This is a genomic window from Klebsiella sp. LY (assembly GCF_004010915.1).
GTDB classification, from domain to species: Bacteria; Pseudomonadota; Gammaproteobacteria; order Enterobacterales; family Enterobacteriaceae; genus Klebsiella; species Klebsiella quasipneumoniae.
This window is the reverse complement of record NZ_CP022444.1, coordinates 3,925,616-4,040,958: the sequence shown is the minus strand read 5'-3', so window position 1 is coordinate 4,040,958 and position 115,343 is coordinate 3,925,616. Positions and strand designations below refer to the sequence as shown.

Here is a 115,343-nt window from a genome sequence, read left to right as displayed (position 1 = left end):
GAATGCCATGCCGCGCTCAATGAGATGTTTTTCGGCGACTGGGAGATGCGTCATCATCGCGACCTTCAACGAGAAGATGCGCAAAACTATGCCGCGTGGTGTGCTGACTGGCAGCACGCGGCCCCTACTAACGGCGAAAGCTTTCAGCGTTTTGCCCGCCGCGTCAGCGAGTTTATCCCCACACTGACCGACTGCCGCCATCTTGACCATCTGCTGATCGTCGGCCATCAGGGCGTTCTGAGCCTGCTGACCGCCCTGCTGTTGCAGATGCCCGCCGCGGCGATGTGGCACTTTCCGATAGCCCATGGCGCCTGGAGCCTGCTCGAAATCCGCCACGATTTCACCACCCTGCGGGTATTAAATAGCCAGGCCGTCTGGCAGTCGGAAGAAGAATTCCCGCCGAACCATTGACAGGCCAGAGCAGGCTGCTATTCTCCGCTGCCAGGCAGCATCCGCCAAAGCCGCTTTGCAGAAAATTGTTTTACAAAAATGGCGATGCAATCCTCGGCGAGGGATGGGATGATACCCCGCCGCGAACGCCTGCCGACAGACATTTCACCCGACTTTTTCATCAGTTCAGGTATACTGTCAGGCTCTTTATGATTATCAATCTTCACGCACCCAGGGGGAACACTTGCAGGGTAAAGCACTCCAGGATTTTGTTATCGACAAAATTGATGACCTGAAAGGTCAGGACATCGTTGCCATTGATGTACATGGCAAATCCAGCATCACCGATTGCATGATTATCTGCACCGGCACCTCCACGCGTCATGTGATGTCCATCGCCGACCACGTGGTTCAGGAATCCCGCGCCGCCGGCATGCTGCCGCTGGGCGTTGAAGGGGAAGCCGCCGCCGACTGGATCGTCGTCGACCTCGGCGACGTGATGGTTCACGTCATGCAGGAAGAGAGCCGTCGTTTGTACGAGCTGGAAAAACTCTGGAGTTAATGCGTGAAGTTGCAGCTGGTGGCCGTTGGCACCAAAATGCCGGACTGGGTACAGACCGGCTTTAGCGAGTATCTGCGCCGTTTTCCCAAAGATATGCCGTTCGAACTGGTGGAGATCCCAGCCGGTAAGCGCGGCAAGAACGCTGATATCAAGCGCATCCTCGAAAAAGAGGGCGAGATGATGTTAGCCGCTGCCGGTAAAAACCGCATCGTGACCCTGGATATTCCGGGTAAACCATGGGATACGCCGCAGCTGGCGCGCGAACTGGAACGCTGGAAACAGGACGGGCGCGACGTCAGTTTGCTGGTCGGCGGCCCGGAAGGCCTCTCTCCAGCCTGTAAAGCAGCGGCGGAACAGAGTTGGTCGCTCTCCACCCTCACCTTACCTCACCCGCTGGTGCGCGTACTGGTGGCCGAGAGCCTGTATCGGGCGTGGAGCATTACCACCAACCATCCGTACCACCGTGAGTAATGATGATCAGGGTAGACTGAGCAGCGAATGAAATTACAGAATTCTTTCCGCGACTATACGGCTGAATCCTCGCTGTTCGTGCGCCGGGCGCTGGTCGCTTTTTTGGGGATTTTGCTGCTTACCGGCGTTCTGATCGCCAACCTGTACAATGTGCAAATCGTTCGCTTCGACGACTATCAGACGCGTTCGAACGAAAACCGCATCAAGCTGGTGCCGATCCCGCCGAGCCGCGGCATTATTTACGATCGTAACGGCACTCCGCTGGCGCTTAACCGCACCATTTATCAGCTGGAGATGATGCCGGAGAAAGTCGATAACGTGCAGCAAACGCTGGATGCGCTACGCGACGTCGTCGATTTAACCGACGATGATATCGCCGGCTTCAAAAAGGAGCGCGCCCGCTCCCATCGCTTTACCTCGATTCCGGTAAAGGTCAACCTCAGCGAAGTGCAGGTGGCCCGCTTTGCCGTCAACCAGTACCGCTTTCCCGGCGTGGAAGTCAAAGGCTACAAGCGCCGTTACTATCCCTATAACTCGGCGCTGACGCACGTCATCGGCTACGTTTCGAAAATTAACGATAAAGACGTCGACCGCCTCGATAAAGAGGGCAAACTGGCCAACTACGCCTCGACCCACGACATCGGTAAGCTGGGTATTGAGCGTTATTACGAGGACGTCCTGCACGGTCAGACCGGCTACGAGGAGGTTGAAGTGAACAACCGCGGCCGCGTGATTCGTCAGCTCAAAGAGGTGCCGCCGCAGGCCGGACGCGACATCTACCTCACCCTCGACCTCAAGCTGCAGCAGTATATCGAAACGCTGCTGGCTGGTAGCCGCGCCGCAGTGGTGGTCACCGACCCGCGTACCGGCGCCATTCTGGCGCTGGTTTCGACGCCGAGCTACGACCCGAACCTGTTCGTCGACGGCATCTCCAGTAAAGATTACTCCGGCCTGCTCAACGATCCGAACACGCCGCTGGTCAACCGTGCGACGCAAGGGGTCTATCCGCCGGCATCGACGGTCAAACCGTACGTCGCCGTCTCGGCGCTGAGCGCGGGGGTGATCACCCGCAATACCAGCCTGTTTGACCCGGGCTGGTGGCAGTTGCCCGGCTCGGAAAAACGCTATCGTGACTGGAAAAAATGGGGCCACGGCCACCTGAACGTCACCAAAGCGCTTGAGGAGTCCGCGGATACCTATTTCTATCAGGTCGCCTATGACATGGGCATCGATCGCCTCGCGGAGTGGATGAGCAAGTTTGGCTACGGCCACTATACCGGTATCGACCTTGCCGAAGAGCGCTCGGGCAACATGCCGACCCGCGAATGGAAGCTCAAACGCTTTAAGAAACCCTGGTACCAGGGGGACACCATTCCGGTGGGCATCGGCCAGGGTTACTGGACTGCCACGCCGATCCAGATGAACAAAGCGCTGATGATCCTGATTAACGACGGGGTGGTGAAAGTGCCGCACCTGCTGCAAAGCACCGTGGAAGACGGCAAGCCCGTTCCGTGGGTCCAGCCTCATGAGCCGCCGGTAGGCGACATTCATTCCGGCTACTGGGAAATCGCCAAAGACGGCATGTTCGGCGTGGCCAACCGCGGCAACGGCACCGCGCACAAGTATTTCGCCAGCGCGCCGTATAAAATCGCGGCCAAGTCCGGTACCGCCCAGGTGTTTGGCCTGAAGGCCAACGAAACCTATAACGCGCACCGAATCTCTGAGCGTCTGCGTGACCATAAACTGATGACGGCGTTTGCGCCTTATAACAACCCGCAGGTTGCCGTGGCGATGATCCTGGAAAACGGTGGTGCCGGCCCGGCGGTCGGTACGATTATGCGCCAAATCCTCGATCACATCATGCTGGGCGATAACAACACCACGCTACCAAGCGAAAACCCGGCGGTGACCGCAGGGGAGGATCAATAATGACGGATAATCCGAACAAAAAATCGCTGTGGGATAAGATCCATCTTGACCCCACCATGGTGCTGATCCTGCTGGCGCTGCTGACCTACAGCGCGCTGGTTATCTGGAGCGCCAGCGGTCAGGACGTCGGCATGATGGAGCGTAAAATCGGCCAGATCGCCATGGGCGTGGTGATCATGATCGTCATGGCGCAGATCCCGCCGCGGGTCTATGAAGGCTGGGCGCCCTACCTCTATATTTTTTGTATTATTCTGCTGGTGGCCGTCGACGCCTTCGGCGCCATCTCCAAAGGGGCGCAGCGCTGGCTGGATCTCGGTATCGTCCGCTTTCAGCCGTCGGAGATTGCAAAAATTGCCGTGCCGCTGATGGTGGCGCGCTTTATTAACCGCGACGTCTGCCCCCCTTCGCTGAAGAACACCGGTATTGCCCTGGTGCTGATCTTTCTGCCGACGCTGCTGGTAGCGGCGCAGCCTGACCTCGGGACCTCGATCCTGATTGCCCTCTCCGGTCTGTTTGTGCTGTTCCTCTCCGGCCTCAGCTGGCGACTGATCGGCATTGCGGTGGTGCTGGTCGCCGCCTTTATCCCGATTTTGTGGTTCTTCCTGATGCACGACTATCAGCGCCAGCGCGTGATGATGCTGCTCGATCCGGAAACCGACCCGCTGGGCGCGGGGTATCATATTATTCAGTCTAAAATTGCCATTGGCTCTGGCGGTCTGCGCGGCAAAGGCTGGCTGCACGGCACCCAGTCGCAGCTGGAGTTCCTGCCGGAACGCCATACCGACTTTATCTTCGCCGTTCTCGCCGAAGAGCTGGGCCTGATTGGCGTGCTGATCCTGCTGGCGCTCTATATTCTGCTGATCATGCGCGGACTGTGGATCGCCGCCCAGGCGCAGACCACCTTTGGCCGGGTCATGGCCGGTGGTTTAATGTTGATTTTATTCGTTTATGTCTTCGTAAATATTGGTATGGTGAGTGGTATTTTACCGGTGGTGGGCGTACCGTTGCCGCTGGTGAGCTACGGGGGCTCCGCCCTGATCGTATTGATGGCCGGGTTTGGTATCGTGATGTCGATCCATACCCACAGAAAAATGTTGTCGAAAAGCGTTTAAAGGGGTTCGCAATGCGTAAGCAATGGCTGGGGATCTGCATAGCAGCGGGGCTGCTGGCGGCATGTTCGAGTGATGACGTGCAACAAAAGACGGTCAGTACTCCACAGCCGGCCGTCTGTAATGGCCCGACGGTTGAGATCAGCGGCGCCGATCCGCAGTATGAAACGCCGAACGCGACGGCGAATCAGGATTATGAGCGCGACGGTAAGCGCTACAAAATCGTCCAGGATCCGGCAAACTTTACTCAGGCCGGTTTCGCGGCGATCTATGACGCGGAACCCAACAGCAACCTGACCGCCAGCGGTGAAACCTTCGACCCGACGCAGTTGACCGCGGCGCACCCGACGCTGCCGATCCCGAGCTATGCGCGGATCACCAACCTCGCCAACGGGCGCATGATCGTCGTGCGGATTAACGATCGCGGTCCCTACGGCAACGATCGGGTTATCTCGCTCTCGCGCGCGTCCGCCGACCGCCTGAACACCTCGAACAACACCAAAGTGCGTATCGACCCCATCATCGTCGCGCCTGACGGTTCGCTTTCCGGCCCGGGAATGGCTTGTACCACCGTCGCCAAACAGACTTACGCTCTGCCCGCCCGTCCGAATCTGGACGGCGGTGACGCTGCTGGCATGAACCAGCCTGCGCCCACTGACGTTCGCCCGATCAGCAACAGCACGCTGAAGCCGGAAGATAGCGTTGGCGCTCCGGTGAACAGCGGCGGTTTCCTCGGCGCCCCGACGCCGCTGAACAGCGGCGTGCTGGAGAGCAGCGAACCCGCGGCCGCCACCGCGACCGCACCTGCCGCCGGCGCCACGCCAGCAGCGCCGGTGACCGCCCCCGGCTCCATCCAGGGTAGCGTCGCGCCCGCAGCGGCCGCAGCCGCCGGCGCCGTTGCCGCTTCCTCTTCCGCCACCTCCAGCGCCAGCGGTAACTTTGTCGTCCAGGTGGGCGCAGTGAGCGACCAGGCGCGGGCGCAGCAGTATCAGCAGCGTCTGAGCCAGCAGTTCTCTGTGCCAGGCCGGGTCATGCAAAACGGCGCGGTGTGGCGTATTCAGCTGGGACCATTTGCCGACAAGGCGCAGGCCAGCGCCGTTCAGCAGCGCCTGCAAAGCGAAGCGCAGCTGCAGTCCTTTATTACTCGCGCCAACTAAAGGCCGCGGGCAGCCCGTTCACCTTGCGCATGTAAAAGTCATTAACAAACTCATGCGCAATGTCGGATGCTGGCCCGCAGAGCATTTGCTATAGTAAGGCACTTTTTTTAACTCCATCACGGATGCCGTTGTTCTGACCATGAAGACCTCTTTCACCGCTCGTTTACTCATCACGGCGCTCTCCGTTGCAGCGCTCTCCTCCGCTGCCCGCGCCGATGACCTGAATATCAAAACGATGATCCCAGGCGCCCCGCAGATTGACGCCGAATCCTGGATCCTTATCGATTACAATTCTGGCAAGGTGCTGGCTGAAAACAACGCCGACTCCCGCCGCGACCCGGCCAGTCTGACCAAAATGATGACCAGCTATGTTATTGGTCAGGCGATGAAAGCGGGCAAATTCAGAGAGTCCGATCTGGTCACCGTCGGCAACGACGCCTGGGCCACCGGCAACCCGGTATTCAAAGGCTCTTCCCTGATGTTCCTCAAGCCGGGGATGCAGGTGCCGGTTTCCCAGCTGATCCGCGGTATCAACCTGCAGTCCGGTAACGATGCCTGCGTGGCGATGGCCGACTATGTCGCCGGCAGCCAGGATGCCTTCGTCAGCCTGATGAACAACTACGTCAACGCCCTCGGCCTGAAAAACACCCATTTCCAGACCGTTCACGGCCTCGACGCTGACGGCCAGTACAGCTCGGCGCGCGACATGGCGCTGATTGGCCAGGCGCTGATCCGCGATGTGCCGAACGAATACTCGATCTATCGTGAGAAAGAGTTCACTTTCAACGGCATCCGCCAGCTGAACCGTAATGGCCTGCTGTGGGATAACAGCCTGAACGTCGACGGCATCAAAACCGGCCACACCGACAAAGCAGGCTACAACCTCGTCGCTTCCGCCACCGAAGGCCAGATGCGTCTGATCTCGGCGGTAATGGGCGGCCGGACGTTCAAAGGGCGTGAGTCGGAAAGCAAAAAACTACTGACCTGGGGCTTCCGCTTCTTCGAAACCGTCAACCCGATTAAAGCCGGCAAAGAGTTTGCATCCGAACCAGCCTGGTTCGGCGACAGCGATCGCGCTTCGCTGGGGGTGGATAAAGACGTCTACCTGACCATCCCGCGCGGCCGGATGAAAGATCTGAAAGCCAGCTACGTGCTGAATAACACTGAGCTGCATGCCCCGCTGCAGAAAAACCAGGTCGTCGGCACCATTAACTTCCAGCTGGATGGTAAAACCATTGACCAGCGCCCGCTGGTGGTGCTGCAGGAAATTCCGGAAGGTAATTTCTTCGGTAAAATTATTGATTACATTAAATTAATGTTCCACCACTGGTTTGGTTAAAAATCGAACGCTTGAAAGTGTGATTTCCATCCCCATATACTATTCATCCAAGTAACCTGATAACTCCCGCCCTTGGTGGGAGTTATTATTTTGTCGTAACACCGGAGCTGACATGAAAACCAAACTTAACGAACTGCTTGAATTCCCTACGCCATTTACTTACAAAGTAATGGGGCAGGCGTTGCCTGAGCTGGTTGATCAGGTGGTGGAAGTGGTACAGCGCCATGCGCCTGGTGATTACTCGCCGTCAGTAAAACCGAGCAGCAAAGGTAACTACCACTCGGTCTCCATCACCATCAACGCCACCCACATTGAACAAGTGGAAACGCTGTACGAAGAGTTAGGCAATATCGATATCGTTCGGATGGTGCTGTAACCCTTTCCCTGACCCGGCCGCCGTGCCGGGTCTTCTCATTCCCTTTCACACGGCTGTGATATACTCCCCGACCTGAATTCTCTCTTCCCGGCGGAGATGTTGTTTTGCAGCACAATAAAATTCTAATCCGGCAGCTTGGCCTGCAACCTTACGAACCCGTCTCGCAGGCGATGCATGAATTTACCGACGCCCGTGATGAAGATACCCTCGATGAGATCTGGCTGGTAGAACATCACCCGGTCTTCACCCAGGGTCAGGCCGGCAAAGCGGAACACCTGCTGGTGCCCGGTGATATTCCGGTGATCCAAAGCGATCGCGGCGGCCAGGTAACCTATCACGGCCCGGGACAGCAGGTAATGTACGTCCTGTTGAACCTCAAGCGCCGCAAGCTGGGGGTGCGTGAACTGGTGACGCTGCTGGAGCAAACGGTCGTCAATACCCTTACCGAATATGGGATTGAGTCGCACCCCCGCGCCGATGCCCCTGGCGTCTACGTCGGCGATCGCAAAATCTGCTCTCTGGGATTGCGGATCCGTAAAGGCTGCTCTTTCCACGGCCTGGCGCTCAATATCGCGATGGATCTGACGCCGTTTCTGCGTATCAACCCCTGCGGCTATGCCGGTATGGAGATGACGCAAATGCGTCAGTGGCTACCGGAAGCCACCCCGGAGACTGTCGCTCCGCGGCTGGTCGCCAATCTGCTGGCGCTGTTGAACCATCCCCCGCACGAATACCTGCCTCAGGGTTAAGCGGCAGATCAGCGCCCCGCTTACGGCGGGGGGCTGAACAAGTAACACATTATTTTTGCAATCAATTGTCACGCACGGCAACGCCGCGGGCCGCTATACTTGGCCTATCATTCCCAACCGGACTCATCGCGTGCCAGAGAATACGCCGCCGTCAGAATCTCCTGACAGACAGGACGAACGTTACGACCGTCAGATGTTTCGCATCCTGCGTAATATTGACCTCAATCTGTTGACCATCTTCGAAGCCGTGTATGTACACAAAGGTATCGTCAATGCCGCGAAGATACTCAATATCACGCCGTCGGCCATTAGCCAGTCAATTAACAAACTGCGGGCGCTGTTCCCCGATCCGCTGTTTATCCGCAAAGGCCAGGGCGTGACGCCCACTGCCTATGCCACCCACCTTCACCAGTACATCAGCCGCGGTATGGAGGCTTTCCTTAGCGCGCTGGATATCACCGGCAGCCCGGACCAGCAGCGGGTGATCACTATCGCCACTACGCCAGCCATGGGGGCGCTGCTGATGCCTTGCCTGGCCAGCGCGCTGAAGCCGGCCTTTCCGCAGATCCTGCTGCACAACATCGCCCTTACCGACGCCGCGCGGCAGCTCGACCAGCGCCAGGTGGATCTGTTAATCGACACCCATCTGCACAGCGGTCAGGCGCTAAGCCATCACGTGCTGTATCAGGATCGGGTGCAGATGTACTGCCGCGCTGGGCATCCTGCGCTGGACGGTCCACAAGATGAATCCGCCCTCGCGCAATACGAGTTTGCGCTGCTGCTGCCTGAAGGCCAGCGCTACCCTACGCTGCATCGTCGACTGCAGGAGGAGATGGGCGAGCGCCGCTGCGGTTTCAGCACCTTCAACCTGCTGACCCAGGCGGCAATGATCGCCGAGAGCGATATGCTGGGGCTAACCACCGAGCGCCTGTTCGCCATGGTATCCCGTCTCTGGCCTCTGCAAACCCTGGATGTTCCCTCCCTGCGGGAAGAACAGATTGATGTTGCGCTGCACTTCAATAAGCAGAGCGGGAAAGAGCCATTGCTGAAAGAGATCATTGAGACCGTGATCCAGGCGTTTAAGGCGTAGCGCACGGAAGGGAAAAGGATAAAACAACAACTATTTTACAATTTGCCGGGCAGGCAGGCTGCTTTCTGCCCCTTTTCAATGGTATACTGCCTGCTCTTGATTCAAAAATAGTTGATAATTGCAACATTTCATTGAATTAATTCGCTTTCCTTCGTGACTCGCAACTGGAACACGCACGCTATGAGTAAACCCATTGTGATGGAACGCGGTGTTAAGTACCGCGACGCCGATAAAATGGCCCTTATCCCGGTGAAGAACGTGGCAACTGAGCGTGAAGCTCTGCTCAGAAAACCGGAATGGATGAAAATCAAACTTCCGGCAGACTCGTCCCGTATCCAGGGAATCAAAGCAGCGATGCGTAAGAACGGCCTGCACTCCGTATGCGAAGAGGCCTCCTGCCCGAACCTTGCAGAATGCTTCAACCACGGTACCGCGACCTTTATGATCCTCGGCGCGATCTGTACCCGCCGTTGCCCATTCTGCGACGTCGCGCATGGCCGCCCGGTCGCGCCAGATGCGAACGAGCCACAGAAGCTGGCGCAAACTATCGCCGATATGGGGCTGCGCTACGTGGTGGTCACCTCGGTGGACCGTGACGACCTGCGCGATGGCGGCGCACAGCATTTTGCCGACTGCATCAGCGCCATTCGCGAGAAAAACCCGACGATTAAAATCGAAACGCTGGTCCCGGATTTCCGCGGCCGCATGGATCGCGCCCTGGAGATTCTGACGGTGACCCCGCCGGACGTCTTCAACCACAACCTCGAAAACGTACCGCGCCTCTATCGTCAGGTGCGTCCGGGCGCGGATTATAACTGGTCGCTGAAGCTGCTGGAGCGTTTTAAAGAAGCGCACCCGGAGATCCCGACAAAATCCGGTCTGATGGTGGGTCTGGGCGAAACCAACGACGAGATCATCGAAGTTATGCGCGACCTGCGCCGTCATGGCGTCACCATGCTGACGTTAGGCCAGTATCTGCAGCCGAGCCGTCACCACCTGCCAGTGCAGCGTTACGTTAGTCCGGAAGAGTTTGAAGAGATGAAAGCAGAAGCCATGGCGATGGGCTTCACCCACGCCGCCTGCGGCCCCTTCGTTCGCTCTTCCTATCATGCCGACCTGCAGGCTAAAGGGATGGAAGTTAAATAACCTGCCGCTTCTCCCGCTGCGTCACTTCCCGGCGCAGCGGCGCTCTCCGCTTCGCCTTCCCGTAACAATTAGTTGCATCTTTCCTGCGCGGCGTCGATAAAAACGACAAAGGCCGCAACGTAAACGTCGCGGCCTCTTCGCCGAACCTTCCTCATCCCGCCAGGGGACGCAGCCGGAGAATTACTCTTTATGAGAGAGCTTCTGCGCCGGTACTTCGTCTTCAGCGGTGGTTTTCTTCGCGCTATCATCATCTTCGTTCATGGCCTTTTTAAAGCCCTTGATAGCCGAACCCAGGTCGCCGCCCAGCGTACGTAATTTCTTGGTACCAAACACTAAGATAATCAGTGCTGCGACTACCAGCAGTTTGGTAATACTAATCTCACCCATAGCTAACCTTCTTCTCTATACAAGCTGCGAATACGCCATCATACACGTATTTATCCGTCATATTGTAATCCACCTGTGCGCGGGCCGCGTGATTCAGCCCGAGGCCTCCCCTCCGGGAGTGAGCGCTGGGGTGTCCGTCCTGACGTGCACAGCGAATTATTGGGATAAACAATACGGGTATTTGGCGCGCGGACACAATAGCAATCTGTAACAAGGTGAATCAAGCCTTGTTTAAAAAAACGTCACAATAATTGCGGTGGCGCAAACCGTCGGTTCTGCAGCACCGGCAAACGCTCGCGAACCCGCGTAAGGTAGTCTGCGGAAATATCGGCATAGATCAGCTGCGGCTCGCTCCCCGCGCCCGCCACGGTGGTTCCCAGCGGATCGACGATGCGGCTCTGCCCGATATTACGCGTCCCGCATTCGCCTGCCGCCACGACGTAGCAGGTCGTGTCCAGCGCGCGCGCCGCCAGCAGCGTCGCCCAGTGATGCTCTTTTTGCGGCCCTTTCACCCATGCGGTGGGCAGCACCAGCAGCTGCGCACCGTTCAGCGCCAGCGAAAGCGCCAGTTCCGGAAAACGCAGATCGTAACAGGTCATCAGGCCAACGCGAAATCCCGCCACCTCAATCACCGGGGGAATTTGCCTGCCGGGATCCACCCGCCGGGACTCCTGCATTGCGAAGGCGTCGTATAAATGAAGTTTGTGATAATGGGCAATAACCTTCCCTTCACGCAATACCACCAGCGTGTTGGTTGCTCTTCCCTCCCCCGACGGCACATGCAGCGTCAGGATCGTCGTCAGGCCGTTACGCGCGCTCTCGGCCTGCAGCAGCTGCAAAAACGCCCCATCCAGCGTTTGGGCCGATTTCACCGACAGATCCGGGTCGTTGTCATCACGTGCCAGCAACGCCTCCGGCAGCACCAGCAGCGCCGCCCCTTCACGCGCCGCCTGCTGCATCATCGCCACACAAGTTTGCGCATTCGTCCGCCAAACTGGCGTGACGATAAACTGCCCTGCCGCTACCCGCATGTTTTTCTCCCGTCAGGTTATGAATAGCCAATTGCGCCCGTTGCGCGCTACACTTGACACTCTCTTACATCAAATAGCAGGAAACGACCGTGTTTCAACTTCTTTGCGCCGTTTTTATTGGCGGCGGCACCGGCAGCGTTTTGCGCTGGTGGCTCGGCATGAAGCTCAATCCTGTGCACCATGCTATCCCGATTGGGACGCTGACTGCCAACCTGTTAGGCGCCTTTGTGATCGGCGCCGGGCTGGCGTGGTTTAATAGACTGACCGGCATTGACCCGATGTGGAAACTGCTGATCACCACGGGTTTCTGCGGCGGGTTGACCACCTTCTCCACCTTCTCTGCGGAAGTGGTGTTTCTTCTGCAGCAGGGGCGAGTGAGCTGGGCGCTCCTCAACGTCGCGGTGAACTTGCTGGGCTCGTTTGCCATGACGGCTGTCGCCTTCTGGCTCTTCTCGCAGGCCGCCAGCCGCTAAAGGCGTAATCAACAGGCAAAAAAAAACCCGCTGTTTAGCGGGTTTTTATATTCTACTGACGCGTTGCTTACAGAGCGATTACGTTTGCAGCAGAAGGGCCTTTGGCACCGTTAGTGATTTCGAACTCTACGCGCTGACCTTCAGCCAGAGTTTTGAAACCGTTGGACTGGATTGCAGAGAAGTGTACGAATACATCTTTGCTGCCATCTTCCGGAGTAATGAAACCGAATCCTTTGGACTCATTAAACCACTTAACGTTACCTTTAATCTTAGACATCAAAATTACCTTTATATGAAAAATCGACACTAATGCTGTGTCGGGTATCAGTACACCAATTGTGGTACCTTTTGTCCAGTGCAACTTTGCTAAAAAGTGATAAAAGTCGCTATCTTTTTTAGTGGGTAACGCTTTAGTCCTTGTTTTTCCACAAGACGCGTCACTTATCTCATTTATTGCTAAGACTTAGCGAATTAAAACTGTATGCGAGCCCAGGCGAAGTAAACGTTACCGTTATTGTAGGTGCCGGGAATGTAGGTCATCTGGAACGTTGCCGGACCGTAACCTATTGAAGCTAATGGCAAGATCACCGGAATCGGAATGTAGTTCCAGTTATCGCGCGCCGTCACCCCAAGGGTATAGCCGAGACCGAGGCGGAAGTTCTGATCCGTCAGCGGGCGCCAGGTTTTCTCCCAGCCGTAGCCGCCAATGGGCTCCCACTTATTGAAAGAGTCTTTAAACGCCATCAGGTACAGGCCGTGCCAGTTCCCTTTCTCATCCCAGCGGGAGACGCCGAAACCGGCCCCCCACGGACGTTCGTTATACTTATCCGTCTTTTCCTTATCGTAGGCAAAGCGCGCGTGCCAGGTGATGGCTGGAACGTACAGATCATAGTGCTCTGGCTCGTTCCAGGTCTGCGCAACGTTATTACTTAAGGTATGGTAACCTTCGCTAAGGGTCGATGAAAACGACGCGCTGGCGTTTCCGGACACCAATAACCATCCTAAAAAACCAAGAGAAAACAATGAAAAACGACGTAACATCAACACTTTTCTATTACCACTTTCATTTAAAAGCCACCTAAAATAGCAAAGATAGTCTCAATACAGGTTGAACGAAATAAGGCAAACTCCTGATTTTCTCCCGCTGACCATCAGAACCACTTAACTATCCATCTGGTGATTATATCCAGGCGTAACGGGGACGCGTAGTTCTTGTCGCTTTATTGATTTGCATCAGCGAGTTTCGTCCGTTTTTTCGGCACATTCGCACATTAAAATTTGGTGTGACGCTTTTTCACTACATATTCTTTGGGCTTAGGGGTAATAAATGCTGACGTTTATTGAGATCCTGATCGGGATCGTGGTCATTGTGGGCGTCGCCCGCTATATCATCAAAGGCTACTCAGCCACCGGGGTGCTGTTCGTCGGGGGCTTAATCTTATTGATCGTCAGCGCCCTGCTGGGACATAAAGTCTTACCAGGCAATACCGCGGGCACCGGTTACTCCGCCACTGACATTATTGAATACATTAAGATTCTCCTCATGAGCCGTGGCGGCGATCTGGGTATGATGATCATGATGCTGTGCGGCTTCGCCACCTATATGACTCATATTGGCGCCAATGATATGGTGGTGAAATTAGCCTCAAAGCCATTGCGCTATATCAATTCGCCCTATCTGCTGATGATTGCCGCCTACTTTGTCGCCTGCCTGATGTCACTGGCCGTCTCCTCCGCGACCGGCCTCGGCGTGCTGCTGATGGCGACCCTGTTCCCGGTGATGGTAAACGTCGGTATCAGCCGCGGGGCGGCGGCGGCCATCTGCGCCTCGCCGGCGGCGATTATCCTTTCGCCCACCTCGGGCGACGTCGTGCTGGCGGCCAAAGCGGCCGAAATGCCGCTGATCGACTTTGCCTTTAAGACCACGCTGCCGATCTCCATCGCCGCTATCATCTGCATGGCGATCGCCCACTTCTTCTGGCAGCGCTACCTGGATAAAAAAGAGAACATTTCCCACGAAATGCTCGACGTCAACGAGATCACCACCAACGCTCCGGCGCTGTACGCCATCCTGCCGTTTACGCCGATTATTGGCGTGCTGATCTTCGATGGCAAATGGGGACCGGAACTGCACATTATTACCATCCTCGTCGGCTGCATGCTGCTGGCGGCGATCCTCGAATTCCTGCGCGGGTTCAACACCAAAAACGTCTTCAGCGGACTGGAAGTCGCCTACCGCGGGATGGCTGACGCCTTCGCCGGCGTGGTGATGCTGCTGGTCGCCGCCGGCGTTTTTGCTCAGGGATTAAGCACCATCGGCTTCATCAATGGTCTGATCTCCATCGCCACCTCCTTCGGCTCGGCCAGTATTATTCTGATGCTGGTGCTGGTGATCCTGACCATGCTGGCGGCGATGACCACCGGCTCCGGCAATGCCCCGTTCTACGCCTTTGTCGAGATGATCCCCAAGCTGGCGCACTCCTCCGGTATCAATCCGGCCTATCTGTCGATCCCGATGCTGCAGGCTTCAAACCTTGGCCGCACAATATCGCCAGTCTCTGGCGTGGTGGTGGCCGTCGCCGGGATGGCGAAGATTTCCCCGTTCGAAGTGGTCAAACGCACCTCGGTGCCGGTGATGGTTGGCCTGCTGGTGGTGATCGTCGCGACCGAGCTCCTCGTCCCCGGCAGCGCGGTCCACTAATGGTCTAACCACGTGAAAAGGCGCCAGCAGGCGCCTTTTTTATGCTTTAATAACTCCCCGTTATCTTTTGCCATCCACAATCAGGAATAAACATGTTCAGGAAGGAATTCGCCGCGCTTGCCCTTGTGCTTACCGCCACTCAGGCCGGCGCTGAACCGCTCACCGCGACGCGATACGCTGATTTTGACCGCTATGTCCTGGCCCTCTCCTGGCAAACCGGATTCTGTCAGAGCATGTATGACCGTAACCGCAACGAACCGGAAGAGTGTCGCCTGCAGCAGGAAACCGCGAATAAAGCCGATTTTCTGACCGTGCATGGCCTGTGGCCCGGGCTGCCAAAGTCCATTGCCGCGCGCGGAGTGGATGAACGACGCTGGATGCGCTACGGCTGCGCCACGCGCCCGGTGCCCGACATGCCGGAGGTGAAAGCGAACCGCAAATGTCAGGCGGCGGAGACCGGGTTGTCGCTGGAGATGGCCAACAAACTGAATAGCGTGATGCCGGGCGCGGGCGGCACCTCCTGCCTCGAACGTTACGAATACGCCAAACATGGCGTCTGCTTCGGCTTCGATCCCGACAGCTATTTTGGCACCATGGTGCGCCTGAATGGAGAGATTAAGCGCAGCCCGGTGGGCGATTTCCTTGCCAAACACTATGGCCAAACCGTTAGCCGCGCCGACTTCGACGCCGCTGTGGCCCGCGCCTGGGGTCCGCAGAGCGTGAAGGCGTTTAAATTAACCTGTAACGGTAATCCGGCCTATTTGACCGAGATGCAAATCTCGCTCAACGCCGCGACCATCAATGCCCCGCTGGCCACCTCCGCCTTTCTGCCTCAGCCTCACCCAGGTAACTGCGGCGCGCAGTTTATCCTCGATAAGGTTGGCCACTAGCGCGACGCCGCGTGCTGACCAGAAAACGTCGTTCGCCGGGGGGGCGTTGCGCGCTGATTGTGCGTTTCATCACTTCAAACTGCCGGCAACTCTCAGTATGATGGGAGAACCTTAACCCTTGCCTTTTTCGGCGAGGGTTTTCTTTTACGGACAGGTTCCTGGATAACATGGAGTATGCAATGACCAGACCCGCAATCATCATTAACGAACTGGATGCCGAACGTATCGACAGGCTGCTGGAGCAGCCAGCTTTCGCCAGCTCGCCGGTTGCCGATGCCCTGAACGACGAGCTCGACCGCGCGCAAATGCTGGCGCCGGAAGCGATGCCGCACGATGTCGTCACCATGAACAGTACGGTTAAATTCCGCGATTTAACCAGCGGCGAAGAGCGCGTGCGGACGCTGGTGTTTCCGTCGCAGGTGACCGACAGCGCCAGCCAGCTCTCGGTCCTCGCGCCGGTGGGCGCCGCTCTGCTCGGCCTTAAGGTCGGCAGCACCATTCACTGGGAGCTGCCGGGCGGGGCGTCAACGCACCTGGAAGTGCTGGCGCTGCTGTACCAGCCGGAAGCCGCTGGCGAATTCCACCGCTAATCTCCGCTGCCTGAGGCGTATCGCGCTTTATTCAGAGGATGTCCACACATCCTCTTTCTGCTGTCTTCCCCCCGCTAACCTTTTTTTACGCTTTGCGCCTGCCTGACTGACAGTTTTGCGACCTGAATGACACAATATCCGCATATAATATGTTGATATAGACGCAAACGAACAAGGAGGATTGCATATGTATAAGACTATCATTATGCCGGTTGATGTCTTTGAGATGGCGCTGAGCGATAAAGCCGTCCGGCACGCGGAGTTTCTGGCCCAGCAGGACGGGGTGATCCATCTGCTCCACGTATTACCCGGTTCAGCGAGCTTCACCATGAGCCGGTTTACCGCCGACCTGCGGCGTTTTGAGGAGCATCTGCAGCATGAGGCGGAAACCCGCCTGCAGACCATGGTCAGCCATTTCAGCATTGCCCCCTCACGTATCAAGCTGCATGTGCGTTTCGGCAGCGTGCGCGACATGGTCAACGAACTGGCCAGTGAAATAAACGCCGACGTGGTGGTGATTGGCTCACGCAATCCCTCCATCAGTACCCACTTGCTGGGATCCAACGCCTCGAGCGTCATCCGTCATGCCCATATCCCGGTGATGGTCGTCAGGTAAGGGTGAGGAAAAAGAGCATAAAAAAGAGGCTACCCCAGGGTAGCCTCTTGGTTATGCAGGTCTATTGTCTGACTTGTTATGCGGTTTTCGTGCGGATCAGGTAGTCAAAGGCGCTCAGCGACGCTTTCGCCCCCTCCCCTGCCGCGATAATAATCTGCTTGTACGGCACAGTGGTGCAGTCACCGGCGGCGAATACGCCTTTGACGTTGGTTTCGCACTTCGCATCGATGATGATCTCACCCATACGGTTACGCTCAACCGCGCCTTCCAGCCAGGTGGTGTTAGGCAGCAGGCCGATCTGCACGAAAATCCCCGCCAGCGCGACATGATGCTCATCGCCGCTCACCCGGTCACGGTACTGCAGACCGGTGACCTTACTGCCGTCGCCTTTCACTTCCGTAGTCTGCGCATTGAGAATGATATCGACATTCTTCAGACTGCGGACTTTATCCTGCAGCACCTGGTCGGCCTTCATCTCCGGTGCGAATTCCAGCAGGGTCACGTGCTCCACGACGCCCGCCAGGTCGATAGCCGCTTCCACGCCGGAGTTACCGCCGCCAATTACCGCCACGCGTTTGCCCTTAAACAGCGGACCGTCGCAGTGTGGGCAGTAGGTTACGCCCTTGGTGCGATACTGATCTTCGCCTGGCACGTTCATATTGCGCCATTTCGCCCCGGTGGCAATGATGACGCTGCGCGCCTTCAGCACCGCGCCGGAGGCGGTTTCGATCTGGTGCAGGCCGCCCTCTGTCGCCGCCGGCGTCAGTTTGGTCGCGCTCTGGGAGTCGATCACATCGACGTTATAGTCGCTAACGTGCGCTTTCAGGGCCCCGGCCAGCTTCTGGCCTTCGGTTTTCGGCACCGAAATGTAGTTTTCGATATCCACGGTATCCAGCACCTGGCCGCCGAAGCGTTCGCCCATCAGGCCGGTACGAATCCCTTTACGCGCAGAGTAAACCGCGGCCGCCGCGCCGGACGGGCCGGAACCGACGATCAGCACATCGTAAGCGTCACGCTGATTCAGCTCTTCCGCTGCGCGTTTTTCCGCACCGGTATCCACTTTGGCGACGATTTCCGTCAGCGTCATCCGTCCCTGACCAAACTCCTGGCCGTTCATGAACACCGCCGGCACGCCCATCACGTTGCGCTCGGTGATCTCATTCTGGAACGTCCCGCCGTCAATCGCCGTATGTTTGATACGCGGGTTGAGCACCGCCATCAGGTTCAGCGCCTGGACCACGTCCGGGCAGTTATGGCAGGAGAGCGAGTAGTAGGTTTCAAACTCAAAGTCGCCATCGATATCGCGGATCTGCTCCAGCAGAGACTGGGCCTCTTTCGACGGATGACCGCCGGTCCACAGCAGCGCCAGCACCAGCGAGGTAAACTCGTGGCCCAGCGGGGAGCCCGCAAAGCGTGGGCCCTGGTCGGAACCTGGGTTAGTAATCAGGAACGATGGCTTGCGTACCGCCAGCGTGTTGTCTTCTTTAAAGGTGACTTTGTCTGACAGTTCAGCAATTTCAGCCAGCAGTTCCCTGATTTCTGCCGATTTAGCGCTGTCATCCAGCGTGGCAATCAGCTCAACAGGCTTAGTCAGCTTCTCAAGATAGGCCTTGAGCTGGGTTTTCATGTTGGTGTCGAGCATTGTTATCTCCTGGGCTTAAAACATCATCATGCAAGCGGCCTTGTCAGGCTGCCTGAATGCGCTTGCATCATGGTGTTGGAATAAAATGGGCGCCAAAGCGCCCTGATAATCTACGCAATTTCCTAAGCATTTCGCGCCAGAGCAAGGCGGCTAGCCTGAGAATCCCCGGGAGCTTACACCTGTAAGTGACCGGGGTGAGCAGGCAACGCCAACGCCGCTATAGCGTGAAAGGCGACGGAAATTTAGATTTTACCGACCAGGTCCAGAGATGGAGCCAGCGTCGCTTCGCCTTCTTTCCATTTCGCCGGGCACACTTCGCCTGGGTGGGAAGCAACATACTGCGCCGCTTTGATTTTACGCAGCAGGTCAGACGCATCACGGCCGATACCTTCAGCGGTAACTTCGATTGCCTGGATGATACCCTGCGGGTCAACCACGAAGGTGGCGCGGTCAGCCAGACCTTCATCTTCACGCATGTTGTCGAAGTTACGGGTCAGGGCGCCAGTCGGGTCGCCAATCATCGCGTATTTGATTTTCGCGATGGTTTCAGAGCTGCTGTGCCACGCTTTGTGGGTGAAGTGGGTATCGGTAGAAACAGAGTAAACGTCTACGCCCAGCTTCTGCAGTTCTTCGTAATGGTCAGCCACGTCGCCCAGTTCGGTCGGGCAGACGAAGGTGAAGTCAGCCGGATAGAAGAAGAAGACGCTCCAGCGGCCTTCGGTGTCTTTCTCGGTGACTTCGATGAATTCACCATTTTTGAATGCCTGGTTTTTGAACGGTTTGATTTTGGTGTTAATTAAGGACATCTATACTTCCTCCGTGTTTTCGTTGAGGTCTAAGTTAACGAATTTTTCCTGACCCGACCAATGCGTTTACATTATCGAATCAATAAGCGTTATCTAACAACCGGAACAAGACAACTTTGTGAACCTGGCGACGCGTTCAGCGCTGTTCGCTGTTTTTCGCATCATTTGCCGCGACAAAAGTAAAAAGGCCACCTTTTCAGGCGGCCCCGTTACCTGAAATACCCGAAGGTAGGTTCAGCGCCAGTCAGACTGGCTATGTGTTGCGCTCTACATTACCTTAATGTAACAGCATCCAGGATTACATCACCCACGCCAGGAAAGGGCAATCCGTCGTTCTGCTGATCCTGCCTATAACTGTAATAGGTTTGGCAATCTTTCTTCCTTTCCTGCTGATTTTACAAGGAATACTCATGTTAAAACGTCTGCTGTTGCTCAGCCTTTTGCCTTTTTGCAGCTATGCGGAAGAACTACCCGCCCCGATAAAAGCTATTGAAAAACAAGGCATTACTATCATCAAACCCTTTGACGCGCCGGGGGGAATGAAAGGCTGGCTGGGTAAATACCAGGATATGGGCGTCGCCATCTACCTCACGCCAGACGGCAAACATGCCATTTCCGGCTATATGTATGACGAGAACGGCAACAACCTCAGCGAGCAGTTGTTTCAAAAAGAACTCTACACGCCGGCGGGACAAGAGATGTGGAAGAAGATGGCCAGCGCCCACTGGCTGCAGGATGGCAACAAAGACGCCCCCATCGTGCTGTATGTCTTTGCCGATCCCTTCTGCCCTTACTGCAAACAGTTCTGGCAGCAGTCCCGTCCCTGGGTGGACGCCGGTAAAGTGCAGATCCGCACCCTGCTGGTGGGCGTGATCAAGCCGGAGAGCCCGGTCACTGCCGCAGCGATTCTCGCCAGTAAAGATCCGGCGAAAACCTGGCATGATTACGAGCAATCGAACGGCAAAATGGCCCTGACGATCCCAAAGGCTATCCCGCCCGAGAAAATGAAAATGCTCAACGTCAATCAGCAGCTGATGGACGATCTGGGGGCCAACGTCACGCCAGCCATTTATTATATGAATAAGGACAATATGCTGCAGCAGGTGGTCGGCCTGCCGGATAAAGAGAAGCTACAAATTATGATGGGTGAAAAGAAATAATCTTATTGTGGAGTGGCGCCAGACAACAACCACCGCTGGCGCCGCTATCGACAATAAGATATATTAAGCAAAGCTTAATATTACTGGCCAAAAATAAATTCACACCACGCATATTAAGCCATTCAACATTCTTATTATGAATATTTCAATTCGCACTGATAATACACAGGGCTGCATTAATGGCAAATCTTTACGACCTGAAAAAGTTCGATTTAAACCTATTGGTTATTTTTGAGTGTATATATCAACATTTAAGCATCAGCAAAGCGGCGGCGACGTTATTTATCACCCCGTCGGCGGTGAGTCAGTCATTGCAGCGTCTGCGCCAACAATTAAATGATCCGCTATTTGTTCGGGTCGGGAAAGGCATGACGCCCACCACCGCCTCCGTCAATCTTCATTATCATCTGCAACAAAACCTTGAACAACTGGAAAAAACAATCAATCTCAATAAACGCACCGAACTGCGAAAGCGTATTGTGATATATGGCCCGCCGCTGTTCTGTTCAGTAAACAGCCATTTTATGATTAACCAGCTCTGTCATCAGGCTAATTTACAGATTGAGCACCATAACCTGACCACCACGGAATCGGCGGAGGAGTTGCTGGCGTATCGCCAGGCGGATCTGGTATTCACCCGAATGCCCATCAACAACCGCGCTACTATTTGTCAGCCCTATAAGACGGTGCAGACGCTGGCGTTGTGCCGGAGGGACCATCCGCGGCGTGAGGAACTCACATCGGTTGAAGCGCTGGCGCAGGAGTTTTTTACCCACTACATCACCAACGATCCCGTGATTCAGCGCGTTCAGCAGAGCAGCATGCCGTGGCTGAACCCGAACAATATCGCCTTTCGCAGTGACTCGTTTATGACCATTCTTAATATGATCAGTAAAACCGACTTAATTGGCTTCGTTCCTTCCTATTTATTTGATTTTATTTCACCCACTATGCAGCTTCACGTCATTAATATAGACAATCTCTTCCCGGATATCACAATATACATTAACCACCATCATTCATCTTCGCAGAATCATTTCTTATCTGAATTAATCAGCATTCTAATGGATGATAGAGTAGCATCACAACCACAAATTAATAACAATGGATAACATATCCACTATTTACCCCACATTGTCCGAATAAAAAAACGACCATTAAACTCCCGGCCCTCATCGTTTATACTGACCAAATGGGAATATCTCGTATTAAAGGATTAATGGTCATGTCGTTTATTAAATATCCCTTACCGGAGTCGGTGCTGCAGGCGACGGAGCAGCGGATCCAATGGGTTCTGGATAATTTTTCACGCGTTTGCGTCTCTTTCTCTGGCGGAAAAGACTCCACCGTTATGCTGCATTTAACCGCGCAGGCAGCTCGGTTACAGGGTAAGAAAATCAGCGTACTGTTTATTGACTGGGAAGCACAGTTCTCTTGCACCATCGCCCACTGTGAAAAACTGCGCGCCCTGTATCAGGATGTCATCGACACCTTTTACTGGGTCGCCCTGCCGCTCACGACCCAAAATGCCCTGACGCAGTATAAGCCGCAATGGCAATGCTGGGAGCCCGGAACCCGCTGGGTCCGCCAGCCGCCGCCAGGGGCGATCGCCCACCCGGATTATTTCCCCTTCTACCAACCCGGAATGAGCTTTGAGGCTTTCGTCAGCCATTTTGCCGAGTGGTTTTCCCAGCGGCGGCCCGCCGCCGTGCTGGTGGGCATTCGGGCTGATGAGTCGCTGAATCGCTTTATGACCATCTCTTCCCAGCGCAAACAACGCTTCGCTGACGATAAACCGTGGACCACCTCGGCGCCGGGGGGACACGCCTGGTACATCTACCCGCTCTATGACTGGAAAACCGCCGATATCTGGACCTGGTTTGCCAGAAGCGGCCAGCCCTATAACCCGCTGTACGATCTGATGTATCAGGCCGGGGTGCCGCTGCGCTACATGCGCATCTGCGAACCCTTCGGTCCGGAGCAGCGCCAGGGGCTGTGGCTGTACCATGTGCTGGAGCCGGAACGCTGGGCCGCGATGTGTCAGCGGGTCAGCGGCGCGCACAGCGGCGGCGTCTATGCCGGGCATGACAATCAGTTCTACGGTCACCGAAAAATCGACAAACCCGACCATTTGACATGGAAAAGCTATGCTCTTTTCCTGCTCGACAGCATGCCGGAAACCACCGCCGAGCACTATCGCAATAAAATCGCCGTCTACCTGCGCTGGTATCAGAAAAAAGGGATGGAAGATATTCCCGACACCCAGCCCGGGGACATTGGCACAAAGGATATCCCCTCCTGGCGACGAGTCTGCAAAGTGCTGCTCAATAACGACTACTGGTGCCGTCAGCTCTCGTTCAGTCCGACCAAAAGCAGTCACTATCAGCGCTACCGAAAACGTATGGAAAAACATCGTCAACAATGGGGGATATTATGCAACAACAACTAACGCAGGCGCTGGACGCTTTCCTGCAAACGCTGGATGATGAAGCGCGCATCGAGGCTATCAACGCGTTTCGCCATGTGCTCCACCAGCGCAGCCCCTTCCGCTCCCAGCCGGTTGACTGCGTGCTGTGGGTCAAACAGGAGCAGGTCGCCCCCAATGACTACAATCCGAACAACGTGGCGCCGCCGGAAAAACGTCTGCTGCAGACCTCGCTGGAAGCCGATGGCTTTACCCAGCCGGTGGTGGTCATCCGCCAGGGTCCGCAGGCGTATACCATTGTCGATGGTTTTCACCGTCATGAACTGGCCTGCAGCAAAGCGTCATTGAAAAATGCCCTGCATGGCTATCTGCCGGTGACCTGTCTGCCGAATGAAACCGCCTCCCGCGATGGGCTGATGGCGGCAACCATACGCCACAACCGGGCGCGGGGACGTCACCAAATCCACGCCATGTCGGAGATTGTGCGCGAGCTGACCCGGCTCGGCTGGACACCGCAAAAGATCGGCAAAGAGTTGGGGATGGATGCCGATGAGGTACTGCGTCTGAAGCAAATCAGCGGCCTGACGGAAATGTTCGCCGGCCGCCAGTTCTCTCAGGCATGGACCATTAAATAACTATAGCTGGCACAAACGCGCCGCCGCGGCCAGCAGGGTCTCCGGTTGTTTAGCGAAGCACAAACGGATCAGCTTGTGCGGGAACGGGTCGGCGCAGAAGACGGAGAGCGGGATCGCCGCCACCCCAACCTCTGTCGTCAGCCAGCGGCAGAAGCTCACGTCGTCAAGATCGGAGAGGGCGCTGTAGTCCGCCAGCAGGAAGTAGGTGCCCTCACATGGCAGGAGTTTCAGCCGGCTGGGGCGCAGCGCCTCAATAAACAGATCGCGGCGTTCACGATAAAACGCCGGCAGCTCGAGATAGTGCTCTGGCGCCTCGCGCAGCATATCGGCGATCGCCAGCTGCGCCGGGGTATTCACCGAGAAGGTCAGATACTGATGAACCTTACGCAACTCCGCGCTGATGGCCGCCGGGGCCACGCAGTAGCCAACCTTCCAGCCGGTCATATGAAAGGTTTTGCCAAACGAAGAGACTGCCACCGCCCGCTCGCGCAGCTGCGGATGCGCCAGCACGCTGGCGTGGCCGTCTTCGGCAAAGTTGATATGCTCATAGACCTCGTCGCTGAGAACATAGATCTCACGTTCGGCTATCGCCTGCCACAGGGCGGCAAAATCCTCGCGTTGCCAGACCGTGGCCGAGGGGTTGTGCGGGGTATTGAGGATCACCAGCCGGGTTTTGTCGCTCAGCGTCGCGGCAAACTGCTGCCAGTCGACGCGAAAATGCGGCGGCTGGAGCGCAATACGGCGTAATTCGCCGCCGGCCAGCGCCACCGCGGGGGCATAGCTGTCGTAGCTGGGATCGAAACAGACCACCTCATCCCCACGGCGCACCAGGGCGGTGATCGCCGCGTACAGGGCCTCCGTCGCCCCGGCGGTGACCGTGATATCGCTGTTGACGTCGGGTCGATATCCATACAGCTCCGCCGTCTTGTCAGCGATCGCCTCGCGCAGCGCCGGCACGCCGGTCATCGGGGCATACTGGTTCGCCCCCTGCGCCACGTGGTACGCCAGACGCTCCTGAAGATAGCGCGGGCCGTCAAAATCGGGAAAGCCCTGAGACAGGTTGATGGCCTGATGCTGCTGGGCCAGGGCGCTCATCTGGGTAAAAATGGTGGTACCGAGCGCCGGGAGTTTACTCTCTGGAATCAACGGGTTATTGCTCATTCTTGTTTTACCGATTGTAATGCTGTTGTTGAAGCCACTATAACACGATGTTAATATTTGGCAATCAAGACGCTTAGACGTCTAAATGCTAATGTTATTCCACGCTACGCCCACTCTGGAGAAACCATGATCCGCGCCATCGTGACCGACATCGAAGGCACTACCAGCGATATCCGCTTCGTGCATAACGTGCTGTTCCCCTACGCCCGCGAACGACTGGCCGGCTTTGTGACCGCTCAACAGCACGCTGAGCCGGTGAGAACGATTCTCGACAACTTGCGCCGAGAGACAGACTCCCCCGCCGCCAGCACCGCCGACCTAATTGCTACCCTCTTCGCCTTTATGGACGAAGACCGTAAATCCACTGCGCTGAAGGCACTCCAGGGGATCATCTGGCGCGATGGCTACCTCAACGGCGACTTTACCGGCCATCTCTACCCGGACGTGCTGCCGGCGCTGGAGAAGTGGAAAGCACAGGGCATTGATTTGTATGTATATTCTTCTGGCTCCGTGGCAGCGCAGAAATTGTTATTTGGCTACAGCGATGAAGGTGATATTACTCATCTGTTTACGGGCTATTTCGATACCCTGGTAGGCGCTAAACGCGAAGCGCAGTCCTACCGCAACATTGCTGAACACCTGGGCCACGCCCCCGGGGCCATCCTGTTCCTGTCGGATATCCATCAGGAACTCGACGCCGCCGAAGCCGCGGGGTTGCGCACTGTCCAGTTGGTACGCGGCGATCGCGACCCGGCAAGCCACCACCCTCAGGTTCAGCGTTTTGACGACATTCATCCGGAGCAGATCCCAGCATGAGCGCATTAACCCTATTTTCTGTGACCGATCCGCAAACGCCGGTCTGGCACAGCACCGACGCCAAAGCGATTCAGGAGCAGCTTAACGCCAAAGGCGTCCGTTTCGAACGCTGGCAGGCCGACCGCGACCTCGGCGCAGACCCCAGCGCAGAAACGGTGATTGCCGCCTATCAGCATGCGATTGACAAACTGGTCGCCGAAAAGGGCTATCAGAGCTGGGACGTCATCAGCCTGCGCGCCGATAACCCGCAGAAAGAGGCGCTGCGGGAAAAATTCCTGAATGAGCACACCCATGGCGAAGACGAGGTCAGGTTTTTTGTCGAGGGCGCCGGTCTGTTCTGCCTGCACATTGGCGACGAGGTGTTCCAGGTGCTGTGCGAAAAGAACGATCTGATTTCGGTTCCTGCCCACACTCCGCACTGGTTTGATATGGGATCAGAACCGAACTTCACCGCCATTCGCATTTTTGATAACCCGGAAGGCTGGATCGCCCAGTTTACCGGCGACGATATCGCCAGCGCCTACCCACGGCTGGCGTAACGTCGTCCTGTCATCCATTACCGCCTGGTCAGGAGCCTTAAACTGCCTGGACCGCGCTTTCCCGGAGGCGGCGCATACTGCGCCTTCTCCGGGCTACCCGCCCCGCCGCCGGCGATCCTCCCACGCTTAAACCGCAATAAACTTCGGCGGGTCAAAGGCGGTGATCGGCGGCAGTTCCTCTCGCCACGGGGCGATTTCCACCCAACAACTCTGGGCGCTACAGCCCTGCCCCAGGCGCGAACTGCCGCGATCCGCGGTTAACACGTTGGGATTACCGTGCTTATCGAGGGTTCCTTTTTCATTCGGATCCAGAGGGTCATACCAGGCGCCGGTGGACATCTGTACCACCCCCGGCAAAATCTGTTCACTCAAATGCACGCCCGCCAGAATCGCCCCGCGGTCGTTATACACCTTCACCACGCTGCCTTCGTGGATGTCTCTTGCCTGCGCGTCCCGCGGATGCATCCACAGCGGCTCGCGTCCCTGAATTTTCGTCGCCCGACTGACGCTGCCGTGATCATACTGGCTGTGCAGGCGGGCGCGTGGCTGACTGGAGAGCAGATGAAGCGGCCAGCGCGCCGCCTCCAGTCGTTGCCGGGCAGCCTCTTCCTCATCCCACCAGGGATGGCCAGGGCATTCGCGATAGCCAAACCCGGCGACGGTAGAGGAAAAGAGTTCAATCTTGCCGGAGGGCGTGGAAAGCGGATAGCGCTGCGGATCGGCGCGAAAATCGGCGAGAAAGACCTGCGGCCGCTCCGGCGCACTGTACTCCAGCACCCCTTGCTGCCAGAAATCCTCGAACGAGGGCAGCGCAATGCCCTCCTCCTGCGCCCGCGGCCTTGACTCCTCATAGAGATGGCGCAGCCACTGCCCGGCGTCCCGCCCCTCGCTGAACAGTTCTCCGAAGCCCAGCCGCCCGGCAAGATCGCGGAAAATAGCGTAATCATCACGCGCCTCGCCCACCGGCGGGATCTGCGCGCTCATGGCAATCATAAATCCGTCATGACCGCCGCTGCCGATATCCTCTCGCTCCAGCGAGGTGGTAGCCGGCAGGACGATGTCAGAGAATTTGGCCTGCGCGGTCCAGTACTGCTCATGCACCACCACCGTCTCCGGACGGCGCCAGGCCTCGCACAGTCGGTTAATATCCTGGTGATGGTGAAACGCATTGCCTCCCGCCCAGTAGACCAGACGGATGTCGGGATAATGCAGCAGCTGACCGTCGAACTCATAGGATTCTCCCGGGTGCAGCATCATATCGGACAGCCGCGCCACCGGGATAACGCTGTCCACCGCATTTTCGCCGGCGGGCAAGCGCGGGCCGGAAAACGCTTTTCGCACCGCCCCCGCCAGGTTGGTACAGGCATAGCCAAACCCGAGGCCGCCGCCCGGCGTGCCGATCTGTCCCAGCAGCGCGGTCAGGGCCACCGTCGCCCAGTAGGCCTGCTCCCCCTGACGGGCGCGCTGGATGGACCAGGAGATATTCACCATCGTCCGGTGGCGGGCCATCTCCCGCGCCAGCTCGGCGATGCGCTGGGCGTCAAGGCCGGTAATTGCCGCCGCCCACGCCGGTGTTTTCGCTATGCCGTCATGCTCGCCCAACAGATACGCGCGGTAAGGGGCAAACCCGACGGTATGGCTGGCGATAAACGCCTGGTCGTAGAGGGACTCAGCGATCAGCACATAGCTCAGCGCCAGCAGCAGTGCGGTATCGGTGCCCGGCCGAATGGCCAGCCACTCGGCGTCGGGCACCGCGCTGAGGTCATTGCGCACCGGACTGATATTAATAAACCGCGTGCCGTTGGCCTGCATCTTATCCAGCCAGTACGGCAACATATGGTCATTGGCGCCGCCGCCGTTGACCTGGGCATTGCGCAGCGGCAGGCCGCCAATCGCGACAAACAGCTGACACTCCCGCGCCAGCTCGGAAAAATGGGTATGCTGACGATGCAGCGGGCTCAGCGGCCCAAGGATATGCGGCAGAATACGCTCGCCCGCGGCGCTGCTATAGGTATTGGTGCTGGCGGTATACCCGCCAAAGCCCTTAAGAAAGCGGTGCAGCTGGCTCTGCGCATGGTGAAAGCGCCCGGCGCTGGCCCAGCCGTAGGAGCCGCCGTAAATCGCCTCATTGCCGCAGCGCGCCTTGACCGAGCGCAGCTCGCGAGCCACCAGGTCCAGGGCCACCTCCCAGCTGACTTCAACAAAGGGCTCCTTGCCTCGCCCTTCTCGTGACGCCGGCCCGTGCTGCAGATAGCCGGCGCGTACCGCCGGGCGACGAATGCGCGTTTGGCTGGTCACCGCGTCGGGGAGCGACTGACCGATGCGTGAAGGGCTTTTATCCCAGGGCACCGGCTTAACCGCCACGATCTCGCCCTCGCGGCTCTCCACCTGCCAGGTTCCCCAGTGCATCACCGTATAATTATGCTGTTTCTTCATAGCGCCCGCGTTCTTCTCAGCCTCAGGTTCGTTAAAATAAAGCGGGGAAATGCGGTAATATTGCTTACCCGGCCAGACATTGCGCTGCTAAAAAAAGCTTTAGCCCGCGCAATCTTCTCTTTTTCTCTGTAGATGCCGTATTTCCCATACACTCATAATAAACAGAAAATTGTCTTTATCTGCTAAATAAACACGGAATAAGCCAAAAATAAAACCACAAAATAAAAAGGCCTATCCGCCATCATGAAATATTTTCAGGTTCTTCATGACAAAATAAACTTTTTCTCTGGCGTTTCCGCGATATAACATTGCCGGCATAACTTAGACTTATTTTGTATTTGAGGTGGCGAGGTGCTTCTTGTCATGCTACCGGTCCGCAACCACCTTCATCACAGGATCATAATAACAATGTCGCAGAAGAGAAAATTATTGCCTGCCGCGCTGGGACTGCTTTCCCTTGCCTCGCTGAGCGTCACTGCCGCGGACGCCCTCTCCTTACAGGGAAAAACCATTGGCGTTGCCGTAGTAGGCACCCAGCATTTCTGGGATCGCGAAGCTTTTAAAGGCGCGACAGAGGAAGTGGAGAAACTGGGAGGCAAAGTCATTGGCGTCGATGGCGGCCGGGATAATCAGGTTCATGCCAATAATCACGATATTTTACTGTCACGCAAGGTGGATGCGGTAATTAGTATTCTCGGCGACAGCGCCGTCGAACCCAAATTTAAAGCATTACGTGATGCTGGTATCCCGGTATTCACCGTGGATCATGTTTCACAATATTCGGTCAATAATACCACCTCCGATAACTACACTCTGGGCTCCACCATCGGTCGCTACATGGCGGACGAATTAGGCGGTAAAGGTAATGTGGCCGTATTTAACGCGTTCTCCAGCGCGCTGCGTATTTGCGGAATTCGTTACGATCAGTGGAAATATGTCCTTAAGGATTACCCGGGTATTCATATTATCCAGCCCGAGCTCGCGGAACAGTTCGCCAACTCGCCGGAAGACGCGCGGAAGAAAACCCTCGAATTACTCAGCCAGTATCCGAAAGGCAAACTGGACGCCATCCATGTCGCCTGCTGGGACCAACCGGCCATCGGTATCGTCCAGGCGCTGGAAGAGACTGGTCGTGATAAGGACGTGAAAGTGACGGCCATCGACGCCGGTCCGGAAACGCTGGAGATCATGGCGGAGCCCGGCAGCCCCTTCGTGGCCAACGTCGCGCAGCAGCCGCATCTGATCGGCCAGACCTCCGCCGACAACGTGGCCCGCTACTTTGCCGGTCAGAAACTGCCGGTGCAAACCTTTATCCCGGTGATACCGGTGAAAGGTCCGCAGGAAGCGAAAGCGGTGTATAAACAGTTGGGATACGGCGAACTGCAGTGATAAATCAACACCCTGGCGGGGAGCGCCCCGCCGCGGGTCTGGTCATGGACCAGATCGGCAAACGTTTTGCCAGCGTAATGGCGCTTAATGCGGTTACCCTGCGCCTCAATCCGGGGGAGATTCATGGCCTGATTGGCGAGAACGGCGCCGGTAAATCGACGCTGATCAAGATCCTCGCCGGCGTTTATCAGGCCGACAGCGGCAGCGCGACCCTCGACGGTCGCCCGCTGCCCCTCGGCAACCCGGCAGCCATCGAAGCCGCCGGCATCCGCGTTATCCACCAGGAGCTCAACCTGATCCCGCACTTTACCGTCGCGGAATCGGTGTTTCTGGGCCAGGAGTATCGCACCCGCTGGGGGGCGCTGGATCGCCGACGGATGAAGGCCGCCACGGCGCAATTTTTCCAGCAAAACTGGCAGTTGGCGATCGACCCCGAACGTCTGGTGCGAGACCTGAGCCTGGCCGAGCGCAAGCTGGTGCAGATTGCCCGCGCGCTGATCGACGGCGCGGCGCGGCTTGTGGTGTTCGACGAGCCCACCGCCCCCCTCGAGGCCCAGGAGGCCAGTCTGGTCACCTCCGCCATCCTGCGCCTGCGCGACCAGGGCATTGCCATTCTGTATATTTCCCACTATCTCAATGAGATAGCCAGCCTCTGCGACCGTGGCACTGTGCTGCGCAACGGGGAAGTGGTCGGTTATCCCGACCGCGACCTGCTGCAGAATACCGAGGCGCTGATCGCCATGATGGTCGGCCGGGAAATCGACCAGCTGTATACTCCGCGCCAGCGCCCGGCGGCAGACAACGGGGAGGCTCCGCTGCTCTCGGTGCGCCAGCTGAGCGACGGACGGCAGCTGCAGGATCTCTCTTTTGATATTCACCCGGGGGAGATCGTCGGCGTCGCCGGCCTGCTCGGCGCCGGGCGCGATGTGCTGGTGGACTTACTCTACGGCTTGCGTCCGGCGGAGCGCGGCACTATCCATCTCGACGGCCTGCCGCGACGAATCCGTACGCCAAAGCAGGCGATCCGCGCCGGAATGGCGCTGGTCCCGCGCGACCGCCGCCATCAGGGGCTGATCCTGTCCTTCACCACCGCCGACAATATTAATCTCGCCTCGCTGCCGGAGACCGCCACCTTTGGCTGGGAGCGGCGGGGGATCGCCGAGAGGAAAGCGCGCGACTGGATAGAACAGCTGGCGATCCGCCCGGGTCGCCCGGCGCTGCCGGTACGCTACATGAGCGGCGGCAACCAGCAAAAAGCGATCCTCGCCCGCTGGCTCGGCACCGATGCCCGGCTGTTTATTCTCGATGAACCCACCCTCGGGGTTGATATCGGCGCCCGCCGCGATATTTATCAACGTACGCGCCAGCTGGCCGATAAAGGGCGGGCGGTGCTGGTCTCCTCCAGCGACGCCACCGAACTGCTCGGACTATGCGACCGGATCCTCGTCCTCTGGCGCGGTGCGCTGGCGGCGAATCTGCCCACCCGCGGGCTGACCCTCGACGCCCTGCTGGTGGCGATCAACGGCGGACAGGAGCCTTCACCATGAGTACCGCTATCCAGCGTCGCGGCCGTCCGGGCCTGGCGACGCTTGTTGAAAAATTCCCCCTGATCCTGTTTCTGGCGCTGCTGGTGTGGCTGAGCGTGCAGTCGCCCTACTTCCTCAGCTGGCAAAATATCAGCCTGATGCTGGTCCAGAGCGTTCCGCTGGCGATCCTCTGTTTCGGCCTGGTCTGCGTCATCGCCGTTGGCGGAGATGACGTGGTTTCCGGCGGCATCGACCTCTCCCTGCCGGCGACGGCGGTGCTCGGCGTCGCGCTGCTGAGCCTCGGGCTGGCCGAATGGCAGACGCCGTATCTCCTGCTGCTGGCGCTGCTGGCGGCGGTTTGCCTGCTCTGCGGGGCGATCAACGGCTTCCTGGTGCTGGCGGCCGGCCTGCCGCCGCTGCTGGCTACCCTCTCGACCTCCGTGGCGTTTACCGGCCTGACGGACCTGCTGACCGGCCAGCGGCGCATCGCGGTCAGCGATCCGCTGATGGTCGCCTTTCGCGATAACAGCCTCCTCGGCCTGCCCTGGCCGCTGGTCTATCTGCTGGGGGTATTTATCCTGTTCCAGTTCCTGCTCCATCACTCCCGCTTCGGTCAGCATGTGCAGGCGGTGGGCGGCAATCGCGATATGGCGCAAATGAGCGGCCTGAACGTGCGCCGCTTAACCCTGCAGGTCTGGCTGTTAGCCGGCATCGCCGCCGGGCTGGCTATTCTGCCGCTGCTCAGCCAGGGCTCCGGCAGCTCCAGCGGAACGGCCACGCCGCTGCTGCTGGAAACCGTGCTCGCGACCTTTATCGGCGCCGCCTTCTCCCGCCGTCGGGTAGTCACCATCTGGGGCGCGCTGCTGGGGGCGATTCTGGTTAACGCCCTCTCTAACGGGCTCGGCCTGCTGGGGGTCAATATCTTCTGGATGGGCGCCATTAAAGGCGGCCTGATCCTGGTGGTACTGGCGGCCTCGGCGGTCAGACACAAAGGAGGCGAGGCATGAGCCAAATCACCCTGAAAACTCCAGCTCCTGCAGAACAGACGGCCAGCAGCCCGCTGGCCTGGCTGTCGCGGGCCGGATTCGGCATCATCACCCTGCTGGCCATCGCCCTGTTCGGCTGGGCGAATCCAGTATTTTTAACCGTGGATAACTGGGCCAACCTGCTGCAGGGCAGCGCGATCCTGCTGATTGTGGCGATGGCGATGACCCTGATTGTCAGCGCCGGGGCGATTGACCTGTCGGTGGGCGTCGCGCTCGATTTCGGCGCCGCCTTCGCCCTCGTCGCCCTGAAAACCTGGCATCTGCCGTGGCAGGCGGCGGTGGGCTGCGCCCTGCTCGGCGGGGTGCTGATTGGCCTGCTCAATGCCTTTCTGATCCTCATCTGCCGGATCCGCCCCTTCCTCGCCACCCTCGGCACGTGGTTTATCGCCAGCAGCGCCGAACGTATCTATACCGATGGCGGCGGCGCGATAGCCTATCGGCGAATGGCTCCCGAGTATCACGACCTGGCGGTGGGTAACCTTGGCGGGATCCCCACGCCGGTAGCGATCGTGCTGGCGCTGTGGCTGGCGGCCTGGCTGGTGACCGAGCGCACCCTGTGGGGCAAATATATCCGCGCCATCGGTCAGAACAGCGAAGCGGCGCGCATCGCCGGGATCCGCGATCGCCTGACCATGCTCGGCGTGCTGGTGGCCGCCTCAGCCCTCTGCGCCGTCGGCGGGGTGATCCTCTCCGCCAACCTGCGGCAATTTACCCCGCTGGCCGGGCAGTCTTACCTGATGGACGCCATTGCGGCGGTGTTTATCGGTACCGCCTTTAACCGTCTGGGCCGGGTTAGCATCGCCGGCACCCTCGGCGGCGTGCTGTTCCTCGCCATTATTGATAATGGTCTGAACCTGATGGGCCTCAATTATCTGGTGAAGGACGCGCTGGTCGGCGTGATTCTGGTGGTGGCCCTCGCCCTATCCTTCTGGCAGGCGCGTCTGCGCCAAACGCATCGCTAAACGGGAGAACGATGGCAACCTTTGACGCCGTATTTGTCGGCCTGACTATTCTGGATATCGCCGGGCGCCCGGTGGTGGCGATCCCGCCGCGCGGTGGCGTCGCTTTTATTGAGCAAATTCGCCTCAACCCCGCCGGCACCGCCGCGGGGGCTAATATTAACGCCGCGAAGCTCGGGATCCGCACCGCGGCGGTGGCCTGCCTGGGCGAAGATGAAAAGGCCGACTTTATCCTCGCCAGCTATGCCCGGCTGGGCATTGACTGCTCGCTTATCCAGCGCACCGCGCTGAAGGAGACCTCGGCGACGATCCTGCCGATTCGCCCCAACGGCGAACGTCCGGCCCTGCACTGCCGGGGCGCGTCTGACGCCCTGTTCGTCAGTGAAGCGGAATTTGACGCCGTCCTTGACTGTCGCTTCCTGCATCACGGCGGGAGCGGACTGCTGGCGGCAATGGACCAGGGACAGAGCGCACGGCTGCTGCAGGCGGCCAAAGCGCGTGGAATCACCACCAGCTTTGACCTTATCGCGCCGAATGAACACACCCTGGAACTGCTGCGGCCCCTGCTGCCGTCGGTGGATTATTTTATGCCTTCGCTGGAGGAAGCCGCCTTTCTCTCCGGGGAGACGCAGCCGGAGGCCATCGCCCGCTTCTTCTTTGCGCTGGGCGTGGGCACCTGCATTCTGAAAGACGGCGAGAACGGCTCCTGGCTTATCGGCCGCGATGGCGCGCTGGAGCATATTGCGCCGTGGCCCGTCGAGGCGGTGGATACCACCGGCTGCGGCGACAGCTACTGCGGCGGGTTTATTGCCGCGATGGCGCGCGGGCTCAGCGTGAAAGCGGCATGCGACGTCGCCTCGGCGGTGGCCGCGCTGGTGGCGACCGGGATGGGCTCGGATGCCGGGGTGGTAGACTGGGAACAGACCCAGGCTTTTATGGCGGCCCATCGCCCCTGACGTTGGACCCACGCCGCTGCAGGACGCGGCGGCGCAAGCGGCTTAACGCCACTGGTACAGCAGCGGCTCCCCGGCGACATAGCGCTGAAGATCGGCGGCAATCATCGCCGTGTGTTTGGCGATACTCTCCCGGGTGGCCCCGGCGATATGCGGCGTGATAATCACGTTATCGAACTCGGTGACAAAAGGGTGATCGCGCCACAGCGGTTCGCGATGATACACGTCCAGCGCCGCGCCGCCCAACGGGCCGTGACGCAGAGCCTCAATCAGCGCCGCTTCGTCGACCACCGCCGCGCGGGAGGTATTGATCAGCAGCGCGCCAGGCTTCATGCTGTTTAGCAGCGCCGCATTCACCAGCCCGTCGCTGTGCGGCCCGCTGCTCAGATGCAGGCTGACGATATCCGCCTCACGGAACAGCGCCTGCAGGGTGGTTTTCTGTAGCCCTGGCTCATTGATATCCTCTGCGGCGACGAACGGATCCACCACCCGCACCGCCATACCGAACGCCCGGGCGATACGCGCCACCCGGCGGCCAATGTTGCCATACCCCACCAGGCCCAGCGTTTTATTGCGCAGTTCACTGCCCTTAAACACTTCATAGGGGCTTTCCGGACTCACGTCCCAGACCACATCCCGGCGCAGCCCCTGCTGGGTGGCGGCGGCGGCATTGTCAGCCTGCGTGAATTCCCCCCGCTTCAGCGCCGCATGGGATTGCGGAATATGGCGCGCCAGGCTGAGCATCAGGCCAAGCGTCAGCTCCGCGGCGGCATCGGCATTGCGCCCCGGGGTGTAGAGTACCCGGATGCCGCGCGCCTGCGCGGCCTGGGTATCAATATTCACCGGATTCGCGCGGGTACAGGCGATAACCTGCAGGCGCGGACAGGCGGCCATCACCGCATCCGTCACCTCATCATAGCTGGTCACCAGCACCTCAGCGTCGTGGGCCAGCTCAATCAGCTGACCGGCGCTGAGTTTTGGTTTGCCCAGCGCCCACCCCTCCACCAGCAGCTCACCCAGCTGGTGGAAGGCGCTAAGGTCGCCAGCATGCTCGGCGGTAAAAACGATTTTCATGGTTGTACTTCCTGAGAAAGACGTTGAAGAGCGGCCTGCCTGGCCTGCCATACCGGCAGCATCTGCTCACGCAGCAGGCGATAAACGGGATACAGCGCCGCGTAGCGGGCATGCGCCTGAGGGCGCGGCTGATAGCGGGTCTGCGCCAGCGGAGGCGTCTCGGCCAGCGCCGCGACGCTGCGGGCCGCCAGAATCGCCGCACCGCGCGCGCTTAGTTCATTAAAGGCGCTGGAGACCACCGTGCGCCCGGTACAGTCGGCGATAATCTGCAGCCAGGTGGCCGAGGCTGCGCCGCCGCCGGTCAGATACAGCTCGCCGCCCTGGGGATAACCCTGCAGCGCATCGACAATGGCGAAGGCCAGGCCTTCAAACACCGCGCGCTGTAGTTCGGCGCGGGTGGTATGCGGGCTAATGCCGATAAAGCCGGCCCGCGCATCAGGGCTGTAAAACGGCGCGCGTTCGCCATTGAGATACGGCTGCCAGAAGACGCCGCCGCTGCCTGGCTCCACCTCCGCGATCGCCTGCTCCAGCCGACCCAGATCGGCGTCCAGCGAAATATGCTGCTGCAGCCAGTCAATGTTTGGCGTACCGGCCTGCATCGGAAACAGCGAGATCACCTGCCCGGCTTCGGTGTGAGTGACGAAGCGCGTCGCCTCGTTCACCGTCTGCGGACCGCGGCAAACGATTCCGGTACAGCAGGTGGTGCCGAGGATCGTGTAGATATCCCCTTCGTTGACCGCGCCGCAGCCCAGCGCGGCGCTACAGACATCCAGCGCCCCGGCGGCCACTGGCGTCGCGGCGGGCAGTCCGGTCAGCGCCGCCACCGCGTCGCTCAGCGTACCGGCCGGAGCGTCCGGGGCCAGCAGAGGGGGAAACAGCGGCAGCAGTTCGTCCAGCCCCATCTCGTTCATCACCACCGAGGACCAGCTGCCGCTCTGCTGATTGAGTAATGAGCTGCTGGCGTCCGTCAGCTCCAGCGCCGCCACGCCGGTCAGGCGAAAGCGGATCCAGTCCTTGGCGAAAAACAGATAGCGCGCGGCCGCCAGCCGCTCCGGCTGATACTGTTTCAGCCAGTACAGCTGCAGGCTGGTATTGCAGGGCTGCAGGTGGGTGCCGGTATCGGCGAAATAGCGGCGGTCAAAACCGGGCCGGCGCAGCAGTTCGCTCATCAGCTCGTGGCTGCGGGTATCGCTCCACAGGATCCCCGGCCCTACCGGTTCGCCCTGCGCATCGCTGAGCCAGACCCCCTCCCCTTGCCCGGCGAGGCCGATGGCCCGCAGCCGCCCCTCCTGCAGCGCCGGGTGGCGGGCAATCTGGCGCAGAATAGCCAGCACCGAATGCCACAGCTGGGTCATATCCTGTTCCGCGTAGCCATTGGCCGACAGGCGGGGGGAGGTGTTTTCCGCAGCGCTGGCGCGCGCGGTGAAATGCTGATCAAACAGCACCGCTTTCACCCGGGAGGTGCCGATATCGATACCAAGATAAAAATCCATACCTGCTCCGGCTCAGGGCTCGTAGCGGCGGCGCATCAGCTCGCACTCGAACAGGAACTCCAGCCCCTCCAGTTGCCGGCGGGCCTCCTGAATATCTTTCCCCCAGCAGGTCAGGCCATGTCCGCGCAGCAGAAAGCTGTAACGCAGCGGGCGGGTTTGCGCATAATCGGCAATCCGCGCCGCCAGGGCGTCAATATCCTGATCGTTATCGAAGATGGCAACCGGAACGGTATCGAGATGGCTGTGCTGCCCGCTGAGGGTTTTCTGCATTTCATACCCCTGCAGCGCCAGCGTGTCGCTTTTTTCGATGCGCGACAGCACGGTGGCATTGACGGTATGCACATGCAGCACCACGTTGGCCTCCGGGAACAGGCGGTAGACCAGGGTGTGCAGGCCGGTCTCCGCCGACGGTTTCCGTCCGGAAGGGGCCTGATTGGTGGCGATCTCCACCTGCAGAAAATCCTCGGTCGTCAGGCTGCCTTTATCGCGGCCCGACTCGCTTAGCCAGCACCAGGTATCATCCTGACGCACCGACATATTGCCGCCGGTCGCCGGCGCCCAGCCTTTCGCGCCGATCCAATGACAGGTGGTGACCAGTTGCGCGAGTCTTTCTTGCCACATAGCAGTTCCTTAGGTTAGCGATGATTTGTTTAGCCGTCTAAATGGCTATTTATCCGATACTAACACCGCTAACCGGAGGGAACAATATTTCAGGAAACACACATAAGACAAATGGTTATATCATAAATGCATATTAAATAACCTTTATTCACAGCAATTTAACCAACCGCAGTGAATCCGCTACGATCCCCTGCTGCCTGGCGCCACAACGCTGGCGGATTGTGCTGGCTGAAATTCTCCTTCTGCGCCAGGCATGCCGTCGCCGCCCTCCTCTGCCCCGGACTGGTGCAAAACATGGCAGGATGCACACTAAAATGGCATTACTCCTCCTGAACCCCTCAATAACCGTGCACATTGCACACTATGCGCTATTCCTCATGCCCGGTTTTTCCTGGCACATCTCTTGCTACTTCCGGCTATCACCGCCCATCTAACCCAGCCAGAGGTTCCAGGATGTCAAACAGCAATGATTTTCCCCTCGTCGAAGCGCCCACCGCCGGACGCAAAGGCGTATTTTCCATCGCCATGGTGTTATTCAGCTTTACCTTTTTCACCGGCACGATGTTTGCCGGCGGCAAACTCGGCGTCTCCTTTTCCATCGTCAATCTGCTGTGGATAGCCGTCATCGGCAACGCCTTGCTGGCTCTCTATGCCGCATCGCTGGGCTGGATTGCCGCGCGCAGCGGCCTGAATACGGTGCTGATGGGCCGGTTCTGCTTCGGGGAGATCGGCAGCAAGCTGGCCGATTTTATCCTTGGCTTTGCCGAGCTGGGCTGGTACGCCTGGGGGACCGCCACGGTCGCTATCTCGCTGGTGAAGATCCTCGCCCTGCCCGAGGCGCTGACCCAGCCGCTGATGGTGCTGTTTGGCATTCTGTTCTGCGTCACCGCGCTGGTGGGCTACAAGGGGCTGGACGCGCTGTCGCGCCTGTCGGTGCCGCTGATGTTCGTGCTGCTGGTGGTCTCCATGTATCTGGCGCTGCACCACGCCGGCGGCTGGCAGGCGATGACCCGCATTGCGCCGAGCGACACCATGACCTGGTCGGCGGCCATCACCATGGTCTTTGGCACTTTCGCCAGCGGCGCCACCCAGGCGACAAACTGGACCCGGCTGGCCAACTCCAGCCGGACCGCCATTCTCGCCAGCATGGGCAGCTTCCTCATCGGCAACGGGCTGATGATCGTCGCCGGCGCCTGGTGCGCCATCGTTTATCAACAGGCCGATATCGTCGAAGTGCTGATCCTGCAGGGGCTGTCAGTCGCCGCGGTGATCATGCTGTGTCTCAACCTGCTGACCATCCAGGGCCCCACCATCTATAACGTCTCCGCCGCCGCCTGCCATCTGCTGCGCAGCGAACGTCGCCGCACGCTGACCCTCGCCGCCGCCGGGGTGGGCATTGTGCTGGCCATTGGCGGAATGTACGAAATGCTGATCCCGTTCCTTGTGCTGCTGGGCAGCATTATCCCGCCCATTGGCGGGGTGATTCTCGCCGACTACTGGTTCGCCCGCGGCGGGCGCTATCCCTTGCTGCAGAACGCCCGCCTGCCGCGTTTTAACTGGCTGGGACTCGGCGCCTACGCCGCCGGCGCGGTGGTGGCTTATCTGTCACCGTGGATCGCGCCGCTGGTGGGGATCACCGTCTCCGCGCTGGTTTATATCGCCCTGACCATGGTCAGCAAACGTCAGCCTGCCGCCGTCGCGGAGCAAGAGCCATGAGCCTGACGGTCAGCGAACTGCTGGCCCTTGAGGGACTCTCCGCCCTGCGTTTGCGGGCGGGAAAGCAAGGGCTGCAGCGGGCGGTACGCTGGTACTACGTGGCGGAAAATGAGCATATCGCCGAGTGGATCATGGGCGGCGAGCTGGTCTTTATCACCGGCATCAACCATCCCCGGGATGAAGCCAACCTGATCCAGCTGCTGATGGAGGGCAAACAGCGCGGCATCGCCGGGATGGTGATCCTCACCGGCGAGGCCTATATCCACGCCATTCCCGCCACGCTGATCGCCCTCGCCGACGAGCTGGGCATTCCGCTGATCGAGCAGCCCTACCTGCTGAAGATGGTGATTGTCACCGAGCGGGTCGGCACCGCGCTGGTCCGCAGCGAAAACGCCCTTCAGTCGCAGCGCGACATCCTGATGCAGCTGGTCACCGGCGACTATCCGGACCTGCAGATGCTTCACCAGCGCGCCCTCCACCAGCAGCTCGATTTTACCCGCCCGCTGCGGCTGGCGGCGCTGCGCCTGGAGGGACTGTCCCGCCTGTTTCGCCAGTACCCGCCCGAACAGGCCGAAGCCTGGCTGCAGCAGGCCCACCGCAGCGTGCGCCAGCAACTGCAGCAGCAGCTCAACCAGCAGGGCAACCCCTTCCCGCTTCTGGAACGCAGCAACATGTTCCTTTTCCTGCTGCCGGATGAGGAGGGGGAAGACTTTCAGCAGAAAAAGTGGCTGCAGCAGTGGCTGCAGACGCTGGCGGAGGGGGAAGAGCGTTTGTCACTGCTCTGCGGCCTCTCGGCACCGGTCAGGCAGCTGCAGGGCTACCCGCGGGCGTTGTCGCAGGCGCGCCAGGCGCTGGATCTGTGCGAAACCCTGCGGCCGACCCAGCGCATCAGCGACTATCAGCAGTTGGGGTTTATCAAACTGCTGTCCGCGGTCAGCGACCCGGCGCTGCTCAACGATTTTATGCACGACACCCTCGGCTGCCTGATCGAGCCGGGCCGTAAAGCGCCGTGGCTGCTGCTGGAGACCCTCGAGACGCTGCTGCAGGAGAACGGCAACGTTGTGCGAGCCGCCGACCGGCTGGGTCTCCATCGCAACACCCTGCATCAGCGCATCCAGCGTATTGAAAAACTGACCGGCTACCCGGTCAGCCACCCTCAGTTTCATCTCAACGCCTCGGTCGCGCTGGTGATCTGGCGTTTATCGCAAAACCATTTACAGGACCAACCATGAAAATTGTTAACGCCCGCCTGCGCCGCCAGGAGGCGCTGTTTACCCTTGAGCTGCAGGACGGCATCATTCGCGGCATGACCGCCCAAACCGCGATGCGGACCGCCGACACCGGGGATATCGACGCCCAGGGTCGGCTGGCGATCCCGCCCTTCGTCGAGCCGCATATCCATCTTGACGCCACCCTAACCGCGGGCGAGCCGGAGTGGAACCGCAGCGGCACCCTGTTTGAAGGCATCACCCGCTGGAGCCAGCGCAAAGCGAGCATTACCCCGGAGGACACCCGCCAGCGGGCGCTGAAAACCATCGGCATGCTGCGCGATTTCGGCGTTCAGCACGTCCGGACCCATGTGGATGTCACCGACCCGTCGCTGGCGGCCCTGCAGGCGCTGCTGGCGGTGAAACAAGAGGCCGCCGATCTCATCGATCTACAGATTGTCGCCTTTCCGCAGGAGGGGATCGAATCGTATCCCAACGGCCGGGAGCTGATGACGCGCGCCATCGAGATGGGCGCCGACGTGGTGGGCGGCATTCCGCACTATGAGAATACCCGCGACAAAGGGGTCAGCTCGGTGATGTTTTTGATGGACCTCGCCCAGCGCTACGGCCGCCTGGTGGATGTCCACTGCGATGAAATCGACGATCCGCAGTCGCGTTTCCTCGAAGTGCTGGCGGAAGAGGCCCGGGTGCGCGGTATGGGGGCGCAGGTCACCGCCAGCCACACCTGCGCGATGGGCTCTTATGATAACACCTACTGTTCGAAGCTGTTTCGCCTGCTGAAAGCCTCGGGGATCAACTTTATCTCCTGCCCGACCGAAAGCATTCATCTGCAGGGCCGGTTTGACAGCTGGCCGAAACGGCGCGGCGTCACCCGGGTGGCGGAGCTGGATCGCGCCGGCATCAACGTCTGCTTTGCTCAGGACTCGATTCAGGATCCGTGGTATCCGCTGGGGAATGGCAATATCCTGCGCATTCTGGATGCCGGACTGCACATCTGCCATATGCTCGGCTATGACGATCTACAGCGCTGTCTCGACTTCGTCACCGACAACAGCGCCCGGGCGCTTTGTCTGGGCGATAACTACGGCCTCGCCGAAGGCCGCCCGGCTAACCTGTTGATCCTCGATGCGGAAAACGACTACGAGGCCGTCCGCCGCCAGGCGCGGGTGCTGACCTCCATTCGCCACGGCAAGGTGATTTTGCAGCGTGAGGTGGAGCACATCCGCTATCCGGCATAAGGCGCAAGGCGCTGCGCGTCGGCGCCTTTCTGTGATACCTTTTCAGGCAGTGTGCGTGACCGACGCCCGTCCGGGCGTTGGCTTCCTGGAAAACAGACGGCGCGAAACGACGATGAGCGATAAAAAATGGATTAAGGCCGAGGACGTGGCCAGACTGGCCGGGGTCTCGCGCTCGGCGGTCTCCCGCACCTTCACCCCCGGCGCCTCGGTGTCGGAGAAGACCCGGCAGAAGGTGCTGAACGCCGCGGAAGCTCTGGGCTATCAGGTGAATATCATCGCCCGGACGATGATCACCGGCAGCAGTAATTTTATCGGCATCGTCACCGCCGGTTTCGACAATCCGTTTCGCAGCAAACTGCTGGCGCCGCTGGTCCATCAGCTGGCGCTCAACGGCTTTATGCCGCTGCTGATGAACGCTGACGATCCGCAGCAGCTCGCCCCTTCGCTTAAGCAGCTGCTGAGCTACCACGTCGCCGGGGTGATCATCACCTCCGGCGCGCCGCCGCTATCGCTGGCGGAAGAGTATCTGGAGCGCAAGATCCCCGTCACCCTGATCAACCGTCATGCGGATCTCGCCGGCTGCGACCGGGTGTGCAGCGATAACGCCCAGGGGGCGAAGCTGGTGGCGGACTTGTTCAGTCGTCGAGGCTGGCGGCAGGTTGGCTTTATAGGCGAAAATCGCGAGAACTTCAGCACCCGCCAGCGTTATGACGCTTTCATCGCGCAGACGTCGGGCATGACGGTGACCAGCCGCTTCTGCGACGGCGGCGGCTATCAGGCTGGCTACCAGGCTGCCAGAGAAATCGTTGCTGAAAACCCCGGGGTGCAAGCGCTGTTTTGCGCTACCGATATGCTGGCGCTGGGCGCCCAGGACGGCCTGCGGGACGCCGCTGCCCCGCTGCCGGCCATCGTCGGCTTTGACGATATCCCGCAGGCGGACTGGCAACCCTACCAGCTTACCACCATTCAGCAGAATACCGCCCTGCTGGCCCACCACGCGGTGGATCTGTTAATGACGCGGATCGCCCGCTTCAGCCTGCCCTCGCGCCATCGCGAAGTGCCGGTGAAATTAATTATTCGTCAAAGTGCGAAATGAAAAAATCATTTTATGCTGGAGCGATCACAGAATCTTCTGCGAAACCCGGCCACACTCATTCGGCCCTTCGGGGCTGTTTTTTTCACGCAAAATGCACACGTGTGCAAAATAGGGAGTCAATATGCAATCTCAGGAATCAGAAGCGCTACAGGCCCGCTACCGCCTGGCCTGCGAGCTGGCGAAAGCAGGGGCTGAGCTGGCGTTTGAATACTATCAGCAACGCGAAGCGCTGACCGTCGACCATAAAGGCGACGACCTGCAGGACGTGGTCAGCGTGGCCGATAAGCGGGTGGAGGCCTTTGTGAAACAGCGTATTCAGAGCGCGTTTCCGGAGGATGGCTTTCTCGGCGAAGAGAGCGGCGCCCGCCTGCCCGACGCGCAAGTGCTGTGGGTGGTCGACCCCATCGATGGCACCAGCTGTTTCCTCAACGGCCTGCACACCTGGTGCCTGTCGCTGGCGATCGTCGCCGACGGCGAACCGGTCATCGGCGTGGTCTACGACCCCAACCATCGCGAGCTGTTTCACGCCCTGCGGGGTCATGGCGCCTGGCTCAATGACGCCCCGATCCGTCCGCACCCCGCGGCGACGGTCAGGGAGGGAGTGATGGGCGTCGGCACCTCGCATCGCGTCACCCCGGCGGACTTTCTGCCGTTTCTGCAGGCGCTGCTCAGCGACGGCGGCATGTTTATCCGCAACGGCTCCGGCGCGCTGATGAGCGCCTGGGCGGCGGCAGGCCGGTTGATTGGATACTACGAGCCGCACATGAACCCGTGGGACGCCCTGCCGGGGCTGGTGCTGATGCGCGAAGCGGGCGGCGCCAGCAACGATTTTCTGGCGCAGGAGGGGATCCAGCGCGGCAACCCGCTGCTGCTGGCCAGCTCAACGCTCTACCCGCAGCTGAAAAAGATGATCCCACAACCATTACATTAACCCTTACGGGTCAGGCTATTTCTGATTATGTACTCTACACAGTAACGATAACTTCATTCACGGACGAACCACATCAATCAGTCAGGCCTCCGACCTGCGGAGAACCACCTATGTCTGGAATTATCGCTTTTTTCCGGGCGTCGCCGCCGAAAGCGGGCGCCGCGTTTGATGAACAGCGTTTTCGCCGGGTGCGCTGGCAAACCTTTATCGCCATGACCCTGGCTTACGTCACCTTTTACGTCTGCCGGTTATCCTTCACCGTCGCCAAAAGCGCGCTGGTGGAGTTGGGGATCACCCCGACGGAGCTCGGCATGATCGGCTCCACTCTGTTCTTCAGCTACGCCATCGGCAAGCTGGTCAATGGCTTTATCGCCGATCACGCCAACGTGGTGCGCTATATGAGCCTCGGTTTATTGCTCAGCGCCGGGATGAACCTGATGATGGGGATGACCACCAACGCCCTGCTGCTGGCCATCTTCTGGGGGATCAACGGCTGGGCGCAGTCGATGGGCGTCGGCCCCTGCGCGGTCTCGCTGGCGCGCTGGTACGGCGTTAAAGAGCGCGGCACCTTCTATGGCATCTGGTCGACGGCGCATAATATCGGCGAGGCCGTCACCTATATGGTGATCGCCGCGGTGATCGCCGGGTTTGGCTGGCAGATGGGCTACCTGTCCACCGCCGCGCTCGGCGCCGCCGGCGTGGTGCTGTTGGTGCTGTTCATGCACGATTCGCCGCAGAGCAGCGGCTTCCCGTCCATCAACGTCATCCGCGATGAACCGCAGGAGGAGGTCGAAGCCCGCGGCTCGGTGTTTAAAAACCAGTTGCTGGCGCTGCGCAACCCGGCGCTGTGGACCCTCGCCCTCGCCTCCGCCTTTATGTACATCGACCGCTACGCCGTCAACTCCTGGGGGATCTTCTTCCTCGAGCAGGATAAAGCCTATTCCACGCTGGAGGCGTCCGGGATTATTGGCGTCAACGCCGTCGCCGGCATCGCCGGGACCATCATTGCCGGCATGCTCTCCGACCGCTTTTTCCCGCGCAACCGCAGCGTGATGGCCGGCTTTATCAGCCTGCTGAACACCGCCGGCTTCGCCCTGATGCTCTGGTCGCCGCACAATTATTACACTGATATTCTGGCGATGATTATCTTCGGGGCCACCATTGGCGCTCTGACCTGCTTCCTCGGCGGGCTGATCGCCGTCGATATCTCCTCGCGCAAAGCGGCGGGGGCCGCGCTCGGCACCATCGGCATCGCCAGCTACGCCGGCGCCGGCCTGGGCGAGTTTCTCACCGGGATCATTATTGATAAAACAGCTATCCTTGAGAACGGCAAAACGCTGTATGATTTCAGCACGTTGGCGCTGTTCTGGGTGGGTACCGGTCTGGGTTCCGCGCTACTCTGTTTTACCACTGCCGCCATCGTCGCCCGGCGCCATGCCGTCGAACGGCAGACCTCGTTCTCCTCATAACCGATTAACGAATTAAGGAAGAAGATATGATGCCTGCAAGACATCAGGGGCTGTTACGCCTGTTTATCGCCTGCGCGCTGCCGCTGCTGGCGCTGCACTCAGCCGCCGCCGCAGACTGGCAGCTGGAGAAAGTGGTGGAGCTTAGCCGCCACGGCATTCGTCCGCCGACGGCCGGCAACCGGGAAGCCATCGAGGCCGCCACCGGACGCCCATGGACCGAGTGGACCACCCATGACGGCGAGCTCACCGGTCATGGCTATGCCGCCGTGGTCAACAAAGGGCGTGAGGAAGGCCAGCACTATCGCCAGCTCGGCCTGCTGCAGGCGGGATGCCCGACGGCGGAGTCGATTTACGTGCGCGCCAGCCCGCTGCAGCGGACGCGGGCGACCGCCCAGGCGCTGGTGGATGGCGCCTTCCCCGGCTGTGGCGTCGCTATCCATTACGTCAACGGGGATGCCGATCCGCTGTTTCAGACCGACAAGTTCGCCGCCACGCAAACCGACCCCGCCCGCCAGCTGGCGGCGGTGAAAGAGAAGGCCGGGGATCTGGCGCAGCGTCGGCAGGCGCTGGCGCCGACTATCCAGCTATTGAAACAGGCGGTTTGCCAGGCCGATAAGCCCTGCCCGATCTTCGATACCCCATGGCAGGTCGAGCAGAGCAAAAGCGGGAAGACCACCATTAGCGGACTGAGCGTGATGGCCAATATGGTGGAAACGCTGCGTCTCGGCTGGAGTGAAAACCTGCCTCTCAGCCAGCTGGCGTGGGGCAAGATCGCCCAGGCCAGTCAGATCACGGCCCTGCTGCCGCTGTTAACGGAAAACTACGATCTGAGTAACGACGTGCTGTATACCGCGCAAAAACGCGGGTCGGTGCTGCTCAACGCCATGCTCGACGGCGTCAAACCAGAGGCGAGTCCGAACGTACGCTGGCTGCTGCTGGTGGCGCATGACACCAACATCGCCATGGTGCGCACGCTGATGAACTTTAGCTGGCAGCTGCCGGGCTACAGCCGGGGGAATATCCCGCCGGGCAGTAGCCTGGTGCTGGAGCGCTGGCGCGACGCGAAGAGCGGGGAACGCTATCTGCGGGTCTATTTCCAGGCGCAAGGCCTCGACGACCTGCGTCGTCTGCAGACGCCGGACGCGCAGCACCCGATGCTGCGTCAGGAGTGGCGTCAGCCGGGCTGCCGTCAGACCGACGTCGGTACGCTGTGCCCCTTCCAGGCGGCCATCACCGCGCTGGGTCAGCGTATCGATCGGCCCTCCGCCCCGACGGTAGCGATGGTCCTGCCGTAGCGGCGTTTGCCGGGCCCGGGAAAGCCGTTTTTTCCAGGCCCGGCACGGCGTCCGTTATCCGTTATCCGGCGCAAACGCCCCGGCGGAGACCTGCGCCGGGGTGACCACCCCGCTGTCCAGCACCCAGCCGCTTATCAGCCCAGCAGGCGTGACATCGAACGCCGGATTGTACACGGCGGCCCCGGTCGGCGCCCACTGTACCGCGCCAAAGCTGCCCGCCACTCCGGTCACTTCGGCCGCGGCGCGCTGCTCAATGGGAATGGCCGCCCCGTTCGGGCAATGGCGGTCAAGGGTCGTCTGCGGCGCAGCGACGTAAAACGGGATCTGGTGGTAATGGGCCAATACCGCCAGGGAATAGGTGCCGATTTTATTCGCCACGTCGCCGTTGGCAGCGATGCGGTCGGCGCCGACCCACACCGCATCCACCTTCCCTTGCGCCATCAGGCTGGCGGCCATTGAATCGGCGATCAGCTGATAGGGCACGCCCAGCTCGCCCAGCTCCCAGGCGGTTAAACGACCGCCCTGCAGCAGCGGCCGGGTTTCATCGACCCACACGCTGGCCACTTTTCCCTGCTGATGCGCCAGCGCAATGACCCCCAGGGCGGTACCTACCCCGGCGGTCGCCAGGCCACCAGTGTTGCAGTGGGTCAGCAGTCGACTGTCGGGCTTCACCAGCGCACTGCCCGCCTCAGCGATGCGGTCGCACAGCTGTTTATCTTCTTCGACCAGACGCAAGGCTTCCGCTTCCAGCGCCTGCGGGTAATCCGCCCGGGCCAGCGCCTGCTTCATGCGATCCAGATTATTCATCAGGTTGACCGCCGTCGGCCGCGCCGCGCGCAGCGTCTCCAGCGCCAGCTGGAGTTCATCCCGGCTCAGGCCGCGCTGGGCCAGCAGGGCCAGCAGCAGGCTGGCGGACAGGCCAATCAACGGCGCGCCGCGCACCCGCAGGGCGTGAATATGGTCCACCAGCAGCGCAACGTTATCCGCCGCCAGCCAGCGTTTTTCCTGCGGCAAGGCCTGCTGGTCGAGAATAAAAAGCTGATTTTCACTCACCCGCAGGCTGGTGGTCTGTAATGTCTGCATGTCGTTAAATCCCTGTTGCGTTGTTGTATCACATTGTGTCAGGATGGAATCCAGAAGTATAGACGTCTGAACGGCTTAATCAGAATTCGAGGATCGAGGCAATGTCGCAATACCATACCTTCACCGCCCATGACGCCGTGGCTTACGCGCAGCAGTTCGCCGGCATCGACAACCCATCTGAGCTGGTCAGCGCGCAGGAAGTGGGCGATGGCAACCTCAATCTGGTGTTTAAAGTGTTCGATCGCCAGGGCGTCAGCCGGGCGATCGTCAAACAGGCCCTGCCCTACGTGCGCTGCGTCGGCGAATCCTGGCCGCTGACCCTCGACCGCGCCCGTCTCGAAGCGCAGACCCTGGTCGCCCACTATCAGCACAGCCCGCAGCACACGGTAAAAATCCATCACTTTGATCCCGAGCTGGCCGTGATGGTGATGGAAGATCTTTCCGACCACCGCATCTGGCGCGGGGAGCTTATCGCTAACGTCTACTACCCTCAGGCGGCCCGTCAGCTTGGCGACTATCTGGCGCAGGTGCTGTTTCACACCAGCGATTTCTATCTTCATCCCCACGAGAAAAAAGCGCAGGTAGCGCAGTTTATTAACCCGGCGATGTGCGAGATCACCGAGGATCTGTTCTTTAACGACCCGTATCAGATCCACGAGCGCAATAACTACCCGGCGGAGCTGGAGGCCGATGTCGCCGCCCTGCGCGACGACGCCCAGCTTAAGCTGGCGGTGGCGGCGCTGAAGCACCGTTTCTTTGCTCATGCGGAAGCGCTGCTGCACGGCGATATCCACAGCGGGTCGATCTTCGTTGCCGAAGGCAGCCTGAAGGCCATCGACGCTGAGTTCGGCTACTTCGGCCCCATCGGCTTCGATATCGGCACCGCCATCGGCAACCTGCTGCTGAACTACTGCGGCCTGCCGGGCCAGCTCGGCATTCGCGATGCCGCCGCCGCGCGCGAGCAGCGGCTGAACGACATCCACCAACTGTGGACCACCTTTGCCGAGCGCTTCCAGGCGCTGGCGGCGGAGAAAACCCGCGACGCGGCGCTGGCTTACCCCGGCTATGCCTCCGCCTTTCTGAAAAAGGTGTGGGCGGACGCGGTCGGCTTCTGCGGCAGCGAACTGATCCGCCGCAGCGTCGGACTGTCGCACGTCGCGGATATCGACACTATCCAGGACGACGCCATGCGTCATGAGTGCCTGCGCCACGCCATTACCCTCGGCAGAGCGCTGATCGTGCTGGCCGAGCGTATCGACAGCGTCGACGAGCTGCTGGCGCGAGTGCGCCAGTACAGCTGAGTGCGGCCTGTTTTTCCTCACCCCAACCCTCTCCCACAGGGAGAGGGAGCAAGCCCTAAAAAAGTGCAATCTTCAGGGATTGCCCGGCGGCGCTACGCTTGCGCGGGCCTACAGATAACCGCATAACGATTTGATGTTGCAGTCTTTCGTAGGCCGGGTAAGGCGAAAGCCGCCACCCGGCAGAAATGCGGGCACAATTTTGCGTTGACCTTGCCCTCACCCCAGATACTCAATCACCGACAGCCCGCCGTTGTAATCGGTGCTGTAGATAATTCCCTGGGCATCGACAAACACATCGCAGGACTGAATTACCCGCGGGCGGCCGGGACGGGTATCCATCATTCTCTCAGGAGCAGCCGGCACCAGCGCCCCGGTCTCCACCGGGCGATAAGGATTAGAAATGTCGTACGCCCGCACGCCGGCATTCTGATACGTGGCGAAGATAAGCGTTGAGCTGACAAAGCTCCCCGGCCGGTTCTCATGCAGATTGTGCGGGCCAAAATGCGCCCCTTTCGCCACATAGTCGATTTCATCCGGCTGTGGGAAAGTCGAGATACTCACCGGGTTCGCCGGCTCGCGGATATCAAACAGCCAGATCAGCTTCTCGCCGTCCTCCTGGTTGTCGAGCACCGCTTCATCCAGTACCACCAGCAGATCGCGATCCGGCAGCGGCAGCGCGGTATGCGTTCCGCCGCCAAACGGCGGGCTCCAGTTGCGATGGCTAATCAGCGTCGGCTGAGTTCGGTCTTTGACGTCCAGCAGCGTCAGGCCGCCGTCGCGCCAGCTGCCGTAGGCGGTATCCCCGGCAATAATGGCGTGGTGCAGCGCGTAGCGTTTGCCCTGCGGCCAGTCCGGTGTTTCGCCGCCTGCCTGGTGCATCCCCGGCAGCCACCAGCGCCCGGCAACCTGCGGTTTACGCGGATCGGCCAGATCGATGGTCAGGAAGATGTAGTCGGTAAAACCGTCGATCAGCGCGGACACATACGCCCAGCGGCCGCCGACGTACCAGATGCGGTGAATACCGATGCCATTAAGCGACAGAAAGCCAATTTCACGCGGCTTATCCGGCGTGGAGATATCAAACACGCGCAGCCCGGCGCTCCAGCCTTTGTCCTGCACATCGCTGACTGTGTCACCCACCGATCGGGTGTAGTACACCTTCTCATCGGCAAAACGGGCGTCGGCAAACAGGTCCCGGGCGTTGATCACCAGCAGCAGATCGTCATGCGCCTGGAGGTGCACGTTCCAGGTGCCCGACGGCGCGGCAATATAGTTGACCGTAGTGGGCCGGGTCGGATCGCGAACATCGACCACGGAAAAACCCTGCGACACCATATGGCCGATATAGGCGAATCCGCGGTGCACCATCAGTTGCACGCCGTCCGGACGACCGCCCTGGTCGCTATGGCCAATCAGCCGCATATTGCGGCTGTATTCGGGGGAAGGTAATGCTGACATAGTGGATTCCTTACGCCCGGTGGCGCTACGCTTACCGGGCCTACGGGTGCAGTTGGTGTTCCCCCTCTCCCTGCGGGAGAGGGCCGGGGTGAGGGCACCAGACCGCCCCACCGCCACCTGGCTTCGTTTTATTTGTTTTTCGCTTCCAGCGTCGCGAACCACGGGGCGATAAAGTCTTCCGTCTGGCCCCAGCCCGGAATGATTTTCCCCAGCGAGGCCACGTTCACCGCCCCCGGCTGGGCCGCCAGTAGCGCCTGCGGGATTGCCGCCGCCTTGAAGTCGTAGGTGGCTGGCGTCGGCTCGCCGGCGATCTTATTAGCGATCAGCCGCACGTTGGTCGCGCCGATAAGCTTCGGATCCACCGCCACGCTCACCTTCCACGGGCTGCCGGCTTCGCGCATCAGCTGCAGATCCTGGTTGGAAATATCAATGCTGTAGAGTTTGATCTCGGTGCGGCCGTTCTCTTTCAGCGCTTTATAGGCCCCCTGGCTAAAGGCATCCCAGGTGCCCCAGATAGCGTCGATTTTCCCTTTCGGATACTTGGCGAGGATCGCCCCCACCTTGTTAGCGGTGTCGCCCTGCACATCGGATGAAACGGCGCCGATCGACTCCAGCTCTTTAATTCCCGGATTTTGCTTCAGCAGTGTCTGGTAAGCCGCCTGACGGCGCTCCATCGGCGGGAAGCCCGCCACCCACAGCTTGACGATGTTGGCCTTGCCGTTGAAGTCTTTCACCAGCTGGCCAAAGGAGAGCTCGGTCAGTGAGGCGTCATCCTGCTGGCTGACCGTCACTCCCGGGATCTCACCGCTCACCGCAGTATCGAACACCGCCACTTTAATCCCGGCGTCCACCGCCTTCTTCACCAGGGCCGTCGAATAGGGGTCACGCCCCTGGGAGAGAATAATGCCGTCATATTTCTGGCTGATCGCCTGGTTGACGAAGTCCTGGAACTTGGCGTCATCGCCGTTGCTCAGGAAGGTGCTGATTTTGAAACCGAGCTTTTTGCCTTCCTGCAGCGCCCCGGCGACAAACTGGGTGGTGTTATCGTCAGACCCCAGGTTGCGGATCACGGCAATGCGGATCGGGCCGTTGTGTTCGGCAATGGCCGCCGGCACCGGCGTCGGGGCGGTGGCCAGCGCCGCCGTCGACTGCAGCAGACCCAGCGTAATGAGAGAGAGTGCGATCTTTTTCATGCGGTTTACCCTGTAAAATGTTAAGTACGGCGCTGAAAATAGGTCAGTGCCAGCGCGCCAGCCAGTACCAGCCCTTTAATAATGTCCATCGCGTAATACGGCACCGAGAGCATCACCAGGCCGTTGGAGAGCACGCCGAGGATCACCGCCCCCACCAGCGTCCCCAGGGCGTTCGGTTTCCCGGAACCGGCCAGCGAAAAGCCGATCCAGGCCGCCGCCACCGCGTCCATCAGATAGCCGCCGCCGGCATTAACCTGCGAGGATCCGATGCGCGAGGCCAGCAGAATGCCGCCCAGCCCGGCCAGCAGCGAAGCAATCACATACGCCGCCACTTTATAACGCGTGATCCGCAGGCCGGAGAGCCGCGCCGCCTCCGGGTTGCCGCCGATGGCGTACATCCGCCGGCCGTGGGTGGTGAACGACAGCGCCAGCTGGGCGACCAGCGTTACCACCAGCATGATGATGACGATTGTCGGCACCTGGCCCAGCGCGCCAAACGCCGCCGGGATGGTGCCTTCCGCCATCTCGCCGCTCGGCAGCACCATGTTTTCGGTAATCGACCCGCCGTAGCTATAGGTCATCGCCACCCCCTGAATCACAAACAGGCTGGCCAGGGTGGCGAGCATGTCGGGGATGCGCAGCACCACGATCAGAAAGGCGTTAAACAGTCCTACCAGAGTGCAGAGCACGAGGGTGATCAGGATTGCTTCGGTGGTCCCCAGGCCATGCCAGACGAACAGGGAGATCACCAGGGCGTTGGCCAGCGATGCCGTCGATCCGACGGACAGATCGAAGCCGCCGATGGTGAGGGAAATCGACACCCCAATGGCAATCACCGTCACGATGGCAATCGAGCGCAGAATGTTGATGATGTTGAACGGGTCAAGGAAATTGTCCGAGGCGAGGCCAAAGACCGCCACCAGCAGCACCACGGTCAGCAACATGCCCCACTTATAGAGAAAATCAAAAAATCGCTGACGGCCCGATACCGTCGCGTTCACTGCCAGGGCCTTGCTCACGCTGCCGCTCCTCCGGTTGAATAATAAAGCAGTGTCTCTTCCCGGGCTTCCGCGCCGGGGATCTCCGCCACGATCCGTCCGTCCCACAGTACGCAGATGCGGTCGCATAAACCGACCAGCTCGGCGAATTCACCCGAGGCATAAATCACCCCTTTGCCTTCCCGTGCCAGACCATCGATCAGCATGAACAGATCGGTTTTCGCTTTCACATCGACACCTTTGGTCGGTTCGTCAAAAATCAAAACATTGGCATGACTGCGCAGCCATTTGCCAATGGCCACTTTCTGCTGATTGCCGCCGGACAGACGGCGCAGCGTCTGACCGGGACCGGTGGCGCGCACGCCAAGGCGGGCAATCACCTCCTCCGCCCAGCGCCAGGCCTGCCGATGGCCGAACAGGCTCCAGCGCGAAAAGTGGTTATCGGCGCTGACCGCCAGGTTCATCGCGATCGGCTCTTCGATGAAAATGCCCTCTTTGCGCCGCTCCTCCGGGACCAGCGCCAGGCCGCGCCCTACCGAATCGGCCGGATCGCGCGGCCGCCACGGCTGGCCGTTCAGCTCGCCGCGCTGTACCCGGCTTTTGCTGGCGCCGAACAGCGCTTTGCACAGCTCAGTTTTGCCCGCGCCGGCCAGCCCAGCGATACCAAGAATTTCCCCCTTGCGCAGGCGCAGCGAGATATCCTGCAGCAGCGCCTCATCGTGCAGCCCTTCTACCTGCAGCAGCACTTCTTCACCGTGCGGCGGTCGCGGCGGCGGGAAGATATCGCTCAGCTCGTGGCCCAGCATCTTTTCGACAATCTGTTCCCCGCTCAGCGGCGCCATCGGGCCGCTCTCAATCAACCGCCCGTCACGCAGCACCGTCAGGGTGTCGCAGATCGCCTTCAGCTCGTGAATACGGTGCGAAATAAACACCACCCCGATCCCCTGCTGCTGCAGACGGCGCACCACCGCAAACAGGCGTTCGCTTTCATGCTGATCCAGCGGCGCGGTGGGTTCATCCAGAATCAAAAAGCGGCAATGGTGCGACAGGGCGCGGGCCAGCAGGATCTGCTGTTTTTCAGCAAGGGTGCAGCTATCAATAGAGCGCCTGACGTCCAGCGCCACGTCCAGCTGCGCCAGCGCCTCGCGCGCCAGCTGCCGAACCCGCGCCCAGCGGAAGGTCGTCCCCGGCTCAGCCAGCCTGTCCAGCATGATGTTTTCGGCAATGCTCAGGCCAGGCACCAGCGCCACGTCCACCTCCTGCTGCACCAGGTGGATCCCCAGCTGTTTGGCATCCCGCGGCGAACGAATGGTGACCGGCTGGTTGTTGATCGTCACCTCGCCTTCATAGTGGGCGTGGGTGCCGCACAACACGGCCATCAGCGTCGACTTACCCGCGCCGTTGGCGCCGGTCAGGGCATGCACCGACCCGCCATAAAGGGTGAAGGCCACCTTGTTCAGCGCCTGAAAGCCGGAGAAGGCCAGGCTAATGTTATGCATCTCAAGGCGATTCGCGCCCATCACTGCTCCCGTGCGGCAATTAATCTTCTGATTTAACGAATTTTTCATAGCCGCCGCTGGCTGACAACTGCGTAAAAAGCATAAGATACAACGAAATAATATTAGCCATCTGGATGTCCAGACATAACATCAGGTTAGCCCAACACCAATAAGGACAGCACCCATGAGCAACAGCGATATCCGCGTCGTGCCCGGCCCGGCCAACTATTTCTCCCATTCTGGCAGCCTTGAGCGGCTAAGCGATTTTTTTAACGCCGACCAGCTGTCGCGGGCGGTGTGGGTCTATGGCGAGCGCGCCCTGGCCGGCGCCGAGCCTTTTCTGCCGGCGGCCTTCCACCTGCCGGAAGCGAAAAAGATCCGCTTTACCGGCCACTGCAGCGAACGCGACGTGGCGGGTCTGGTGCAGGCCTCAGGTGACGATCGGGCGGTAGTGATTGGCGTCGGCGGCGGCGCGCTGCTCGACAGCGCGAAAGTGCTGGCCCGCCGCCTGGGGGTTCCGCTGGTGGCCATCCCGACCATCGCCGCCACCTGCGCGGCGTGGACGCCGCTGTCGGTGTGGTACAGCGACGCCGGACAGGCGCTGAATTTTGAGATGTTCGATGACGCGAATTTCCTGGTGCTGGTCGAGCCGCGCATCATTCTCAACGCCCCGGCGGAGTACCTGCTGGCGGGCATTGGCGACACCTTAGCCAAATGGTATGAGGCCGTGGTACTGGCGCCGCAGCCAGAGGCTCTGCCGCTCACCGTGCGGCTGGGGATTAACGGCGCGCTGGCGATCCGCGACGTGCTGCTGGACAGCAGCGAAACGGCGCTGGCGGACCAGCGCCGCGGCGAGCTGACCCAGGCGTTTCGCGATGTGGTGGATGCAGTTATCGCTGGCGGCGGGATGGTTGGCGGGCTGGGGGAACGCTACACCCGGGTCGCCGCCGCCCATGCGGTGCACAACGGGCTGACGGTGCTGCCGCAGACGGATAAATTCCTCCATGGCACCAAGGTGGCCTACGGCATTCTGGTGCAAAGCGCCCTGCTCGGTCAGGATGAGGTATTGGCGCAGCTGGTGCAGGCCTGGCAGCGCTTTAACCTGCCGGCGACGCTGGCGGCGCTGGAGGTTGATATCAATAACCGCGCAGAGCTTGACCGGGTCATTGCTCATACCCTGCGCCCGGGCGAGTCGATTCATTATTTACCGGTGACCTTAACCCCTGGGGTTCTGCGCGCGGCGTTTGAGGAGGTGGAATACTTCAGCCGTTAATCACCCCGACCGTCTATACCTAATGATGATGCTCACCACTCTCGCAACGAGGTCATCATGCAGATCGATTTAACATGTAAGAAGGCGCTGGTTACCGGCGCCAGCCGTGGATTGGGGCGCGCTATCGCGCTGTCGCTGGCGCGCGCCGGCGCAGATGTGGTTATAACGTATGAAAAATCGGCCGATAAAGCCCAGGCGGTCGCCGAGGAAATAAAGGCGCTGGGTAGGCACGGTGAAGCGGTGCAGGCCGACAGCGCCAGCGCGCAGGCGATACAGGATGCTGTGACCCATGCGGCGCGGTCCCTCGGCGGGCTGGATATTCTGGTCAACAACGCCGGGATCGCGCGCGGCGGCCCGCTGGAGTCCATGACGCTGGCGGACATTGACGCGCTTATTAACGTCAATATTCGTGGGGTGGTTATCGCTATCCAGGAGGCGCTGGTGCATATGTCCGACGGCGGCCGCATCATCAACATCGGCAGCTGTCTGGCTAACCGCGTGGCGCAGCCGGGCATCGCGGTTTACTCAATGACCAAGTCCGCTCTCAACTCCCTGACCCGCGGCCTGGCGCGCGATTTAGGCCCCCGCGGTATCACCGTTAACCTCGTCCATCCCGGCCCGACCAACAGCGATATGAACCCGGAAGACGGCGAGCAGGCCGATGCTCAGCGTCAACTTATTGCGTTAGGCCACTACGGCCAGCCGGAAGACATCGCCGCGGCGGTCACCTTCCTCGCCAGCCCGGCCGCCGGGCAGATCTCCGGCACCGGTCTCGATGTGGACGGTGGTTTGAACGCCTGATCGCACATTTCCTGCAAGCCTCTGTCGTCCGGCAGAGGCCTTCCCGAGCACCCTCGACGGTTCCCGTTTTGCCGCTTTCTCCCGGTTTTTCTCCGCTCTACAGTAACCCATTAGAAATTCGGAATTTATCTAATAGTCTTATTATGTCCTTATATTCTGTGTGGGTGTACAGTGGAGGTACGGATGAAGATTGTCTGGTCAAAAACAGCAGAGAAGCAATTTTCTAAAATCGATACGCGATATCAGAACCGCATTAAATTCAGGCTGGAGAAGATGGATGATAAAACATCACCTGTCGCGGATATCAAGAAATTATCTTCTCCCGAAAACCACTACAGGTTGCGATTAGGTGATTACAGGGTCATTTACACCTTCGGAGACCCGCCGGGTGATACCTGTTACGTAGTGGCGGTAAAACGCCGGACAACCACCACCTACCTTCATGAGGAGCATACGGAATATGACTATTCAGTTCATCAAGGATGAAGAAGGAAAAAAACAGTATGTTGTCATTCCCTACGGTGAATATTTTCGCATGCGTTTAGCCATGCTTGAGTATGATGACGATGATGAAAACGACTGGGAAGACATCCCTTACGAATCAGATATCTACGATAACGTAGGTTTACCGGGTGAAGTGTGCGACATCATGCATAGCGAGAACGTCAGCCTGCAGGCCGCGTGGCGTATCCTGCGTGGGTTATCCCAGCAGGAGGTGGCCGACAAACTGGGCATCAGCCAGTCCGCCGTGTCACAGCTGGAAGCGCTGGACTCCCGGCCGCAGAAGCGCACCCGCGAAAAGCTGGCGGCGCTCTACGGCTGTAAGCAGGAGCAGATCAGCCTCTATCTGCCGAAAGAGGGTTAACAGCACTTCGCCCCGCCCTTGCCGCCGTAGCGAGCGTCCTGGCGTTCGCGGAAAAATTCTTCCCAGGTCATTGGCGTCTGATCCGGATGGTTGACGCGCATGTGCTCGACGTAGTTGTCGTAATCCGGCACGCCGATCATCATTTTGGCGGCCTGGCCCAGGTACTTACCTGCTTTGGAAAGGGTGTCAAACATAAGTCATTTCTCTTTTGTTTCCCTCACCCCGAGCCTCTGCCAAAGGGAGAGGGAGGATCAGAAAGACAGGCCGGGTAAGGCGAAGCCGCCACCCGGCACACAGGTTAATGCGCCCCTTTCGCCTGGGTCACCATCGCGTCCAGGTTTTCAGGCATTGGCTCATAGGGTGTCTCTTTCGCCGTCGGTTTATTCTCCTTCAGCGCCGCCAGCGCGGTTTTAATCGAGAACAGCGCCAGCACCACCACCACGATCATAAAGAAGATGGTCAGCCCGGCATCGAGACGGTTGTTAAACACCAGCTGCGACAGCTGCGACTCGGTGTACTGCGCCGGAATTTTGCCGCTGTCGATCATCGCCTGGAACTTGTTGGCAATCGCCAGGAAGCCCACTTTATTGTCCGGGCTGAAGGCTTTCTGCCAGCCGGCGGTGAGGGTACAGATCAGCAGCCAGGCCGTCGGCACCAGCGCCACCCACGCATAGCGCTGACGTTTCATCTTGAACAGCACCACTGCGCAGAGCATCAGCGCCATCCCCGCCAGCATCTGGTTGGCGATACCGAACAGCGGCCACAGGGTGTTAATACCGCCCAGCGGATCGACCACCCCCTGATGCAGGAAGTAGCCCCACGCCAGCACGCACAGCGCCGTCGCCAGCAGGTTAGCCGGTAACGAATCAGTACGCTTCAGGTTCGGGGAGATCACACCCAGCAGATCCTGCAGCATAAAGCGCGCCGCACGGGTGCCGGCATCCACCGCCGTCAGGATAAACAGCGCTTCAAACAGAATGGCAAAGTGGTACCAGAACGAGACGTCCATCAGCCCGCCCAGCGCGCCGTGGAGAATGTAGGCCATGCCCACCGCCAGCGTAGGCGCCCCGCCGGCGCGGGAGATGATGGACTGCTCGCCCACCTCATTAGCGATATGCGTCAACGTTTCCGGGGTAATCGCAAAGCCCCAACCGCTCACCACCTGCGCCGCCGACGCCACCACATCGGTGGTTCCCGCCGGCGCCAGCACCGCCATCGGGCTGTTCATCGCGAAGTAGACGCCCGGGTCAATGATACAGGCGGCGACCAGCGCCATAATCGCCACGAAGGATTCCATCAGCATGCCGCCGTAGCCGATAAAGCAGGCCTGATTTTCATTCGCCAGCATCTTCGGCGTGGTACCGGAGGCAATCAGGGCGTGGAAGCCCGACACCGCGCCGCAAGCGATAGTGATAAACAGGAACGGGAACAGGTTGCCAGTCCATACCGGGCCAGTACCGTCAATAAATTTGGTCAGCGCCGGCATGGTCAGGGTCGGACGCATAATCAGAATGCCGATCGCCAGACCGACGATAGTGCCGATTTTGAGGAAGGTGGAGAGGTAGTCGCGCGGGGCCAGCAGCAGCCAGACCGGCAGCACCGCGGCGACAAAGCCATAGCCCACCAGCATCCAGGTGAGCTGGACGCCGGTAAAGTCAAAGAACGGCGCCCAGGTCGGGCTTTCCGCTACCCAGCCGCCGGAGATAATGGCGAACACCAGGAATATCAGGCCAATCACCGACACTTCGCCAATGCGCCCCGGGCGCAGATAGCGAATATAGATCCCCATAAACAGCGCCAGCGGAATGGTAAAGGCCACGGTATAGGTTCCCCACGGGCTGTGGGTCAGCGCTTTCACCACGATCATCGCCAGCACCGCGAGGATGATCACCATGATCATAAAGGTCGCCACCAGGGCAATCACCCCGGCGGTCGCCCCCATCTCCTCTTTCACCAGTTCGCCCAGCGAACGGCCGTCGCGGCGGGTGGAGACGAACAGCACCATAAAGTCCTGCACCGCCCCGGCCAGCACCACGCCGGCGAGGATCCAGATCATCCCCGGCAGATAGCCCATCTGCGCGGCAAGCACCGGGCCCACCAGCGGCCCCGCGCCGGCGATGGCGGCAAAATGGTGTCCGAACAGCACTTTTTTGTCAGTCGGGACATAGTCGAGGCCATCGTTATGCCGCACCGCGGGCGTCATGCGCGTCGAATCGACGCCGAGCACGGTTTTGGCGATATACAGGCCGTAAAAACGATACGCGATCAGATAAACGCAGACTGCCGCGACGACAATCCACAGCGCGTTGATCTGCTCACCCCGGTTTAAAGCAATGTAGCCGAGGGCAAAGGCTCCGATCACGGAGAGCAGTGCCCAGATAAGGTATTTCCCTGAATTATTCATTGTTGTGGTCCACCGGTAGGGTAATCAGGATGTTACATTTTGTTTCTAGATCACAACGCAGAATTTAACAACATCGAAACAGCGCAGATGCCGTCCACCCACAGAGATTTGTCTCACATTGCTAGCGAGATCACTTAAGGCTGGAAAATGAATGAAAGGATTACCGTGAACGTTGCCGTTTTTTTGTCGGGTGGCGGCTAACGCCTTACCCGACCTACAGATTCGTAGCCCGGCTAAGCCTAGCGCAAGCCGAGGAAACAATGGCTTCTTAGCCCAGAAACTGTAGCCCTGCTAAGCGCAGCGCGAGCAGGGAAATTCTCGGATGGCGGCGCATTGCGCCTTATCCGGGCTACCCATTGCGCCGATCCGTAACCCGGCTAAGCGTAGCGCGAGCCGGGGCAATAGCGGCTCCTTAGCCCAGCACCGCAGTGCCCAGACGACAGGTGCAGCAGCGCCGCCCCTTCTCGTCATACACCACAATCTCCCAGCTTTGGCTCTGCCGGCCAAGATGCAGCGGGCGGCACTCGCCGCGCACTTTCCCGCTGGAGACCGCCCGGTGATGGGTGGCGTTCAGCTCGGTGCCCACCACGCACTGCCCCTCTTCGGTCATCAGCCAGCCGGCCATCGACCCCAGCGTCTCCGCCAGCGCCGCTGAGGCCCCACCGTGCAGCAGGCCAAACGGCTGATGGGTGCGGGCATCCACCGGCATTTCCGCCTCCAGCAGCCCCGCCTCCAGCCGGGTGTAGACGATCCCCAGATGCGCCACCAGGGTGTTTTCGCTACTGGCGTTCAGCGCCGCCAGCGTGAGCGCTCGTTTCCAGGTCATTTACGCCCCCAGCGTCGAGCCGCCGTCTACCACGATATCCTGCAGGGTGATATGGCTGGCGTGAGAAGAGGCGAGGAACAAAATGGTATTGGCGATCTCCTGTGGGCGGGCAATCTTACCCAGCGGGATGCCGAGCTTAAACTGCTCGCCGAAACCGCGGATGCGCTGCTGCTCCGCATCGTCGCTGACCCACAGCGTGCGCTGCATATCGGTATCGGTAGAGCCCGGCGACACCAGATTACAGCGCACCCCGCTGCCCGCCAGCTCAAGGCCGACGGTTAGCGCCAGGCTTTTCAGCGCCGCTTTCGAGGCGCCATAGGCGCTCATGCCGATACGCGGCGTATGCGCGGCATCGGAAGCGACGGTGACGATGGCCCCGCCCCGCTGGCGACGGAACTGGGCCATCGTCTGCTGAAACAGATTAAACGCCCCGCCGACGTTGACCGCGAAGGTCTGCCGCCACTCTTCCGCGCTCAGCTGGTCGGTGGCGCCCATGCGCAGGATCCCGGCGGCGTTCACCAGCACGTCTAATCGCTCGGTGTTCGCCAACAGGCGGCTGCACACTTCGCGTACCCGGTCGGCATCGGCGATGTCCAGCGTTTCGGTGGCAAACGGGTAGCGTTCGCCGTCAAAGGCGAGGTCGAAACCGGTGACGTTGGCCCCGGCCTCCACAAAAGCCAGCGCGGTGGCATAGCCAATGCCTTTACCGGCGCCGGTCACCCACACGGTCTGGCCGCGAAAATCCAGCGCCGCCATTATTGCACCTCGCGGGAAAGCAGCGCCCACCAGGCGTCGATGGTCGGGTTTTTCGCCAGCATCACGAAGTCGATATCGCCGTGCACTTTGCGCCAGCGGGCGGCGAGGGCCATCATCCGCACCGAATCCAGACCGTAGTCGATTAGGTTTTCATCATCCAGCGGTTCGTCGGATTCGTCGAGCAGCGGCAGGATCAGCGCGCGCAGCGCCGCTTTGCTGGCCGGCAGCGGCAACAGCTCTTCGGTCATCACCACGCGGCCGGAACGGCCGGCGACGTATTTCAGTGCCATCAGGTGCTCTTCGCGGCTGAAGTCCGCCAGCGCGTCGGCGACAAAGAACGGTTTGATATCGCGCATAAAGGCGTCGGTGGCGGTGGTCATGCAGCCGATATGGGCGTAAACGCCGGTGATGATCAGCTGGTCGCGGCCGCTCTCTTTCAGCATCTCTTCAAGCGGCGAGCGATGAAACGCGCTGTAGCGCCATTTCACCAGCACGGTGTCGTCTTCGTCCGGCGCCAGGGCGGCAATCACCTGCTGCTGCTCCGGCGAACGGGTCAGCCCCGGCCCCCACATATCATTCAGCAGGGCGCGGTCTTCATCGCTCTGCTCTTTCGGCTGGGCGGTGTAGTACACCGGAATACCGTTCTGTTTGCAGAAGTCGCGCAGGGCGGCGATATTGGCCACCACTGTCTCCATCATCGCGCTGTTTTCGCCCCAGAAATTGAGAAAGTATTCCTGCATATCATGGATCAGCAGCGCGGCGCGGGAAGGTTCAAAGGCCCAGCTGACTTTGTTCGCCGGAATATCGCTGGCTTCCGGCAGCGCGTAAGCCTGTAATTTAGGGATTGCCATTTTCTGTTCTCCTTCAGCCCAGCTTGCCTTCGGCCAGCCACTGACGTAATTGTTTCTTATCGACTTTGCCCACCGGCGTCAGCGGCAGAGCGGCTACGCACTCCACGCGGTCCGGCAGTTTAAATTCAGCCACCCCCTGCTCGCGCAGGAAGCGGCGCACCGCGACGGCGCGCAGCGGCGAGGTCACCACGAGGTAAGCGCAGCTCTTCTCGCCCAGCAGATTGTCTTCAATGCTGACCAGCGCGGCGTGGATCACCGCCTCATGGCGCAGCAGCAGGTTTTCGATCTCTTCGGCGGCGATCTTCTCGCCGCCGCGGTTGATCTGATCTTTTTCCCGGCCCTGAACGGTGATATACCCGTCTTCATCGATCGAAATCAGATCGCCGGAGCAGTAGAAACCCTCGGCGTCGAAGGCCTCCGCGTTATGCTGCGGGCTGTTGTAGTAGCCGCGGAAGGTGTAGGGCCCGCGGGTCATCAGACGGCCCACTTCGCCGCGTGGCAGCGGGTTGCCCTCGGCATCTGCCACCCACACTTCATCGTCCGGGCACATCGGGCAGCCCTGGGTATGGATGATCCGCTCAGGGCTGTCGTTAAGGCGGGTGTAATTCACCAGCCCCTCCGCCATGCCGAACACCTGCTGCAGCTGGCAGCCGATTTCCGCCGGGATGCGCGCGGCGAGGGTCGCCGACAGGCGCGCGCCGCCGACCTGCAATAGCTGCAGCGATTGCAGTTGCGCGTTGCCGCCCCATTCATGAATGGCCTGCAGCCACAGGCTGACCGCCGGCGGCACCAGCGAAGCGACGTTGACCTGATGTTTTTCAATCAGCGGGAAACAGAGGGTGGCGCTCGGGTCGGCGGCGAGGATCACCCGCCCGCCGGCGAGGAAAACGCCGAGCGAACCGGGGGAACTCATCGCATAGTTATGCGCCGCCGGCAGCGCGTTGAGGTAGCGTGTCTCAGCGTTAATCCCGCAGATCTCGTTGCTGCGGCGGATACTGTAGTCGTAATCGTTATGGGTACGCGGGATCAGCTTCGGCGTCCCGGTGCTGCCGCCGGAGAGCTGGAAAAAGGCCACTTCGTCGGCAGGGGTTGGGTTGGCGATAAAGTTATCCGCCGGGCGGTTAATCTCCGTCGCCAGATTGCGTTCGCCGCCGTCGTTACGCAGCAGCGCCACGCGCAGGGAAGCATGTTCAGCAATAAACGCATGGAGGAAGCTATCGTCGGCAAACAGCGCGTGCTCGCGGTCGGCGATCAGCAGCGCCGGCTTAATCTGCGCGGCGTAGGCGTTAAGCTCGCTGCGCTGGTGGCTGAACAACGCGTTCACCGGCGCGACGCCGATGCGCAGCAGCGCGAAGAAGGTGATGTAAAACTCGGCGACGTTGCCCAGTTGCACCAGCGCGGTTTCTCCGCGCTTCAGTCCCTGACGCTGCAGAGAGCAGGCAAGGTTGTCCACCCGCTGGTTAAACTGGCGGTAGCTAATGTGTCGATCGCCATCGATAATCGCCACGGCGTCGTTTTCTGCGTGACGGGTGATCAGATTGGTTAACGGCAGATCCTGCCAGTAGCCTTTTTGACGATAGCGGGCCGCGAACTCATCCGGCCAACGGGTAAATGCAATCATCCTTGCCTCTTAATTCAAGCCAAATACGTTAAGCATGGTGGTCAGTTTGACGCCGGTTTCGCGCCATTCGCCCAGCGGCGAGGAGGCCGGAACAATGCCCGCGCCGGCAAACAGGCGCAGCGTACGCTGCTGCAGACGCGCGCAGCGGATGGTCACCACCCATTCGCCGTTGCCTTCATCGTCACACCAGCCGACGATGCCGCCGAACAGCTGACGGTCGAAGGGTTCCAGTTCGGCAATCAGGCGCTTCGCCGCCTGGTGCGGGAAGCCGCTCAGCGCCGGAGTCGGGTGCAGCAGGCAGGCCAACGACATGGCGTTTTCTTCCGCCAGCGCCGTGCCTTCGATCGGCGTCGCCAGATGCCAGAGCGTCGGGGTGGTGATCAGCTGCGGCGATGACGGCAGCGACAGCTGGCTGCTGCGCGGGCCCAGCACGCTCTTCATCGCCTGGGTCACCAGCTCGTGCTCATGGCGATCTTTGCCGGACGCCAGCAGCCTGTTGCCCGCTTCGCGGTCCAGCACATCGTCAGGCTGGCGGCGGGCGGAGCCGGCCAGCGGCAGTGAGCTGAAGTGCGCCCCTTCTTTACGCAGCAGTAGCTCCGGGCTGGCGCCCAGCAGCACGCCGCCGTCGGCGAGCGGCACATGGAAGTTAAAGCTGGCGGGGTTCTGAGCGATCAGGCGCTCCATCAGGGCGCCGCTATCGACAGGATCGCGGGTAGTGATATCGATTAGTCGTGATAGCACCACTTTGTCGACTTCCGGGGTGGCGGTCAGCGCGGCGGCGCGTTCAACCATGGCTAGAAACGCGTCCTGCTCCGGGATCTCCCGGCGCTCCACCACCGCCATCGCCTCCAGCGGCGCGGCATAGCGGGCGGAACGCTGTTTTTCCGGTCGCGAGAACGCTTCCCAGCGCTCGGGGATATAAAGCTCGGAAGGCTGACAGGTGTCGAACGGGATGGCCCCGACCATCACCGGCTTGCGGATCCCCGCCGCCCGGGCCTCGGCAAAGGCGGCGGCCATCTGCTGCTGGAACTCGCCGTTCAGCGCATCGCCGCCGACAGCGGGCGCTGAGAGGCGGCGGAAGCAGCCTGAGGTGCTAAAACTGCGGTACGGCGACATAAAGAAGAAGCTGTCCGGCGACAAGGTCCGGGTAGGTTTCTGTACATCCTCAGCCAGTGACGTTTCCATATCATCCTCCAAAAACGATAAATATATTACGAATAATTATCATTTGTATTTTGGTTGGCTAACCTAAAAGGTATTGCCCGCCATGTCAACCGCGTTACGTCATCGCGCCGCCACTTTGGCTTGCATCCTGTCAACGCAAAGTTGAAAATGAGACGCATTTATTACCCTTCGAATCAGGATGCGATGACGTGAACTTCTCTTCTTTTTGCCGCCGCGGTGCGCTGACCGGCATGCTGTTGTTTTTAGGAATTACCTCAGCCCAGGCGGCGGACTGGCCGCGCCAGGTCACCGACAGCTACGGGACACACACCCTGCCGAGCCAGCCGTTGCGCATTGTCTCCACCAGCGTGACCCTCACCGGCTCGCTGCTGGCGATCGACGCGCCGGTGGTCGCCAGCGGCGCCACCACCCCGAACAACCGCGTGGCCGATAGCCAGGGCTTTCTGCGCCAGTGGAGCGAGGTCGCCAAAGCCCGCAAGCTGGCGCGGTTGTATATCGGCGAACCGAGCGCGGAAGCGGTGGCCGCCCAGATGCCGGATCTGATCCTGGTGAGCGCCACCGGCGGCGACTCCGCCCTGCCGCTGTACGATCAGCTCAAAACGATCGCCCCGACGCTGGTCATCAACTATGACGATAAAAGCTGGCAAACGCTGCTCACCCAGCTGGGGCAGATCACCGGCCATGAGCAGCAGGCCAGCGCGCGCATCGCCGACTTCAATAAACAGCTCGTTTCGTTAAAAGAAAAAATGAAGCTGCCGCCGCAGCCGGTCACCGCCCTCGTCTATACCGCGGCCGCGCACAGCGCCAATATCTGGACGCCGGAATCGGCCCAGGGGCAGATGCTCCAGCAGTTGGGCTTTAGTCTGGCGACGCTGCCAGGCGGCCTGCCCGCCAGCCACAGCCAGGGCAAACGCCACGATATCGTGCAGCTGGGCGGGGAGAACCTGGCGGCCGGACTGAACGGCCAGAGCCTGTTCCTGTTCGCTGGCGACCAGAAAGATGTCGATGCCATCTACGCCAATCCGCTGCTGGCGCATCTCCCGGCGGTCGAAGGGAAACGCGTCTACCCGCTGGGCACCGAGACCTTCCGTCTTGACTACTACAGCGCCCTGCTGGTGCTCCAGCGTCTCTCCAGCCTGTTCGGCTAACGCGGGCTGTGCCATCAGGACGGGAACCCAGCCTGAACGCTTTGCCGGGCGGCGCTGCGCTTGCCCGGCCTACAATGCCCGCGCCCCCAGGCCCGGTAAGGCGCAGCCGCCACCGGGCAATCGCCCCCTACTTAACTTTCTTTGACGATTTCCGGGCGCTGGAAGCGGCGCAGCTCGCGTAGCAGCCCCACCAGCAGCACGCCGACGAGGGCCAGCGCCCAGCCGCTGGCGCTGGCGGAAGCGACCGGCGTCATCACCGCCCCTAACCCGCCGAGCAGCGCCGCGCCGATGGCGTCGCCGGTAACGTTCTGGGCGGTCCACAGACCGTTAATCCGCCCGAGCATATGTTCCGGCGTCTGGGTCTGGATCAGGGTGTACTGCAGCAGCGAGCTAATAGCGCTCAGCCAGCCAAACAGCGCCAGGCACAGCGCACCCAACGCCCAGTGCGGCATCAGGCTGAACAGCGCAATGGCGACAAAGGAGCACACCGTCGTCGCCAGCATCAGCGCGCCCGGCCGCACGGTCTGGGCCAGCTGGCCGCTGGTCAACGCCCCCAGCGCCGCGCCGAGCGGAATCGCGGCGTACAGCAGGCCAATCTGTCCGGCCGACATCTGCCAGCTCCCGGCCAGCGCCGGATAGAGCACCCGCACCGCGCTGGCCATGGTCAGCAGGCCGCCGAGCAGCGCAATCCCGCCGATAAGCGGGCTCTGACAGAGGAAGGTCAGCCCCGCCAGCAGGGCACGCAGCGGATGCTCACGCGGCTGCGGAGGCGGCGGCAGCTGCGGCAGACGCAGCAGGGTTAAGGTGGTGATAAACGTCCCCGCCGCCGCCAGGCCGAAGTTCCACGCCACGCCGCCGGAGGCCAGCAGCAGGCCGCCGATCATGGGCGAAATCACCGAGCCCAGGCGCACCGTCAGCATAGTGATGGCCCCGGCCTGCATCAGATTTTCCCGCCCTACCAGTGCCGGGGTCGCCGCCAGCAGCGCGGTCACGCCTAAAGAGGCGAAGAAACCGTCCCAGATCCCCAGCAGATAAATCGCCGCCAGCGACGGCTCCGGCAGCAGGGCGTTCAGACACAGGCCGACAAAGCCCACGCCGCAGGTGCCGCGCGCCAGCAGGATCAGGCGTTTGCGCTCATAGCGGTCAGCCAGTACGCCCCCCACCATCAGGCCAATAAACATCGACGCGCCGGTCAAGGTCACCGACAACCCGACCTGCCAGGTCGAATGGGTCATCATCTGGATCTGCACCGGGATGGCCACGCCCAGCAGACCAAGCGACAGAATAGAGATAAAGCGAGCGATAAAAACGGCGCGAAACGCCGGGTGAGTTTTCAGCAGGCTGAGGTTAAGCAGCCAGGATTGTCGGTTCATTACAGCGCCTTGTCGTTATTTTTAATACCCTTTTTCCTGTGGGTCATGCTACCATAGCTGAATAAAATCGATAACGATAATTACTATCATTATCATATCAGGGATGTCAGTTATGTCGTTTTCTACGACCGCGGTACGCTCTGTCGCCGTGCCCGGATTGTTGCTACTACTCGCCTTAGCCGCCGCGCTTAGCCTGACCATCGGCGCCAAATCGTTGCCGATCGGCACGGTATTCACCGCCTTTAGCGGAACCTGTCAAAGCGCCGACTGCACCATCGTGCTGGATGCGCGCCTGCCGCGCACCCTGGCCGGTCTGCTGGCGGGCATCGCACTCGGTCTCGCCGGCGCGCTGATGCAGACGCTCACCCGTAACCCGCTGGCCGACCCCGGCCTGCTGGGGGTCAACTCCGGCGCCAGCTTCGCCATCGTCCTCGGCGCGGCGCTGTTCGGGATCACCTCTCCACAGGAGCAGCTGCTGCTGGCGTTTTGCGGCGCGCTCTGCGCCTCGCTGCTGGTGGCCTTCACCGGCAGCCAGGGCGGCGGCCAGCTGAGCCCGGTGCGCCTCACCCTCGCCGGGGTCGCCCTTGCGGCGGTGCTGGAAGGGCTGTCCAACGGCATCGCCCTGCTCAACCCCGACGTCTACGATCAGCTGCGCTTCTGGCAGGCCGGTTCGCTGGATATCCGCACCCTGCAGACGCTGAAAATTGTCCTGCTGCCGGTGGTGGTGGCGGGGATCGCCGCCCTGCTGCTGAGCCGGGCGCTTAACAGCCTGAGCCTCGGCAACGATACCGCCACCGCCCTCGGCAGCCGCGTCGCCCGCACCCAGCTGATCGGCCTGATCGTTATCACCGTCCTGTGCGGCAGCGCCACCGCCGTCGTCGGCCCTATCGCCTTTATCGGTCTGATGATGCCGCATATGGCGCGCTGGCTGGTGGGGGCCGATCATCGCTGGTCGCTGCCGGTCACCCTGCTCGCCACCCCGGCGCTGCTGCTGTTTGCCGACGTGATTGGCCGCCTGCTGGTGCCCGGCGAACTGCGGGTATCGGTGGTGAGCGCCTTTCTCGGCGCGCCGGTGCTGATCTGGCTGGTGCGCCGCCAGCCGCGGGGAGGTGGCCTGTGATTGCTCCGTCCCGCCGCCTGATAGCCAGCTGTCTGCTGCTAATGGCCGCCAGCCTGCTGATTTCCCTGCTCGGGCTGGCGCAAGGCCCGGTGCCGCTAACGATTGACCAGGTGTTCTCGGCGCTGTTCGGCGACGCGCCGCGCAACGTCGCGATGGTGGTAAACGAATGGCGGCTGCCGCGGGTGTTAATGGCGCTGCTCATCGGCGCCGCGCTCGGCGTCAGCGGCGCCATTTTCCAGTCGCTGACCCGTAACCCGCTCGGCAGCCCGGACGTGATGGGCTTTAACACCGGCGCCTGGAGCGGCGTGCTGGTGGCGATGGTGCTCTTCGGCCAGAACCTGACGGCGATCGCCCTGGCGGCGATGGCCGGCGGGGTGCTGACCTCGCTGGTGGTCTGGCTGCTGGCCTGGCGCAACGGGATCGAAACCTTCCGCCTGATCATTATCGGCATCGGCGTGCGCGCCATGCTGGTGGCATTCAACACCTGGCTGCTGCTGCGCGCCTCGCTGGAGACCGCCCTTTCTGCGGGCCTGTGGAACGCCGGATCGCTTAATGGCCTGACGTGGGGTAAAACCTGGCCGTCAGCGCCGCTGATCCTGTTGATGCTGGTGGGCAGCGCCCTGCTGGTTCGCCGGATGCGGCTGCTGGAGATGGGCGACGATACCGCCTGCGCGCTGGGGGTGCAGGTCGAACGCTCGCGCCTGCTGCTGATGCTGGTGGCAGTAGTGCTCACCGCCGCCTCGACGGCGCTGGCCGGGCCAATCTCATTTATCGCGCTGGTGGCGCCGCATATCGCCCGCCGCCTGAGCGGCACGGCCCGCTGGGGATTAACCCAGTCTGCCCTGTGCGGCGCGCTGCTGCTGGCGCTGGCCGATTACGGCGCCCAACGGCTGTTTATGCCGTGGCAGCTGCCGGTTGGCGTGTTAACCGTCAGCCTCGGCGGTATTTACCTTATTGCATTGTTGATTCAGGAGTCCCGCAAAAAATGAGTGCTGTCCCCTCCCGTTTGCGCGGCGAGCAGTTAACCCTGGCCTACGGGAACAAGACTATCGCCGAGTCGCTGAACGTGACCATCCCTGACGGTCACTTCACCGCCATTATCGGCCCCAACGGCTGCGGCAAGTCGACGCTATTGCGCACCCTCAGTCGCCTGATGACGCCCGCCAGCGGCCACGTCTGGCTCGACGGCGCGCAGATCCAGCAGTACGCCAGTAAAGAGGTTGCCCGCCGCATCGGGCTGCTGGCGCAGAATGCCACCACCCCTGGCGATATCACGGTGCAGGAGCTGGTGGCCCGCGGGCGCTATCCGCACCAGCCGCTGTTTACCCGCTGGCGCAAAGAAGATGAAGAGGCGGTGAACAAGGCGATGCGAGCGACCGGGATCAGCGATCTGGCGCTGCAGAGCGTCGATACGCTCTCCGGCGGCCAGCGGCAGCGGGCGTGGATTGCGATGGTGCTGGCCCAGGAAACGGCGATTATGCTGCTGGATGAGCCGACCACCTGGCTGGACATCAGCCATCAGATCGACCTGCTGGAGCTGTTGAGCGAGCTGAATCGCGAGAAGGGCTATACCCTGGCGGCGGTGCTGCACGATCTTAACCAGGCCTGCCGCTACGCTACCCACCTGATCGCCCTGCGCGACGGCAAGATCGTCGCCGAGGGGGCGCCGAAGGAAATCGTCACGGCGGAACTGATTGAACGGATTTACGGCCTGCGCTGCACGATCATTGAGGATCCGGTGGCGCATACGCCGCTGGTGGTGCCGCTGGGCCGCCGGTAATTCTCCCTTTCCCCGGCTTGCGCTACCCTGAGTCGGGCTACCTGCTGTAGCCCGAACTCAACCGTTATCCCAGAATCTCCTTGACCACCGGACCGATGGCTTCAAAGGCCTGCGGGGAGATAATGTCGACGTGGGCGCAGTTCTGGCTGAACACCTCCAGCTCGCCCACCCATGGGCCCCATACAACCTGCGGATCCATCCCCGCCTGCCGCGTCTTCTCCGCCACGAACAGCGTCGCCTTGCCGTCAAACTTCGCGCTGTGCGCGGTGGTTAACAGCCGTACCGCATCGGCATAGTTGGCTTCGATGGCGCAGAACAGCTCGCCGGAGGCTTGCCCCTGCTGGGCGGCAAGAAACGTTTCGCGCTCGCGGGCAATCTCCGCCAGCACAGCCGGATCCAGCCCGTTAGCCTCTTTCTCCGCCCAGTTTTGCGTCTCCGGCGGCCAGGTATCCAGCAGGCCGAGGAAGGCCACCGCTTCGCCGCGCTGGCGCAAGCGGGCGGCAATGCCCTGGGCTAAGGTGCCGCCCAGCGAATACCCGAACAGGTAATAAGGGCCGTGCGGCTGCTGCGCCAACAGCGTTTGCAGATGATGCTCGCAGACCTCGTCGAGGCTGGCGGCGCTGGCCATCGGCCCTTGCGGGCGCGGCGACTGAATACCGGTAATTGACCAGCGCGGGCTGAGATAGCGCGCCAGCACGCTGAACTGCCAGGCGAAGCCGGAGGCCGGATGGAAGCAGAACAGCGTCGGACCGTCGCTCTCGCGCAGCGGCAGAAGCGTATCCAGTCCCAGGCGCTGAGCCTGCTCATCGCTGAGATCGGCCGCCAGCAGCGCGCTCAGTTTGCCCACTGTCGAGGCCACCATCACCTGCCCCGGGGTCACCTGTCGCGCCAGCTGGCGGCTAAGCTGTGCCGCCAGGCGCATCGCCAGCAGCGAATGGCCGCCGAGGGCAAAGAAATCAGCGTCGATATCATTCACCTCGCAGCCCAGCAGCTGACTGAAGGCGGCGGCGACAAGAGTTTCCATGCCGGGCTCCGGCGGCCGGCCGCTGCGCTCGCCGCCGAGGGTCGGCAGCGGCAGCGCTTTGCGATCCAGTTTGCCATTAGCGCTGAGCGGTAGGTCAGCGAGCTGCATCAGCACCACCGGCACCATATGCGGCGGCAGCTGTTCCGCCAGCCGCGCTTTCAGCGCCGCGGTATCCAGCGGCAGGCCGGAGTCAGAGACCAGATAGCCCACCAGCTGCCGGGCATCGCCGCCGGTCGCCGCCGCCTGGTTGAAGACGCAGGCGTGACTCACCGCCTGCGCCACGTCCGGCAGGGCCGACATCGCCCGGTCAATCTCGCCAAGCTCGATGCGCTGCCCGCGGATCTTCAGCTGATCGTCGCTGCGGCCAAGATACTCCACCGCGCCGTTCGCCAGCCAGCGCGCCACGTCGCCGGTACGATACATCCGCTCGCCGGGGGCAAACGGGTCGGCGATAAAGCGGCTGGCGGTGAGGTCCGGACGCCCCAGGTAGCCCTGCGCCAGCTGAATGCCGGTGAGATAAAGATCCCCCGCCCCCCCCGGCGGCACCGGGCGCATCGCGGCATCCAGAATGCGCAGCCCGGTGTTCCATACCGGCCAGCCAATCGGCACGCTGCTGCCGGTCACCGCCGCCAGCTCAGGCCCGCAGGCCGGATACCAGCTGACGTCCACCGCCGCTTCCGTCGGGCCGTACAGGTTATGCAGCGGCGCGCCGGTCAAGCGCTCCCACTCGCGGCACAAGTCCGTCGGCAGCGCTTCGCCGCTGCAGAATACCCGCCGCAGCGTGCGGCAGGCGGCGACGCTGTCGGCATCCAGCGAGGCGACAAACGCCGCCAGCATCGACGGCACAAAGTGGGTGGTGGTCACGCCGTAGTGGGCGAAGAACTGCTGCATCGCCTGCGGGTCGCGGTGCGCCTCCGGCTCGGCCATCACCAGCCGCGCGCCGGCGATAAACGGCCACCAGAACTCCCACACCGAAACGTCAAAACTGCACGGCGTTTTCTGCGCCACCACGTCGTCGGCAGATAACGGATAGCGATCCTGCATCCACAGCAGGCGGTTGACGATGGCGGTCTGGCCGACCATCACCCCTTTCGGCCGTCCGGTGGAGCCCGATGTAAAGATGATGTAGGCGGTATGGTCCGGTTTTGACAGCACCAGCGGCGCGTCATCCGCAACGGCCAGCGGCTGCTGGTAGCAGAGGCTCTCCAGCCCGGGGATATCGCTGAAGCGGGCCAGCTGATCCTCCGAGGCGATCAGCAGCGACGGCCGGGCGTCTTCCAGCATCATCCGCAGACGGTCGTCCGGGTAGCCGGTGTCCAGCGGCAGCCAGGCGGCCCCCGCTTCGACAATGCCGTGCAGCGCCAGGGTCAGGAACACCGAGCGCGGCAGGGCCACCGCCACGCTGTCGCCCGGCTTCACGCCGCGTTGACGCAGCAGCTGCGCGAGCGCCACCACCTGCTGACGCATCTCGCGATAGCTGAACTGCCAGTTTGCATCCGCCAGCGCTGGGGCATCAGGAGTCTTCCGCGCCTGGTCGGCCACCAGCGCGCTGAGGGTGGTGGCAGGCAGCGGCATAGCGGTATCGTTGACCGCCGCCAGGCGGGTCAGCTCGTCGGCGGAGAGCATCTCCGCGTCGCCGCAGCGCAGCGTCGGATCGGCGGCAAACTGCGCCAGCAGCGCGGTCAGTCGCGCCATGTGGCGACGCAGCTCGGCTTCATCATACCGGGCCTTGTTGGCGAGGATCTCCAGCGACAGGCCGCCGGTCTCATCGGGGAACAGCGCCAGCTCAAGATCGTTGACCGGGCCGGTGGCGAGAGTATGGGTCACCGCCTCGACGCCGTCGATATCCAGTTGGTAATCAAAGACTTTGACGTTCAGCACCGGGCCAAACAGCGGTTCGTCCCCTGCCGCTTTGCCGCTGTCGCGGACGATCTGCTCGGCGTCATAGCGCTGATGGCGGCGCATCTTTTTCAGCTGAGCGGCGAGGCGCATCGCCAGGTCCGCCAGCGTCTCCTGGGCGTCAATATGCACCGCCAGAGGCAGGACATTGAGCACCGGCCCCGTCGAGGTCAGCGCCGCTGATCCCATCCGGCGCATAAAGATAAAGCCCGCCGCGTAGTCCATCCGGTTGCACAGGCGGCCCAGCCACAGCGTGGTGAGCGCCAGCGCCAGATCAGCGGGCTGACACTGCGGCACATGGCTGGCCAGGCGGCGGAAGGCGTCGGCGTTCATCTCCAGCTTCATCCGCCAGATATCGCTCCCGGCGGCGCGTCCGCCCAGCGGCGCGGCAGAGAGTGAGGCGGGAGCCGGTAACGCCTGACGCTGGGCCTGCCAGAAAGCTTTATCCCGCTGCCAGGCCTCGCTGCCGGCGTAGCGCTGGTACTCGTCCACCACCTCGGCGAAGGAGGTGAAAGGCGACTCAGGAGTGGCTTCCCCGCGCTGCCAGGCGCGGTAGATGGCGGCGATCTGCCGGGTTATCGCCGGGAAGCTAAAGCCATCCACCAGCAAATGGTGATAACGCTGATACCAGTACCAGCGGTCGTCGCCGACGCGCAGCAGCTGATGGCACACCAGCGGGTTACCGCCGTCGACGCGCAGATCCTGCGCCAGATCTGCCTGCATCCGCTCCGTGGCGGCACGATGCGGATCCGGCGTCGTACGCAGGTCAATGATGGGCGGTTCGGCAAAGGTGCGCTCCGCCGCTACCCACTGCCAGACTTCCCCCTCCTGTTCCTCAAAGCGCAGGCTGAGGGTGTCTGCCTGCTGCAGACCGGCGACAATCGCCTTACCCAGCAGCGCGGGGTCGAGCGCGCCGCGCAGTTCAACATAGTGGGCCACGCTCCAGGCGCCAGGCAGAGTGGAGAGGCGCTCGGCCATCCAGATCCCCGGCTGCGCGGCAACCAGCGGTAAACGAGTGGTCATGGTCAGCTCCTTATGCCGCATGATGAGCGGGGGTCAGTGTCGGCCAGTTAGCCGCCAGCCAGGCGTTGCACGCCTCAACCGACTGCGGAGGGCACACTACCGTCCATCCGGCAGGCAGCGCGCAGTGCCCCGGCCACAGGCTGTACTGCTGCTGATCATTGCGCAGAATGTAAAACTGCCCTTGCGGATTGTCGAAGGGGTTACTGAATTGCATATCAAACTCCTGTCGTAAAGCGCTGTGCTAAGGGGGCGACAGCAGAGGCTGCCAGAGCTGGATAAGCCCTGCCGTCAGCCCGCCTCGCCAGCAGAGCGCATCATGCCCGCCGTCAACCTGACGCCAGAAAATTGTCTGCTGCGTGGTGGTGAGTTGCGCCAGCAGCGCCTGGTTGGCGCGAAAAATAATCGGTTCACGCTGACCCGCCTCCAGCCAGATGCGCAGCCCGGCCGCGGACGCCTCGCCCTGGCGCAGACGTTCGCCGATAAAGCCCTCCCCGCGGCCATCGCGATGCGGCCACCAGTAGGAGCCTGACTGGCTGAGCACGCAGCCAAAGCGCTGCGGCCAGTTGAGGGCGGCGAACATCGCCGCCAGGCCGCCGAAGCTTTGCCCGGCCACCACCGTCCGATCCGGGCGGTCGCTGAACGGGGCATGGCCGCGGACCAGGGGCAGAAGCTCCTCCTGCACCGCCAGCCAGAAATCGCGATGACAGGGCAGCTCAACCCCGCGGCGCTGGTTATCGATCGCGTCGATCAGCAGGTAGACCGCCGGCGGCAGTTTCCCCTCGCGGGTCAGCGCGGCCAGCGGCGACCACACCGGCATGCTTTCGGCCCAGAACTGGCCGTCAAGCAGGATCGCCAGCGGCCGTGTTTGCGGATCGACGGCCTCGCCGGGGGTGTAGATCCAGACCCGGCGATGGTTGCCCAGACGCGCGCTGCGCCACTCAAGGCAACGAGCGGGAGAATGCGCTGCATTAAGCTGGTCCCAGCCGGGCTGCGCCGGCGCCTGCGGCATCTCCAGAGCCGAGACCCCATGGCCGCGTCCACCCCGCCAGCTGTGCGGGTTCAGCGGATCGGCTATCGCCCGCGGCAGCAGTTTGCGCCAGCCTTCGCGCAGCAGCGCGCGGTCCGGCTTATCAGCGCTGAACACCTCAGGGGAAAAATCATCGTCACGGTCGGAGGGAATAAAGCAGTAGCTGCCGCGCCAGGTCGGCGACAGCGTGGTTCGCCAGCACCAGGCGTCAGTCCCGGGCAGACGTTGCAGCGATTGCGGCCGCGCATTCTGATGGTGGTCGGTCACGCCGGTGATATAGAGCCATACCCGACGGCGCGGAGAACGCGTTTCATCCCCTGCCGGATCCCGCCACCAGAACGTCACCTCGATGGCGTCATCCACCGCCCGGGACTGCGGACCCTGCAGGGTTCGCCACCACTCCTCGCTTCCTGTCGTTAACATTCTGTCATTAACCCTATGTATCGCGTGACTTTTTTAATTAATTGTCATTCTTTATTGATAATATTATTGATAACTATTTGCATTTGCAATAGCGTATTAGCGCGCCGTGGGAAGCGCGTCTTTCACAACACATGTCGAAGAGAGCTTATTCAGCTAGCGACGGAGTGCCTTTGCCCTCTTCCGGCAACATTTATGCCGCCTCCCCTCCCGGTGGGAAGGGGCGTTTGGGGAACGTGGCGACAAAAAAGCAGGAATAACAATGAATAACAGGATCAAATCCCTGGCCTTGCTGGTCAATCTGGGAATTTACGGGGTTGCTTTTCCGTTAAGCGCAGCGGAAACCGCCACCGACGATAAAAACAGCGCCGCGGAAGAGACCATGGTGGTCACCGCCGCCGAGCAGAACCTGCAGGCGCCGGGCGTCTCCACCATCACCGCCGATGAGATCCGCAAGCGTCCGCCGGCGCGCGACGTCTCGGAGATCATTCGCACCATGCCGGGGGTCAACCTGACCGGCAACTCCACCAGCGGCCAGCGCGGCAATAACCGCCAGATTGATATCCGCGGCATGGGCCCGGAAAACACCCTGATCCTGATCGACGGCAAGCCGGTCACCAGCCGCAACTCTGTGCGTCTCGGCTGGCGCGGCGAGCGCGACACCCGCGGCGACACCAGCTGGGTGCCGCCGGAGATGATCGAACGCATCGAAGTGATTCGCGGCCCGGCCGCCGCCCGCTACGGTAACGGCGCCGCCGGCGGCGTGGTGAATATCATCACCAAAAAAACCGGCGATGAGTGGCACGGCTCCTGGAACACCTATATGAACGCCCCGGAGCACAAAGACGAAGGCTCCACCAAGCGCACCAACTTCAGCCTCAGCGGCCCGCTGGGCGGCGATTTCAGCTTCCGCCTGTTCGGTAACCTCGACAAAACGCAGGCCGACGCCTGGGACATCAACCAGGGTCATCAGTCCGAACGCACCGGGATCTATGCCGACACCCTGCCGGCCGGGCGCGAAGGGGTAAAAAATAAAAACATCGATGGTCTGGTGCGCTGGGAATTCGCCCCGATGCAGTCGCTGGAGTTTGAGGCCGGCTACAGCCGCCAGGGGAACCTCTATGCCGGCGACACTCAGAACACCAACTCCAACGACCTGGTGAAAGAGAACTACGGCAAAGAGACCAACCGTTTGTACCGCAACACCTACTCGGTCACCTGGAACGGCGCCTGGGACAACGGCGTGACCACCAGCAACTGGGCGCAGTACGAACGCACCCGCAACTCGCGCAAAGGCGAAGGTCTGGCCGGGGGTACCGAGGGGATCTTCAACAGCAACCAGTTCACCGATATCGATCTGGCGGATGTGATGCTGCACAGCGAAGTCAGCATCCCGTTCGACTATCTGGTTAATCAGAACCTGACGCTGGGCAGCGAGTGGAACCAGCAGCGGATGAAGGATAATGCCTCCAATACCCAGGCGCTGTCGGGAGGAGAAATTCCGGGCTACGACAGCACCGGCCGCAGCCCGTACTCGCAGGCGGAGATCTTCTCCCTGTTCGCTGAGAACAACATGGAGCTGACCGACACCACCATGCTGACCCCGGCGCTGCGTTTCGATCACCACAGCATCGTCGGCAACAACTGGAGTCCGTCCCTTAACCTGTCCCAAGGGCTGTGGGACGACTTCACGCTGAAGATGGGCATCGCCCGCGCCTATAAAGCGCCGAGCCTGTATCAGACCAACCCGAACTACATTCTCTACAGCAAAGGCCAGGGCTGCTACGCCAGCAAAGACGGCTGCTATCTGCAGGGGAATGAAGATTTAAAAGCCGAGACCAGCATCAACAAAGAGATTGGCCTTGAGTTTAAACGCGACGGCTGGCTGGCGGGCGTGACCTGGTTCCGCAACGATTACCGCAACAAGATTGAGGCAGGCTATGCTCCGGTCTATCAAAACGGTAAAGGTACCGATCTCTACCAGTGGGAAAACGTGCCGAAAGCGGTAGTGGAAGGCCTGGAAGGCACGCTCAACGTCCCGGTGAGCGAGACCGTCAACTGGACCAACAACATCACCTATATGCTGCAGAGTAAGAACAAAGAGACCGGCGATCGTCTGTCGATTATCCCGGAATACACGCTAAACTCCACGCTGAGCTGGCAGGTACGCGATGATGTTTCGCTGCAATCGACCTTTACCTGGTACGGCAAACAGGAGCCGAAGAAGTACAACTATAAGGGTCAACCGGTTACCGGCAGCGAGAAGAACGAGGTCAGCCCCTACAGCATCCTCGGCCTGAGCGCGACCTGGGACGTCACCAAATACGTTAGTCTGACCGGCGGCGTGGATAACGTCTTCGACAAGCGCCACTGGCGCGCGGGCAACGCCCAGACCACTGGGGGTGCCACCGGCACGATGTACGGCGCCGGCGCCGAGACCTACAACGAATCGGGCCGCACCTGGTACCTGAGCGTCAACACCCACTTCTGATAGCGGGTTCTCCCTGCCCCGCCCTTGCAGGATAAAGGGCGGGGACAACCACGGTATTCTTGCCCTATGCGCATCCATCACGCCACCCTGCCGCTGGCCGGCTATACGCTGCAGCAGATCGATTTCGACCCGGCGACTTTCCAGCCTGAAGATCTGTTGTGGCTGCCCTACCACGCCAGCCTGAGCGGCTGGGGCCGCAAGCGGCAGGCGGAGCACCTGGCCGGGCGCATCGCCGCGGTGTACGCCCTGCGCGAGGTAGGGGAAAAACAGCCTCCCGCCATCGGCGATCGGCGCCAGCCGCTGTGGCCCGCGCCCTGGTTCGGCAGCATCAGCCACTGCGGCCAGCGCGCGCTGGCGGTAGTGACTGACCGGCCGGTGGGCGTCGATATCGAGCGCCAGTTTACGCCACCGCTGGCGGCGGAGCTGGAGAGCAGCATTATCAACGAGGTGGAAAAAAAGGTGCTGTTACACAGCGGCCTGCCCTTCCCGCTGGCGCTGACGCTGGCGTTTTCGGCGAAAGAGAGTGGGTTTAAGGCGACGCCGACGGCAAGCCAGCGCGCGCTGGGGTTCGACGACTTTCAGATCGTGGAGGTAACGGCAAGCACCGTAGCGCTGCGGTTTGCGGGGCAATGCTATCCGCTGCACTGGACCGCGTCGGAGGAGCAGGTCATCACGCTTTGCGCATTGCAGCAGTAAACGCCCGCGCGCTTCACGCGACGGGCGTTCAGGCCATCAGCCCCTGTTTTGCACCCGGGCGACGATGGCGGCGGCATCAAACCCGTGGTACTGGCGCATCCAGCCGCGATCGGCGGCGGCGGCGTACTCCCCGTCCGGGATCCCCAAGCGCTGTAGAGTCATGCCCACGCCGGCTTCCGCCAGCACCTCCGCCACCAGGCTGCCCAGACCGCCGTTGACGTTATGCTCTTCCACGGTGATCACCGAGTCGCACGGCCGAAGCGCCGCCAGCAGCGCCGCGGTATCGCAGGGGCGGATCGACGGCACGCTGACCACTTTCGCCTGAACGTCGAGATCGGCAAGCTGCTGCGCTGCCTCCACCACCTCATGCACCGTCGAACCGGTGGCCACCAGCGCGACGTCCTCGCCTTCGCGCAGGGTCAGCACGGCGCCGGGAACAAAGCGATACGACTCGTCAAGCAGCTCCGGCAGCGCCTTGCCATCGAGGCGAATATAGACCGGGCCCTGATAAGCAAGGGCATAGTCGATAATCTGCCGACATTCGCGCGGCGTGGAGGGGGCGAAGATCTGGATATTGCCGAAGCCGCGCATCACCGCCAGATCGTCAATCGCATGGTGGGTGCTGGCCAGCGGACCGTAGCTGGCCCCGGCGTTAAGGCCAAACAGCTTCACGTTGGTGTTGTTGTAACAGACATCCACTTTGATTTGCTCATTGGCCCGCGAAATGAGAAACGGCGCGGCGTTACAGGTCACCGCCACTTTGCCGCCCAGCGCCAGACCAGCGGCGGTGCCGACCATACTCTGCTCAGCGATGCCGACGTTCACCAGCCGGCCGGGAAACTGCTTAATAAAGGGGGCGATTTTGGCCGTCGACGTGGAGTCGGCCACCACCGGCACCAGATCGACACCGCTTTCCACGGCGGCGATAAAGGCCTCGACCATGACGTTAGCCAGGTGTTCTGCATTACTCATCTTTCAGTTCCTCCAGCGCCAGAGCGATCTCTTCACCTTTCGGCACCCGGTGGTGCCACTCCGGGCGCCCCTGGATAAAGGAGATCCCCGCGCCTTTCGTGGTGTTGGCAATAATGACGTTTGGTTTACCCTTCTGCTGCAGCCCCTCGATGGCTGCGACCACCGAGGCCATGTCGTTCCCCTGGCATTCGCTGACCGCCATGCCGAAGGCGCGCCATTTGTCGGCCAGCGGATCGGTATTCATGATTTCGCGCGTCGGCCCGGCCAGCTGGAGATTGTTCTTATCATTAATAATGACCAGGTTATCCAGACCGTAATGCGCCGCTGCCAGGGCGGCTTCCCAGTTGCTGCCTTCCGCCAGTTCGCCGTCGCCAGTGATCAAAAAAATGCGGCGGGTGCTGTTGCTTTTCTTCGCGGCCAGCGCCAGCCCCACCGCAACAGGCAAACCGTGGCCCAGCGCGCCGGTGTTCAGCTCAATACCCGGCGTTTTCTGCCGCACCGGGTGGCCCGGGAGATGAGAATTAGCATGCTGGTAGGTCTCCAGCCACTCGACCGGGAAGAAGCCAGCCTCCGCCAGGACGCAGTAGTAGCAGCCCACCGCGTGGCCTTTCGACTGGATATAGATATCGCGCTGCGGGTCGTCGAGCCGATCCGGCGCGACGTTGAGAACGCGGAAATAGAGTGCGGTTAACAATTCGACCTGCGAGAGGTCGGCCCCGGTGTGGCCGCCGGCCGGACTATTGGCGTTTAAGCGCACAATGTGGCGCCGCACCGCGCGGGCTTTACGCTCCAGCGTCTGAATATCAAATCTGTAGGGATTCATTTCACACCTCTGAATTTATTTTCAGCATGGAATATTTATTCCAGCAAGAACTAAAAAAACCAGATATCCCTATGCCGGGTGGTAAGCCTTCTGCCACAGCGCCCTACTCAGGAACATTCTGCCTCCCGCTCCGGACTTAGCCCGGAGAAACACGTTGACTTGAAATCGCCTTGAATATATATTCAATTATGATTCTTTATTCGATTATGACCTGGCTGTTTTGTTTTTGTCCATAGTCGATTTTGAGGATTGGCAAAAGTTAGATGCCTGTCACACTTAAGTGTGATTTTTTTTCGCGTATGATAGAAGCCTCTATACCCTAAATAAAATGGCTGCCGCTAAGCGCCTGAACACAGGCGATAAATGATTTTCGAGGATTAATATGGCTAAGCAGGATGAACAACGGCTATTGGTTAAGATTGCCACGCTTTACTACCTGGAAGGACGAAAGCAGTCTGATATCGCCCAACTTCTCTCGCTCTCACAGTCATTTGTCTCCCGCGCCATTACCCGCTGCCAGAAAGAGGGCGTCGTCAAAATCAGCGTCGTACAGCCGTCAAACATTTTTCTGAAGCTCGAAAAAGGGCTTGAGGATCGCTACGGTCTTAAGCAGGCGGTGGTGGTGGATACCGAGGAAGAGGCCAGCGATCACACCATTAAGCGGGCGATTGGCTCCGCCGCCGCCCACTACCTGGAAACCCGTCTGCGGCCAAAAGATCTGATTGGCGTCTCCTCCTGGAGCTCAACCATTCGCGCGATGGTCGATGAAGTTCATGCGCAGAACCTGAAGGCCAGCGGCGTGATCCAGCTGCTCGGCGGCGTCGGGCCCAACGGTAACGTGCAGGCGACGATTCTTACCCAGACCCTCGCCCAGCGCCTGAACTGCGACGCCTGGCTGCTGCCGTCACAGAGCATCGAAGGATCCATGGAGGAGCGCAACCGGCTGCTGGCCAGCAAGGACGTCGCGGACGTAGTGTCGCGCTTTGACGAGGTGGATATCGCCATCGTCGGCATCGGCATTCTCGAACCCTCCCAGCTGCTGAAAACCTCCGGGAACTACTATCACGAAGATATGCTGCAGGTGCTGGCGGCGCGCGGCGCGGTGGGCGATATCTGCCTGCACTACTACGACAAAAACGGCCATCCGGTGTTACGCGATGATGAAGATCCGGTGATCGGCATGGCGCTGGAGAAGGTCAAAAAATGCCCGAACGTGGTCGCGCTGGCCGGCGGCACTGACAAAGTCGCGGCCATCAAAGGCGCCCTCACCGGCGGCTACATTGACGTTTTAATCACCGATTATCCTACCGCCCGCATGCTGGTCAGCGACTAACCTGCCGCGCTGTTTTTCCTCTCTGCCGCCCTGACGCGCTTTTTTAGCCTCAGGGCTTGCCCTGTTAATGCATTGAAATTCAATGAGTTAATCTACCACTCCAGCCGCCTGCCACCGCTTTCGCCGATCGGCGAAATGTGATTGCCAGCACAATTGATGATTTTTCCGGTAGCCCGTCACCGGGTTTGTGGCTTAAGGTATCAAATAAATAATCACTATCGAATATATATTCAGTGATTAAGAAGATGATAACGAAATGTCACATCATGGCCTGCGTAAACGCATGAGACGGTGGAAGATATCCCGTCTCCGCTGTTCCAGGACACCGGGTGACCGAGGAGAGCACGATGCAGGCGACAGCAAAAGAGTTCATCATCGCCCTGGATGAAGGCACCACCAACGCCAAAGCGGTGGTGCTGGATAGCCGGGGCAAGGTTATCGTCAAATTCTCGCAGCCGCTGGCGCTCCAAACGCCGCGCGACGGCTGGGTGGAGCAGTCCGGCGAGGCGCTGGTGGCCGCCTCGCTGGCGGTGATCGCCAGCGCGGTGGCCCACGTCGGCGCGGAAAACGTCGCCGCGCTGGCCATCAGCAACCAGCGGGAAACCGCCATCGGCTGGTATCGCGACAGCGGCGAACCGATTAACGCAGCCATTACCTGGCAATGCACCCGCAGCGCCGCGTTCTGCGACACGCTGCGTCACGATCGTCAGGAACAGCGTATTAAACAGGCCACCGGCCTGCCGATCGCCCCGCTATTCTCGGCCTCCAAAATGCGCTGGCTGCTGGATGCGACTGCCGATGGCCGCCTGCGCGCCGAACGCGGCGAGATTTGCCTCGGCACTATCGACAGCTGGCTGCTGTGGAATCTGACCGCCGGAGAAGCCTTCTGCTGCGACTACTCCAATGCCGCCCGCACCCAGTTGTTGAATCTGCACCGCGGCGAGTGGGACGACGAGATGCTAGCGCTATTCGGTATTCCGCGCGCGGCGTTGCCGGAAATTAAACCGTCGAGCGGCCTCTTCGGCCATACCAAAGGGCTGGCCGCTATTCCAGACGGTATTCCCATTATGTCGATGATCGGCGACTCCCACGCGGCGCTGTTCGGCCACGCGCTCGGCGAAGCGGGCTGCGTGAAAGCCACCTACGGCACCGGCTCATCGGTGATGGCGCCGGTCAAATCGGCGCAGTGCGATATCGAGGCGCTGGCGACCACTGTCGCCTGGCACGATGGCGATCAGCTGGTGTGGGGGCTGGAAGGTAATATTCCCCACACCGGCGATGCCGTCGCCTGGATGGCGGACAGCACCGGTCTGAGCGAGCTCTCTGCCGCCGAGCTGGCCCATGAGCTGAACACCCTTCCCGCCTCCGTCGACTCGACCCTCGGGGTGTACTTCGTGCCGGCGCTGACCGGTCTCGGCGCCCCCTGGTGGGACGATAGCGCCCGCGGCGTGATCTGCGGTCTGAGTCGCGGGGTGAAACGCGCGCATCTGATCCGCGCGGCGCTGGAGTCCATCACCTATCAGATTGCCGACGTGGTGGTGGCGATGCGTCAGCATGAGGAGTTCACCCTGACGGCGCTTATGGTGGACGGCGGGCCGACCAACAATGACTGGCTGATGCAATACCAGGCCGATCTGCTCGGCTGCCCGGTGATGCGCAGCGACGTGCCGGAGCTGTCCGCTATCGGCGCGGCGTTGCTGGCGCGCAAAGCGCTCCATCCCGGGTCGACCGCCGACCTGCAGGCCTTCTTAACCAAACACAGCGCCTTTCAGCCCGACATGGCCCGCCACCAGCGCTTACAAACGCGCTGGCAGGAGTGGCGCCATGCGGTCGACCGAACATTATGGAAACCGGACTCGCCAGCCTGACCGCCAGACTGCGCGACGACACGCATTCACTTATCACAGGAGAAACCCGGCCCATAACGATATCGCTATCCCCGAATACATCAGGGGAAATTTCAGACCGTAAAAGCCTGCCCGCTCAGGGGCTCATTTGTTCGAATATAAAAATACAGGAACAGAGTCATGAAATTACGTATAACCCTTTTAACCGCTGCTACCCTGACCGCCTTCTCCTTTGCCGCGCACGCCGCGGAGAAAGGCACCATTATGATCATGGTCAACTCGCTGGATAACCCGTATTACGCCTCGGAAGCCAAAGGCGCCAGCGAAAAAGCCCAGGCGCTCGGCTATAAAACCACCGTGCTGTCCCATGGCGAAGATGTCAAAAAGCAGAATGAGCTTATCGACACCGCCATTGGTAAAAAGGTGCAGGGCATTATTCTTGATAACGCCGACTCCACCGCCAGCGTCGCCGCCATTGAAAAGGCCAAAAAAGCCGGCATTCCGGTGGTCTTAATTAACCGTGAAATTCCGGTTGATGATGTGGCGCTGGAACAAATTACCCACAATAACTTCCAGGCCGGCTCCGAGGTCGCCAACGTCTTTGTCGAGAAGATGGCGGAGAAAGGCAAATACGCCGAGCTGACCTGCAACCTCGCCGATAATAACTGCGTCACCCGTTCTAAATCTTTCCATCAGGTCATTGACCAGTATCCGGATATGGTCAGCGTGGCGAAACAGGATGCCAAAGGCACCCTGATCGACGGCAAGCGCATCATGGACAGCATTCTGCAGGCTCACCCGGACGTGAAAGGCGTGATCTGCGGCAACGGGCCGGTCGCCCTCGGCGCGATTGCAGCGCTGAAAGCGGCCAACCGTAGCGATGTGATCGTCGTCGGCATCGACGGCAGCAACGATGAGCGCGACGCCGTGAAAGCCGGCACCCTGCAGGCGACCGTGATGCTGCAAGCGCAGGCCATCGCCGCTCAGGGCGTCACCGATCTGGATAATTACCTGCAAAAAGGCGAAAAGCCGGCCAAACAGCGCGTGATGTTCCGCGGCATTCTGATTACCCAGGATAACGCCGATAAAGTCCAGGATTTCAACATTAAGTCCTGAGTTCGGGTGGTTGCGCCCCCGCGGGGGCGCAGAGGAGAGCATTATGTTTAAGAAAACCTGTCTGACGCTAGCCGTACTGGCGCTTGGGGGCTGTCGCATCGTCTCGCAGCAGGAGCTGGCAGATCTGAAATCGCCGCCTAACCCGCATATGGCGAACATGGATAAAACCTGGCAGCAGAGCATCGTACCCCAGGTGGTGGCGAAAGCGCGCCCGGCGGCGGAACTGATGAGCGCGCTCAAGGCGGCAAAAGACATCGATAGCGCCTGCAAAGCCCTTGGCTACCGCGCGCAGGACGAAAACCCCTGCATCTTCTACGTCAAAGTTTCAGGTACTGTCAGCAAGCTCGATACCGCCTCGCGCAGCGGCAAGATGACCCTGTCCGACGCCAGCGTCGGCAATGTGACGGTGCAAATTGGCCCCACCCTGCGCGGCACCCAGCTGCGCGATGGCTACAGCGGCGCCAGCTATCAGGACTTTAACGACCAGGTGCTGTTCGGCGAGTACAGCAAGAATATCAACAGCCAGGCGGTCAAAATGATTCAGACAGCCAACGTCAAAACCGGCGACAGCGTGGACGTGTACGGCGTCTTCTCGGCGTGGGATATTCCGCCAACCCTCCCGGAAATTACCCCGGCGAAAATCGTTCACGCGGGGGGGCAATAATATGGCGCCGCACGATCTCGTCGCTCCCCAGCCCGTTGAGTCTGAAGTGATTATCGAAACTCGCGGCCTGTCGCGCGTCTATCCCGGCGTGACCGCCCTGGATAATGTCAATTACCGGGTCTATCGAAATAAGGTCAACGTGCTGATCGGAGAAAATGGTGCGGGTAAATCCACCATGATGAAAATGCTTGCCGGTGTGGAAACACCCTCCTCCGGGCAAATTATTCTCGATGGCGAGGCGGTGACTTTAAACTCTACCCATCAGGCAGAGAAATTCGGCATCAGCATTATTTTCCAGGAACTGAATTTATTTCCCAATATGAATGTGATGGACAACATCTTCATGGCAAATGAATTCTTTCAGAAAGGACGCATCAACGAAAAATATCAGTACGCGCTGGCCAAATCGCTGCTGGAGCGACTGGAGCTGGATGTCGATCCCTACACCCCGCTGGGCGAACTCGGTATCGGCCACCAGCAATTAGTCGAGATTGCCCGCGCGCTGTCGAAAGACACCCGGGTGCTGATCATGGACGAACCCACCTCGGCGCTGAGCCAGTCTGAGGTGAAAGTGCTGTTCAAGGTGATCGCGCAGCTTAAGCGCCGCGGCGTGACCATTATCTATATCTCGCATCGCCTCGAAGAGCTGATGGAGATCGGCGACCACATCACCATTTTCCGCGACGGCCGCTTTATCAGCGAGCGTCACGTCAGCGACGCCAGCGTGCCGTGGATCATCGAGCAGATGGTCGGCGATAAGAAAAAACATTTCGATTATCAACCGGCGCCAAAAGGCAACGCGGTGCTTGACGTCAAGGGACTGACCGCGCTGCATCCCAGCGGCGGCTACAAGCTCAATGACGTCACCTTCACCCTCAGCAAAGGCGAAGTGATCGGTATTTACGGCCTGCTGGGGGCCGGACGCACCGAGCTGTTCAAAGGCCTGGTGGGCCTGATGCCCTGCCAGCGCGGCGAGGTGCACCTCAATGGCGAAAGCATCGGCAAAGCACGCTTTCAGCAGCGTCTGAAAAAAGGGCTGGCGCTGGTGCCGGAGGACCGCCAGGGCGAAGGCGTGGTGCAGATGATGTCGATTCAGGCCAACATGACGCTCTCTGATTTCAGCCTGCAGGGTTTTCGCCGCGCCTGGCGCTGGTTGAATCCGCAAAAAGAAGAGACCTGCGTGAAAGCGATGATCCAGCAGCTAGCGATCAAGGTCAGCGACGCCAATTTGCCCATCACCTCGCTGAGCGGCGGCAATCAACAAAAAGTGGTGCTGGGTAAAGCGCTGATGACCCAGCCGCAGGTGGTGTTCCTCGACGAACCGACGCGCGGCATCGACGTCGGTGCGAAAACCGACGTCTATCACCTGATCGGCAAAATGGCCCAGCAGGGGCTGGCGGTGATGTTTTCATCTTCTGAACTGGATGAGGTGATGGCCCTGGCCGACCGCATCCTGGTGATGGCCGATGGCCGCATTACCGCCGATCTACCGCGCCATGCGGTGACCCGCGAACAGTTAATCGCGGCTTCAACACCTCAAGATTAATCAGGCTGGAATCTATCATGAACCAGAAATATATGATTTATATGTACCTGCTGAAGGCCCGCACCTTTATCGCCCTGCTGCTGGTGATCGCATTCTTCAGCGTGATGGTACCCAACTTCCTGACCGCCTCTAACCTGCTGATCATGACCCAGCACGTGGCGATCACCGGTCTGCTGGCCATCGGCATGACGCTGGTCATTCTCACCGGCGGCATTGATTTGTCCGTCGGCGCGGTGGCGGGGATCTGCGGCATGGTGGCAGGCGCGCTGCTGACCAACGGCCTGCCGCTGTGGAACGGCGACATCCTCTTCTTTAACGTCCCGGAAGTGATCCTCTGCGTGGCGATCTTCGGCGTGCTGGTCGGTCTGGTGAACGGTGCGGTGATCACCCGCTTCGGCGTGGCGCCGTTTATCTGCACCTTAGGCATGATGTACGTCGCCCGCGGCTCCGCGCTGCTGTTTAACGACGGGAGCACCTACCCGAATCTCAACGGCATGGAAGCGCTGGGCAACACCGGTTTCGCCACCCTCGGCTCCGGCACCCTGCTCGGCGTCTATCTGCCCATCTGGCTGATGATCGGCTTCCTCGTGCTGGGCTACTGGCTGACCACCAAAACGCCGCTTGGCCGCTACATCTACGCCATCGGCGGCAACGAGTCCGCCGCCCGCCTCGCCGGCGTGCCGATTGTGAAAGCGAAAATATTCGTCTATGCCTTCTCCGGCCTGTGCGCGGCCTTTGTCGGCCTGATCGTCGCATCGCAGCTGCAAACTGCGCACCCGATGACCGGCAACATGTTTGAGATGGACGCCATCGGCGCCACCGTGCTCGGCGGCACTGCGCTGGCCGGCGGCCGTGGTCGGGTAACCGGCTCGATTATCGGCGCCTTCGTCATCGTCTTCCTTGCCGACGGCATGGTGATGATGGGCGTCAGCGATTTCTGGCAAATGGTGATTAAAGGCGTGGTGATCGTCACCGCCGTGGTCGTCGACCAGTTCCAGCAGAAGTTGCAGAGCAAGGTCATCCTGATGCGCCGCCACGAGGAGAAACTGGCCGCCATCCCCCCCAACGGCGCCACCTCCAGCTAACCGGCAACGATTCACATCTTCCGCCGGGCCTGGTGCCCGGCTCAGCGAAAGGGAACAACATATGCAACGAGATTTCCAGAACAAAACGGTGGTGATCACCGGCGCCTGCCGCGGCATCGGCGCGGGTATTGCCGAGCGCTTCGCCCGCGACGGCGCGAACCTGGTAATGGTTTCCAACGCCGAACGGGTTCATGAGACCGCCGAAACCCTGCGTCAGCGCTATCAGGCGGACATTTTATCGCTGCAGGTCGATGTGACCGACGAAGCGCAGGTGCAGGGGCTGTATGAGCAGGCCGCCGCCCGCTTCGGCACCATTGACGTCTCGATTCAGAACGCCGGGGTGATCACCATCGATTACTACGACCGGATGCCAAAAGCCGATTTCGAAAAAGTGCTGGCGGTCAACACCACCGGCGTCTGGCTGTGCTGCCGCGAGGCGGCCAAATATATGGTGAAACAGAATCACGGCAGCCTGATCAACACCTCATCCGGTCAGGGGCGCCAGGGCTTCATCTATACCCCGCACTATGCCGCCAGCAAGATGGGCGTGATCGGCATTACCCAAAGCCTGGCTCATGAGCTGGCGCCGTGGAATATCACCGTCAACGCCTTCTGCCCGGGCATTATTGAAAGCGAAATGTGGGATTACAACGACCGCGTGTGGGGCGAAATTCTCAGCACCGAGCAGAAGCGCTACGGCAAAGGCGAGCTGATGGCGGAGTGGGTCGAGGGCATTCCGATGAAGCGCGCCGGCAAGCCGGAAGACGTCGCCGGCCTGGTGGCCTTTCTCGCCTCCGACGACGCCCGCTATCTCACCGGACAGACCATTAACATCGATGGCGGTTTGATTATGTCGTAATCCCCGCAGGTTAGCGGGCCCCATCGCCTGAATAAGGCGTCCCGCATTGGCGCCCCCCGGGACGGCCCCCGGTGGCGCTTCGCTTACCGGGGCTACGTAACACCGCCGAAAGTAGCCCGGATAAGGCGCGCTGCGCCGCTATCCGGGAAACAGGCCCCCGACGTTCGACACTATATATTGAAGAGAATAATCATTATGATCGGTAAAGACTTTGCACAACAGCTGTTTAGCCTGCGGGATCGCGTCGCCTTTGTCACCGGCGCCGGCAGCGGCATTGGCCAGACCATCGCCTGCAGTCTCGCCAGCGCCGGCGCGCGGGTGGTCTGTTTTGATCTTCGCGACGACGGTGGGCTGACGGAAACGGTCAGTCATATTGAATCCATTGGTGGCCAGGCCTGCGCCTACACCGGCGATGTCCGCCAGCTGGCCGACCTGCGCGCCGCCGTCGCGCTGGCCAAAAGCCGCTTTGGCCGCCTCGACATCGCCGTCAACGCCGCCGGGATCGCCAACGCCAATCCGGCGCTGGAGATGGAGAGCGAGCAATGGCAGCGGGTGATCGATATCAATCTCACCGGGGTGTGGAATTCCTGCAAAGCGGAAGCGGAGCTGATGCTGGAGTCCGGCGGCGGGTCAATTATCAATATCGCCTCGATGTCGGGGATTATCGTTAACCGCGGCCTCGACCAGGCGCATTACAACTGCTCCAAAGCCGGCGTGATCCATCTGTCGAAAAGCCTGGCGATGGAGTGGGTGGCCAAAGGGATCCGCGTCAATTCCATCAGCCCGGGATATACCGCCACGCCGATGAATACCCGCCCGGAGATGGTGCACCAAACCCGCGAGTTTGAAAGCCAGACGCCGATGCAGCGGATGGCGAAGGTGGAAGAGATGGCCGGCCCGGCGCTGTTCCTCGCCAGCGACGCCGCCTCGTTCTGCACCGGCGTAGACCTGGTGGTCGACGGCGGGTTTGTCTGCTGGTGAGCCTCTCCTGCTTCAGGGCGCCACGCTGCGGCGCCCCTCGCCATCCCCGCCGTTAACTCAGCGGATACTGTTGAAATGCCGGCAGTGCCTCTCCTTTCTCCGCCAGCGCGCGGATATGCGGAAACGCCGCTGCCGGCACCACCGTCGGGATCATCAACTGAATAAAGGACCAGACCACCGTGCTGGTGACCAACACCTGGTCCGGCTGCGCGGCGGCAATGCGGTCTGCCAGCCGGGCGTCCCATTCCCGACAGGCGGCGAGCAGCTGACCGGTCACCCGGGCTATCCACGGCTGATGCTGCTTCTCTTCCGGTCGCAGACGGTGCTCATAAACATGCTGGACCGCTTTTTCACTGGCGGCGAGGATCACCCCCAGCAGGTGCAGGTCGCGGGCCAGCGCCTCGGGATGCGCGGGAAGCAGCCGGCGCCCGGCGGGATTGACCGTTTCGAAATAGTGGAGGATCAGCGTGGAGTCCATCAGCTGCGTCCCGTTATCGAGGACCACCGTCGGCGCCTTGACCACCGGGTTAATACGGGAGAATTCGTCAAAGCCGCTAAAGACCGATAGCGGCAGGCTCTCGAATTCCACGCCATAGAGCGCCAGAGAAACCGCCACGCGTCTTACATAAGGTGAATCCATCATACCAATGAGTTTCATCGTCACTCCTGCCTGCGATAAAGGGGTTGCTGGCTTACCTTACTGGAAAACCCACCCCGCGAATATCAGGGGATGCTTACCGCAATGGTTAGGAAAACTAACAAACTGGCGCCACGGGGTAGTCCGCCGGTCTCCCCTGTGCTATACCGACTGAGACAGCCTGCATCCCCTCGACAGCCTGTTCGTAGCGGCTATAAAACCCGCTAACCCGGTAGTAACGTTAACGTATCGACTCCTTGACCAGAGAGATCACCATGGCAGATTTTCCCCCTGTCGCCATCCTGCGCAGCTTTGAGGCGGTGGCGCGCCTCGGCAGCGTGACGCAGGCCGCCCACGAAATGAGCGTGACCCATTCGGCGGTCAGCCAGCACATCAAACAGCTGGAAGCCCTGGTCGGCGTCTCACTGTTTGTCCGCCACGGCCGCGGGGTGCGCATCACGGAAGAGGGGCGGCTCTATGCCCTGCAAATCCGCGAGGCGTTACAGCACATCGCCGACGCCACGCGGATGGTGCAGATCAAACCCCGCACGATGGAACTGACCCTGGCGACCCTCCCCTCCTTTGGCTGCCACTGGCTGCTGCCGCGGCTGGCGCGCTTTCAGGCGCGACATCCGCAGATCGCGGTGCGCCTGCTGACCAGTCTGGCGGTAGTCAACCTGCAGCAGGAGGGTATCGATCTGGCCATTCGCATGGGGCAAGGCGACTGGGAGGGGATGGAAAGCCGGCATCTGTTTGCCGATGAACAGCTGGTGGTGGCCGCGCCGCACTATCGCGGCGGCGACCTGCCGACCACCCCGCAGGCGATCGCCGCCAGCGATATCGTTTTTTCCATGGAGTCGTGGCACGCCTGGTGCAGCCAGGCGGGGCTGGAAAAGACCATCGTCCCCGCGGGCCTGCGCCTGAACGACTCCAACCTGGTGCTGGAGGCGGTTCGCCTGGGGGCCGGCGTGGCGCTGGAGCGGCGCTCGCTGGTGGCGGGAGCCATAGCCCGCGGCGAGCTGGTGCAGCTCACCGCCGTCACCGTCCCCTACCCCTGGCACTACTGGCTGACCGTCTCCCCGCAGGCGGAGAACCGGCCGGAAATCGCCCGGTTCATCGCCTGGCTGGAAGAGGAGATCGCCCTCTGGCGCCAGCAGATCAGCGCTTAGCCTTCGGCCGATGGCGGCAGGCCCGCCCGGGCGGCGTGCTCCTGGGAGAGACGCCAGAAATCGTGCCCGGCGGGATACTGATAAAGTCGCAGTGAGAACTGCCCGGCCACCGCGGTAATGTACTCAAATATCGCCGACTGGGTGTTTTCGTAGTCTTTCCACAGCGTCGAGGAGGTGAAGCAGTAAATCTCCAGTGGGATACCCGACGGCGACGGTTTCAGCGTTCTCGCCACAATGTACATCTCCTTAATAATATCCGGCCGCTCGGCGAGATAGTGCATCAGGTAGTGGCGAAACAGAGTCAGGTTGGTCAGGCCGTTATCGACAAACCAGCGGTCCGCCACGCCGCCGGGATCCCGGCCGTCAAGCAACGTGGTCAAAGGCTCATTCACCCCGCGGATGGCCAGCATCGAGGAGAGCATCTCCTGGTCGAGAAAACGCACCGAGTGCTGATCGATGGCGATACTGCGCATGATCCGCCGCGCCCCGGAGGAGAACATCGCCTGCCAGTTGGTATAGGTCTCGGTGAGGAAATTCTTGGTAGGAATACGGGAGATGGTATTGTCCCAGTTGCGGATGGTAATGGTGTGCAGCGCGATATCCGTCACCTCGCCGCTGAGGTTCTTGTCAGGCATTTCAATCCAGTCCCCCAGCTGGAGCACGTCGTTGGACGACAGCTGAACGTTCGCCACCAGCGACAGCAGGGTATGCTGGAACACGATCATCAGCACCGCCGCCACCGCCCCCAAACTGGAGATAATAATAATCGGCGATTTATTCGACATCACGGCGAGGATCATAATCGCCGCCAGGATGTGAACTAAGATTTTGCCTATCTGGATATAGCCCTTAATGGAATGATTTTTACGTTTGGTTTTTCGCAGATAAGAGCTGTTAACAATATCCAGCATCTCGTTGAAAAACACCGACATAAAAATAAAAAACAAGATCCCGCAGACGGTATTAATCGCCGTCACCAGCGATGCCGGCATCGCCGGCATAAACTGCAGAACGTAATAGACGATAATAACCGGAATGAAATTGGACAGCTTTTCGGCGATGCGTCGATCCTTCTCCAGCGGCACGTCCTGTTTATGGCTACCAAAGAAGACCTTACGCACCACTTTAATCAGCAAGAACTTGCATAAAAGGTGGGCAAATATGCCGGAGAGCAGCAGCAGAATAAGGTTAAATCCCACCGCCAGCGCCGGATTACTCTCAATAAACGTCAGTAGATGATTCACATACGCCATGCTTTATCGCCTGAATAACTATGCCATTTCGCTAACTGCTTTATCACAAGGGCATATATTGGAAAAAGTTAATCAATCCGCATCATGGCATATCGCTTAGCGTAACGTCCATGCGCGCACCGCCGCTAATCATTCACGGGATATATGTCAAAGTTTGCATTAATCATTATCTACGCTCACTATAAAGAGGCTTGTTATCAGGACGGAATAAGTCCAGGAGGAAACATGTTTAAAACGCTTACCGCTATTATCGCCTTAGCCGCCTCCGCCAGCGTTATGGCGCAAGGCGACGTCACGCTGAACAGTCTGGCCCACGATAGCGCCACCCGGGCGTCGTTTAACCAGATGGTCAAAGGCCATCAGCTGCCCGCCTGGGTGACCACCGGCGGCACCGGTTCGCCGGCGCAGACGGTGAAGCTGGGCAGCGAATCCTGGCAGGTGTTAAGCGCCTGCAAACCCCACGACTGCGGCCACGAGCGTATCGCGGTGATCTGGTCGGAGAAAAGCAAACAGATGTCAGGCGTTTACTCGGTGGTCGATGAAAAAACCGACCAGGAGAAGCTGACCTGGCTTAACGTCAGCGACGCCCTGTCCATCGATGGCAAAACCGTGCTGTTTGCCGCCCTCAGCGGTAGCCTCGACAACCATCCGGACGCCTTTAACTACCAGTAACCGCCCGTCGCCCCCGTCAGTCTTTCGCCGACGGGGGCTCCCTGGCTAGCCATCCGGGAACATCACGCTGTTCCCCGGCGCTTCCCTGTGCAAATGGATAAAGTTCAGGTGCCGCTCGTACTGGTCGAGAATATCGGTGATCACCTGCTCTTTGCTGTAGTCCATCAGGTCGTTACCCTGGCTGCCCTCCAGCAGGAAGGTCTCCAGCCGGTAATAGGTGGATTTCCCGCTGCGCGCCCGATAGGTAAAGCCCGGCACCGAGTACTGCTGCGGCCAGATCTTGTAGATAAAGTTCTGCTCGTCGCCCATGTGCACCAGCAGGTCGAGGTGGCCAAGGTTCTCACCCTCTTCCGGCGGCAGGCTCTTCAGTTCCACCGCGGCGCCGCGCAGCCGCAGCTCCTGGGCCACTTCCTCCATCGCCGGGTAGCACACCGTCTCCATCATCTGTTTGGTATAGCGCGTGCCCGGGTAATTCATCAGCCGCGACAGGCGCTTCTTCCAGCTCAGCCGGTCCTGCAAGCCCATCGGGCGCGGGGCGGTGTCGCGGCTGGCGCTGACCCGGCGGTAATCTTCCACTTTCAGGGATTTATACAGTCCGGCCATCACGAAGAAAATCACAAAGCTGAACGGCAGCCCCATGATCACCGTGGTGTTCTGCAGCGCCGAGATGCCGTTGGTCATCAGCATCCCGAGGGTTAGCAGGCCGATAGCTACCGACCAGAAGATGCGCAGCCAGTTCGGGGCGTCGCTGTTAATGTCCTTCAGCTTCGAGGTGAAATTCCCCAGCACCAGCGCGCCGGAGTCGGCGGAGGTGACGTAGAACAGCAGACCGGTAATGGTCGCCACCGAGGCGCTAAAGGTAAACGCCGGATACTGCGCCAGCAGGCTATAGAAGCCGCGCTCCGGGTGGAGCATCGCCTCCTCGGCAAAGGCCGCGTCGCCGTGGATGATCTCATACAGCGCACTGTTGCCGAACACCGACAGCCACAGCAGGGTAAAGGTGAACGGAATGATCAGGGTGCCCATCACAAACTGGCGGATGGTGCGCCCGCGCGAAATGCGCGCCAGGAACAGGCCAACGAACGGCGACCAGGCCACCCACCACGCCCAGAAAAAGAGCGTCCAGTTGTTCATCCACTCTACCGGGCGGTCGAAGGCGAAGCTGTTCAGGGTCATGCCCATAAAGCGGTTGACGTAGTCGCCGACGTTGAGCACTAACGCATTGAGCAGGAAGGAGGTATCGCCCATGAACAGCACGAACAGGATCAGCCCCAGCGCGAGGGCGACGTTCAGTTCAGAGAGCACGCGGATGCCCTTGTCCACCCCGGAGGTGACCGAGATGGTGGCGATGATCACCGACAGCGCAATCAGGGCCGCTTTCGCCGCCAGCGAGTCCGGAATATCGAACAGCACGCTCAGACCGTAGTTGAGCTGCACCACGCCAATGCCGAGGGTGGTGGCGATGCCGAAGATGGTGCCGATCACCGCCGCGATATCGACGCTGTGGCCGATGGGCCCATTGATCCGTTTGCCGAAAATCGGGTACAGCGCCGAGCGGATGGTCAGCGGCAAATTATAACGATAGCTAAAGTATCCCAGCGCCATGCCCATCAGGGCATACATCGACCAGCCGGTTAAGCCATAGTGAAACAGGGTCCAGACCATCGCCTGGCGCGCCGCCTCGATGGTCTGCCCCGCCCCTTCCGGCGGCTGCATATATTGCGTCACCGGCTCGGCCACGGAGAAGAACATCAGGTCGATGCCTATCCCGGCGGCGAACAGCATCGCCGCCCAGCTCAGCAAGCTGAACTCGGGCTTGGACTGCTCCGGCCCGAGCTTCACCGATCCGAAGCGCGAGCAGGCAATGCAGACGACGAAGACGATATACAGCGTCGCCGCCAGCAGATAGTACCAGCCGAAGGTTTTCGACACCCAGCCCAGGGTGCGCCCAATCCACTCGGCAGAAAAATCGCGAAAAAAGATCGTCATCAGGGAAAACAACAAAATCAGTCCGGCAGAAGTGTAAAAAACCACCGGATTGATTTTGTCCTTTTCTCTGGTTTGCGAAAGATCTGTCATCCAGTATCCCCACTGTTTTTGTAACTATTAAAATTCAATCACGTAACAATTAAGACACATTTTATATTGAACGTCCAATCAAAAACCGCTTTAATAGTTAACCAACGCTGATGAATGGAGTGGCAAAAATGCCCAAACTGGGGATGCAGCCAATCCGGCGCAGGCAACTGATCGACGCCACGCTGGACGCAATAAATGAAGTCGGAATGCACGACGCGACCATCGCGCAGATCGCCCGGCGGGCGGGCGTGTCGACGGGGATCATCAGTCACTATTTCAAAGACAAAAATGGTCTGCTGGAGGCGACCATGCGCGACATCACCAGCCAGCTACGCGACGCGGTGCTCAACCGTCTGCACGCTCTGCCGGACGGCAGCGCCGGAGAGCGCCTGCAGGCGATAGTCGGCGGCAACTTTGATGAGACGCAGATCAGCAGCGCGGCGATGAAGGCCTGGCTGGCCTTCTGGGCCAGCAGCATGCACCAGCCGATGCTCTACCGCCTGCAGCAGGTGAGCAGCCGCCGCCTGCTGTCGAACCTGGTGTACGAGTTCCGCCGGGAGCTGCCGCGCCAGCAGGCCCAGGAGGCCGGCTACGGGCTGGCGGCGCTGATAGACGGCCTGTGGCTGCGCGCCGCCCTGAGCGGCAAACCGCTGGATAAGACGCTGGCGCAGTCGCTGACCAGCCACTTCATCAGCCAGCATTTACCGACCGAATAACCGAGGAGAATTTATGTCCCGAATGGCAGAACAGCAGCTTTATATCCATGGTGGTTATACATCCGCCACCAGCGGTCGCACCTTCGAGACCATCAACCCGGCCAACGGTGAAGTCCTGGCAAGCGTGCAGGCTGCCGGACGTGAGGATGTCGACCGCGCCGTCGAGAGCGCGCGGCACGGGCAAAAAATCTGGGCGGCGATGACCGCCATGGAACGCTCGCGCATTCTGCGTCGCGCCGTCGATATCCTGCGCGAACGGAACGACGAGCTGGCAAAGCTGGAAACCCTCGACACCGGTAAAGCGTATTCCGAAACCTCAACCGTGGATATCGTCACCGGCGCGGACGTGCTGGAGTATTACGCGGGGCTGATCCCGGCGCTGGAAGGCAGTCAGATCCCCCTGCGCGAGACGTCGTTCGTCTACACCCGCCGCGAACCGCTGGGTGTGGTGGCCGGGATTGGCGCATGGAACTACCCGATCCAGATCGCCCTGTGGAAATCCGCCCCGGCGCTGGCCGCCGGCAATGCGATGATCTTCAAGCCGAGCGAAGTGACCCCGCTCACCGCCCTGAAACTTGCCGAAATCTATACCGAAGCGGGTCTGCCGGACGGCGTGTTTAACGTCCTGCCGGGTGTAGGCGCGGAGACCGGCCAGTACCTGACCGAGCATCCGGGTATCGCTAAAGTCTCCTTTACCGGCGGCGTCGCCAGCGGCAAAAAGGTGATGGCCAACGCGGCGGGCTCGTCCCTGAAAGAGGTGACGATGGAGCTGGGCGGCAAATCGCCGCTGATTATTTTCGACGATGCGGATCTCGATCTCGCCGCCGACATCGCCATGATGGCCAACTTCTTCAGCTCCGGACAGGTGTGCACCAACGGCACCCGGGTGTTCGTCCCCGCGAAGGTTAAGGCGGCGTTTGAGCAGAAAATCGTTGAGCGCGTGGGCCGCATCCGTGCGGGCGATCTGTTCGATGAACGCACCAACTTTGGCCCGCTGGTCAGCTTCCCGCACCGTGACAATGTGCTGCGCTACATCGCCAAAGGCAAAGCAGAAGGCGCGAACCTGCTGTGCGGCGGCGACGTGCTGAAGGGCGAAGGCTTTGACAACGGCGCGTGGGTGGCCCCGACCGTGTTTACCGACTGCAGCGATAAGATGACCATCGTGCGCGAGGAGATCTTCGGCCCGGTGATGTCCATCCTCACCTATGACACCGATGAAGAAGCGATCCGCCGCGCCAACGATACCGACTACGGTCTGGCGGCGGGTATCGTCACGGCCGACCTGAACCGCGCCCACAGCGCCATTCATCAGCTCGAAGCGGGTATCTGCTGGATCAACACCTGGGGGGAATCCCCGGCGGAGATGCCGGTCGGCGGCTATAAGCACTCCGGCATTGGCCGCGAGAACGGCGTGATGACCCTGCAGAGTTACACCCAGGTGAAGTCCATCCAGGTTGAGATGGGTAAATTCCAGTCCATATTTTAACCGGGAGGTTTTTTTGCAATTTGACTACATCATTATTGGCGCCGGCTCCGCCGGCAACGTTCTGGCGACACGACTGACTGAAGATCCAAACACCACCGTCCTGCTGCTGGAAGCCGGCGGCCCGGACTACCGGTTCGATTTCCGCACCCAGATGCCCGCCGCGCTGGCTTATCCGCTGCAGGGCAAGCGCTACAACTGGGCCTACGAGACCGAACCTGAGCCGTACATGAACAATCGCCGCATGGAGTGCGGACGCGGCAAAGGGCTCGGCGGCTCGTCGCTGATCAACGGCATGTGCTACATACGCGGCAACGCCCTGGACCTCGATAACTGGGCCGCCGCGCCAGGGCTGGAACACTGGAGCTATCTCGACTGCCTGCCCTACTACCGGAAAGCGGAAACCCGTGATATCGGGCCCAACGACTACCACGGTGGCGATGGCCCGGTGAGCGTCACCACGCCGAAGCCGGGCAATAATCCGCTCTTCGAGGCGATGGTTGAAGCCGGGGTGCAGGCGGGTTATCCGCGCACCGACGATCTTAACGGTTACCAACAGGAAGGCTTTGGTCCGATGGACCGCACCGTGACGCCGCAGGGCCGTCGCGCCAGCACCGCCCGCGGCTATCTCGACCAGGCGCGCGGTCGCCCCAACCTGACCATCCGCACCCATGCGCTGACCGATCATATTATTTTTGCCGGCAAGCGCGCGGTGGGCGTCGAGTGGCTGGAGGGGGAAAGCACTATCCCGTCAAAAGCGACGGCCAACAAAGAGGTACTGCTGTGCGCCGGGGCGATTGCCTCGCCGCAGATCCTGCAGCGCTCCGGCGTCGGCAATCCCGAGCTGCTCAGGCAGTTCGATATCCCGGTGGTGCACGATCTGCCCGGCGTGGGTGAGAACCTGCAGGACCATCTGGAGATGTATCTGCAATATGAATGCAAAGAGCCGGTGTCGCTCTACCCGGCGCTGCAGTGGTGGAACCAGCCGAAGATCGGCGCCGAGTGGCTGTTCGGCGGCACCGGGATCGGTGCCAGCAACCAGTTCGAAGCGGGCGGTTTTATCCGCAGCCGCGCCGAGTTCGCCTGGCCGAACATTCAGTACCACTTCCTGCCGGTAGCGATTAACTACAATGGCTCCAACGCGGTAAAAGAGCATGGCTTCCAGTGCCACGTCGGTTCGATGCGTTCTCCGAGCCGCGGCCACGTGCGCCTGAAGTCGCGCGACCCGCACGCCCACCCGGCGATCCTGTTTAACTATATGTCCCATGAGCAGGACTGGCAGGAGTTCCGCGACGCCATTCGCATCACCCGGGAGATCATGAACCAGCCGGCGCTGGATAAGTATCGCGGCCGCGAAATCAGCCCGGGTATTGACTGCCAGAGCGATGCCGAGCTGGATGAGTTTGTGCGCAACCACGCCGAGACCGCATTCCACCCATGCGGGACCTGTAAGATGGGTTACGACGAGATGGCGGTGGTCGACGGCGAAGGCCGGGTCCACGGTCTGGAAGGCGTGCGGGTGATCGATGCGTCGATTATGCCGCAGATCATCACCGGCAACCTGAACGCCACCACCATTATGATCGGCGAGAAGATGGCTGACGCCATTCGCGGCCGCCAGCCGCTGCCGCGCAGCACCGCGGCGTATTATGTCGCTGGCGACGCGCCGGTTCGCCGCTAACCGTTTAGGCCACGCTTGTCCTTTCCCGTGCGGAAAGGACACTCCTCACCTTTCCAGCATCCCTTAGCGATCAAGGCACGGCTGAATAATGCTATCGATAGCAGCATTCACCTGTTTTGCACCGGATATCAGGGTGATACTTATCGCCCTCGCCCCAGCCACCTGATACATATCGATCTGGGCGACTCGTGTGCCGTGCTGCGAAATATCAAAGAAGTTTGGCGCATTCTGCTCGGGGATGATGCGCTCAACCTCATAGCCTTGCGGCTTCAGGGCGCTGCGTATGCAGTCATAGCGCCAGTGCAGCCCCAGCCGATCGGGTACCGAATAAGTCTGATAGATGGTTTTGTCGCCGAAGGGGTGAATGACTCCGCAGGCCACCAGCAGAACGGCAATGACTATCAAGCCAAAAATTCTCATTATATTTCCATAACATAAAGACGCACCCGACATGAGCGCTGACGCTTTGCGCAGCGGAATTTACGCTGCCAGCGCTAAAAATTCAACTTTTTGTTGATAATTAAACATTGTGCGTATAACTTAATCCTGTCAGCGAATCTCCCATGGTAAAATAGCGTTCCGGGGTCGCTTCCTGACCACGATTCCAGCAGAGGATCATCCATGACATCAGAGTACACACAGCAGGTTGCACAGATCGCCGGGCCGCTTGAAGCAGCCATGGACGCCATGGCGGGAACGTTATCAGCGAATCAGGAGGTGGTGTTGCATAATCTCACTACCCCAGAACATTCCATTATCAAAATTATTAACGGTCATGTTAGCGGCAGGGGTAATGGCGATCATTTATTAGCCGGTCCGGAAAAAGATACCGGTTTTGCGCTGCTTCTGCAGAAGACGAATAACAACAAGCCGAGAACCATAAGCGATTATAAAACCGTCACCGCTTCAGGGAAAACGCTCAATAGCGCATCGACAATTTATTACAGCGAAGAGGGATATCCGCTTATCGCCTTCTGTATTAATGTCGACCCCTCGCCTTTTGAGCAAATACGCAAGAGCCTTGACGCGCTGCTGCCATCGCCGGCGGAGGCCGCAGAGGCGGTCGATCTTAATTTAGGCGGATTGATCGATCAGTCAATCCAGGAAATCATTGATAAATATTCAGTGCCGGGTAAAAAAATACAAAAAGCGCAGCGTTTGAAAATTGTCGCTGAAATGCATACGAAAGGTATTTTTAAAATGCGCGGGGGCGTGCAGCAGGCGGCTCAGGCCCTGGGGGTAACACGATATACGGTTTATAATGACCTTGAGGTGATGAATGAAAAATAATTCACAGCAGCGCATTCGCTTTTATCAGGTCGATGCTTTCTCAAAAGGCCCCTTTACCGGCAATCCCGCCGCGGTTTGTTTGCTGGAGGCGTGGCCTGAAGATAGCGTGCTGCAGCGCATTGCGACGGAAAACAACCTGTCGGAAACGGCCTTTGTTGTCAGGCAGCCTGACGGTTTCGGATTGCGATGGTTTACCCCAGCCGTCGAGGTCGATCTCTGCGGTCATGCCACGCTGGCTGCGGCCAGCGTGCTGCTCAATCAACAAGCGCGCGATCGGGTGCGTTTTTTCACCCGCAGCGGCGCGCTGGACGTCACGATGCATGACGGAAAATATACCCTGGATTTTCCGCTGGTTGTTCCGTCACCCATCGCCGCGCCGCAAGGATTGTTCAAGGCGCTGGGACTGGCTGAAGACGCAGGTGAAACCTGGCAAGCCTCCGATATTATTGTCGTCATTGATGACGAAGCGCTGTTGGACGCGCTTAAACCCGACTTTAACGCCTTGAATGCCTTCAACACCCGTGGCGTGGTGGTCACCGCCGCATCACGGACCTTCGATTTTCGTTCTCGCTGGTTCGGTCCGCAGGTGGGAGTCAACGAAGATCCGGTCACCGGTTCGGCACATACTTTTCTGGCGCCGCTGTGGAGTGAGAAACTGGCGAAAAAAACGCTTCATGCCCAGCAAGGTGGCAACCGTAAGGGAGAACTCTTCTGCCACATCAAAGATAACGGACGTGTTGAACTCTCAGGCGAAGCCTGTCTGGTTATTGAAGGTACCTTTATTTTGTAAACCAACGAATCTATAGTTTATTTGCAAAATTATATTAGCTTAATGGCGAATTGTGATTCTCATCATCTTAAATAGGCCTCTTTAATATTTTGGTGAGAATCATTTAATAACGTCATCCGGGGTTTGCCGTTTCCAGCCCCGGAGCATTGATAACAACAGGCATTTTTTATCCGTTACGTGCGAAAAGATAATAAGCGTGCTGCCTGCGCAACAGAGTCTGCGGCAGGCATAGCCAGCTTCAGCCATAAAAATGAGATTTTTAATGTTGTGTTAGCCAAAAATGCCTGAACGGGTCTTTGAATGGTTATCACTGGAATCGTTACTTTAACTCTGGGTATTAAATAACAACTAGCAAGTCGTTCATCCCGACAATATTGCCGAGAACTCACCTCTGCCGGTGTCGGAATCGGGAGCACTGACAGGGCTAACAGAGAGAATATTATGTTAACAAAACCAGATGATGAATCTAAGAAAAAGGCCACGCCCCTTGAACGTCGTATAGTGGTTATTACGTTAGTCGCCATGTTAATACTTTATTCGGTGTTAATTATGACCCACTTTCGATAACTGGTTAGTCTGTCATATTCTGCGGCCCACCGTGGCTTTTTTACAACAGGTAGCACAATGAAAAAGTTCGTTGCAGTATTCGGTTTGGCATTATTAACGTTCACCGTTGCGGGGTGTTCCAGCGATTATGTATTAGAGAAAAAAAATGGTGAGATGATTATCACCCACGGAAAACCGGAGGTCGATGACGATACTGGGTTAATCACCTATGAGGATATCGCGGGAAATGAACATGCCATTAACCGGGATCAAATTATTCAGATGATCGAGAAATAGCCTTTGTATGGGCAGAGCTGGCGTGATGCGCTCTGCCCATTCACTTTGCAGAGTTAGCGAAACGCCTCCAGGCGTTTGATCTGCTGCCCGTCGGCAGTAAAGTTTTCCGCCGCCAGCCACGCCCGCAGCGCCGCATCGCGCGCAGGCCACTCGCCGTCGATGATGGACAGCATATCGCTGTCGCGCGTCCGCCCTTTACGCACCAGCCTCTGCCGCAGACGTCCTTCCCAGCTAAAGCCCAGCCGTTCGGCGGCGCGGCGCGAGGCGACATTCATCGAATCGCATTTCCACTCCAGCCGACGATAGCCATGGTCAAAGCCGTTCTTCAGCAGCAGCCAGACCGCTTCGGTACCCAGCGGGGTGTTTTTCATCCGTCGCGACCAGGTGACATGGCCGATCTCAACCGTGCCCATTTCCCGTTCGATCGCCATATAGCTGACGATGCCCACCGCCTGCTCGCTATGGAGGTCAATCACCGCATACGGCACCAGGGCATCATCATTCACCTTGCCCGCGATCCAGTGGGCGGTCGCCGCCACGCTCTCCGGCCGCGTAGACGCCAGCCACGTCCAGTCGCTGTTGTCACCGAGCGCATAGGCGGCAAACAGATCCGCCGCATGACGGTCAACGTCCAGCGGCTCCAGTCGACAAAAACGGCCATTTAACGCCGTCCGTCGCAGGACTCGCGCCCCCTGCCAGCCTGGGACAAGGTCGTTCACCTGCTGGCCAAACTCATTGATTTCCGGCACACCCACCTCCTCGCAATAGACAATGCGTTATAGCAAGAAGCCCGCAGCGGAGAAAGGCGCTTCTGCGCGACCGGCAATAACCTGTCGTTCTTGATTATGCGTTTTTAGCATAAGGATATCCTTATTTTGACTTTACGCCTTTTCGCAAGCGGCCTAACGTAGCGAGGCATAAAAAATTAAAATAACCATTTTTCAGGGATTGCACATGACCAAAAAACTGTTGCCTTTACTGGTACTGACGGCGCTCTCCACCGCCGCGCATGCCGCCACGCCGCCCAACACGCTGGTAGTCGCCCAGGGTCTCGACGATATCGTCAGCCTCGACCCGGCGGAAGCGAACGAACTCTCCAGCATTCAGACGGTCCCCAGCCTCTACCAGCGTCTGGTGCAGCCGGACCGCAACAACCCTGAAAAAATCGTACCGATTCTCGCCGAAAGCTGGCAGGCCGATCCGGCGGCGAAAACCCTGACCATTAAACTGAAGTCGGATGCCAAATTCGCCTCCGGTAATCCGCTGCGCCCGGAAGATGTGATTTTCTCATACACCCGCGCGGTGACGCTGAATAAATCGCCAGCGTTTATTCTCAACGTGCTCGGCTGGCAGCCGGACAACATCGCCAGCCAGCTGAAAAAAGTTGACGATCATACCCTGACGCTGCACTGGACCGCCGACGTCAGCCCGGCGGTGGCGCTGAATATTCTCTCCACCCCCATCGCCTCCATCGTTGATGAAAAACAGGTGGCGCCGAACGCGAAAAATAACGACTTCGGCAACGACTGGCTGAAGATGCACTCGGCGGGCAGCGGGGCCTATAAAATGCGCGTCTACCAGCCGCATCAGGCCATCGTGCTGGAGGCCAACGCCAGCTCCCCCACCGGCGCGCCAAAGATCAAAAGCATTATTATTAAAAACGTCCCCGACCCGGCTTCCCGCCGCCTGCTGATCCAGCAGGGGGATGCCGACGTGGCCCGCGACCTCGGCGCTGACCAGATAGCCGCCCTGCAGGATAAACCCGGCGTGAAGGTGCTGAGCATCCCGTCCGCCGAGCAAAACTACCTGGTGTTTAATACCGCCAACAGCGCCAACCCGCTGCTGAATAATCCGGCCTTCTGGGAGGCGGCGCGCTGGCTGGTCGATTATGAAGGCATCACCAAAAATCTGCTGAAAGGACAGTACTTTATTCATCAAAGCTTCCTGCCGGCCGGACTGCCGGGGGCGCTGGAGACCAATCCTTTCACCTTCAACCCGCAAAAAGCTAAGGCTATCCTCGATAAAGCGGGCATTAAGGATGCCCACTTCACCCTCGACGTGGAGAACAAACCGCCGTTTATCACCATCGCCCAGTCGCTGCAGGCCAGCTTTGCCCAGGGCGGGGTGAAGGTGGATCTGCTACCCGCCGCCGGCAGCCAGGTCTATGCCCGGGTGCGCGCGAAGCAGCATCAGGCGGCGATCCGCCTGTGGATCCCGGACTACTTTGATGCCCATTCCAACGCCAGCGCCTTTGCATGGAACGATGGTAAATCCAGCACCGTGGCCGGGCTCAACGGCTGGCAGATCCCTGAGCTGAATAAAGTCACCCTCGCCGCGGTGGCGGAGCCGGACCCGGCGAAACGCCTCGACCTGTACAAAACGATGCAGGAAACCCTGCTGCAGCATTCGCCATACGTCTTTATTGACCAGGGGAAAACCCAGATCGTGGTGCGCGACAACGTGAAGGGCTATCAGCAGGGGCTGAACGCCGATATGGTCTGGTACGATAACGTCACCAAGTAAGCGGGTTATGTCACCGGGCATGGCGGCCTCGCCCTGCCCGGATGACCGTTTCGCCACCCGGGTCCGGTGGGCGTCGCGCCGCCGGGAACCATGTTGATATACCAGGAATTTCCATTTTCCATGCCATCGTTTTCCACTCATCTTACCCACCTGCTGCAGGGGCTGTTTACCCTGCTGCTGACGCTGTTCGGGCTGCTGCTGGTCACCTTCGCGCTCTCCGCGCTGTCGCCGGTCGACCGCGTGCTGCAGATCGTCGGCGACCATGCCAGTCAGTCGACTTACGACCAGGTTCGTCATCAGTTGGGTCTCGACCAACCGCTGCCGGTGCAGTTCTGGCACTACCTGGTCAACCTGTCCCATGGCGATCTTGGCATCGCCAGCGCCACCGGCCAGCCGGTGCTCCATGACCTGCTGGCGGTCTTTCCGGCAACCCTTGAGCTGGCGACCCTGGCGCTGATCGTCGGCGCGGTACTGGGCATCGTCGCCGGGGTGCTGTGCGCCCGTTACGCCGGTTCGCCGTGGGATTTGGCGGTGCGCACCTTTACCCTGTTGGGCAACTCGGTGCCCATTTTCTGGCTCGGCCTGCTGATGCTGGCCCTGTTTTACGCCCGGCTACAGTGGGCGCCGGGCCCAGGTCGCCTCGACGATATTTATCAGTACACCGTCGAGCCGCGCAGCGGTTTTGCGCTGATCGACACCTGGCTCTCCGGCGATATGGCGGCGTTTAAAAATGCCATCGGCCATCTGCTGCTGCCGGTGCTGGTGCTGGCCTATTACTCGCTGGCCAGCATCACCCGCCTGACCCGCTCCGCCTGCCTGAGCGAGATGAACAAAGAGTACATTCTGCTGGCGCGGGCCAAAGGGGCTGGTGAGATGACAATTCTGCTGCGCCACGTCCTGCCCAATATCCGCGGCACTCTGCTGACGGTGACCGCCCTCGCCTGGACCTCGATGCTCGAAGGGGCGGTGCTCACCGAAACCGTCTTCTCGTGGCCGGGGATCGGCCGCTACCTCACCACCGCGCTGTTCGCCGGGGATACCACGGCGATCATGGGCGGCACGCTGCTGATTGGCGTGAGTTTTGTGCTGATCAATAACCTGACCGACCTGCTGGTGCGGTTAACCGACCCGAGGGTGCGCTGATGCCGACTTATCTGTTTTTACGCCGTCTGCGCCGATCACCCGCCGCCTTCAGCGGCCTGGCCCTGGTGATCCTGCTGGTGCTGACCGCGCTGTTCGCCCCGTGGCTGGCGCCGCACGATCCCAACTGGCAGGATGCCGCCGCCCGTCTGCAGGGACCTGGCGCGGGGCACTGGCTCGGCACCGACAGCTACGGCCGTGACCTGCTGTCGCGCCTGCTCTACGGCGCACGTCCGGCGCTGGGTCTGGTGGCGCTGGTAACCGCCATTACCCTGCCCGTCGGGCTGCTGGTGGGTATCCTCTCCGGCTACTATGGCGGGTGGCTGGAGCGAATACTGATGCGGTTTACCGACGTGGTGATGTCGATGCCGCGGTTGATCCTCGCCTTCGCGTTCGTGGCGATGCTCGGCCCGGGGCTGGTCAACGGCGCGCTGGCGTTAGCCCTGACTACCTGGCCGGCCTACGCCCGTCAGGCGCGCAGCGAAATTCAGCGCCTGCGCCATAGCGACTATCTCGCCGCGGCGGAGATGCTGGGCATCCGCGGCGGGCGGCTGCTGGTCGGCCATATTCTGCCGCTATGTCTGCCGTCGGCAATTGTCCGGCTGGCGCTCGATCTGGCGGGTATTATTCTCGCCGCCGCCGGGCTCGGCTTTCTCGGCCTTGGCGCTCGCCCGCCGATGGCGGAGTGGGGAGCGATGATTGCCGACGGGATGCAGGTGATTTTCGACCAGTGGTGGATCGCTGCCATCCCCGGCGCGGCGATCCTGCTCGCCAGCCTGGCGTTTAACCTGCTGGGCGATGGCCTGCGCGATATTCTGGAGCCGCAACATGACTGACATCCGACTGACCGTGCAGGGACTCGCTGTCGACTACCCCACCGCCCGGGTGGTGGACAACGTCAGCTTCACCCTCGGCAACGAGCGGCTGGCGCTGGTGGGCGAATCCGGCTCCGGCAAATCCATGACCGCCCGGGCGCTGATGGGCCTGGTGCGCAAGCCCGGGATAGTGAGCGCCGAACGGCTGGAGGTGCTGGGGCGTGATGTGCTGACCCTTAGCGCCCGCGGCTGGCGCGAGCTGCGCGGCAACGATATCGCTATGGTGCTGCAGGACCCGCGCTATGCGCTGAATCCAGTGCAATCCATTCAGACGCAGCTGGAAGAGGCGTTAACCCTGCATCAGCGTCTCAGCCGCCGCGGGCGCGCCGAGGCGGTCAAAGACGCTATCGCCGCCGTCGGTCTGGATCTCCCGGTCCTCAGCCGCTATCCCGGCGAACTCTCCGGCGGGATGGGGCAGCGGGTAATGATCGCCCTCGCGCTGCTCAATAACCCGAAGGTGCTGATAGCCGACGAGCCGACCTCAGCCCTTGACGCCCGCCTGCGCAACCAGATCCTCGAGCTGCTGGTGGAGCAGTGCGCGCAGCGGCAGATGGCCATGTTACTGATCAGCCACGATCTGCCGTTAGTGGCCGCGCATTGCGATCGCGTGCTGGTGATGTACCAGGGGAGACAGGTCGACGAGATGCCAGCGCGAGCGCTACCGACGGCGACGCACCCTTATACCCGCACCCTGTGGACCTGCCGGCCGAATGCGCATACTTACGGCCAGATACTGCCGACCCTCGACAGAACTCAGGACTTTACGGAGACGGCCCATGGCGATCGTTAATCTTCAGGATTTACAGGTAACATTCGGCGCGAAGACGGCGGTCTCCGCCGCCAGTTTCCGTGTCGACGCCGGGGAAACCTTCAGCCTGATCGGCGCCTCGGGCTGCGGTAAATCGACGATTTTGCGCGTGCTCGCCGGATTACAGCGCGAATGGCGCGGCAGCGTGGATCTGCTCGGCCAGGCCATTACGCCGGGCGCCCGCTTTCAGGGCGAGCTGCGGCGCAACGTGCAGATGGTGTTTCAGGATCCGTATGCTTCGCTGCATCCCAACCATACCCTGTGGCGCACCCTGGCGGAGCCGCTGCAGATCCACGGCATCCGCGACGTTGCCTCGCGGGTGACCACCGCCCTTGAGCAGGTGGGTCTGGCCGCCGACGCCGCGCGCCGCTATCCGCATCAGCTCTCCGGTGGTCAACGGCAGCGCGTGGCCATTGCCCGCGCCCTGCTGCTGCGCCCGCAGCTCCTGCTGCTGGATGAGCCGACCTCGGCACTGGATATGTCGGTACAGGCGGAAATCCTCAATCTGCTTAACCGCCTGAAACAGGAGCACGGCATGACCTATCTGCTGGTCAGCCATGATGCCGACGTCATCGCCCATATGTCCGATCGGGCAGCGTTTATGGCGGAGGGCGTGATCCAGCGCTTTTTCGATCGCGACGCGCTGGTCAACGGAGAACACCGAATGAGGTGAAGTCAGCGGATGCGCGGTTGTTTTGTCGGGTGGCGCTTCGCTTACCCGACCTACGATTCGTGCGACCTGCCGTTAATTTACCCACTTGCGGCGACTGAAACTGCCGGTGCTGGCGGCCTCAAAATCGCTGAGACGTTCCCGGAAGGCCGGGGGTACAGGGGGCGGCGGCGACTGGCCGCCCCCTGTGCGCTCCTTGCGCCATGAATGACATAACGCAGAAGAAATATTGGGAGCGCAATCTGCCCGGAATTAACACAGAAGCTGTAGCCCTGCCAGACGCAGCGCGAACAGGGAAATATTCAGTTGTGACGTTATTTCGCCGGGTGGCGGCTGCGCCTTACCCGGCCTACAGGATCCACACACAGGCTCACACCCCGTAGGCCCGTGCAAGCGCAGCGCCGCCGGGCAACAGTATACGGCCCCCTCCCCTACTTCGCCAGGCTGGCAAAGCGGGCGAATACCGCATCAAAAATCGCCAGCCCCTGCGCCACCTGCTCAGCAGTAATGGTGCACGGCGGCACCACGTGAATGCGGTTTTCCACCACAAAGGCCAGCAGTCCGGCCTCGGTTAAGGCCCCTTTGATCGCGGCCATGTCGGCGGCGGTCAACGGCGTTTTTTGTTTACGGCTGCTTACTAGCTCCAGCGCCTGGAACAGGCCGCGACCGCGCACCTCGCCGATAATGGCGTGCTTCTCCGCCAGCGCCTCGAGGCCGGGTCGCAGCACCTCGTTGCCGATATAGGCCGCGTTCTCAACCACCTTCTCCTCTTTCATCGCGTCGATGGTGGCGACAATCGCCGCCATCGCCAGCGGATGGCCGGAGTAGGTCAGCCCCCCGGCAAAGAAGTGGTCATCAAAGTAGCGGGCAATCGGCTCACTAATCAGCACCCCGCCCGCCGGCACGTAGCCGGCGTTAACCCCCTTGGCAAAGGTCACCAGATCCGGCACCACGCCATCCTGTTCGAAGGCGAACCAGCTGCCGGTGCGGCCAAAGCCGGCCATCACCTCATCGAGGATCAGCACGATGCCAAACTCGTCGGCCAGAGCGCGCACGCCCTGCATATAGCCTGCCGGCGGCACGAGGATCCCGGCGGTGCCGGGGATGGACTCCAGCAGGATCGCCGCGATGGCCGTCGGCCCCTCGCATTCAATTATCCGCCGCAGATGCGCCAGCGCGCGCTGGCACTCCTCTTCCTCAGTCGCGGAGTTGAACTCGCTGCGGTAAAGGTAGGGGTTGAAGAAGTGCACATGGCCGCGGGAGAACTCATTCGGCACCCGGCGCCAGTCGCCGGTGGCGGCGATCGCGCTGCCGGTGTTGCCATGGTAGGAACGATAAGCCGAGAGCACCTTGTCGCGCCCGGTATAGAGCCGCGCCATGCGAATCGCGTTCTCATTGGCATCCGCCCCGGCGTTGGTGAAGAACACCTTGCTGAAGCCCGCCGGCGCCAGGTCGACGATGCGCTTCGCCGCTTCGCCGCGGGCAAGGTTGGCGGTGGCGGGCGCGATGGTGACCAGGGTCTCCAGCTGCGCCTTCATGGCCGCCAGCACCCGGGGATGTTGATAGCCTATGTTGACGTTCACCAGCTGGCTGCTGAAATCGAGCCAGGTATTCCCCTCGTAATCCCATAGCTCGCAGCCTTGCGCCCCGGCGATGACCAGCGGGTTGAGATTGCCCTGCATCGACCATGAATGAAACACATAGGCGCGATCCAATTGCCGAACTTCGTCATTGCTTACCGCGACCTCGTTGTGAATTGCCAGCTTCATACCCTGCCCTCTCTCATGTCGTAGTGGTTGGCTTCATCATTGGCCGCGGCCGCGCAAATCGGATAGAGCCAGTGCGCGCAAAACGATGTGACACGGTGTCACATCCCCGCCCGTCGTCTGGCCCTGTGCCTTGCCGTCCGGCGTTTTTATAGTGAAGGGACAACCGTACAGGAGAATGAGATGGCAACGAGCAACGTAGTGTTTATCACCGGGGCGACCTCGGGTTTTGGCGAAGCGGCAGCGCAGGTGTTTGCCGACGCGGGCTGGTCGCTGGTGTTGAGCGGGCGCCGCTATCCGCGACTGAAGGCCTTGCAGGACAGCCTCGCCGCTAAGGTGCCGGTGCATATTATTGAGCTTGACGTTCGTGACAGCGAGGCAGTGGCTGCCGCCGTGGCGTCGCTGCCCGCCGATTTCGCCGATGTCACCACCCTGATCAACAACGCCGGGCTGGCGCTGTCGCCGCTGCCGGCGCAGGAGGTGGCGCTGGAGGACTGGAAAACGATGATCGACACCAATGTCACCGGTCTGGTGACGGTCACCCACGCCCTGCTGCCGACGCTGATTCGCCATGGCGCCGGAGCGAGCATTATCAATATCGGCTCGATCGCCGGACAGTGGCCCTATCCCGGCAGCCATGTCTATGGCGCCAGCAAGGCCTTCGTGAAACAGTTCAGCTATAACCTGCGCTGCGATCTGCTTGGCACCGGCGTGCGAGTCACCGATCTGGCGCCGGGGATTGCCGAGACCGAATTTACCCTGGTGCGCACTAAGGGCGACCAGGCGGCATCGGATAAACTCTATCGCGGCACCACGCCGCTGAGCGCGCGCGATATCGCCGAGCAGATGTTTTATATCGCCACGCTGCCGGCGCATATGAACATTAACCGGGTAGAGGTGATGCCGGTGCGTCAGGCGTGGCAGCCGTTCGCCATCGATCGGGATTAAGAGAAGCCCGACGCTTCCCCTGCCGCGTTGCCGGCAGGGGGGACAGGCCGGTCTAGCGGCTGCTTTGCAGAAACTGCCTGACGCGTTCGGAGTCAGGTTGCGTGAAGAACTTCTCCGGCGGCGCCTTCTCAATCAGCAGCCCCTTCTCCAGAAACACCACCTCATTGGACACCTGGCGGGCAAAATCCATCTCGTGGGTCACCACCACCATGGTGTAGCCCTCGGCGGCAAGGGCTTTCATCACTCCTAACACCTCGTTCACCAGCTCCGGATCCAGCGCCGAGGTCGGTTCATCGAATAGGATGACTTCTGGCGACATCGCCAGCGAACGGGCGATCGCCACCCGCTGCTTCTGCCCGCCGGAGAGGGTGATCGGGTAGACATCGGCTTTGTGCGCCATGCCGACTTTCTCCAGCTGCCGCATAGCCATGGCCTTCGCCTCGTCCCGCTTCATGCCCTTAACGCGCAGCAGCGCCTCGCTGACGTTCTGCTGCACGGTCAGATGCGGCCACAGGTTAAAACTCTGAAACACCATCCCCACCCGCTCGCGGATTTTGGCCAGCTGGCGGTGCGACATCGCCCGGCCGCGCTGTTCATCAATCCCCAGCCGCTGACCGCCGATATGAATTTCACCGCGGTCCGGCTGTTCCAGCCAGTTCATACAGCGCAGCAGGGTGGATTTTCCCGACCCGGACGAGCCGAGAATACTCACCACGGTCCCCTTCTCCACCGTCAGGTTAATATCCCGCAGGACTTCCACATTATCGAACTGCTTGGAGACGTTTTTGACGCTTACGGCAATAGACTCAGGCATGGCTCATTCCTCGTTTGGCTCCCCAGGCGGTCAGGCGCTTAATCAGCAGCTCCAGCAGAATGCTGATCGCCCAGTAAAGCCCAATGGCGACGATAAAGGCGTTAAACGGAATAAAATAGGTCGCCTGGACGCTGTTGGCGGCGGCGGTGATCTCCTGAACGGTAATAATGCTCAGGAAAGCGGTGTCCTTCAGGCAGATAATCAGCTGATTGCCGATCAGCGGTAAGGCGGAAGAGACGATATTGGGTAAAATAATCCACCGAAAAATGGCATAGCGAGAAAAGCCCTGAGCAATCGCCGCTTCAATATACCCGCCGGAAAATACCCGCCGCTGGCTGCGCAATATTTCAAAGAAGTAGGCGCCATGATAAATAATCAGGGCCAATAAACCGGCGGTCCACGGCTCCATGCTAATACCGAGCTGCGGCAGTCCGTAATACAGCAGATAGGCGAGGATCAAAAAAGGGATCGCGCGCATCAGGCTGACAAAGCCAATGATAACCCGGTTAAGGACTTTCTTTTGATATTCACTCAAATAGCACAGCGCAATACCGATAATAAGGGCCGCCAGGGCGGCGGTAATAAACAGTTCGAGGGTCGCGAATAACCCGGCAATAAAGCTATCGCGTACCGACCAGATAACGCCCCACTGATTCATAATACCTCCCGTTGCTAGCGCGCCAGGCGCCTGGCTTTCCGTTCCGCGATCCCCTGCAGCTTCAACAAACAGCCGATGATCGCCACATACAGCAGGCCGGCGGCGAGGATCGGCGACAGCGGCTCGTAGGTGACCGAGGAGATACGGTTGGTCACCCGGGTAAGATCCACCACGCCAATCACGGCGATCGCCGGGCTACCTTTGATCAAAAACGACATCTCATTGACCAGCGCCGGCAGGCTCTCGATCCACATCTGCGGCAGCATGATGTAGCGGAAGTAGGTCCAGCGGCGCATTCCCACCGACTCCGCCGCCTCCCGCTGTTCGCGCGGAAAGGTGCGGAAGGCGTTGCGCCAGATCTCAGCGTTAAACGCCGACGTGTTAAGCGTCAGCGCCACAATCGCGGCCACGTTCTTGTCGAGGTTAATACCCATCGTGGGCAGCGAAAGAAACAGAAACAGCACCAGCGTCACCAGCGGCGTCGCGCGGGCCAGGCTGATATAGACCACCAGCAGCTGGTCGATAACCGGCAGACGCAGCATCCGCACCAGGGCGATCAGCAGCCCCGCCACCACCCCGAAGGCGATAGCGATGGCCGAAATCCAGAGGGTCGTCCATGCGCCTTCGATTAATAACTGCCAGGAAATTGCATCCATGAGGCCCTCCTTCTCAGCAACAGGCGGCGGTCGCCCGCCGCGGAACATTACAGACCGGCAAGCTTATGAAATTGTTCCGGGCTGGTGATCGCCTCGGTGGGCAGGTTGTCATAGGTTTCGCCGAACCATTTTTTCTGCAGCTCGGCGAGCTTGCCGGTCTCCTTCATGTGGTTCATAAACTTGGTCATATAGGCCAGCAGCTGCGGCGAGTTTTTCGGGATCGGCCACGCCATATAGCCCGGTCCGGAGACGGCCAGCCCTTTGGCGAAGACCTTCGGTTTGGCTTTCGCCAGGTCGTTTACCGAGATAACCACGTTAATCACGTAATCCAGCCGCTTATTCGCCAGGTCGGCGTAGGCTTCCGGATAGGAGGGGTACTCCACCACCGGTCCCAGCTTGCCGCCGGTCTGCTCCAGCATCGCCTTCAGCTCCGGCAAACGCGCCAGCAGCGCGCTGCCTGCCTGCACGCCCACTTTTTTGCCGCTGAGATCGGCAATGGTATTTAGCGAGGTATCGCCAGCGCGTTTGACGAAATAGTGCTGCGCGGAGGCCCATGGTGGGGTGAAATCAAAGACTTTCAGCCGCTCATCGGTAATAACCGCCCCGGTTAAGGCCATATCGTATTGTCCGGTGGAGACAGCCGCTAATAATCCGGTCCACGGTAATATGCTCTGGTCGACATGAAATTTGGCGTATTTACGTAACTCCTCAAGCATATCTTTGTTAAAGCCATCGGCCTGGCCATTATTCATAAAGTTAAACGGCGCATAATCATCTTCCGTCGCCACTTTCAGGGTGCCGGATTTTTCTATTTCCGGCAGATCGGCCGCGACGGCGTGATAAGAAAAAGCAACCGTTAATACAGCGCTCAGACATATTGATGCCAATGATTTTTTCATTATTTCACCCCTGATGGATTGGCCAGACGGGTTCATTCCAGAACGCGAAAAGGTTTATGCAAAATAGAGGCCGGGAGGTTCCGGTCCGCGGCGGCTGAATGCGTTTTTAATGTGGGAGCGTTTTGCAATTCCGTATAGAGCCAGATGGGCCGCATCGCTGTGTCAGATGGCGGAAGGGTGGTATGGAATTTGCTGAGCTTAGCGGGTGGTCGCGATGCGTTATTGCCAGAGGAGCCCCGTATGATCCGTCACCTGTTACACGTTGATTTTGAGCCTGGCCGCGGTTTGCAGGAACAGGTGCGAGAGACGCTGGTGAATGCCATTCTCAGCGGGATCTTCGCCGCCGACACCCCGCTCCCCTCCTGCCGCCAGCTGGCCAGCCAGCTGCGCGTCTCGCGCAACACCACCGCCCTGGTGTTCGAAAGCCTGGTCAACGAGGGCTACCTGATTAGCCGCCCGCGAAGTGGTTACTACCTGCACCCCGACTATCACGATGCTTCGCCGCCCGCGGTCGAGAGTGCACCGCAGCGCGAAGCGGCTGCACCACGCTGGGGCGACCGGCTGCAGATGACCCCCAGCCAGCAGGAGTCGATCCTCAAACCGGCGGGCTGGATGCACTACCGCTACCCGTTTATCTACGGCCAGCCCGATACCCGGCAGTTCCCGCTGGCCACCTGGCGCTCGGCGGCGAACTGGCTGCACGGCGGGGTGCGCGACCCGGCGTGGGTCATCGACCATATTGACCAGGATGTGCCGATGCTCATCGAGCAGATCCGCACCCGGGTGCTGCCCAAGCGCGGCATTGTCGCCGCCCCGGACGAAATTCTCATCACCCTGGGTTCGCAAAACGCCCTCTACCTGCTGACACGGCTGCTGCTCTCTTCCACCACCCGCATTGGCGTCGAAAACCCCTGCTTTCGCGAAGCCATCAACACCTTTCTGCTCGCCGACGCCGAGGTAGCGCCGCACCC

The 115,343-nt window shown here is 60.3% G+C and carries 107 protein-coding genes (2 of these 107 running past the window's edge); 68 read left to right on the top strand and 39 right to left on the bottom strand.

Features of this window, described 5'->3' with window-relative positions:
• From CE636_RS22745 to lipA, 11 genes are all read left to right on the top strand, one after another.
• On the top strand, window positions 1-411 hold the 3' portion of the coding sequence (locus CE636_RS22745) for an adenosylcobalamin/alpha-ribazole phosphatase (protein ID WP_004885883.1). The gene continues 219 nt to the left of window position 1, outside the view; the window shows 411 of its 630 coding nt (coding positions 220-630); its start codon lies beyond the left edge, outside the window; the stop codon is at window positions 409-411.
• Window positions 412-634: 223 nt separating this feature from the next.
• Entirely contained in the window at window positions 635-952 is a 318-nt protein-coding gene (gene rsfS, locus CE636_RS22740) for a ribosome silencing factor (RefSeq protein WP_002894623.1), read from the top strand.
• Between the two features lie 3 nt (window positions 953-955).
• The gene (gene rlmH, locus CE636_RS22735) at window positions 956-1,423 is read left to right on the top strand and encodes a 23S rRNA (pseudouridine(1915)-N(3))-methyltransferase RlmH (RefSeq protein ID WP_002894620.1); all 468 of its coding nucleotides are present in this window, start codon (window positions 956-958) and stop codon (window positions 1,421-1,423) included.
• A 27-nt stretch (window positions 1,424-1,450) separates the two neighbouring features.
• Window positions 1,451-3,352 carry a peptidoglycan DD-transpeptidase MrdA gene (gene mrdA / locus CE636_RS22730; protein ID WP_004885880.1) on the top strand — a complete coding sequence of 634 codons (1,902 nt, stop codon included), beginning with the start codon at window positions 1,451-1,453 and terminating at the stop codon, window positions 3,350-3,352.
• Window positions 3,352-4,464 (top strand): peptidoglycan glycosyltransferase MrdB, encoded by a 1,113-nt coding sequence (gene mrdB / locus CE636_RS22725; RefSeq protein ID WP_004885876.1) that lies wholly within the window; start codon window positions 3,352-3,354, stop codon window positions 4,462-4,464. The genes mrdA and mrdB overlap by 1 nt, the downstream gene beginning before the upstream one ends.
• A gap of 11 nt (window positions 4,465-4,475) precedes the next feature.
• Window positions 4,476-5,618, top strand: a complete 1,143-nt coding sequence (gene rlpA / locus CE636_RS22720; RefSeq protein WP_004885873.1) for an endolytic peptidoglycan transglycosylase RlpA — start codon at window positions 4,476-4,478, stop codon at window positions 5,616-5,618.
• Between the two features lie 139 nt (window positions 5,619-5,757).
• A complete protein-coding gene (gene dacA / locus CE636_RS22715) occupies window positions 5,758-6,957 on the top strand; it encodes a D-alanyl-D-alanine carboxypeptidase DacA (RefSeq protein WP_017899089.1) in 1,200 nt (399 codons plus the stop codon).
• Window positions 6,958-7,069: 112 nt separating this feature from the next.
• On the top strand, window positions 7,070-7,333 hold the full coding sequence (ybeD, locus tag CE636_RS22710; RefSeq protein ID WP_002894474.1) for a DUF493 family protein YbeD: 264 nt from the start codon (window positions 7,070-7,072) through the stop codon (window positions 7,331-7,333).
• Window positions 7,334-7,437: 104 nt separating this feature from the next.
• Entirely contained in the window at window positions 7,438-8,082 is a 645-nt protein-coding gene (gene lipB, locus CE636_RS22705) for a lipoyl(octanoyl) transferase LipB (RefSeq protein WP_004885871.1), read from the top strand.
• A gap of 130 nt (window positions 8,083-8,212) precedes the next feature.
• Entirely contained in the window at window positions 8,213-9,172 is a 960-nt protein-coding gene (locus tag CE636_RS22700) for a YbeF family transcriptional regulator (RefSeq protein ID WP_017899088.1), read from the top strand.
• Between the two features lie 180 nt (window positions 9,173-9,352).
• Window positions 9,353-10,318, top strand: coding sequence for a lipoyl synthase (lipA, locus tag CE636_RS22695; protein ID WP_004885864.1), 966 nt, complete (start codon window positions 9,353-9,355; stop codon window positions 10,316-10,318).
• 180 nt (window positions 10,319-10,498) lie between these two features.
• Here lipA and tatE read toward each other — a convergent pair whose 3' ends face one another.
• Both tatE and CE636_RS22685 read right to left on the bottom strand, forming a co-directional pair.
• Window positions 10,499-10,705 (bottom strand): twin-arginine translocase subunit TatE, encoded by a 207-nt coding sequence (gene tatE / locus CE636_RS22690; protein WP_004885862.1) that lies wholly within the window; start codon window positions 10,703-10,705, stop codon window positions 10,499-10,501.
• 242 nt (window positions 10,706-10,947) lie between these two features.
• A complete protein-coding gene (locus tag CE636_RS22685; protein ID WP_017899087.1) occupies window positions 10,948-11,736 on the bottom strand; it encodes a deaminated glutathione amidase in 789 nt (262 codons plus the stop codon).
• Between the two features lie 89 nt (window positions 11,737-11,825).
• Here CE636_RS22685 and crcB point away from each other — a divergent pair, with 89 nt between their 5' ends.
• Window positions 11,826-12,209 carry a fluoride efflux transporter CrcB gene (crcB, locus tag CE636_RS22680; RefSeq protein WP_002894459.1) on the top strand — a complete coding sequence of 128 codons (384 nt, stop codon included), beginning with the start codon at window positions 11,826-11,828 and terminating at the stop codon, window positions 12,207-12,209.
• A 67-nt stretch (window positions 12,210-12,276) separates the two neighbouring features.
• On the opposite strand, the gene cspE is transcribed toward crcB, so the two are convergent.
• Together cspE and pagP are read right to left on the bottom strand one after the other, a co-directional pair.
• Window positions 12,277-12,486 carry a transcription antiterminator/RNA stability regulator CspE gene (gene cspE / locus CE636_RS22675; RefSeq protein WP_002439184.1) on the bottom strand — a complete coding sequence of 70 codons (210 nt, stop codon included), beginning with the start codon at window positions 12,484-12,486 and terminating at the stop codon, window positions 12,277-12,279.
• Window positions 12,487-12,680: 194 nt separating this feature from the next.
• On the bottom strand, window positions 12,681-13,199 hold the full coding sequence (gene pagP / locus CE636_RS22670) for a lipid IV(A) palmitoyltransferase PagP (RefSeq protein WP_004885852.1): 519 nt from the start codon (window positions 13,197-13,199) through the stop codon (window positions 12,681-12,683).
• Window positions 13,200-13,536: 337 nt separating this feature from the next.
• On the opposite strand from pagP, the gene dcuC reads away from it, so the two are divergent.
• The 4 genes from dcuC to uspG all read left to right on the top strand — a co-directional run bounded on the left by dcuC (window position 13,537) and on the right by uspG (window position 17,006).
• Entirely contained in the window at window positions 13,537-14,910 is a 1,374-nt protein-coding gene (gene dcuC / locus CE636_RS22665; protein ID WP_004885851.1) for an anaerobic C4-dicarboxylate transporter DcuC, read from the top strand.
• Between the two features lie 92 nt (window positions 14,911-15,002).
• A complete protein-coding gene (rna, locus tag CE636_RS22660; protein WP_004885850.1) occupies window positions 15,003-15,800 on the top strand; it encodes a ribonuclease I in 798 nt (265 codons plus the stop codon).
• A gap of 179 nt (window positions 15,801-15,979) precedes the next feature.
• Window positions 15,980-16,390: a nucleoside diphosphate kinase regulator gene (gene rnk / locus CE636_RS22655; RefSeq protein WP_004885849.1), complete on the top strand. Its 411-nt coding sequence runs from the start codon at window positions 15,980-15,982 to the stop codon at window positions 16,388-16,390.
• A 187-nt stretch (window positions 16,391-16,577) separates the two neighbouring features.
• Complete coding sequence (gene uspG, locus CE636_RS22650) at window positions 16,578-17,006, top strand: universal stress protein UspG (protein ID WP_017899085.1); 429 nt, start codon at window positions 16,578-16,580, stop codon at window positions 17,004-17,006.
• 76 nt (window positions 17,007-17,082) lie between these two features.
• On the opposite strand, the gene ahpF is transcribed toward uspG, so the two are convergent.
• Window positions 17,083-18,648: an alkyl hydroperoxide reductase subunit F gene (gene ahpF / locus CE636_RS22645; RefSeq protein WP_017899084.1), complete on the bottom strand. Its 1,566-nt coding sequence runs from the start codon at window positions 18,646-18,648 to the stop codon at window positions 17,083-17,085.
• A gap of 242 nt (window positions 18,649-18,890) precedes the next feature.
• Window positions 18,891-19,454 carry an alkyl hydroperoxide reductase subunit C gene (ahpC, locus tag CE636_RS22640; RefSeq protein ID WP_002894394.1) on the bottom strand — a complete coding sequence of 188 codons (564 nt, stop codon included), beginning with the start codon at window positions 19,452-19,454 and terminating at the stop codon, window positions 18,891-18,893.
• A gap of 410 nt (window positions 19,455-19,864) precedes the next feature.
• On the opposite strand from ahpC, the gene dsbG reads away from it, so the two are divergent.
• From dsbG to CE636_RS22620, 4 genes are all read left to right on the top strand, one after another.
• Window positions 19,865-20,614: a thiol:disulfide interchange protein DsbG gene (gene dsbG / locus CE636_RS22635; RefSeq protein WP_017899083.1), complete on the top strand. Its 750-nt coding sequence runs from the start codon at window positions 19,865-19,867 to the stop codon at window positions 20,612-20,614.
• A gap of 179 nt (window positions 20,615-20,793) precedes the next feature.
• Window positions 20,794-21,726 carry a DNA-binding transcriptional repressor CitR gene (gene citR, locus CE636_RS22630; protein ID WP_004885842.1) on the top strand — a complete coding sequence of 311 codons (933 nt, stop codon included), beginning with the start codon at window positions 20,794-20,796 and terminating at the stop codon, window positions 21,724-21,726.
• Between the two features lie 113 nt (window positions 21,727-21,839).
• Window positions 21,840-23,063: a phosphoadenosine phosphosulfate reductase gene (locus CE636_RS22625; protein WP_017899082.1), complete on the top strand. Its 1,224-nt coding sequence runs from the start codon at window positions 21,840-21,842 to the stop codon at window positions 23,061-23,063.
• Window positions 23,048-23,674, top strand: a complete 627-nt coding sequence (locus CE636_RS22620) for an IbrB-like domain-containing protein (protein WP_004885834.1) — start codon at window positions 23,048-23,050, stop codon at window positions 23,672-23,674. Before CE636_RS22625 ends, CE636_RS22620 begins: the two co-directional genes overlap by 16 nt.
• On the opposite strand, the gene CE636_RS22615 is transcribed toward CE636_RS22620, so the two are convergent.
• Window positions 23,675-24,820, bottom strand: coding sequence for a pyridoxal phosphate-dependent aminotransferase (locus CE636_RS22615; protein ID WP_074423778.1), 1,146 nt, complete (start codon window positions 24,818-24,820; stop codon window positions 23,675-23,677). It abuts the gene before it with no gap.
• A 141-nt stretch (window positions 24,821-24,961) separates the two neighbouring features.
• Between CE636_RS22615 and mtnC the strand changes: the two genes are divergently transcribed.
• Window positions 24,962-25,651, top strand: a complete 690-nt coding sequence (gene mtnC, locus CE636_RS22610) for an acireductone synthase (RefSeq protein ID WP_004885828.1) — start codon at window positions 24,962-24,964, stop codon at window positions 25,649-25,651.
• A complete protein-coding gene (locus tag CE636_RS22605) occupies window positions 25,648-26,190 on the top strand; it encodes a 1,2-dihydroxy-3-keto-5-methylthiopentene dioxygenase (protein ID WP_004885825.1) in 543 nt (180 codons plus the stop codon). The genes mtnC and CE636_RS22605 overlap by 4 nt, the downstream gene beginning before the upstream one ends.
• Before the next feature lie 126 nt (window positions 26,191-26,316).
• Here the strand turns inward: CE636_RS22605 and CE636_RS22600 are convergent, their stop codons facing one another.
• Window positions 26,317-28,626 carry a molybdopterin-dependent oxidoreductase gene (locus CE636_RS22600; protein ID WP_017899080.1) on the bottom strand — a complete coding sequence of 770 codons (2,310 nt, stop codon included), beginning with the start codon at window positions 28,624-28,626 and terminating at the stop codon, window positions 26,317-26,319.
• A 408-nt stretch (window positions 28,627-29,034) separates the two neighbouring features.
• On the opposite strand from CE636_RS22600, the gene CE636_RS22595 reads away from it, so the two are divergent.
• The 5 genes from CE636_RS22595 to CE636_RS22575 are packed head-to-tail and all read left to right on the top strand — an operon-like array spanning window position 29,035 to window position 34,502.
• Window positions 29,035-30,015 carry a sugar ABC transporter substrate-binding protein gene (locus CE636_RS22595; RefSeq protein ID WP_017899079.1) on the top strand — a complete coding sequence of 327 codons (981 nt, stop codon included), beginning with the start codon at window positions 29,035-29,037 and terminating at the stop codon, window positions 30,013-30,015.
• 44 nt (window positions 30,016-30,059) lie between these two features.
• A complete protein-coding gene (locus CE636_RS22590) occupies window positions 30,060-31,562 on the top strand; it encodes a sugar ABC transporter ATP-binding protein (RefSeq protein WP_025999138.1) in 1,503 nt (500 codons plus the stop codon).
• A complete protein-coding gene (locus CE636_RS22585) occupies window positions 31,559-32,548 on the top strand; it encodes an ABC transporter permease (RefSeq protein ID WP_017899078.1) in 990 nt (329 codons plus the stop codon). Before CE636_RS22590 ends, CE636_RS22585 begins: the two co-directional genes overlap by 4 nt.
• Window positions 32,545-33,549, top strand: a complete 1,005-nt coding sequence (locus CE636_RS22580; protein WP_017899077.1) for an ABC transporter permease — start codon at window positions 32,545-32,547, stop codon at window positions 33,547-33,549. Before CE636_RS22585 ends, CE636_RS22580 begins: the two co-directional genes overlap by 4 nt.
• Window positions 33,550-33,560: 11 nt before the next feature.
• Window positions 33,561-34,502, top strand: a complete 942-nt coding sequence (locus tag CE636_RS22575; protein WP_017899076.1) for a carbohydrate kinase family protein — start codon at window positions 33,561-33,563, stop codon at window positions 34,500-34,502.
• Between the two features lie 42 nt (window positions 34,503-34,544).
• Here CE636_RS22575 and CE636_RS22570 read toward each other — a convergent pair whose 3' ends face one another.
• Genes CE636_RS22570 through CE636_RS22560 form a run of 3 tightly spaced genes read right to left on the bottom strand, consistent with a single transcriptional unit; the run spans window position 34,545 to window position 37,687 of the window.
• A complete protein-coding gene (locus CE636_RS22570; protein WP_017899075.1) occupies window positions 34,545-35,573 on the bottom strand; it encodes a 2-hydroxyacid dehydrogenase in 1,029 nt (342 codons plus the stop codon).
• Window positions 35,570-37,066 carry an FGGY-family carbohydrate kinase gene (locus CE636_RS22565; protein WP_004885807.1) on the bottom strand — a complete coding sequence of 499 codons (1,497 nt, stop codon included), beginning with the start codon at window positions 37,064-37,066 and terminating at the stop codon, window positions 35,570-35,572. The genes CE636_RS22570 and CE636_RS22565 overlap by 4 nt, the downstream gene beginning before the upstream one ends.
• Window positions 37,067-37,078: 12 nt before the next feature.
• A complete protein-coding gene (locus CE636_RS22560) occupies window positions 37,079-37,687 on the bottom strand; it encodes a methylthioribulose 1-phosphate dehydratase (RefSeq protein WP_017899074.1) in 609 nt (202 codons plus the stop codon).
• A 453-nt stretch (window positions 37,688-38,140) separates the two neighbouring features.
• On the opposite strand from CE636_RS22560, the gene codB reads away from it, so the two are divergent.
• The 7 genes from codB (at window position 38,141) to CE636_RS22525 (ending at window position 46,661) form a co-directional block, all read left to right on the top strand.
• Window positions 38,141-39,403 (top strand): cytosine permease, encoded by a 1,263-nt coding sequence (gene codB, locus CE636_RS22555; RefSeq protein WP_017899073.1) that lies wholly within the window; start codon window positions 38,141-38,143, stop codon window positions 39,401-39,403.
• On the top strand, window positions 39,400-40,635 hold the full coding sequence (locus CE636_RS22550; protein ID WP_017899072.1) for a PucR family transcriptional regulator: 1,236 nt from the start codon (window positions 39,400-39,402) through the stop codon (window positions 40,633-40,635). Before codB ends, CE636_RS22550 begins: the two co-directional genes overlap by 4 nt.
• Complete coding sequence (gene codA / locus CE636_RS22545) at window positions 40,632-41,870, top strand: cytosine deaminase (RefSeq protein ID WP_017899071.1); 1,239 nt, start codon at window positions 40,632-40,634, stop codon at window positions 41,868-41,870. Before CE636_RS22550 ends, codA begins: the two co-directional genes overlap by 4 nt.
• 145 nt (window positions 41,871-42,015) lie before the next feature.
• Window positions 42,016-42,966 carry a LacI family DNA-binding transcriptional regulator gene (locus CE636_RS22540; protein WP_074194126.1) on the top strand — a complete coding sequence of 317 codons (951 nt, stop codon included), beginning with the start codon at window positions 42,016-42,018 and terminating at the stop codon, window positions 42,964-42,966.
• Between the two features lie 121 nt (window positions 42,967-43,087).
• Window positions 43,088-43,897 carry an inositol monophosphatase family protein gene (locus tag CE636_RS22535; RefSeq protein ID WP_017899069.1) on the top strand — a complete coding sequence of 270 codons (810 nt, stop codon included), beginning with the start codon at window positions 43,088-43,090 and terminating at the stop codon, window positions 43,895-43,897.
• 110 nt (window positions 43,898-44,007) lie between these two features.
• On the top strand, window positions 44,008-45,366 hold the full coding sequence (locus CE636_RS22530) for an MFS transporter (RefSeq protein WP_017899068.1): 1,359 nt from the start codon (window positions 44,008-44,010) through the stop codon (window positions 45,364-45,366).
• Window positions 45,367-45,392: 26 nt separating this feature from the next.
• A complete protein-coding gene (locus tag CE636_RS22525; RefSeq protein WP_017899067.1) occupies window positions 45,393-46,661 on the top strand; it encodes a histidine phosphatase family protein in 1,269 nt (422 codons plus the stop codon).
• A gap of 54 nt (window positions 46,662-46,715) precedes the next feature.
• On the opposite strand, the gene mtnA is transcribed toward CE636_RS22525, so the two are convergent.
• The gene (gene mtnA / locus CE636_RS22520; RefSeq protein WP_017899066.1) at window positions 46,716-47,744 is read right to left on the bottom strand and encodes an S-methyl-5-thioribose-1-phosphate isomerase; all 1,029 of its coding nucleotides are present in this window, start codon (window positions 47,742-47,744) and stop codon (window positions 46,716-46,718) included.
• A 101-nt stretch (window positions 47,745-47,845) separates the two neighbouring features.
• Between mtnA and mtnK the strand changes: the two genes are divergently transcribed.
• Entirely contained in the window at window positions 47,846-49,045 is a 1,200-nt protein-coding gene (mtnK, locus tag CE636_RS22515) for an S-methyl-5-thioribose kinase (protein ID WP_004151657.1), read from the top strand.
• 216 nt (window positions 49,046-49,261) lie between these two features.
• Here the strand turns inward: mtnK and CE636_RS22510 are convergent, their stop codons facing one another.
• From CE636_RS22510 to CE636_RS22495, 4 genes are all read right to left on the bottom strand, one after another.
• Window positions 49,262-50,503, bottom strand: a complete 1,242-nt coding sequence (locus CE636_RS22510) for an LVIVD repeat-containing protein (protein ID WP_017899065.1) — start codon at window positions 50,501-50,503, stop codon at window positions 49,262-49,264.
• 128 nt (window positions 50,504-50,631) lie between these two features.
• A complete protein-coding gene (locus tag CE636_RS22505) occupies window positions 50,632-51,696 on the bottom strand; it encodes a sugar ABC transporter substrate-binding protein (protein ID WP_004885784.1) in 1,065 nt (354 codons plus the stop codon).
• Window positions 51,697-51,716: 20 nt separating this feature from the next.
• Complete coding sequence (locus tag CE636_RS22500; RefSeq protein WP_004885781.1) at window positions 51,717-52,715, bottom strand: ABC transporter permease; 999 nt, start codon at window positions 52,713-52,715, stop codon at window positions 51,717-51,719.
• Window positions 52,712-54,214: a sugar ABC transporter ATP-binding protein gene (locus tag CE636_RS22495; RefSeq protein WP_017899064.1), complete on the bottom strand. Its 1,503-nt coding sequence runs from the start codon at window positions 54,212-54,214 to the stop codon at window positions 52,712-52,714. Before CE636_RS22495 ends, CE636_RS22500 begins: the two co-directional genes overlap by 4 nt.
• Before the next feature lie 163 nt (window positions 54,215-54,377).
• Here CE636_RS22495 and CE636_RS22490 point away from each other — a divergent pair, with 163 nt between their 5' ends.
• The 4 genes from CE636_RS22490 (at window position 54,378) to CE636_RS22475 (ending at window position 57,132) form a co-directional block, all read left to right on the top strand.
• On the top strand, window positions 54,378-55,466 hold the full coding sequence (locus CE636_RS22490; RefSeq protein ID WP_017899062.1) for an oxidoreductase: 1,089 nt from the start codon (window positions 54,378-54,380) through the stop codon (window positions 55,464-55,466).
• Between the two features lie 57 nt (window positions 55,467-55,523).
• Entirely contained in the window at window positions 55,524-56,267 is a 744-nt protein-coding gene (locus tag CE636_RS22485) for an SDR family NAD(P)-dependent oxidoreductase (RefSeq protein ID WP_017899061.1), read from the top strand.
• 183 nt (window positions 56,268-56,450) lie between these two features.
• Window positions 56,451-56,753, top strand: coding sequence for a type II toxin-antitoxin system RelE family toxin (locus CE636_RS22480; RefSeq protein WP_017899060.1), 303 nt, complete (start codon window positions 56,451-56,453; stop codon window positions 56,751-56,753).
• Entirely contained in the window at window positions 56,728-57,132 is a 405-nt protein-coding gene (locus CE636_RS22475) for a helix-turn-helix domain-containing protein (RefSeq protein ID WP_004885761.1), read from the top strand. The genes CE636_RS22480 and CE636_RS22475 overlap by 26 nt, the downstream gene beginning before the upstream one ends.
• Here CE636_RS22475 and CE636_RS22470 read toward each other — a convergent pair.
• The 7 genes from CE636_RS22470 to entC form a co-directional block, all read right to left on the bottom strand.
• Window positions 57,129-57,326, bottom strand: coding sequence for a YbdD/YjiX family protein (locus CE636_RS22470; RefSeq protein ID WP_004885759.1), 198 nt, complete (start codon window positions 57,324-57,326; stop codon window positions 57,129-57,131). The genes CE636_RS22475 and CE636_RS22470 overlap by 4 nt on opposite strands.
• Window positions 57,327-57,430: 104 nt before the next feature.
• Entirely contained in the window at window positions 57,431-59,536 is a 2,106-nt protein-coding gene (cstA, locus tag CE636_RS22465) for a pyruvate/proton symporter CstA (protein ID WP_004885757.1), read from the bottom strand.
• Between the two features lie 412 nt (window positions 59,537-59,948).
• Window positions 59,949-60,362: a proofreading thioesterase EntH gene (gene entH, locus CE636_RS22460; protein ID WP_017899059.1), complete on the bottom strand. Its 414-nt coding sequence runs from the start codon at window positions 60,360-60,362 to the stop codon at window positions 59,949-59,951.
• Entirely contained in the window at window positions 60,363-61,109 is a 747-nt protein-coding gene (gene entA, locus CE636_RS22455) for a 2,3-dihydro-2,3-dihydroxybenzoate dehydrogenase EntA (RefSeq protein WP_025999137.1), read from the bottom strand.
• Between the two features lie 8 nt (window positions 61,110-61,117).
• Window positions 61,118-61,969 (bottom strand): enterobactin biosynthesis bifunctional isochorismatase/aryl carrier protein EntB, encoded by an 852-nt coding sequence (entB, locus tag CE636_RS22450; protein WP_017899057.1) that lies wholly within the window; start codon window positions 61,967-61,969, stop codon window positions 61,118-61,120.
• A 13-nt stretch (window positions 61,970-61,982) separates the two neighbouring features.
• The gene (gene entE / locus CE636_RS22445; RefSeq protein WP_017899056.1) at window positions 61,983-63,590 is read right to left on the bottom strand and encodes a (2,3-dihydroxybenzoyl)adenylate synthase EntE; all 1,608 of its coding nucleotides are present in this window, start codon (window positions 63,588-63,590) and stop codon (window positions 61,983-61,985) included.
• Window positions 63,591-63,599: 9 nt separating this feature from the next.
• Entirely contained in the window at window positions 63,600-64,775 is a 1,176-nt protein-coding gene (gene entC, locus CE636_RS22440; protein WP_004885741.1) for an isochorismate synthase EntC, read from the bottom strand.
• A gap of 188 nt (window positions 64,776-64,963) precedes the next feature.
• Between entC and fepB the strand changes: the two genes are divergently transcribed.
• Window positions 64,964-65,923, top strand: coding sequence for a Fe2+-enterobactin ABC transporter substrate-binding protein (fepB, locus tag CE636_RS22435; RefSeq protein ID WP_004885740.1), 960 nt, complete (start codon window positions 64,964-64,966; stop codon window positions 65,921-65,923).
• A 131-nt stretch (window positions 65,924-66,054) separates the two neighbouring features.
• On the opposite strand, the gene entS is transcribed toward fepB, so the two are convergent.
• Window positions 66,055-67,296, bottom strand: a complete 1,242-nt coding sequence (gene entS, locus CE636_RS22430; protein WP_017899055.1) for an enterobactin transporter EntS — start codon at window positions 67,294-67,296, stop codon at window positions 66,055-66,057.
• Window positions 67,297-67,408: 112 nt separating this feature from the next.
• Between entS and fepD the strand changes: the two genes are divergently transcribed.
• From fepD to fepC, 3 genes are read left to right on the top strand one after another with little or no spacing between them, the layout of a single operon-like run.
• Window positions 67,409-68,416, top strand: a complete 1,008-nt coding sequence (gene fepD, locus CE636_RS22425; RefSeq protein ID WP_004885733.1) for a Fe(3+)-siderophore ABC transporter permease — start codon at window positions 67,409-67,411, stop codon at window positions 68,414-68,416.
• Window positions 68,413-69,405 (top strand): iron-enterobactin ABC transporter permease, encoded by a 993-nt coding sequence (gene fepG, locus CE636_RS22420; protein WP_004147521.1) that lies wholly within the window; start codon window positions 68,413-68,415, stop codon window positions 69,403-69,405. The genes fepD and fepG overlap by 4 nt, the downstream gene beginning before the upstream one ends.
• Window positions 69,402-70,196 carry an iron-enterobactin ABC transporter ATP-binding protein gene (gene fepC, locus CE636_RS22415; protein WP_017899054.1) on the top strand — a complete coding sequence of 265 codons (795 nt, stop codon included), beginning with the start codon at window positions 69,402-69,404 and terminating at the stop codon, window positions 70,194-70,196. Before fepG ends, fepC begins: the two co-directional genes overlap by 4 nt.
• Before the next feature lie 64 nt (window positions 70,197-70,260).
• On the opposite strand, the gene entF is transcribed toward fepC, so the two are convergent.
• From entF to fes, 3 genes are read right to left on the bottom strand one after another with little or no spacing between them, the layout of a single operon-like run.
• Window positions 70,261-74,142: an enterobactin non-ribosomal peptide synthetase EntF gene (gene entF, locus CE636_RS22410; protein WP_017899053.1), complete on the bottom strand. Its 3,882-nt coding sequence runs from the start codon at window positions 74,140-74,142 to the stop codon at window positions 70,261-70,263.
• A gap of 10 nt (window positions 74,143-74,152) precedes the next feature.
• Window positions 74,153-74,356: an MbtH family protein gene (locus CE636_RS22405; protein WP_017899052.1), complete on the bottom strand. Its 204-nt coding sequence runs from the start codon at window positions 74,354-74,356 to the stop codon at window positions 74,153-74,155.
• Window positions 74,357-74,383: 27 nt separating this feature from the next.
• On the bottom strand, window positions 74,384-75,592 hold the full coding sequence (gene fes / locus CE636_RS22400; RefSeq protein WP_017899051.1) for an enterochelin esterase: 1,209 nt from the start codon (window positions 75,590-75,592) through the stop codon (window positions 74,384-74,386).
• A gap of 259 nt (window positions 75,593-75,851) precedes the next feature.
• On the opposite strand from fes, the gene fepA reads away from it, so the two are divergent.
• Together fepA and entD are read left to right on the top strand one after the other, a co-directional pair.
• Window positions 75,852-78,080: a siderophore enterobactin receptor FepA gene (gene fepA, locus CE636_RS22390; protein WP_017899050.1), complete on the top strand. Its 2,229-nt coding sequence runs from the start codon at window positions 75,852-75,854 to the stop codon at window positions 78,078-78,080.
• A gap of 66 nt (window positions 78,081-78,146) precedes the next feature.
• Window positions 78,147-78,776, top strand: coding sequence for an enterobactin synthase subunit EntD (gene entD / locus CE636_RS22385; RefSeq protein WP_017899049.1), 630 nt, complete (start codon window positions 78,147-78,149; stop codon window positions 78,774-78,776).
• Window positions 78,777-78,812: 36 nt separating this feature from the next.
• Here the strand turns inward: entD and CE636_RS22380 are convergent, their stop codons facing one another.
• Both CE636_RS22380 and CE636_RS22375 read right to left on the bottom strand, forming a co-directional pair.
• On the bottom strand, window positions 78,813-79,748 hold the full coding sequence (locus CE636_RS22380) for a transketolase family protein (RefSeq protein WP_017899048.1): 936 nt from the start codon (window positions 79,746-79,748) through the stop codon (window positions 78,813-78,815).
• Window positions 79,741-80,571 (bottom strand): transketolase, encoded by an 831-nt coding sequence (locus CE636_RS22375; protein ID WP_017899047.1) that lies wholly within the window; start codon window positions 80,569-80,571, stop codon window positions 79,741-79,743. Before CE636_RS22375 ends, CE636_RS22380 begins: the two co-directional genes overlap by 8 nt.
• Window positions 80,572-80,953: 382 nt before the next feature.
• Between CE636_RS22375 and CE636_RS22365 the strand changes: the two genes are divergently transcribed.
• The 8 genes from CE636_RS22365 (at window position 80,954) to CE636_RS22330 (ending at window position 90,002) form a co-directional block, all read left to right on the top strand.
• Window positions 80,954-81,904 carry a sugar-binding transcriptional regulator gene (locus CE636_RS22365; RefSeq protein ID WP_002893602.1) on the top strand — a complete coding sequence of 317 codons (951 nt, stop codon included), beginning with the start codon at window positions 80,954-80,956 and terminating at the stop codon, window positions 81,902-81,904.
• 347 nt (window positions 81,905-82,251) lie between these two features.
• Window positions 82,252-83,772 (top strand): FGGY family carbohydrate kinase, encoded by a 1,521-nt coding sequence (locus CE636_RS22360; RefSeq protein WP_017899046.1) that lies wholly within the window; start codon window positions 82,252-82,254, stop codon window positions 83,770-83,772.
• A 159-nt stretch (window positions 83,773-83,931) separates the two neighbouring features.
• Complete coding sequence (locus CE636_RS22355) at window positions 83,932-84,867, top strand: D-ribose ABC transporter substrate-binding protein (protein ID WP_004176926.1); 936 nt, start codon at window positions 83,932-83,934, stop codon at window positions 84,865-84,867.
• Between the two features lie 43 nt (window positions 84,868-84,910).
• Window positions 84,911-85,531: a DUF2291 family protein gene (locus CE636_RS22350; RefSeq protein ID WP_017899045.1), complete on the top strand. Its 621-nt coding sequence runs from the start codon at window positions 84,911-84,913 to the stop codon at window positions 85,529-85,531.
• A 1-nt stretch (window position 85,532) separates the two neighbouring features.
• On the top strand, window positions 85,533-87,077 hold the full coding sequence (locus CE636_RS22345; protein ID WP_017899044.1) for a sugar ABC transporter ATP-binding protein: 1,545 nt from the start codon (window positions 85,533-85,535) through the stop codon (window positions 87,075-87,077).
• A 17-nt stretch (window positions 87,078-87,094) separates the two neighbouring features.
• Window positions 87,095-88,162: an ABC transporter permease gene (locus CE636_RS22340; RefSeq protein WP_002893591.1), complete on the top strand. Its 1,068-nt coding sequence runs from the start codon at window positions 87,095-87,097 to the stop codon at window positions 88,160-88,162.
• A gap of 61 nt (window positions 88,163-88,223) precedes the next feature.
• A complete protein-coding gene (locus tag CE636_RS22335) occupies window positions 88,224-89,021 on the top strand; it encodes an SDR family oxidoreductase (protein WP_002893589.1) in 798 nt (265 codons plus the stop codon).
• 195 nt (window positions 89,022-89,216) lie between these two features.
• Window positions 89,217-90,002 carry an SDR family oxidoreductase gene (locus tag CE636_RS22330; RefSeq protein ID WP_017899043.1) on the top strand — a complete coding sequence of 262 codons (786 nt, stop codon included), beginning with the start codon at window positions 89,217-89,219 and terminating at the stop codon, window positions 90,000-90,002.
• 52 nt (window positions 90,003-90,054) lie between these two features.
• On the opposite strand, the gene CE636_RS22325 is transcribed toward CE636_RS22330, so the two are convergent.
• Window positions 90,055-90,660 (bottom strand): glutathione S-transferase family protein, encoded by a 606-nt coding sequence (locus CE636_RS22325; protein WP_017899042.1) that lies wholly within the window; start codon window positions 90,658-90,660, stop codon window positions 90,055-90,057.
• Between the two features lie 254 nt (window positions 90,661-90,914).
• Here CE636_RS22325 and CE636_RS22320 point away from each other — a divergent pair, with 254 nt between their 5' ends.
• Complete coding sequence (locus CE636_RS22320) at window positions 90,915-91,808, top strand: LysR substrate-binding domain-containing protein (protein WP_017899041.1); 894 nt, start codon at window positions 90,915-90,917, stop codon at window positions 91,806-91,808.
• Here CE636_RS22320 and CE636_RS29705 read toward each other — a convergent pair.
• Window positions 91,805-93,061 (bottom strand): mechanosensitive ion channel family protein, encoded by a 1,257-nt coding sequence (locus CE636_RS29705; protein WP_004885681.1) that lies wholly within the window; start codon window positions 93,059-93,061, stop codon window positions 91,805-91,807. The two genes, CE636_RS22320 and CE636_RS29705, sit on opposite strands and share 4 nt — an antisense overlap.
• A 225-nt stretch (window positions 93,062-93,286) precedes the next feature.
• Here CE636_RS29705 and ivy point away from each other — a divergent pair, with 225 nt between their 5' ends.
• A complete protein-coding gene (ivy, locus tag CE636_RS22310) occupies window positions 93,287-93,733 on the top strand; it encodes an Ivy family C-type lysozyme inhibitor (RefSeq protein WP_017899040.1) in 447 nt (148 codons plus the stop codon).
• A gap of 45 nt (window positions 93,734-93,778) precedes the next feature.
• On the opposite strand, the gene betT is transcribed toward ivy, so the two are convergent.
• Entirely contained in the window at window positions 93,779-95,812 is a 2,034-nt protein-coding gene (betT, locus tag CE636_RS22305; RefSeq protein ID WP_017899039.1) for a choline BCCT transporter BetT, read from the bottom strand.
• A 128-nt stretch (window positions 95,813-95,940) separates the two neighbouring features.
• On the opposite strand from betT, the gene betI reads away from it, so the two are divergent.
• From betI to betA, 3 genes are read left to right on the top strand one after another with little or no spacing between them, the layout of a single operon-like run.
• The gene (gene betI, locus CE636_RS22300) at window positions 95,941-96,528 is read left to right on the top strand and encodes a transcriptional regulator BetI (protein ID WP_017899038.1); all 588 of its coding nucleotides are present in this window, start codon (window positions 95,941-95,943) and stop codon (window positions 96,526-96,528) included.
• A gap of 13 nt (window positions 96,529-96,541) precedes the next feature.
• Entirely contained in the window at window positions 96,542-98,014 is a 1,473-nt protein-coding gene (gene betB / locus CE636_RS22295; RefSeq protein ID WP_017899037.1) for a betaine-aldehyde dehydrogenase, read from the top strand.
• 13 nt (window positions 98,015-98,027) lie between these two features.
• On the top strand, window positions 98,028-99,692 hold the full coding sequence (gene betA / locus CE636_RS22290) for a choline dehydrogenase (RefSeq protein ID WP_017899036.1): 1,665 nt from the start codon (window positions 98,028-98,030) through the stop codon (window positions 99,690-99,692).
• Window positions 99,693-99,755: 63 nt separating this feature from the next.
• Here betA and CE636_RS22285 read toward each other — a convergent pair whose 3' ends face one another.
• Window positions 99,756-100,112, bottom strand: a complete 357-nt coding sequence (locus CE636_RS22285; protein WP_017899035.1) for a hypothetical protein — start codon at window positions 100,110-100,112, stop codon at window positions 99,756-99,758.
• 201 nt (window positions 100,113-100,313) lie between these two features.
• Here CE636_RS22285 and CE636_RS22280 point away from each other — a divergent pair, with 201 nt between their 5' ends.
• From CE636_RS22280 to CE636_RS22270, 3 genes are all read left to right on the top strand, one after another.
• Window positions 100,314-100,982, top strand: coding sequence for a helix-turn-helix transcriptional regulator (locus CE636_RS22280; RefSeq protein WP_004885662.1), 669 nt, complete (start codon window positions 100,314-100,316; stop codon window positions 100,980-100,982).
• Window positions 100,972-101,772 (top strand): PhzF family phenazine biosynthesis protein, encoded by an 801-nt coding sequence (locus CE636_RS22275; RefSeq protein WP_017899034.1) that lies wholly within the window; start codon window positions 100,972-100,974, stop codon window positions 101,770-101,772. The genes CE636_RS22280 and CE636_RS22275 overlap by 11 nt, the downstream gene beginning before the upstream one ends.
• Window positions 101,773-102,396: 624 nt before the next feature.
• Window positions 102,397-102,615 (top strand): YgdI/YgdR family lipoprotein, encoded by a 219-nt coding sequence (locus tag CE636_RS22270; protein ID WP_004885657.1) that lies wholly within the window; start codon window positions 102,397-102,399, stop codon window positions 102,613-102,615.
• A 53-nt stretch (window positions 102,616-102,668) separates the two neighbouring features.
• Here CE636_RS22270 and CE636_RS22265 read toward each other — a convergent pair whose 3' ends face one another.
• Window positions 102,669-103,364, bottom strand: coding sequence for a GNAT family N-acetyltransferase (locus CE636_RS22265; RefSeq protein WP_017899033.1), 696 nt, complete (start codon window positions 103,362-103,364; stop codon window positions 102,669-102,671).
• Between the two features lie 205 nt (window positions 103,365-103,569).
• Between CE636_RS22265 and CE636_RS22260 the strand changes: the two genes are divergently transcribed.
• From CE636_RS22260 to CE636_RS22240, 5 genes are all read left to right on the top strand, one after another.
• A complete protein-coding gene (locus CE636_RS22260; RefSeq protein ID WP_017899032.1) occupies window positions 103,570-105,138 on the top strand; it encodes an ABC transporter substrate-binding protein in 1,569 nt (522 codons plus the stop codon).
• 120 nt (window positions 105,139-105,258) lie between these two features.
• The gene (locus CE636_RS22255) at window positions 105,259-106,281 is read left to right on the top strand and encodes an ABC transporter permease (RefSeq protein WP_017899031.1); all 1,023 of its coding nucleotides are present in this window, start codon (window positions 105,259-105,261) and stop codon (window positions 106,279-106,281) included.
• Window positions 106,281-107,114 (top strand): ABC transporter permease, encoded by an 834-nt coding sequence (locus CE636_RS22250; RefSeq protein ID WP_004885647.1) that lies wholly within the window; start codon window positions 106,281-106,283, stop codon window positions 107,112-107,114. Before CE636_RS22255 ends, CE636_RS22250 begins: the two co-directional genes overlap by 1 nt.
• Complete coding sequence (locus tag CE636_RS22245) at window positions 107,107-107,943, top strand: ABC transporter ATP-binding protein (protein ID WP_017899030.1); 837 nt, start codon at window positions 107,107-107,109, stop codon at window positions 107,941-107,943. The genes CE636_RS22250 and CE636_RS22245 overlap by 8 nt, the downstream gene beginning before the upstream one ends.
• Window positions 107,930-108,634 carry an ABC transporter ATP-binding protein gene (locus tag CE636_RS22240; protein WP_004885642.1) on the top strand — a complete coding sequence of 235 codons (705 nt, stop codon included), beginning with the start codon at window positions 107,930-107,932 and terminating at the stop codon, window positions 108,632-108,634. Before CE636_RS22245 ends, CE636_RS22240 begins: the two co-directional genes overlap by 14 nt.
• A 428-nt stretch (window positions 108,635-109,062) precedes the next feature.
• Here the strand turns inward: CE636_RS22240 and CE636_RS22235 are convergent, their stop codons facing one another.
• A complete protein-coding gene (locus CE636_RS22235; protein WP_017899029.1) occupies window positions 109,063-110,400 on the bottom strand; it encodes an aspartate aminotransferase family protein in 1,338 nt (445 codons plus the stop codon).
• 180 nt (window positions 110,401-110,580) lie between these two features.
• Between CE636_RS22235 and CE636_RS22230 the strand changes: the two genes are divergently transcribed.
• Entirely contained in the window at window positions 110,581-111,345 is a 765-nt protein-coding gene (locus CE636_RS22230) for an SDR family NAD(P)-dependent oxidoreductase (RefSeq protein WP_004885636.1), read from the top strand.
• A 52-nt stretch (window positions 111,346-111,397) separates the two neighbouring features.
• On the opposite strand, the gene CE636_RS22225 is transcribed toward CE636_RS22230, so the two are convergent.
• The 4 genes from CE636_RS22225 to CE636_RS22210 are packed head-to-tail and all read right to left on the bottom strand — an operon-like array spanning window position 111,398 to window position 114,372.
• Window positions 111,398-112,159 carry an amino acid ABC transporter ATP-binding protein gene (locus CE636_RS22225; RefSeq protein ID WP_004885633.1) on the bottom strand — a complete coding sequence of 254 codons (762 nt, stop codon included), beginning with the start codon at window positions 112,157-112,159 and terminating at the stop codon, window positions 111,398-111,400.
• Entirely contained in the window at window positions 112,152-112,817 is a 666-nt protein-coding gene (locus tag CE636_RS22220) for an amino acid ABC transporter permease (RefSeq protein ID WP_017899028.1), read from the bottom strand. The genes CE636_RS22225 and CE636_RS22220 overlap by 8 nt, the downstream gene beginning before the upstream one ends.
• A gap of 14 nt (window positions 112,818-112,831) precedes the next feature.
• Window positions 112,832-113,473, bottom strand: coding sequence for an amino acid ABC transporter permease (locus tag CE636_RS22215; RefSeq protein ID WP_002893187.1), 642 nt, complete (start codon window positions 113,471-113,473; stop codon window positions 112,832-112,834).
• Window positions 113,474-113,520: 47 nt separating this feature from the next.
• The gene (locus CE636_RS22210; protein ID WP_017899027.1) at window positions 113,521-114,372 is read right to left on the bottom strand and encodes a transporter substrate-binding domain-containing protein; all 852 of its coding nucleotides are present in this window, start codon (window positions 114,370-114,372) and stop codon (window positions 113,521-113,523) included.
• A gap of 240 nt (window positions 114,373-114,612) precedes the next feature.
• On the opposite strand from CE636_RS22210, the gene CE636_RS22205 reads away from it, so the two are divergent.
• Window positions 114,613-115,343 carry the 5' portion of a PLP-dependent aminotransferase family protein gene (locus CE636_RS22205; protein WP_017899026.1) on the top strand. The gene runs 733 nt beyond the window's last position, so the window shows 731 of its 1,464 coding nt (coding positions 1-731); it begins with the start codon at window positions 114,613-114,615; the stop codon falls past the right edge of the window.

Coding starts and splice junctions, on each gene's coding strand:
- entB (WP_017899057.1), bottom strand. CDS start 61,969: ATGGCAATCCCTAAATTACAGGCTTACGCGCTGCCGGAAGCCAGCGAT.
- CE636_RS22620 (WP_004885834.1), top strand. CDS start 23,048: ATGCAACAACAACTAACGCAGGCGCTGGACGCTTTCCTGCAAACGCTG.
- CE636_RS22210 (WP_017899027.1), bottom strand. CDS start 114,372: ATGAAAAAATCATTGGCATCAATATGTCTGAGCGCTGTATTAACGGTT.
- CE636_RS22510 (WP_017899065.1), bottom strand. CDS start 50,503: ATGTCAGCATTACCTTCCCCCGAATACAGCCGCAATATGCGGCTGATT.
- mrdA (WP_004885880.1), top strand. CDS start 1,451: ATGAAATTACAGAATTCTTTCCGCGACTATACGGCTGAATCCTCGCTG.
- dacA (WP_017899089.1), top strand. CDS start 5,758: ATGAAGACCTCTTTCACCGCTCGTTTACTCATCACGGCGCTCTCCGTT.
- uspG (WP_017899085.1), top strand. CDS start 16,578: ATGTATAAGACTATCATTATGCCGGTTGATGTCTTTGAGATGGCGCTG.
- CE636_RS22345 (WP_017899044.1), top strand. CDS start 85,533: ATGGCGCCGCACGATCTCGTCGCTCCCCAGCCCGTTGAGTCTGAAGTG.
- entH (WP_017899059.1), bottom strand. CDS start 60,362: ATGACCTGGAAACGAGCGCTCACGCTGGCGGCGCTGAACGCCAGTAGC.
- CE636_RS22250 (WP_004885647.1), top strand. CDS start 106,281: ATGCCGACTTATCTGTTTTTACGCCGTCTGCGCCGATCACCCGCCGCC.
- CE636_RS22340 (WP_002893591.1), top strand. CDS start 87,095: ATGAACCAGAAATATATGATTTATATGTACCTGCTGAAGGCCCGCACC.
- rnk (WP_004885849.1), top strand. CDS start 15,980: ATGACCAGACCCGCAATCATCATTAACGAACTGGATGCCGAACGTATC.
- CE636_RS22490 (WP_017899062.1), top strand. CDS start 54,378: ATGAGCAACAGCGATATCCGCGTCGTGCCCGGCCCGGCCAACTATTTC.
- CE636_RS22235 (WP_017899029.1), bottom strand. CDS start 110,400: ATGAAGCTGGCAATTCACAACGAGGTCGCGGTAAGCAATGACGAAGTT.
- CE636_RS22270 (WP_004885657.1), top strand. CDS start 102,397: ATGAAAAAGTTCGTTGCAGTATTCGGTTTGGCATTATTAACGTTCACC.
- CE636_RS22580 (WP_017899077.1), top strand. CDS start 32,545: ATGAGCCAAATCACCCTGAAAACTCCAGCTCCTGCAGAACAGACGGCC.
- codB (WP_017899073.1), top strand. CDS start 38,141: ATGTCAAACAGCAATGATTTTCCCCTCGTCGAAGCGCCCACCGCCGGA.
- CE636_RS22530 (WP_017899068.1), top strand. CDS start 44,008: ATGTCTGGAATTATCGCTTTTTTCCGGGCGTCGCCGCCGAAAGCGGGC.
- CE636_RS29705 (WP_004885681.1), bottom strand. CDS start 93,061: ATGGCGTATGTGAATCATCTACTGACGTTTATTGAGAGTAATCCGGCG.
- rna (WP_004885850.1), top strand. CDS start 15,003: ATGTTCAGGAAGGAATTCGCCGCGCTTGCCCTTGTGCTTACCGCCACT.
- CE636_RS22320 (WP_017899041.1), top strand. CDS start 90,915: ATGGCAGATTTTCCCCCTGTCGCCATCCTGCGCAGCTTTGAGGCGGTG.
- CE636_RS22355 (WP_004176926.1), top strand. CDS start 83,932: ATGAAATTACGTATAACCCTTTTAACCGCTGCTACCCTGACCGCCTTC.
- CE636_RS22565 (WP_004885807.1), bottom strand. CDS start 37,066: ATGGATTTTTATCTTGGTATCGATATCGGCACCTCCCGGGTGAAAGCG.
- CE636_RS22350 (WP_017899045.1), top strand. CDS start 84,911: ATGTTTAAGAAAACCTGTCTGACGCTAGCCGTACTGGCGCTTGGGGGC.
- CE636_RS22405 (WP_017899052.1), bottom strand. CDS start 74,356: ATGCAATTCAGTAACCCCTTCGACAATCCGCAAGGGCAGTTTTACATT.
- CE636_RS22575 (WP_017899076.1), top strand. CDS start 33,561: ATGGCAACCTTTGACGCCGTATTTGTCGGCCTGACTATTCTGGATATC.
- entD (WP_017899049.1), top strand. CDS start 78,147: ATGCGCATCCATCACGCCACCCTGCCGCTGGCCGGCTATACGCTGCAG.
- lipA (WP_004885864.1), top strand. CDS start 9,353: ATGAGTAAACCCATTGTGATGGAACGCGGTGTTAAGTACCGCGACGCC.
- CE636_RS22280 (WP_004885662.1), top strand. CDS start 100,314: ATGACATCAGAGTACACACAGCAGGTTGCACAGATCGCCGGGCCGCTT.
- CE636_RS22595 (WP_017899079.1), top strand. CDS start 29,035: ATGTCGCAGAAGAGAAAATTATTGCCTGCCGCGCTGGGACTGCTTTCC.
- CE636_RS22685 (WP_017899087.1), bottom strand. CDS start 11,736: ATGCGGGTAGCGGCAGGGCAGTTTATCGTCACGCCAGTTTGGCGGACG.
- CE636_RS22525 (WP_017899067.1), top strand. CDS start 45,393: ATGATGCCTGCAAGACATCAGGGGCTGTTACGCCTGTTTATCGCCTGC.
- cstA (WP_004885757.1), bottom strand. CDS start 59,536: ATGAATAATTCAGGGAAATACCTTATCTGGGCACTGCTCTCCGTGATC.
- CE636_RS22380 (WP_017899048.1), bottom strand. CDS start 79,748: ATGAGTAATGCAGAACACCTGGCTAACGTCATGGTCGAGGCCTTTATC.
- CE636_RS22470 (WP_004885759.1), bottom strand. CDS start 57,326: ATGTTTGACACCCTTTCCAAAGCAGGTAAGTACCTGGGCCAGGCCGCC.
- ahpC (WP_002894394.1), bottom strand. CDS start 19,454: ATGTCCTTAATTAACACCAAAATCAAACCGTTCAAAAACCAGGCATTC.
- citR (WP_004885842.1), top strand. CDS start 20,794: ATGGCAAATCTTTACGACCTGAAAAAGTTCGATTTAAACCTATTGGTT.
- CE636_RS22360 (WP_017899046.1), top strand. CDS start 82,252: ATGCAGGCGACAGCAAAAGAGTTCATCATCGCCCTGGATGAAGGCACC.
- CE636_RS22475 (WP_004885761.1), top strand. CDS start 56,728: ATGACTATTCAGTTCATCAAGGATGAAGAAGGAAAAAAACAGTATGTT.
- entC (WP_004885741.1), bottom strand. CDS start 64,775: ATGGAAACGTCACTGGCTGAGGATGTACAGAAACCTACCCGGACCTTG.
- entS (WP_017899055.1), bottom strand. CDS start 67,296: ATGAACCGACAATCCTGGCTGCTTAACCTCAGCCTGCTGAAAACTCAC.
- CE636_RS22505 (WP_004885784.1), bottom strand. CDS start 51,696: ATGAAAAAGATCGCACTCTCTCTCATTACGCTGGGTCTGCTGCAGTCG.
- CE636_RS22230 (WP_004885636.1), top strand. CDS start 110,581: ATGGCAACGAGCAACGTAGTGTTTATCACCGGGGCGACCTCGGGTTTT.
- fepA (WP_017899050.1), top strand. CDS start 75,852: ATGAATAACAGGATCAAATCCCTGGCCTTGCTGGTCAATCTGGGAATT.
- CE636_RS22245 (WP_017899030.1), top strand. CDS start 107,107: ATGACTGACATCCGACTGACCGTGCAGGGACTCGCTGTCGACTACCCC.
- CE636_RS22225 (WP_004885633.1), bottom strand. CDS start 112,159: ATGCCTGAGTCTATTGCCGTAAGCGTCAAAAACGTCTCCAAGCAGTTC.
- CE636_RS22590 (WP_025999138.1), top strand. CDS start 30,060: ATGGACCAGATCGGCAAACGTTTTGCCAGCGTAATGGCGCTTAATGCG.
- dcuC (WP_004885851.1), top strand. CDS start 13,537: ATGCTGACGTTTATTGAGATCCTGATCGGGATCGTGGTCATTGTGGGC.
- CE636_RS22495 (WP_017899064.1), bottom strand. CDS start 54,214: ATGGGCGCGAATCGCCTTGAGATGCATAACATTAGCCTGGCCTTCTCC.
- betI (WP_017899038.1), top strand. CDS start 95,941: ATGCCCAAACTGGGGATGCAGCCAATCCGGCGCAGGCAACTGATCGAC.
- CE636_RS22240 (WP_004885642.1), top strand. CDS start 107,930: ATGGCGATCGTTAATCTTCAGGATTTACAGGTAACATTCGGCGCGAAG.
- CE636_RS22570 (WP_017899075.1), bottom strand. CDS start 35,573: ATGAAAATCGTTTTTACCGCCGAGCATGCTGGCGACCTTAGCGCCTTC.
- CE636_RS22255 (WP_017899031.1), top strand. CDS start 105,259: ATGCCATCGTTTTCCACTCATCTTACCCACCTGCTGCAGGGGCTGTTT.
- CE636_RS22485 (WP_017899061.1), top strand. CDS start 55,524: ATGCAGATCGATTTAACATGTAAGAAGGCGCTGGTTACCGGCGCCAGC.
- CE636_RS22215 (WP_002893187.1), bottom strand. CDS start 113,473: ATGGATGCAATTTCCTGGCAGTTATTAATCGAAGGCGCATGGACGACC.
- entF (WP_017899053.1), bottom strand. CDS start 74,142: ATGACCACTCGTTTACCGCTGGTTGCCGCGCAGCCGGGGATCTGGATG.
- CE636_RS22275 (WP_017899034.1), top strand. CDS start 100,972: ATGAAAAATAATTCACAGCAGCGCATTCGCTTTTATCAGGTCGATGCT.
- CE636_RS22330 (WP_017899043.1), top strand. CDS start 89,217: ATGATCGGTAAAGACTTTGCACAACAGCTGTTTAGCCTGCGGGATCGC.
- CE636_RS22625 (WP_017899082.1), top strand. CDS start 21,840: ATGTCGTTTATTAAATATCCCTTACCGGAGTCGGTGCTGCAGGCGACG.
- CE636_RS22365 (WP_002893602.1), top strand. CDS start 80,954: ATGGCTAAGCAGGATGAACAACGGCTATTGGTTAAGATTGCCACGCTT.
- rlpA (WP_004885873.1), top strand. CDS start 4,476: ATGCGTAAGCAATGGCTGGGGATCTGCATAGCAGCGGGGCTGCTGGCG.
- CE636_RS22375 (WP_017899047.1), bottom strand. CDS start 80,571: ATGAATCCCTACAGATTTGATATTCAGACGCTGGAGCGTAAAGCCCGC.
- CE636_RS22605 (WP_004885825.1), top strand. CDS start 25,648: ATGAGCGCATTAACCCTATTTTCTGTGACCGATCCGCAAACGCCGGTC.
- mtnA (WP_017899066.1), bottom strand. CDS start 47,744: ATGCAGACATTACAGACCACCAGCCTGCGGGTGAGTGAAAATCAGCTT.
- CE636_RS22480 (WP_017899060.1), top strand. CDS start 56,451: ATGAAGATTGTCTGGTCAAAAACAGCAGAGAAGCAATTTTCTAAAATC.
- CE636_RS22220 (WP_017899028.1), bottom strand. CDS start 112,817: ATGAATCAGTGGGGCGTTATCTGGTCGGTACGCGATAGCTTTATTGCC.
- fepC (WP_017899054.1), top strand. CDS start 69,402: ATGAGTGCTGTCCCCTCCCGTTTGCGCGGCGAGCAGTTAACCCTGGCC.
- ivy (WP_017899040.1), top strand. CDS start 93,287: ATGTTTAAAACGCTTACCGCTATTATCGCCTTAGCCGCCTCCGCCAGC.
- mrdB (WP_004885876.1), top strand. CDS start 3,352: ATGACGGATAATCCGAACAAAAAATCGCTGTGGGATAAGATCCATCTT.
- dsbG (WP_017899083.1), top strand. CDS start 19,865: ATGTTAAAACGTCTGCTGTTGCTCAGCCTTTTGCCTTTTTGCAGCTAT.
- ybeD (WP_002894474.1), top strand. CDS start 7,070: ATGAAAACCAAACTTAACGAACTGCTTGAATTCCCTACGCCATTTACT.
- betB (WP_017899037.1), top strand. CDS start 96,542: ATGTCCCGAATGGCAGAACAGCAGCTTTATATCCATGGTGGTTATACA.
- CE636_RS22325 (WP_017899042.1), bottom strand. CDS start 90,660: ATGAAACTCATTGGTATGATGGATTCACCTTATGTAAGACGCGTGGCG.
- CE636_RS22335 (WP_002893589.1), top strand. CDS start 88,224: ATGCAACGAGATTTCCAGAACAAAACGGTGGTGATCACCGGCGCCTGC.
- ahpF (WP_017899084.1), bottom strand. CDS start 18,648: ATGCTCGACACCAACATGAAAACCCAGCTCAAGGCCTATCTTGAGAAG.
- CE636_RS22285 (WP_017899035.1), bottom strand. CDS start 100,112: ATGAGAATTTTTGGCTTGATAGTCATTGCCGTTCTGCTGGTGGCCTGC.
- tatE (WP_004885862.1), bottom strand. CDS start 10,705: ATGGGTGAGATTAGTATTACCAAACTGCTGGTAGTCGCAGCACTGATT.
- CE636_RS22550 (WP_017899072.1), top strand. CDS start 39,400: ATGAGCCTGACGGTCAGCGAACTGCTGGCCCTTGAGGGACTCTCCGCC.
- fes (WP_017899051.1), bottom strand. CDS start 75,592: ATGTTAACGACAGGAAGCGAGGAGTGGTGGCGAACCCTGCAGGGTCCG.
- CE636_RS22600 (WP_017899080.1), bottom strand. CDS start 28,626: ATGAAGAAACAGCATAATTATACGGTGATGCACTGGGGAACCTGGCAG.
- codA (WP_017899071.1), top strand. CDS start 40,632: ATGAAAATTGTTAACGCCCGCCTGCGCCGCCAGGAGGCGCTGTTTACC.
- entE (WP_017899056.1), bottom strand. CDS start 63,590: ATGATTGCATTTACCCGTTGGCCGGATGAGTTCGCGGCCCGCTATCGT.
- mtnC (WP_004885828.1), top strand. CDS start 24,962: ATGATCCGCGCCATCGTGACCGACATCGAAGGCACTACCAGCGATATC.
- CE636_RS22560 (WP_017899074.1), bottom strand. CDS start 37,687: ATGTGGCAAGAAAGACTCGCGCAACTGGTCACCACCTGTCATTGGATC.
- CE636_RS22260 (WP_017899032.1), top strand. CDS start 103,570: ATGACCAAAAAACTGTTGCCTTTACTGGTACTGACGGCGCTCTCCACC.
- mtnK (WP_004151657.1), top strand. CDS start 47,846: ATGTCGCAATACCATACCTTCACCGCCCATGACGCCGTGGCTTACGCG.
- betT (WP_017899039.1), bottom strand. CDS start 95,812: ATGACAGATCTTTCGCAAACCAGAGAAAAGGACAAAATCAATCCGGTG.
- cspE (WP_002439184.1), bottom strand. CDS start 12,486: ATGTCTAAGATTAAAGGTAACGTTAAGTGGTTTAATGAGTCCAAAGGA.
- fepD (WP_004885733.1), top strand. CDS start 67,409: ATGTCGTTTTCTACGACCGCGGTACGCTCTGTCGCCGTGCCCGGATTG.
- CE636_RS22585 (WP_017899078.1), top strand. CDS start 31,559: ATGAGTACCGCTATCCAGCGTCGCGGCCGTCCGGGCCTGGCGACGCTT.
- CE636_RS22535 (WP_017899069.1), top strand. CDS start 43,088: ATGCAATCTCAGGAATCAGAAGCGCTACAGGCCCGCTACCGCCTGGCC.